This is a genomic window from Actinorectispora metalli (genome assembly GCF_056323685.1).
This window is the reverse complement of sequence record NZ_JBREYE010000002.1, coordinates 724196-835788: the sequence shown is the minus strand read 5'-3', so window position 1 is coordinate 835788 and position 111593 is coordinate 724196. Positions and strand designations below refer to the sequence as shown.

At 68.3% G+C, this 111593-nt stretch carries 116 protein-coding genes, 1 pseudogene and 2 riboswitches (3 of these 119 only partly in view); of the genes and pseudogenes, 55 read left to right on the top strand and 62 right to left on the bottom strand.

All coding sequences use genetic code 11. The features are described 5' to 3' along the window. Nucleotides 1-417: the 3' portion of a peroxiredoxin gene (locus ACU6XJ_RS24080; RefSeq protein ID WP_476316012.1), read on the top strand. Its footprint begins 48 nt before the window's first position; the window shows 417 of its 465 coding nt (coding positions 49-465); the start codon falls outside the window, past its left edge; the stop codon is at nt 415-417. Nucleotides 418-513: 96 nt separating this feature from the next. Here the strand turns inward: ACU6XJ_RS24080 and ACU6XJ_RS24075 are convergent, their stop codons facing one another. Next, a complete protein-coding gene (locus tag ACU6XJ_RS24075; RefSeq protein ID WP_476316009.1) occupies nt 514-1395 on the bottom strand; it encodes a S1 family peptidase in 882 nt (293 codons plus the stop codon). Between the two features lie 453 nt (nt 1396-1848). On the opposite strand from ACU6XJ_RS24075, the gene ACU6XJ_RS24070 reads away from it, so the two are divergent. From ACU6XJ_RS24070 to ACU6XJ_RS24060, 3 genes are read left to right on the top strand one after another with little or no spacing between them, the layout of a single operon-like run. Further along, nucleotides 1849-2310 carry a VOC family protein gene (locus tag ACU6XJ_RS24070; protein WP_476316006.1) on the top strand — a complete coding sequence of 154 codons (462 nt, stop codon included), beginning with the start codon at nt 1849-1851 and terminating at the stop codon, nt 2308-2310. A 53-nt stretch (nt 2311-2363) separates the two neighbouring features. After that, on the top strand, nt 2364-3131 hold the full coding sequence (locus tag ACU6XJ_RS24065; RefSeq protein WP_476316003.1) for an alpha/beta fold hydrolase: 768 nt from the start codon (nt 2364-2366) through the stop codon (nt 3129-3131). Beyond that, nucleotides 3128-3880: a 4'-phosphopantetheinyl transferase family protein gene (locus tag ACU6XJ_RS24060; RefSeq protein ID WP_476316000.1), complete on the top strand. Its 753-nt coding sequence runs from the start codon at nt 3128-3130 to the stop codon at nt 3878-3880. The genes ACU6XJ_RS24065 and ACU6XJ_RS24060 overlap by 4 nt, the downstream gene beginning before the upstream one ends. Here the strand turns inward: ACU6XJ_RS24060 and ACU6XJ_RS24055 are convergent. After that, a complete protein-coding gene (locus tag ACU6XJ_RS24055) occupies nt 3870-4520 on the bottom strand; it encodes a TetR/AcrR family transcriptional regulator (protein WP_476315997.1) in 651 nt (216 codons plus the stop codon). The genes ACU6XJ_RS24060 and ACU6XJ_RS24055 overlap by 11 nt on opposite strands. Nucleotides 4521-4612: 92 nt before the next feature. Between ACU6XJ_RS24055 and ACU6XJ_RS24050 the strand changes: the two genes are divergently transcribed. The 3 genes from ACU6XJ_RS24050 (at nt 4613) to ACU6XJ_RS24040 (ending at nt 8595) form a co-directional block, all read left to right on the top strand. Continuing rightward, a complete protein-coding gene (locus ACU6XJ_RS24050; RefSeq protein ID WP_476315993.1) occupies nt 4613-6100 on the top strand; it encodes a flavin-containing monooxygenase in 1488 nt (495 codons plus the stop codon). 808 nt (nt 6101-6908) lie between these two features. Further along, entirely contained in the window at nt 6909-7460 is a 552-nt protein-coding gene (locus tag ACU6XJ_RS24045; protein ID WP_476315990.1) for an RNA polymerase sigma factor, read from the top strand. Nucleotides 7461-7527: 67 nt separating this feature from the next. Then, nucleotides 7528-8595 carry a WD40/YVTN/BNR-like repeat-containing protein gene (locus ACU6XJ_RS24040; RefSeq protein ID WP_476315987.1) on the top strand — a complete coding sequence of 356 codons (1068 nt, stop codon included), beginning with the start codon at nt 7528-7530 and terminating at the stop codon, nt 8593-8595. 54 nt (nt 8596-8649) lie between these two features. Here ACU6XJ_RS24040 and ACU6XJ_RS24035 read toward each other — a convergent pair whose 3' ends face one another. Together ACU6XJ_RS24035 and ACU6XJ_RS24030 are read right to left on the bottom strand one after the other, a co-directional pair. Continuing rightward, nucleotides 8650-9405: an enoyl-CoA hydratase/isomerase family protein gene (locus ACU6XJ_RS24035; protein ID WP_476315984.1), complete on the bottom strand. Its 756-nt coding sequence runs from the start codon at nt 9403-9405 to the stop codon at nt 8650-8652. Between the two features lie 281 nt (nt 9406-9686). Continuing rightward, nucleotides 9687-10961: a tetratricopeptide repeat protein gene (locus tag ACU6XJ_RS24030; RefSeq protein WP_476315981.1), complete on the bottom strand. Its 1275-nt coding sequence runs from the start codon at nt 10959-10961 to the stop codon at nt 9687-9689. Nucleotides 10962-11369: 408 nt separating this feature from the next. Here ACU6XJ_RS24030 and ACU6XJ_RS24025 point away from each other — a divergent pair, with 408 nt between their 5' ends. Genes ACU6XJ_RS24025 through ACU6XJ_RS24010 form a run of 4 tightly spaced genes read left to right on the top strand, consistent with a single transcriptional unit; the run spans nt 11370 to nt 13898 of the window. Then, the gene (locus ACU6XJ_RS24025; RefSeq protein WP_476315978.1) at nt 11370-12068 is read left to right on the top strand and encodes an energy-coupling factor ABC transporter permease; all 699 of its coding nucleotides are present in this window, start codon (nt 11370-11372) and stop codon (nt 12066-12068) included. Further along, complete coding sequence (locus tag ACU6XJ_RS24020) at nt 12068-12412, top strand: PDGLE domain-containing protein (RefSeq protein WP_476315975.1); 345 nt, start codon at nt 12068-12070, stop codon at nt 12410-12412. Before ACU6XJ_RS24025 ends, ACU6XJ_RS24020 begins: the two co-directional genes overlap by 1 nt. Next, nucleotides 12409-13173 carry a cobalt ECF transporter T component CbiQ gene (gene cbiQ, locus ACU6XJ_RS24015; RefSeq protein WP_476315972.1) on the top strand — a complete coding sequence of 255 codons (765 nt, stop codon included), beginning with the start codon at nt 12409-12411 and terminating at the stop codon, nt 13171-13173. Before ACU6XJ_RS24020 ends, cbiQ begins: the two co-directional genes overlap by 4 nt. Then, nucleotides 13161-13898 carry an energy-coupling factor ABC transporter ATP-binding protein gene (locus tag ACU6XJ_RS24010; RefSeq protein WP_476315969.1) on the top strand — a complete coding sequence of 246 codons (738 nt, stop codon included), beginning with the start codon at nt 13161-13163 and terminating at the stop codon, nt 13896-13898. The genes cbiQ and ACU6XJ_RS24010 overlap by 13 nt, the downstream gene beginning before the upstream one ends. Nucleotides 13899-13909: 11 nt before the next feature. Here ACU6XJ_RS24010 and ACU6XJ_RS24005 read toward each other — a convergent pair whose 3' ends face one another. From ACU6XJ_RS24005 to ACU6XJ_RS23995, 3 genes are all read right to left on the bottom strand, one after another. Beyond that, nucleotides 13910-14965 carry a lytic polysaccharide monooxygenase auxiliary activity family 9 protein gene (locus ACU6XJ_RS24005; protein WP_476315966.1) on the bottom strand — a complete coding sequence of 352 codons (1056 nt, stop codon included), beginning with the start codon at nt 14963-14965 and terminating at the stop codon, nt 13910-13912. Nucleotides 14966-15160: 195 nt separating this feature from the next. After that, nucleotides 15161-15901 carry a lytic polysaccharide monooxygenase auxiliary activity family 9 protein gene (locus ACU6XJ_RS24000; RefSeq protein ID WP_476315963.1) on the bottom strand — a complete coding sequence of 247 codons (741 nt, stop codon included), beginning with the start codon at nt 15899-15901 and terminating at the stop codon, nt 15161-15163. Nucleotides 15902-15924: 23 nt separating this feature from the next. Then, nucleotides 15925-16665 (bottom strand): lytic polysaccharide monooxygenase auxiliary activity family 9 protein, encoded by a 741-nt coding sequence (locus ACU6XJ_RS23995; RefSeq protein WP_476315960.1) that lies wholly within the window; start codon nt 16663-16665, stop codon nt 15925-15927. Nucleotides 16666-16804: 139 nt separating this feature from the next. Between ACU6XJ_RS23995 and ACU6XJ_RS23990 the strand changes: the two genes are divergently transcribed. Further along, nucleotides 16805-17230 carry a hypothetical protein gene (locus ACU6XJ_RS23990; protein WP_476315957.1) on the top strand — a complete coding sequence of 142 codons (426 nt, stop codon included), beginning with the start codon at nt 16805-16807 and terminating at the stop codon, nt 17228-17230. A gap of 40 nt (nt 17231-17270) precedes the next feature. On the opposite strand, the gene ACU6XJ_RS23985 is transcribed toward ACU6XJ_RS23990, so the two are convergent. The 4 genes from ACU6XJ_RS23985 to ACU6XJ_RS23970 all read right to left on the bottom strand — a co-directional run bounded on the left by ACU6XJ_RS23985 (nt 17271) and on the right by ACU6XJ_RS23970 (nt 20631). Continuing rightward, nucleotides 17271-18536 (bottom strand): SPFH domain-containing protein, encoded by a 1266-nt coding sequence (locus ACU6XJ_RS23985; protein WP_476315954.1) that lies wholly within the window; start codon nt 18534-18536, stop codon nt 17271-17273. A gap of 4 nt (nt 18537-18540) precedes the next feature. Then, entirely contained in the window at nt 18541-18969 is a 429-nt protein-coding gene (locus tag ACU6XJ_RS23980) for an NfeD family protein (protein WP_476315952.1), read from the bottom strand. A gap of 139 nt (nt 18970-19108) precedes the next feature. Continuing rightward, nucleotides 19109-19660 (bottom strand): HAD family acid phosphatase, encoded by a 552-nt coding sequence (locus tag ACU6XJ_RS23975; protein ID WP_476315949.1) that lies wholly within the window; start codon nt 19658-19660, stop codon nt 19109-19111. Between the two features lie 143 nt (nt 19661-19803). Further along, a complete protein-coding gene (locus tag ACU6XJ_RS23970) occupies nt 19804-20631 on the bottom strand; it encodes an RDD family protein (protein ID WP_476315946.1) in 828 nt (275 codons plus the stop codon). A gap of 52 nt (nt 20632-20683) precedes the next feature. On the opposite strand from ACU6XJ_RS23970, the gene ACU6XJ_RS23965 reads away from it, so the two are divergent. Next, a complete protein-coding gene (locus ACU6XJ_RS23965) occupies nt 20684-21691 on the top strand; it encodes a stage II sporulation protein M (protein WP_476315943.1) in 1008 nt (335 codons plus the stop codon). Nucleotides 21692-21704: 13 nt separating this feature from the next. On the opposite strand, the gene ACU6XJ_RS23960 is transcribed toward ACU6XJ_RS23965, so the two are convergent. The 6 genes from ACU6XJ_RS23960 to ACU6XJ_RS23935 all read right to left on the bottom strand — a co-directional run bounded on the left by ACU6XJ_RS23960 (nt 21705) and on the right by ACU6XJ_RS23935 (nt 28019). Next, a complete protein-coding gene (locus ACU6XJ_RS23960; protein ID WP_476315940.1) occupies nt 21705-23000 on the bottom strand; it encodes a DUF58 domain-containing protein in 1296 nt (431 codons plus the stop codon). Then, entirely contained in the window at nt 23000-23983 is a 984-nt protein-coding gene (locus tag ACU6XJ_RS23955; RefSeq protein WP_476315937.1) for an AAA family ATPase, read from the bottom strand. Before ACU6XJ_RS23955 ends, ACU6XJ_RS23960 begins: the two co-directional genes overlap by 1 nt. Beyond that, nucleotides 23980-25107 (bottom strand): DUF4350 domain-containing protein, encoded by a 1128-nt coding sequence (locus tag ACU6XJ_RS23950; protein WP_476315934.1) that lies wholly within the window; start codon nt 25105-25107, stop codon nt 23980-23982. The genes ACU6XJ_RS23955 and ACU6XJ_RS23950 overlap by 4 nt, the downstream gene beginning before the upstream one ends. After that, a complete protein-coding gene (locus tag ACU6XJ_RS23945) occupies nt 25104-25739 on the bottom strand; it encodes a DUF4129 domain-containing protein (RefSeq protein ID WP_476315931.1) in 636 nt (211 codons plus the stop codon). The genes ACU6XJ_RS23950 and ACU6XJ_RS23945 overlap by 4 nt, the downstream gene beginning before the upstream one ends. A gap of 7 nt (nt 25740-25746) precedes the next feature. Further along, the gene (locus ACU6XJ_RS23940; RefSeq protein WP_476315928.1) at nt 25747-26907 is read right to left on the bottom strand and encodes a DUF7847 domain-containing protein; all 1161 of its coding nucleotides are present in this window, start codon (nt 26905-26907) and stop codon (nt 25747-25749) included. A 314-nt stretch (nt 26908-27221) separates the two neighbouring features. Next, complete coding sequence (locus ACU6XJ_RS23935; RefSeq protein WP_476315925.1) at nt 27222-28019, bottom strand: DUF3097 domain-containing protein; 798 nt, start codon at nt 28017-28019, stop codon at nt 27222-27224. A 124-nt stretch (nt 28020-28143) separates the two neighbouring features. Between ACU6XJ_RS23935 and ACU6XJ_RS23930 the strand changes: the two genes are divergently transcribed. After that, entirely contained in the window at nt 28144-28917 is a 774-nt protein-coding gene (locus tag ACU6XJ_RS23930; protein ID WP_476318609.1) for a hypothetical protein, read from the top strand. Between the two features lie 817 nt (nt 28918-29734). On the opposite strand, the gene ACU6XJ_RS23925 is transcribed toward ACU6XJ_RS23930, so the two are convergent. Genes ACU6XJ_RS23925 through fabG form a run of 3 tightly spaced genes read right to left on the bottom strand, consistent with a single transcriptional unit; the run spans nt 29735 to nt 32330 of the window. After that, nucleotides 29735-30784, bottom strand: a complete 1050-nt coding sequence (locus tag ACU6XJ_RS23925; RefSeq protein WP_476315922.1) for a ferrochelatase — start codon at nt 30782-30784, stop codon at nt 29735-29737. Between the two features lie 19 nt (nt 30785-30803). Continuing rightward, nucleotides 30804-31583 (bottom strand): enoyl-ACP reductase FabI, encoded by a 780-nt coding sequence (fabI, locus tag ACU6XJ_RS23920; protein ID WP_476315919.1) that lies wholly within the window; start codon nt 31581-31583, stop codon nt 30804-30806. Nucleotides 31584-31625: 42 nt separating this feature from the next. Then, nucleotides 31626-32330 (bottom strand): 3-oxoacyl-ACP reductase FabG, encoded by a 705-nt coding sequence (fabG, locus tag ACU6XJ_RS23915; protein ID WP_476315916.1) that lies wholly within the window; start codon nt 32328-32330, stop codon nt 31626-31628. A gap of 216 nt (nt 32331-32546) precedes the next feature. On the opposite strand from fabG, the gene ACU6XJ_RS23910 reads away from it, so the two are divergent. The 3 genes from ACU6XJ_RS23910 to ACU6XJ_RS23900 all read left to right on the top strand — a co-directional run bounded on the left by ACU6XJ_RS23910 (nt 32547) and on the right by ACU6XJ_RS23900 (nt 35308). Next, nucleotides 32547-33086, top strand: a complete 540-nt coding sequence (locus tag ACU6XJ_RS23910) for a trypsin-like serine protease (protein WP_476315913.1) — start codon at nt 32547-32549, stop codon at nt 33084-33086. Continuing rightward, nucleotides 33019-33294, top strand: coding sequence for a trypsin-like serine protease (locus tag ACU6XJ_RS23905; protein ID WP_476318607.1), 276 nt, complete (start codon nt 33019-33021; stop codon nt 33292-33294). The genes ACU6XJ_RS23910 and ACU6XJ_RS23905 overlap by 68 nt, the downstream gene beginning before the upstream one ends. Nucleotides 33295-33547: 253 nt before the next feature. Further along, a complete protein-coding gene (locus tag ACU6XJ_RS23900; RefSeq protein WP_476315910.1) occupies nt 33548-35308 on the top strand; it encodes an ABC transporter ATP-binding protein in 1761 nt (586 codons plus the stop codon). A gap of 4 nt (nt 35309-35312) precedes the next feature. On the opposite strand, the gene ACU6XJ_RS23895 is transcribed toward ACU6XJ_RS23900, so the two are convergent. From ACU6XJ_RS23895 to ACU6XJ_RS23880, 4 genes are all read right to left on the bottom strand, one after another. Then, nucleotides 35313-36278 carry a VWA domain-containing protein gene (locus tag ACU6XJ_RS23895; protein WP_476318605.1) on the bottom strand — a complete coding sequence of 322 codons (966 nt, stop codon included), beginning with the start codon at nt 36276-36278 and terminating at the stop codon, nt 35313-35315. Nucleotides 36279-36286: 8 nt separating this feature from the next. After that, nucleotides 36287-37168 (bottom strand): DUF58 domain-containing protein, encoded by an 882-nt coding sequence (locus ACU6XJ_RS23890; RefSeq protein WP_476318603.1) that lies wholly within the window; start codon nt 37166-37168, stop codon nt 36287-36289. A 62-nt stretch (nt 37169-37230) separates the two neighbouring features. Continuing rightward, on the bottom strand, nt 37231-38295 hold the full coding sequence (locus ACU6XJ_RS23885; protein ID WP_476315907.1) for an AAA family ATPase: 1065 nt from the start codon (nt 38293-38295) through the stop codon (nt 37231-37233). A gap of 136 nt (nt 38296-38431) precedes the next feature. Further along, nucleotides 38432-38776: a tyrosinase family oxidase copper chaperone gene (locus ACU6XJ_RS23880; RefSeq protein ID WP_476315905.1), complete on the bottom strand. Its 345-nt coding sequence runs from the start codon at nt 38774-38776 to the stop codon at nt 38432-38434. Between the two features lie 292 nt (nt 38777-39068). Between ACU6XJ_RS23880 and ACU6XJ_RS23875 the strand changes: the two genes are divergently transcribed. From ACU6XJ_RS23875 to ACU6XJ_RS23865, 3 genes are all read left to right on the top strand, one after another. Next, nucleotides 39069-39494: a tyrosinase family oxidase copper chaperone gene (locus ACU6XJ_RS23875; RefSeq protein WP_476315902.1), complete on the top strand. Its 426-nt coding sequence runs from the start codon at nt 39069-39071 to the stop codon at nt 39492-39494. A 21-nt stretch (nt 39495-39515) separates the two neighbouring features. Beyond that, nucleotides 39516-40337, top strand: a complete 822-nt coding sequence (locus ACU6XJ_RS23870; RefSeq protein ID WP_476315899.1) for a tyrosinase family protein — start codon at nt 39516-39518, stop codon at nt 40335-40337. 96 nt (nt 40338-40433) lie between these two features. Continuing rightward, entirely contained in the window at nt 40434-41375 is a 942-nt protein-coding gene (locus ACU6XJ_RS23865) for an XRE family transcriptional regulator (RefSeq protein ID WP_476315896.1), read from the top strand. Nucleotides 41376-41382: 7 nt separating this feature from the next. On the opposite strand, the gene ACU6XJ_RS23860 is transcribed toward ACU6XJ_RS23865, so the two are convergent. Continuing rightward, nucleotides 41383-41589 carry a hypothetical protein gene (locus ACU6XJ_RS23860; RefSeq protein WP_476315893.1) on the bottom strand — a complete coding sequence of 69 codons (207 nt, stop codon included), beginning with the start codon at nt 41587-41589 and terminating at the stop codon, nt 41383-41385. Continuing rightward, complete coding sequence (locus tag ACU6XJ_RS23855; protein ID WP_476315891.1) at nt 41579-41800, bottom strand: hypothetical protein; 222 nt, start codon at nt 41798-41800, stop codon at nt 41579-41581. The genes ACU6XJ_RS23860 and ACU6XJ_RS23855 overlap by 11 nt, the downstream gene beginning before the upstream one ends. A 205-nt stretch (nt 41801-42005) precedes the next feature. Between ACU6XJ_RS23855 and ACU6XJ_RS23850 the strand changes: the two genes are divergently transcribed. Continuing rightward, nucleotides 42006-43430, top strand: coding sequence for a hypothetical protein (locus tag ACU6XJ_RS23850; RefSeq protein WP_476315888.1), 1425 nt, complete (start codon nt 42006-42008; stop codon nt 43428-43430). On the opposite strand, the gene mobA is transcribed toward ACU6XJ_RS23850, so the two are convergent. Both mobA and ACU6XJ_RS23840 read right to left on the bottom strand, forming a co-directional pair. Continuing rightward, nucleotides 43420-44049: a molybdenum cofactor guanylyltransferase gene (mobA, locus tag ACU6XJ_RS23845; RefSeq protein ID WP_476315886.1), complete on the bottom strand. Its 630-nt coding sequence runs from the start codon at nt 44047-44049 to the stop codon at nt 43420-43422. The genes ACU6XJ_RS23850 and mobA overlap by 11 nt on opposite strands. Next, the gene (locus ACU6XJ_RS23840; protein WP_476315882.1) at nt 44046-44777 is read right to left on the bottom strand and encodes a MerR family transcriptional regulator; all 732 of its coding nucleotides are present in this window, start codon (nt 44775-44777) and stop codon (nt 44046-44048) included. Before ACU6XJ_RS23840 ends, mobA begins: the two co-directional genes overlap by 4 nt. Before the next feature lie 77 nt (nt 44778-44854). Between ACU6XJ_RS23840 and ACU6XJ_RS23835 the strand changes: the two genes are divergently transcribed. After that, complete coding sequence (locus tag ACU6XJ_RS23835; RefSeq protein ID WP_476315879.1) at nt 44855-45733, top strand: SDR family NAD(P)-dependent oxidoreductase; 879 nt, start codon at nt 44855-44857, stop codon at nt 45731-45733. 176 nt (nt 45734-45909) lie between these two features. Here ACU6XJ_RS23835 and ACU6XJ_RS23830 read toward each other — a convergent pair whose 3' ends face one another. Next, on the bottom strand, nt 45910-46911 hold the full coding sequence (locus ACU6XJ_RS23830) for an aldo/keto reductase (protein ID WP_476315876.1): 1002 nt from the start codon (nt 46909-46911) through the stop codon (nt 45910-45912). Nucleotides 46912-47140: 229 nt separating this feature from the next. Then, nucleotides 47141-48454 carry an NUDIX domain-containing protein gene (locus tag ACU6XJ_RS23825; RefSeq protein WP_476315873.1) on the bottom strand — a complete coding sequence of 438 codons (1314 nt, stop codon included), beginning with the start codon at nt 48452-48454 and terminating at the stop codon, nt 47141-47143. 20 nt (nt 48455-48474) lie between these two features. Between ACU6XJ_RS23825 and ACU6XJ_RS23820 the strand changes: the two genes are divergently transcribed. Further along, nucleotides 48475-49377, top strand: a complete 903-nt coding sequence (locus tag ACU6XJ_RS23820; protein WP_476315871.1) for a GNAT family N-acetyltransferase — start codon at nt 48475-48477, stop codon at nt 49375-49377. Here the strand turns inward: ACU6XJ_RS23820 and ACU6XJ_RS23815 are convergent. Both ACU6XJ_RS23815 and ACU6XJ_RS23810 read right to left on the bottom strand, forming a co-directional pair. Beyond that, the gene (locus ACU6XJ_RS23815) at nt 49355-49762 is read right to left on the bottom strand and encodes a VOC family protein (RefSeq protein WP_476315868.1); all 408 of its coding nucleotides are present in this window, start codon (nt 49760-49762) and stop codon (nt 49355-49357) included. The two genes, ACU6XJ_RS23820 and ACU6XJ_RS23815, sit on opposite strands and share 23 nt — an antisense overlap. Before the next feature lie 75 nt (nt 49763-49837). After that, on the bottom strand, nt 49838-50470 hold the full coding sequence (locus tag ACU6XJ_RS23810; RefSeq protein WP_476315866.1) for a TetR/AcrR family transcriptional regulator: 633 nt from the start codon (nt 50468-50470) through the stop codon (nt 49838-49840). Nucleotides 50471-50546: 76 nt separating this feature from the next. On the opposite strand from ACU6XJ_RS23810, the gene ACU6XJ_RS23805 reads away from it, so the two are divergent. The 7 genes from ACU6XJ_RS23805 to ACU6XJ_RS23775 all read left to right on the top strand — a co-directional run bounded on the left by ACU6XJ_RS23805 (nt 50547) and on the right by ACU6XJ_RS23775 (nt 55579). After that, nucleotides 50547-51767 carry an acyl-CoA dehydrogenase family protein gene (locus ACU6XJ_RS23805; protein WP_476315863.1) on the top strand — a complete coding sequence of 407 codons (1221 nt, stop codon included), beginning with the start codon at nt 50547-50549 and terminating at the stop codon, nt 51765-51767. After that, nucleotides 51764-52576 carry an SDR family oxidoreductase gene (locus tag ACU6XJ_RS23800; RefSeq protein ID WP_476315861.1) on the top strand — a complete coding sequence of 271 codons (813 nt, stop codon included), beginning with the start codon at nt 51764-51766 and terminating at the stop codon, nt 52574-52576. Before ACU6XJ_RS23805 ends, ACU6XJ_RS23800 begins: the two co-directional genes overlap by 4 nt. Further along, on the top strand, nt 52573-53640 hold the full coding sequence (locus tag ACU6XJ_RS23795) for a phosphotransferase family protein (RefSeq protein ID WP_476315859.1): 1068 nt from the start codon (nt 52573-52575) through the stop codon (nt 53638-53640). The genes ACU6XJ_RS23800 and ACU6XJ_RS23795 overlap by 4 nt, the downstream gene beginning before the upstream one ends. Beyond that, on the top strand, nt 53640-54326 hold the full coding sequence (locus ACU6XJ_RS23790) for a histidine phosphatase family protein (protein ID WP_476315856.1): 687 nt from the start codon (nt 53640-53642) through the stop codon (nt 54324-54326). The genes ACU6XJ_RS23795 and ACU6XJ_RS23790 overlap by 1 nt, the downstream gene beginning before the upstream one ends. Nucleotides 54327-54424: 98 nt before the next feature. Further along, nucleotides 54425-54799 (top strand): acyl-CoA thioesterase, encoded by a 375-nt coding sequence (locus tag ACU6XJ_RS23785; protein WP_476315853.1) that lies wholly within the window; start codon nt 54425-54427, stop codon nt 54797-54799. Next, on the top strand, nt 54796-55161 hold the full coding sequence (locus ACU6XJ_RS23780) for an acyl-CoA thioesterase (RefSeq protein WP_476315850.1): 366 nt from the start codon (nt 54796-54798) through the stop codon (nt 55159-55161). Before ACU6XJ_RS23785 ends, ACU6XJ_RS23780 begins: the two co-directional genes overlap by 4 nt. A gap of 10 nt (nt 55162-55171) precedes the next feature. Further along, complete coding sequence (locus tag ACU6XJ_RS23775; RefSeq protein WP_476315847.1) at nt 55172-55579, top strand: VOC family protein; 408 nt, start codon at nt 55172-55174, stop codon at nt 55577-55579. Nucleotides 55580-55599: 20 nt separating this feature from the next. On the opposite strand, the gene ACU6XJ_RS23770 is transcribed toward ACU6XJ_RS23775, so the two are convergent. Further along, nucleotides 55600-55833 carry a hypothetical protein gene (locus tag ACU6XJ_RS23770; protein ID WP_476315844.1) on the bottom strand — a complete coding sequence of 78 codons (234 nt, stop codon included), beginning with the start codon at nt 55831-55833 and terminating at the stop codon, nt 55600-55602. A 236-nt stretch (nt 55834-56069) separates the two neighbouring features. Between ACU6XJ_RS23770 and ACU6XJ_RS23765 the strand changes: the two genes are divergently transcribed. Both ACU6XJ_RS23765 and ACU6XJ_RS23760 read left to right on the top strand, forming a co-directional pair. Then, a complete protein-coding gene (locus tag ACU6XJ_RS23765) occupies nt 56070-56441 on the top strand; it encodes an RGCVC family protein (protein ID WP_476315841.1) in 372 nt (123 codons plus the stop codon). Nucleotides 56442-56763: 322 nt separating this feature from the next. Continuing rightward, the gene (locus tag ACU6XJ_RS23760) at nt 56764-57297 is read left to right on the top strand and encodes a DUF5994 family protein (protein WP_476315838.1); all 534 of its coding nucleotides are present in this window, start codon (nt 56764-56766) and stop codon (nt 57295-57297) included. 77 nt (nt 57298-57374) lie between these two features. On the opposite strand, the gene ACU6XJ_RS23755 is transcribed toward ACU6XJ_RS23760, so the two are convergent. Next, nucleotides 57375-57830, bottom strand: a complete 456-nt coding sequence (locus ACU6XJ_RS23755; RefSeq protein ID WP_476315835.1) for a hypothetical protein — start codon at nt 57828-57830, stop codon at nt 57375-57377. A gap of 447 nt (nt 57831-58277) precedes the next feature. On the opposite strand from ACU6XJ_RS23755, the gene ACU6XJ_RS23750 reads away from it, so the two are divergent. Both ACU6XJ_RS23750 and ACU6XJ_RS23745 read left to right on the top strand, forming a co-directional pair. Then, the gene (locus ACU6XJ_RS23750) at nt 58278-58994 is read left to right on the top strand and encodes a GAF and ANTAR domain-containing protein (protein ID WP_476315832.1); all 717 of its coding nucleotides are present in this window, start codon (nt 58278-58280) and stop codon (nt 58992-58994) included. Nucleotides 58995-59017: 23 nt separating this feature from the next. Continuing rightward, nucleotides 59018-59740, top strand: coding sequence for a GAF and ANTAR domain-containing protein (locus ACU6XJ_RS23745; RefSeq protein ID WP_476315829.1), 723 nt, complete (start codon nt 59018-59020; stop codon nt 59738-59740). 138 nt (nt 59741-59878) lie between these two features. Here the strand turns inward: ACU6XJ_RS23745 and ACU6XJ_RS23740 are convergent, their stop codons facing one another. Both ACU6XJ_RS23740 and ACU6XJ_RS23735 read right to left on the bottom strand, forming a co-directional pair. Further along, on the bottom strand, nt 59879-60382 hold the full coding sequence (locus ACU6XJ_RS23740) for an STAS domain-containing protein (protein WP_476315827.1): 504 nt from the start codon (nt 60380-60382) through the stop codon (nt 59879-59881). Nucleotides 60383-60556: 174 nt separating this feature from the next. Beyond that, complete coding sequence (locus ACU6XJ_RS23735; protein ID WP_476318705.1) at nt 60557-61306, bottom strand: ANTAR domain-containing protein; 750 nt, start codon at nt 61304-61306, stop codon at nt 60557-60559. A gap of 465 nt (nt 61307-61771) precedes the next feature. On the opposite strand from ACU6XJ_RS23735, the gene ACU6XJ_RS23730 reads away from it, so the two are divergent. From ACU6XJ_RS23730 to ACU6XJ_RS23720, 3 genes are all read left to right on the top strand, one after another. After that, on the top strand, nt 61772-62752 hold the full coding sequence (locus ACU6XJ_RS23730; protein WP_476315824.1) for an acyl-CoA desaturase: 981 nt from the start codon (nt 61772-61774) through the stop codon (nt 62750-62752). 13 nt (nt 62753-62765) lie between these two features. Next, nucleotides 62766-63218 carry an STAS domain-containing protein gene (locus ACU6XJ_RS23725; RefSeq protein ID WP_476315822.1) on the top strand — a complete coding sequence of 151 codons (453 nt, stop codon included), beginning with the start codon at nt 62766-62768 and terminating at the stop codon, nt 63216-63218. Between the two features lie 122 nt (nt 63219-63340). Then, entirely contained in the window at nt 63341-64456 is a 1116-nt protein-coding gene (locus tag ACU6XJ_RS23720) for an AI-2E family transporter (protein ID WP_476315819.1), read from the top strand. Here the strand turns inward: ACU6XJ_RS23720 and ACU6XJ_RS23715 are convergent. Continuing rightward, complete coding sequence (locus tag ACU6XJ_RS23715) at nt 64453-65751, bottom strand: NlpC/P60 family protein (RefSeq protein WP_476315817.1); 1299 nt, start codon at nt 65749-65751, stop codon at nt 64453-64455. The genes ACU6XJ_RS23720 and ACU6XJ_RS23715 overlap by 4 nt on opposite strands. Nucleotides 65752-66410: 659 nt before the next feature. Here ACU6XJ_RS23715 and ACU6XJ_RS23710 point away from each other — a divergent pair. After that, nucleotides 66411-67160, top strand: coding sequence for a class I SAM-dependent methyltransferase (locus tag ACU6XJ_RS23710; RefSeq protein WP_476315814.1), 750 nt, complete (start codon nt 66411-66413; stop codon nt 67158-67160). A 229-nt stretch (nt 67161-67389) separates the two neighbouring features. Next, nucleotides 67390-70203: an aconitate hydratase AcnA gene (gene acnA / locus ACU6XJ_RS23705; protein ID WP_476315811.1), complete on the top strand. Its 2814-nt coding sequence runs from the start codon at nt 67390-67392 to the stop codon at nt 70201-70203. Between the two features lie 67 nt (nt 70204-70270). On the opposite strand, the gene ACU6XJ_RS23700 is transcribed toward acnA, so the two are convergent. Beyond that, the gene (locus ACU6XJ_RS23700) at nt 70271-71104 is read right to left on the bottom strand and encodes an alpha/beta fold hydrolase (protein ID WP_476315808.1); all 834 of its coding nucleotides are present in this window, start codon (nt 71102-71104) and stop codon (nt 70271-70273) included. A gap of 143 nt (nt 71105-71247) precedes the next feature. Between ACU6XJ_RS23700 and ACU6XJ_RS23695 the strand changes: the two genes are divergently transcribed. Then, nucleotides 71248-71961 (top strand): sulfite exporter TauE/SafE family protein, encoded by a 714-nt coding sequence (locus ACU6XJ_RS23695; RefSeq protein WP_476315805.1) that lies wholly within the window; start codon nt 71248-71250, stop codon nt 71959-71961. Between the two features lie 8 nt (nt 71962-71969). Here the strand turns inward: ACU6XJ_RS23695 and lpdA are convergent, their stop codons facing one another. Then, on the bottom strand, nt 71970-73355 hold the full coding sequence (gene lpdA, locus ACU6XJ_RS23690; protein WP_476315802.1) for a dihydrolipoyl dehydrogenase: 1386 nt from the start codon (nt 73353-73355) through the stop codon (nt 71970-71972). A gap of 438 nt (nt 73356-73793) precedes the next feature. Between lpdA and ACU6XJ_RS23685 the strand changes: the two are divergent. The 3 genes and pseudogenes from ACU6XJ_RS23685 to ACU6XJ_RS23675 form a co-directional block, all read left to right on the top strand. Next, a pseudogene (locus ACU6XJ_RS23685) lies at nt 73794-74223 on the top strand (GMC oxidoreductase); the annotation flags it as partial. Then, a complete protein-coding gene (locus ACU6XJ_RS23680; RefSeq protein WP_476315799.1) occupies nt 74220-74792 on the top strand; it encodes a hypothetical protein in 573 nt (190 codons plus the stop codon). The pseudogene ACU6XJ_RS23685 and the gene ACU6XJ_RS23680, both read left to right, overlap by 4 nt. Further along, nucleotides 74767-76365 carry a DUF6239 family natural product biosynthesis protein gene (locus ACU6XJ_RS23675; protein ID WP_476315796.1) on the top strand — a complete coding sequence of 533 codons (1599 nt, stop codon included), beginning with the start codon at nt 74767-74769 and terminating at the stop codon, nt 76363-76365. Before ACU6XJ_RS23680 ends, ACU6XJ_RS23675 begins: the two co-directional genes overlap by 26 nt. Before the next feature lie 74 nt (nt 76366-76439). Here ACU6XJ_RS23675 and ACU6XJ_RS23670 read toward each other — a convergent pair whose 3' ends face one another. Further along, the gene (locus ACU6XJ_RS23670; protein WP_476315793.1) at nt 76440-77111 is read right to left on the bottom strand and encodes a DUF4386 family protein; all 672 of its coding nucleotides are present in this window, start codon (nt 77109-77111) and stop codon (nt 76440-76442) included. Nucleotides 77112-77186: 75 nt separating this feature from the next. Between ACU6XJ_RS23670 and ACU6XJ_RS23665 the strand changes: the two genes are divergently transcribed. From ACU6XJ_RS23665 to ACU6XJ_RS23655, 3 genes are all read left to right on the top strand, one after another. Then, on the top strand, nt 77187-77828 hold the full coding sequence (locus ACU6XJ_RS23665) for a PadR family transcriptional regulator (RefSeq protein WP_476315790.1): 642 nt from the start codon (nt 77187-77189) through the stop codon (nt 77826-77828). Nucleotides 77829-77964: 136 nt separating this feature from the next. Beyond that, entirely contained in the window at nt 77965-78357 is a 393-nt protein-coding gene (locus tag ACU6XJ_RS23660; RefSeq protein ID WP_476315788.1) for a hypothetical protein, read from the top strand. 331 nt (nt 78358-78688) lie between these two features. Then, complete coding sequence (locus ACU6XJ_RS23655) at nt 78689-79183, top strand: EF-hand domain-containing protein (protein ID WP_476315785.1); 495 nt, start codon at nt 78689-78691, stop codon at nt 79181-79183. A 15-nt stretch (nt 79184-79198) separates the two neighbouring features. Here the strand turns inward: ACU6XJ_RS23655 and ACU6XJ_RS23650 are convergent, their stop codons facing one another. From ACU6XJ_RS23650 to egtA, 5 genes are all read right to left on the bottom strand, one after another. After that, nucleotides 79199-79675: a nitroreductase family deazaflavin-dependent oxidoreductase gene (locus ACU6XJ_RS23650; RefSeq protein ID WP_476315783.1), complete on the bottom strand. Its 477-nt coding sequence runs from the start codon at nt 79673-79675 to the stop codon at nt 79199-79201. A gap of 169 nt (nt 79676-79844) precedes the next feature. Beyond that, nucleotides 79845-80813 carry an L-histidine N(alpha)-methyltransferase gene (gene egtD / locus ACU6XJ_RS23645; protein WP_476315780.1) on the bottom strand — a complete coding sequence of 323 codons (969 nt, stop codon included), beginning with the start codon at nt 80811-80813 and terminating at the stop codon, nt 79845-79847. 11 nt (nt 80814-80824) lie between these two features. After that, on the bottom strand, nt 80825-81622 hold the full coding sequence (egtC, locus tag ACU6XJ_RS23640; RefSeq protein ID WP_476315777.1) for an ergothioneine biosynthesis protein EgtC: 798 nt from the start codon (nt 81620-81622) through the stop codon (nt 80825-80827). A gap of 1 nt (nt 81623) precedes the next feature. Further along, complete coding sequence (gene egtB, locus ACU6XJ_RS23635) at nt 81624-82952, bottom strand: ergothioneine biosynthesis protein EgtB (protein ID WP_476315775.1); 1329 nt, start codon at nt 82950-82952, stop codon at nt 81624-81626. After that, nucleotides 82949-84211, bottom strand: coding sequence for an ergothioneine biosynthesis glutamate--cysteine ligase EgtA (egtA, locus tag ACU6XJ_RS23630; protein ID WP_476315773.1), 1263 nt, complete (start codon nt 84209-84211; stop codon nt 82949-82951). Before egtA ends, egtB begins: the two co-directional genes overlap by 4 nt. 145 nt (nt 84212-84356) lie before the next feature. Between egtA and ACU6XJ_RS23625 the strand changes: the two genes are divergently transcribed. Then, on the top strand, nt 84357-84950 hold the full coding sequence (locus ACU6XJ_RS23625; RefSeq protein WP_476315771.1) for a TetR/AcrR family transcriptional regulator: 594 nt from the start codon (nt 84357-84359) through the stop codon (nt 84948-84950). A gap of 28 nt (nt 84951-84978) precedes the next feature. Then, the gene (locus ACU6XJ_RS23620; protein ID WP_476315769.1) at nt 84979-85335 is read left to right on the top strand and encodes a hypothetical protein; all 357 of its coding nucleotides are present in this window, start codon (nt 84979-84981) and stop codon (nt 85333-85335) included. 49 nt (nt 85336-85384) lie between these two features. Here the strand turns inward: ACU6XJ_RS23620 and ACU6XJ_RS23615 are convergent, their stop codons facing one another. After that, nucleotides 85385-86884 (bottom strand): peptide MFS transporter, encoded by a 1500-nt coding sequence (locus tag ACU6XJ_RS23615; RefSeq protein WP_476315767.1) that lies wholly within the window; start codon nt 86882-86884, stop codon nt 85385-85387. A 362-nt stretch (nt 86885-87246) separates the two neighbouring features. Between ACU6XJ_RS23615 and ACU6XJ_RS23610 the strand changes: the two genes are divergently transcribed. The 4 genes from ACU6XJ_RS23610 to ACU6XJ_RS23595 all read left to right on the top strand — a co-directional run bounded on the left by ACU6XJ_RS23610 (nt 87247) and on the right by ACU6XJ_RS23595 (nt 92855). After that, complete coding sequence (locus tag ACU6XJ_RS23610) at nt 87247-88275, top strand: LacI family DNA-binding transcriptional regulator (protein ID WP_476315765.1); 1029 nt, start codon at nt 87247-87249, stop codon at nt 88273-88275. A 219-nt stretch (nt 88276-88494) separates the two neighbouring features. Then, entirely contained in the window at nt 88495-89862 is a 1368-nt protein-coding gene (locus tag ACU6XJ_RS23605; protein WP_476315763.1) for a hemolysin family protein, read from the top strand. Next, entirely contained in the window at nt 89859-90899 is a 1041-nt protein-coding gene (locus ACU6XJ_RS23600; RefSeq protein ID WP_476315761.1) for a hemolysin family protein, read from the top strand. The genes ACU6XJ_RS23605 and ACU6XJ_RS23600 overlap by 4 nt, the downstream gene beginning before the upstream one ends. Nucleotides 90900-91076: 177 nt before the next feature. Next, the gene (locus tag ACU6XJ_RS23595; protein WP_476315758.1) at nt 91077-92855 is read left to right on the top strand and encodes a VWA domain-containing protein; all 1779 of its coding nucleotides are present in this window, start codon (nt 91077-91079) and stop codon (nt 92853-92855) included. On the opposite strand, the gene ACU6XJ_RS23590 is transcribed toward ACU6XJ_RS23595, so the two are convergent. After that, the gene (locus ACU6XJ_RS23590) at nt 92845-93135 is read right to left on the bottom strand and encodes a MerR family transcriptional regulator (protein WP_476315755.1); all 291 of its coding nucleotides are present in this window, start codon (nt 93133-93135) and stop codon (nt 92845-92847) included. The two genes, ACU6XJ_RS23595 and ACU6XJ_RS23590, sit on opposite strands and share 11 nt — an antisense overlap. Before the next feature lie 115 nt (nt 93136-93250). Here ACU6XJ_RS23590 and ACU6XJ_RS23585 point away from each other — a divergent pair, with 115 nt between their 5' ends. After that, nucleotides 93251-93682 (top strand): SgcJ/EcaC family oxidoreductase, encoded by a 432-nt coding sequence (locus ACU6XJ_RS23585; RefSeq protein WP_476315753.1) that lies wholly within the window; start codon nt 93251-93253, stop codon nt 93680-93682. Between the two features lie 57 nt (nt 93683-93739). On the opposite strand, the gene gcvP is transcribed toward ACU6XJ_RS23585, so the two are convergent. The 13 genes from gcvP to ACU6XJ_RS23520 form a co-directional block, all read right to left on the bottom strand. Next, a complete protein-coding gene (gene gcvP / locus ACU6XJ_RS23580; protein WP_476315750.1) occupies nt 93740-96622 on the bottom strand; it encodes an aminomethyl-transferring glycine dehydrogenase in 2883 nt (960 codons plus the stop codon). Nucleotides 96623-96700: 78 nt separating this feature from the next. Further along, nucleotides 96701-96815: riboswitch (glycine riboswitch) on the bottom strand. Further along, nucleotides 96816-96913, bottom strand: a riboswitch (glycine riboswitch). A gap of 71 nt (nt 96914-96984) precedes the next feature. Continuing rightward, nucleotides 96985-97548: a MerR family transcriptional regulator gene (locus tag ACU6XJ_RS23575; protein ID WP_476315747.1), complete on the bottom strand. Its 564-nt coding sequence runs from the start codon at nt 97546-97548 to the stop codon at nt 96985-96987. A gap of 1269 nt (nt 97549-98817) precedes the next feature. After that, on the bottom strand, nt 98818-99291 hold the full coding sequence (locus ACU6XJ_RS23570; protein WP_476315744.1) for a bifunctional nuclease family protein: 474 nt from the start codon (nt 99289-99291) through the stop codon (nt 98818-98820). Between the two features lie 186 nt (nt 99292-99477). Then, nucleotides 99478-100173 carry a transcriptional regulator FtsR gene (gene ftsR, locus ACU6XJ_RS23565; protein ID WP_476318601.1) on the bottom strand — a complete coding sequence of 232 codons (696 nt, stop codon included), beginning with the start codon at nt 100171-100173 and terminating at the stop codon, nt 99478-99480. Between the two features lie 41 nt (nt 100174-100214). Continuing rightward, a complete protein-coding gene (garA, locus tag ACU6XJ_RS23560) occupies nt 100215-100661 on the bottom strand; it encodes a glycogen accumulation regulator GarA (protein WP_476315741.1) in 447 nt (148 codons plus the stop codon). Between the two features lie 167 nt (nt 100662-100828). Then, nucleotides 100829-101206 carry a glycine cleavage system protein GcvH gene (gene gcvH, locus ACU6XJ_RS23555; RefSeq protein WP_476315739.1) on the bottom strand — a complete coding sequence of 126 codons (378 nt, stop codon included), beginning with the start codon at nt 101204-101206 and terminating at the stop codon, nt 100829-100831. Nucleotides 101207-101240: 34 nt separating this feature from the next. Then, complete coding sequence (locus ACU6XJ_RS23550) at nt 101241-101912, bottom strand: DUF881 domain-containing protein (RefSeq protein ID WP_476315736.1); 672 nt, start codon at nt 101910-101912, stop codon at nt 101241-101243. Between the two features lie 2 nt (nt 101913-101914). Next, on the bottom strand, nt 101915-102247 hold the full coding sequence (locus tag ACU6XJ_RS23545; protein ID WP_476315733.1) for a small basic family protein: 333 nt from the start codon (nt 102245-102247) through the stop codon (nt 101915-101917). Beyond that, nucleotides 102244-103050 carry a DUF881 domain-containing protein gene (locus tag ACU6XJ_RS23540; RefSeq protein WP_476315731.1) on the bottom strand — a complete coding sequence of 269 codons (807 nt, stop codon included), beginning with the start codon at nt 103048-103050 and terminating at the stop codon, nt 102244-102246. The genes ACU6XJ_RS23545 and ACU6XJ_RS23540 overlap by 4 nt, the downstream gene beginning before the upstream one ends. A 106-nt stretch (nt 103051-103156) precedes the next feature. Beyond that, the gene (locus ACU6XJ_RS23535; protein ID WP_476315728.1) at nt 103157-104833 is read right to left on the bottom strand and encodes a DUF8189 domain-containing protein; all 1677 of its coding nucleotides are present in this window, start codon (nt 104831-104833) and stop codon (nt 103157-103159) included. Nucleotides 104834-104995: 162 nt separating this feature from the next. Continuing rightward, nucleotides 104996-105613 (bottom strand): cardiolipin synthase ClsA, encoded by a 618-nt coding sequence (gene clsA, locus ACU6XJ_RS23530; RefSeq protein WP_476315725.1) that lies wholly within the window; start codon nt 105611-105613, stop codon nt 104996-104998. A 95-nt stretch (nt 105614-105708) separates the two neighbouring features. Then, nucleotides 105709-105933: a hypothetical protein gene (locus tag ACU6XJ_RS23525; protein WP_476315722.1), complete on the bottom strand. Its 225-nt coding sequence runs from the start codon at nt 105931-105933 to the stop codon at nt 105709-105711. 428 nt (nt 105934-106361) lie between these two features. Further along, the gene (locus tag ACU6XJ_RS23520) at nt 106362-107969 is read right to left on the bottom strand and encodes a peptide chain release factor 3 (RefSeq protein WP_476318599.1); all 1608 of its coding nucleotides are present in this window, start codon (nt 107967-107969) and stop codon (nt 106362-106364) included. A gap of 294 nt (nt 107970-108263) precedes the next feature. Here ACU6XJ_RS23520 and ACU6XJ_RS23515 point away from each other — a divergent pair, with 294 nt between their 5' ends. Then, on the top strand, nt 108264-108914 hold the full coding sequence (locus tag ACU6XJ_RS23515) for a hypothetical protein (protein ID WP_476315719.1): 651 nt from the start codon (nt 108264-108266) through the stop codon (nt 108912-108914). Here the strand turns inward: ACU6XJ_RS23515 and ACU6XJ_RS23510 are convergent. Further along, complete coding sequence (locus tag ACU6XJ_RS23510) at nt 108887-110419, bottom strand: NAD(P)-binding domain-containing protein (RefSeq protein WP_476315716.1); 1533 nt, start codon at nt 110417-110419, stop codon at nt 108887-108889. The two genes, ACU6XJ_RS23515 and ACU6XJ_RS23510, sit on opposite strands and share 28 nt — an antisense overlap. A 73-nt stretch (nt 110420-110492) precedes the next feature. On the opposite strand from ACU6XJ_RS23510, the gene ACU6XJ_RS23505 reads away from it, so the two are divergent. Continuing rightward, on the top strand, nt 110493-111593 hold the 5' portion of the coding sequence (locus ACU6XJ_RS23505; protein WP_476315714.1) for a carboxylate-amine ligase. It continues 12 nt past the right edge of the window; only the first 1101 of its 1113 coding nucleotides appear in the window; it begins with the start codon at nt 110493-110495; its stop codon lies off the right edge, out of view. Next, nucleotide 111593 carries a 1-nt sliver of a DUF2231 domain-containing protein gene (locus ACU6XJ_RS23500; RefSeq protein WP_476315711.1) on the bottom strand. Its footprint extends 482 nt past the window's final position, so a 1-nt sliver of its 483-nt coding sequence is all that appears in the window; its start codon lies beyond the right edge, outside the window — the gene reads right to left on this strand; its stop codon straddles the right edge of the window (only 1 of its three bases is visible, at nt 111593). The two genes, ACU6XJ_RS23505 and ACU6XJ_RS23500, sit on opposite strands and share 13 nt — an antisense overlap.

Sequence of the window (111593 nt, the reverse complement as noted above, 5' to 3'; positions counted from 1 at the left end):
GGCACCCCGCGCAGGCTTTCCGAACTGCTGGCCGACGGGCCGGTGGTGCTGTTCTTCTTCCCAGCCGCGATGACGCCGGGCTGCACCAAGGAAAGCTGTCACTTTCGCGATCTGGCGACCGAGTTCGGCGAGATCGGCGCCCGGCGGGTCGGTATCAGCGCCGACTCGGTGGAAATCCAGAAGCGCTTCGCCGACAAGCATGACTTCGACTACCCGCTTCTCTCCGACGCCGATGGCACTGTGGCCAGGATGTTCGGGGTCAAACGAAGGTTCGGCCTGATGCCGGTGAAACGGCATTCGTTCATCATCGACGCCGACCGCAAGGTGCTGGACGTGATCAAAAGCGAGTTCCGGTTCACCTCACATGCCGATAAGGCACTGGAAACCCTCCGCAAACGCAAGCATGCCGACAAATAGGGCATTATTTGTTTGAATGGAAATCACCGTCGTCGATTGTGGCTGACGAAAGCTGTGGGCGGGATACCCGGCCGAAGCCGGATACCCCGCGAGGAATCACCTTTGGGACTGAGCCGCCTCGGCGTTGTGCTTGGCAACCTGGCCCTTGACCCAGTCACCCAGCTCGCCGGTCAGCCTGCCCCAGGCTCCGTAGCTCGTACATCCGGTCTTCACCCAGGACGCCACACCGATGATCTTGCCGTCGACGACCAGCGGGCCGCCGGAGTCGCCCTGGCAGATGCCATCGTGACCATCGGCGTAGCCTGCGCAGACCATGTAGTTGTCCACGAAGTTGCCGAATGAGCTGCACGTGCCCTTTCCGTTGACCACGGGCAGGCTGGCCTTCTTGACCTGGCCGTACTCGTTCTCGCCCACGCGGACACGGCCGTAGCCGATGGCTGTGGCGGTCTTGCCGGGCTTGGACAACTCGGCGTCGGCTGAGGTGGCGAACTCGGCGTACTTTCCGTCCTTGACCGGGATGTCCTGCTTGGTCTTCACCACGGCCACATCCGGGCCCTTTCGCCAGCCGTTCGGCGGCACGTACTTCGGGTGCTGGGTGTAGGACTCGACCTCGATCTTGGTGCCGCTGGCGGGCTTGGTCAGGTCGTCTTGGCCGTAGTAGAACGACACCGCACCTTCGACATTCTTGCAGTGCGCGGCCATCAGGATCGTGCGCTTGCCGATTACGGAACCGGTGCACGATTGTCCCATCGGACGCGGACCACCTTCGCGGAGTTGCGCGATGATGAACGGGAATTCGGCGACCGAGGTGGGCTGGCCGCCAACGATCCTGCTGTGCGCGCCCTCGACGGGTGAGGTGCGGTCGGGTGTGATCGCTTGGCCGTCGTCGCCGGCGTAAGCCGCGCCCACCAATAACGGCGCGGCCGCGACAGCCGCCAGCGTAATGGCGGCGAGACGACCGAATTTAATCTTTCGCATGAATTGCCTCCGCAGGGATCAGGGGTGTCATCACGCTAAGGGGGACATCGAAACCGAACAATAAGGGTTTCCATCCGTAGCGCTACGGATTCCATAAAGATTTCTATAGAGATGAGCAGCAAAATTCCACGAACGCCAGGTCTGCAAAGGTCACACGATTGCAGTTTGATTGATATCGGAATGCGCAGCGCGGACGCGTTTGAATCCCTCCACGGTCCGGCGTCACACAATCAATTGGAGAGCCGTGATCGACATCCGCGGGCGGAACCGGTAGCCGACCCGCCCTCCAGGCTTTCGCGGTGCCGAAGGCGCCGCGTGTGAACCGAACGAGCGCCTCACTTCAGGCAATCGATTTCAGTTATCACTGAAGCCTTCGATGACACAAACCTCTGTAACCGTGGATTATTGCCGCGGCAAAAGGTGTTGCAGAGGGCAACCGGATAGAGGGAAGAGATGGCGACGATCAACGGCTTGAACCACGCCGTCCTGTGGGTGCGGGATGTGAACCGCTCATTGCGCTTCTACCAGGAGGTTCTCGGCTTCCAGGTGGTCGAGCGGCCCGCCGAGCAGGCGGTGTTCCTGCGGGCGGCGGGCTCCCCTGAGCACCACGATCTCGGGCTGTTCGGGGTCGGCGAGAACGCAACACTGCCCGGGCCGCGAGCGGTCGGGCTGTACCACCTAGCCTGGCAGGTGCCGACCATCCACGACCTGCGGGAGTTGCACGACCGACTGGCCGCCGAGGGCGCACTCGTCGGCGCCACCGACCACCGGGTATCGAAGTCGCTGTACGCCAAAGACCCGGATGGCATCGAGTTCGAGGTGATGTTTCTGCTGCCCAGAGACCGCTGGGCGGAGTGGGAAGGACAGCCCTCCGCGCCACTCGACCTGGCGCGCGAAGTCGCCACCTGGGGCTAGATCACGCCCACGGTGCTGGTGGTGACCACGCAGGCCGGGCACTATGGGCGACGATGTCTGATCATGCGCTGAGGGTGCGCACCGGGGGCTCAGGCGAACCGGTGCTGCTGCTCATTCACGGTCTCGGAGCCACCGCGGAGGTCTGGGACGGCCTCACCGACCTGCTGGCCGAGCACTGGCCCGGCCGCTGGATCGCGCCGGACCTGCCGGGACACGGCGGCTCTCCCCCGGCGGGCCGCTACACCTTCGGCCACCTCACCGCGGCCGTCGCCGACACGGTGCCCGCCGGGGCGCCGACGGCGGTCCTCGGCCACTCGCTCGGCGGCGTGCTCGCGCTGACGATGGCCAGCGGGTGGTTCGGCCCGACGCCTGCCGCGGTGTGCGGCCTGGGCATCAAGCTCCGATGGAGCGCGGACGACCTGGCCAGGGCGGCGGCGTTGGCGGCCAAACCGCAGCGGGTGTTCGCCACCCGAGCCGAGGCCGCCGACCGCCAGCTCAAGGTGTCGGGGCTGGTCGGCCTGCTCGAGCCGGACGATCCACGGCTGGAACCCGCGCTGGTCCGGCAAGACGACGGGTGGCGGGTCGCGCTCGACCCGGCAGCGCTCGGAGTGGGCGCGCCCGATATCCCGGGGCTGCTGCGGGCGGCGAAGTGCCCGGTGGCGCTGGCGGCGGGCGAGAACGACCCGATGTGCCCCGCCGAGCACCTGCACGCGGCGCAGGCATCGGGCAGGCTGCTGACCGGCGTCGGGCACAATGCGCACGTGGAGGATCCCGCCGCGCTGACGGAACTGATCGCCGGTCTCCGCGAGGCTGTCCGATGACCGCCGCGGACGCCCGCCGCGAACTGCGGCTGCCCGAACTGACCGCCACGCACTGCCATGCCTGGCATGCCGACCCCCGGCAGGTCGATCCGGCGCTGACGGACCTGCTATCGGCCAAGGAGCGCGAGAAGATGGCGCGCTTCCGGCAACCCGCCGACCAGGACCGCTACCTCGCCGGACACGCCCTCATCCGGCTGCTCGTCGGCGGCTACACAGGCGTAGACGCGGCCGCGCTGGAATTCGAGTCGTGGTGCCCCACCCACGGCATCGGCCACGGCAGGCCGCGGTTGGTCGGCGAGAACCGCCCGTTGGAGTTCTCGCTGTCGCACTCCGGCGACCGCATCGTGGTCGGCGTCGCACGCCAGGACATCGGAGTGGACGTCGAGGCCGAGCAGCGCAAGGTCGAGCCGTCGCTGATCGACTACGTGCTCTCACCCGAGGAACGCGCCGCCTTCACACCCGTGCCGGAGGAGCGGCGCATCCATGCGTTCCTCACCTACTGGACACGCAAGGAGGCCGTGCTGAAGGCTACCGGCCATGGGCTGGCGATCGGTCCGTCCAGCCTCACGCTGTCCGCCTACGACACCGAACCGCGGCTGCTCGGGTGGACCGCGAAGGCACCCCACCCCGGGTCCATCCGGCTGTTCGACCTCAACGTCGGGGCGGGCCACCTCGCCTGCGTCGCGGTGCTGGCGGACGGCGAGTTGACCATGACCGGCCACGACGCGAGCGCACTGCTCAGTCCATAAGGTCCTGGACCGTCGAGGCCAAGCCGTTCCAGCCCAGCTCCACGATGTACTGGGCGGCGTCCTCGGCGGTGATCTCCGGCCGCTGCATCCGCAGCATCGCCAGCTTGTCGCAGCAAGCGATGATCATCTGCGAATACGCCGCCACCCGGTTCTCGTCCAGCTTCGGCAGGAAGCCGCGGACCAGGGCCGCCACGAAGTCGGTCTGCTGCTGGTAGGTGGCCTCGACCGCCTCCCCCGCCTCGCCGGTGGCCACCACGCCCTCATTGCGCAGCACGCTCCAGGCCTGGGTGTGGGACTCCATGAACTCGAAGTAGCCACGCAGACCCAGCCGAAGGACCTCCTCCGGGGAGGTCGCGCCTGCTACCGCCTCCTGCGTCGCCTTGAGAAGCTCGCAGCGGATCCGGGCGATCACGCCAAGCAGCAGTCCGTCCTTGGAGCCGAAGTACTCGTAGAGCATCGGCTTGGACACGCCGACCCGCTCCGCGATCTCGTCCATGGACGCGGCCTGGTAGCCGCGTTCGGCGAACACCGCCTCCGCGACCACCAACATCTGCTGCTCGCGGTCGGCACGGGACATCCGCTTCCGGGTGGGCTTCTGGCCGTTCCGGGCGGGGTTGAGGGGTTCGGCTTTGCTGGTCACAAGGCGATTCTACCCGCAGACCTACCGCCAGTAACCTACTTCGGGTAACCTACTCACCAGTACAAAGGTTACAGCCAGGAGGTTGGCCCGAAATGACTACCGCGCAGCGCTCGCCGCAGACCACCACCAGGACGGGTGTGGTCATCGTCGGCACCGGATTCGCCGGGCTCGGCATGGCTGCCACGTTGAAGAGGGCGGGCAGGCACGATTTCGTGATCCTGGAGAAGGCCTCCGACGTCGGCGGCACCTGGCGGGAGAACCAGTACCCCGGCTGTGCCTGCGACATCCAGTCGCACCTCTACTCCTTCTCCTTCGAACCGAACCCCAACTGGTCGCGGATGTTCGCGCCGCAACAGGAGATCTGGGACTACCTGCGCAAGGTGACCGACAAGTACGGTCTGCGCCGCCACATCCGGTTCAACTCGGAGGCCGTGGCCTCCGACTTCGACGACGCCAGCAAGACCTGGACCGTCACGATGGCCGACGGCGCCACCATCACCGCCGACGCGGTGGTGCTCGGCCTCGGCCCGCTGCACAAGCCGAACTACCCGGACGTGCCCGGCCTGGCGAAGTTCAAGGGCAAGACCTTCCACTCCTCCACCTGGGACCACGACTACGACCTGACGGGCAAGCGGGTCGCGGTGATCGGCACCGGGGCCAGCGCGATCCAGTTCATCCCGGAAATCGCGGACAAGGTCGCGCAGTTGCACGTCATCCAGCGCACCCCGCCGTGGATCATGCCCAAGCCGGACCGTCCGGTGCCCCAGTGGGAGCAGCGCCTGTTCAAGCTCTTCCCGCCCGCCCAGCGGCTGTGGCGCAACGCCATCTACTGGCTGCTGGAGACCCGCGCGGTGGGCTTCTCGGTCAACCCTCGGATCATGAAGGTCGCACAGAAGCTGGCCGAGGCACACATCGCCAAGCAGGTCCGCGACCCGAAGCTGCGCCGGGCGGTGACGCCGAACTACACCATCGGCTGCAAGCGGGTGCTGATCTCCAACGACTACTACCCGGCACTGCAGAAGCCGAATGTCAACGTGGAGTCCGATGGGCTGCGCGAGGTCAAGGCCAACAGCATCGTCACCGGTGACGGCACCGAGCACGAGGTCGACGCGATCATCTACGGCACCGGGTTCCACGTCACCGACGCCTACGACGACGCGCACATCGTCGGCCGCAACGGGCTGAAGATCCAGGAGGCCTGGAAGGACGGCTACGAGGCCTTCTACGGCATGACCGTGGCGGGCTTCCCGAACATGTTCATCCTGGTCGGCCCGAACACCGGACTCGGCCACAACTCGATTGTGTTCATGATCGAGGCGCAGGTGAAGTACGTGCTCCAGGCGATTGAGCAGATCGAACGCAACCGGGCCAAGACCATCGAGGTGCGGCCTGGCGTGCAGCGCAGCTTCAACAAGCGCATTCAGCGCCAGCTGCACAAAGGCATCTGGGAAGAGGGCGGCTGCAAGAGCTGGTACCTCGACGCCAATGGCGTGAACCGGACGCTGTGGCCGGGGTTCACCTGGCGCTACTGGCAGCAGACCCGTCGCCTCAACCCGGCTGACTTCCAGTTCGAGGCCTGAGTACTTCCACCACAGGTGTGGTGACCACCTCCCGCGGTCACCACACCTGTGGTGGCGGCTATTTTCAGGGCGCATTGGTCGATCACTGTTGGCACTCCTGAGACAAAAGAAGGGTGCCATTCTCGCACTCAGGTCAGACTCATGACCCGAATGGCCGCAGCTTGCGGTTACTCACTGGTAATTCGCGCTGCGGACATTTCCGAGTCGTTTCCGCCGCGCACAATCGGGTAGTCGTCGAAAGGGAACCTCCGCCACCCACCACGTGATCACCGGGAGGGGACCGACCGGTGATCCGACAGTGGGTGGCGGAGGTGTAACCGCAGCGATCGCCTGGCAGATCACAGGGGTCGGACCTGCCGAAACGATTACAGCGGTAGAACAACGTTCAACCGACTACGCGAATAATCCCGCGTAGGGCAACCGGCAGGATCGCCTGTCGCCCCACTCGAATCGCACAGCTGCCGAGGTTGTCCTGAGCCGCTTGCCACAGTTCTTGATTGACTTACGAACTTCCCCGCGGGAGCTCACTGTGATACGGAACACATCGTGCTCCGCCATAGCAATCGCGGGCTTCACGCTGTGGGCGCCATCATAGGACATAGGGGTAGTTTTGACTACGTGACGTGATTAACTCGCCACATTATGCGATGCTTCAGATGTTCGCCCGTAGAAGTAAAGGATAGAGATGTGCACGCGCGATTGATCCTCGTCGGCACCGCTCGTCCAACAGGGGTAATTAACCGCTAAGCAAATCTCTGGGTTGTTTGGCGGTCAGGGTTAAGACATTTGAGTGAGGGGCCACGTCATAATGCGGGCACAACCAGGGAATGTGAACACCTTAGTTCCAAATATATTTTGGGAGGAGTGCATCCGAGTCAGGCCGTATCTCGTCCGTGTCGCCACCCGATACTGCGCGGCTCCCGCCCAGGCGGAAGACATCGTGCATGACGCGCTCATTCGGGCGGCCGAGTTCGCCAACCTCGACATGACCAGGCTCAGGCCGTTTCTCGTGTCGGTGGTCAAACGGCTCTGCGCGGACGACGCACGTCGCCGAATGGTGGCGACCCGACTCGGCACCCACCCTCGCCTCCAGCCAGGAATCGTCGAAGACCCGGCGGACACCGCCTGTGATCGGGCAGAGGCCCGATGGCTCGCGGCCCGGCTGAAACTACTGTCACAGCGTGATCGCCAAATGGTCCTCATGGTCGCGAACGGACTGGGACACGGCGAAATCGCCAAGAAGCTGAACACCACTCCACGCGCGGCGCAATCGGCGCTGTGCCGCATCCGCCGCCGGATCCGCATCAATTGGCTGGGGCAGCAGCAGTATTCCCCCAACCTGGTCGGCGCTGCCGGGTAGCTCGAATTCCGTTGCGGCCAAATGGCTGATGGGCGCGAACCGCCTGTCTCGGCTAACTTGCGCCGCTATGAGGTGGATTTCCCGCATCGCCACGACCGCGATGCTCTGCACCACGGCGTTCGTACCGACCGTCGGCACTGTTGCCCACGGCGGTACGACCGCCCACCCCACGCCCGCGTGGGAACTGCTCGACTCCGGCTCGGATGCCCAACTCCGCGGCTTCTCCCCCGTCAGCCGCCGCGTCGCCTGGGCGAGCGGCAGCAAGGGCACGGTTCTTCGCACCGTCGACGGCGGGGCTTCCTGGCAGTCGGTGGGCCCCCCGGACACGGCGGCGCTGGAGTTCCGCGATATCGAGGCCTTCGACGCCCGCCGGGCCGTCATCCTGTCCATCGGACCCGGTGACTCCTCGCGGATCTACCGGACCGAGGACGGCGGCTCGTCGTGGCGACTCGCCTTCAGCAACCCCGACCCCGCCGCCTTCTACGACTGCTTCTCCTTCTCCGACCGCCGTCACGGTCTGGCCATGAGCGACCCGGTGGACGGTAGGTTCCGCGTGTTGTCGACCTCCGACGGCGGCCGAAGCTGGGAGGTCCTGCCAGCCACCGGCATGCCCGAGGCCCTGCCGGGCGAGGCGGGGTTCGCCGCCAGCGGCCAGTGCCTGGTGACGCTCGGACGGCACGCGTGGATCGCCTCCGGCGGCGGCGCGAAGGCCAGGGTCTTCCACTCCGAGGACCGCGGCCGCACCTGGTCGGTGGCCAACACTCCCCTGGCCAGTTCTCCCAGTAGCGGCGTCTTCGGGCTCGCCTTCCGCACCCCGCGGCAAGGGGTCGCCGTCGGCGGCGACTACGCCAAGCCCGAGACGGCGGTGGACAACCTCGCGCTGACCTCCGACGGCGGTCGGGCCTGGCACGCCTCCGGTGTACTGCCCGGCTACCGCTCCGGCGTCACGTTCCTGCCTTGGCACCGAGACCGGGTGATCGCCGTCGGCCCCACCGGCAGCGACCTGAGCCTCGACGGTGGTCGGCGGTGGACCTCGTTCGACACCGGCAGCTTCGACACTGTCTCCTGCTCTCTCGACGGAGCGTGCTGGGCATCCGGCGCCAAGGGCCGCATCGCGCGCCTGGCGTGGCGCTGACCAACCTTCGGATGGAGTGAGCCGTGCTGCGCGCTCACTCCGTTCGTCGGCCGCTCAGGATTCGAGGAAGCGCCTGATGCCGTCGCGAAACTCGGCGTAGGCCACCGCGTCATCGGTGGATGCGCCTTGGGCAGCTGAGCGAGCGGGCTGCACGACGGCGAGGATGGCCCGCTTGGCGGCCACCAGTGCCGCCCGCGGCTGGGCGGCGATCTGCTCGACCACCTGCCGCACCGCGGAGTCCAACCGGTCGTCGGCGGCGACCGCGGTGGCGAGCCCGAGCGCCACGGCCTCGGCGGCGGTCACCAGCTTGCCGGTGTAGAGGAGTTCGGCAGCGACCCCGGCACCCGCGGCCGAGACGAGGCGTTCCGCGAAGGCCGGGCTGGGGAGGATGCCAAGGCGGGCGATGGGCATCCCCATCCGCGCGGATTCCGCGAGCACCTGAAGATCGGCGGTGAGCGCGAGTTGACAGCCCGCGCCCGCGGCGGCGCCCCGGACGGCGGCGACCACCGGTACGGGAATCCGCTCGACGGCCTGGAACGCGGCCTCCATGGCGGCGAAGCTCGCGTTGACGCCGGCGAGGTCCGCAGAGATCCACTCCGTCATGTCCGAGCCCGCGCAGAAGGTGTCGCCCCGGCCATGGATGAGGACGGCGCGCACGTCCTCGCCCGTACGGAGCTTGTCCGCGATGAGTTCGAGAGACTGCCAGTCAGTGCTGGTCAGGGCGTTACGGCGAGAGCCGGTGCCCACGGTGATGGTGGCGAGCGGCCCGTCGAGGGACAGCTCGACGCCGGCCTCGATGTCCGCGCCCACGCGATCAGAGTAAGGCGGATGTACCGGAGGCGAACCCGGACTGAGCGCAGTCCCACACCAAATTTCAGGGTGCGGACAGCGCGTCGAAAGTCTCGTTCAGTGCCGCCGCGCGCGTCGAAGTTCTTCATTCAACGCGGGGGAAGTGCCTGTCAGGCCGTTCCGCACAGTGGAGTCGGGATCAGGATGGGAGTCGGATCAACGCCTCAAGGGCCGGGCAGTGCTGTGGAGTGGAGCCGGACAAATGCCATCAGGATGGGCGGTGCTGTAGGCGGTTTACTCCGTCACAAGCCGTGGCGGGCAAGCTCGGCGAGCAAGTCCCGGTCTGCGGCGTGCCGCTGTTTGATGCTCTCCAGGTACTTCGTGAACGCGTCAGGGCTTCCGCTGCGCACGGTGAGATCCCGCAGCTGCTCCAGCAGCACCGCGACCTGGTGGTCGGCACCGGAGTCGGGTGAGGTCAGGCGCCGTTCCACCAGCCTGCGGAACACGCCGATGGCCTCCGCCGGCTCGGTCTCCGCGCGGCGTTCGGCCAGCGCCAGCCACACCTCGTCGGAACAGCCGCGCTGCTGGGCAGCCGCCCACGCCGCGGCGATCTCGTTCTCCCACAGCAGGATGCGCACCAGCAGCGTGTTTCCCTGGCGGCTGCTGCCTTCCTCTCGCAGCCGTTGTAGTGCCCATTCCCGCACCTCCGGCCACCGCCCGGAGGGTTCGGATAGGGCCCGCAGCCGCATATAGGTGTCCAGCCCTGGGCTCTGGGTGAACGCCGCGCGGCGCAGTTGCTGTGCTCGGTCGACCCAGCCAAGGCGCAGGCATTCGTCCACCGCGAGATCTATCAGCCGCGCGGCGGCGCCGCGGCCGCGGGTGGCGGTGAGGCCGCGCTCCACCCAGTCCAGCGCCTCCTGCGAGCGGCCCGCCTCCTGCAGGGTGGTGGCGATGCGGAGGTACTGCCAGCCGCTGGACAGGTCGGTCTCCAACACCTGGATGGCCAGGTCGATATCGCCGGTGTAGTCGGCCAGTTCCTGCATGATCTGCAACACCGCCATGCGGTGCCGCTCGAAGGGCACCTGCTGGCCGAACTCCACGACGGGCAGCGCGGTGCAGAGGCGTTCGGCTGCCTGCCGATAGGCGACCATGCCTTCGCGGCCCAGCAGTTCCGCGTAGCTGCCGACGGTGGCTCGGGGCCCCTCCGGGTGCTCAAGGCGCAGGCGCAGCAGCCAGGCCGCCAGCCGGTGCGGGTCGCCGCCCGCGACCCGGACGGCCTTGCGGTGCTCGGTGAGTTGCCGTTCGCCGAGGCTGCGGAGTTCACGGGCCAGCCTGCGGTGGCGGTCGGCGGTCTCCCCCAGCAGGAAGATCGCGTTCTCCAGCAGGTCGACGGCGGTCCCGGCCCGACCGCCGGACACCATGAAGGGCAACGGGCGCAACAGGTCTTCCAGCCTGGCACGCAGGGCCGCGGGTTCCTGATCCCCAGGGATGGAGCTCAACTCTCGGGCTAAGGCCGCCTTGATGTCGTCGGGGTCCGGGACATCCGGCGCGCCGGAGCTGTCCGATCTGTCGTTCACCAAGGCATCAAACCGCAACGGGGTGGGCACTGCGGCAGGTAATGACCATTTGGAGCATCGGTTGCACCCGGGCGTAGGCCGAAACGGGGCCGGTCCGGGTGAGCGACTCGGACCGGCCCCGTCTCAGCTGGCCCGGCAGGGCCGATGCGGAAGCGGTCACGCCTGGCGCGGCGGCGCGACCGTTCCGACTCGGCATACCGCCAGCGAGGGCAGCGGCGGGTACCGAGTCTTGAGGGCGACTATCACTCTATCGAGTGACCGTCGATTTCCATATTAAATATCTTAGGCCTAAATTTCGAGACTTCTTCGTGGCGCTTTCGTGCCATCTGCTCTCTTCGGCCGGCGCTCTTGGGTCTTGGCCGTTACTGCACCGTGCTGGCGGTTGCAACTTCCTGGCAATTACTGTTCTTGACCATGACGGTGGCCATGCACCTCAGCGACGGAATCCTCAACGGCACGACCTCCCTGCTCTTCGGCCTGATCGCCGTCGTCGCCCTTGCGGTGGCGCTGGTGAAGGCCAGAACGGAGTTGGACGACCGCACCGCACCGATGGCGGGCCTGGTCGCCGCGTTCATCTTCGCCGTGCAGATGATCAACTTCCCGGTGCTGCCCGGTGTCAGCGGCCACCTGCTCGGCGGTGCGCTGGCCGCAATCCTGGTCGGCCCGTGGACCGGCGCGCTGTGCGTTTCGATCGTGCTGGTCATGCAATCGCTGCTGTTCGCCGACGGCGGCATGACCGCGCTCGGCATCAACATCACCAACATGGCTCTGGTCGGCACCGCGGTCGGCTACGCCGCCGCCGTCGCCCTGCGGCCGCTGGCCGCAAAGGGCGGCGCCCGGCTCGCCGGGGTCGTCTTCTTCGCCGCGCTGCTCAACACGGTGGCCGCGGCGTCGGCGTTCGTGCTGGAGTACGGCATGGGCGGCGACGTCGGGTTCGCACTGCCGAAGGTGGCCGCCGCCATGATCGGCGTGCACCTGCTGATCGGTGTCGGCGAAGGCGTCATCACCGCGCTCACCGTCAACGCGATCGCCAAGGTGCGGCCCGATCTCATTTACCTGCTGCGCCGCTCCCCCGCCGCCGCGCCCGCCCAGGAAGGTGCCTTCTGATGCCCCGCCGTTCGATGCGCTTCCTGGTGTCCTTCGGCATCGTCACGGTGCTCATCGCCGGGATCTTGAGCTACTTCGCCGACAGCGACCCGGACGGCTTGGATTCGGTGATGCAGCAGGGCTGCACGGTCTCGGAGACCGAGCAACTGGACGGTGAGTGCATCGCACAGCGCGCCGCCGAGCACCCGCTCGCGGAGAGCCCGCTGGCGGACTACACCGTCGGCGGCGACGACAGCCTGACCGGCATCGCCGGTGTGCTCGGGGTGCTGGCCACCGTGGCGGTGGCGGGCAGTCTGTTCTGGCTGCTGCGCAGGCGTTCTCCCGACACCCGCACCGACGCGTGAGCGCTGGTCACACCGCCGTCCTGTACCTACCCGGCCGCAGCGTCGTGCACCGGCTGCGACCGGAGATCAAGGTGGTCGCCGCCCTGCTGTTCATGGCGGCGGTCGTCGCGACGCCCCGGCACGTGTTCACGGCCTTCGGCGCCTACCTGTGCACGCTGGTCGCGGTGCAGGCCATCGCAGGCATCCCGCCTCGCTGGCTGGCGGTGCGCGCCACGATCGAGGTGCCCTTCGTCGTGCTGGCATTCGCCCTGCCGTTCACCGCGGGCCCGCCCACCGTCTCCGTTGGGGGCGCCGAACTGTCCGTGGAGGGGCTGCTGGCGGGGTGGAACATCCTCGCCAAGGGCACCCTCGGCGTGCTGACCTCGCTCACGTTGGCGGCCACCACCACACCCCGCGACCTGTTGCTGGGCTTGCAGCGCATCCGGGTGCCCGCGGTGATCATCACGATCGCGATGCTGATGCTGCGGTACCTGGAGGTGATCCTCGCCGAGGCCCGTCGCATGCGCTTGGCCCGCATCTCCCGCGGCCACAACCCGCGCTTCCTCTGGCAGGCGGGTGCGACCGCACGCGGCGTCGGAGCGTTGTTCATCCGTAGCTACGAACGCGGTGAGCGCGTCCACGTGGCCATGCTCGCCCGCGGCTGGCGCGGCGCGATGCCCAATCCGATCCAGACAGAGAAGACGGTGTCCTCGTGGCCGCTGGGCCTGCTCCCCGCCGCGACGGGGCTGATCATCTGCGGAGTGTCGCTGTGGGCGGGCTGAGCCTCGCGCTCACGGTGCGCGGGCTGCGGTTCTCCTACCCCGACGGTCGGGAGGCGTTGCGGGGCATCGACCTCGCCGTCGAAGCGGGCGAGCAGGTGGCGGTGCTCGGCCCCAACGGCGCGGGTAAGACGACGTTCGCGCTGCACCTCAACGGTGTCCTCACCGCTTCGGCGGGCGGCGTGGAGATCGCGGGCCTGCCCGTCACCACCGCCAACCTGACCGAGGTGCGCCGCCGGGTGGGCGTGGTGTTCCAGGACCCCGACGACCAACTGTTCATGCCCACGGTCGCCGACGATGTGGCGTTCGGGCCTGCCAACTTCGGCGTGCGGGGCGAGGACCTGCGGCGCCGAGTGCATGGTGCGCTGGAGTCTGTGGGGATGGCCGAGCACGGCGACCGCTCTCCCCTGCACCTCTCCGGCGGGCAGCGCCGCCGGGTGGCGCTGGCGGGGGTGCTCGCCTGCGAACCGGAGATCCTGGTGCTGGACGAGCCGTCCGCCAACCTGGAACCGGTGGCCCGCAGGGAACTTGCGGAGCTGCTGCTGGGCCTGAACCGGACCATGCTGATGGTCACGCACGACCTGCCGTACGCGTTGCAGCTGTGTCCGCGCAGCGTGATCCTCGACGACGGGCGCATCGTGGCCGACGGACCGACCGGGGAGCTCCTCGCCGACGCGGGCCTGCTGGCCAAGCACCGGCTGGAGCTCCCCTACGGCTTCCGCCTCTGAAGGCCTTCGGCTCAGAACGGCCAGAACCAGCTGTACCAGCGGGTTTCCTTGTTCGCCGCAGCGGTCTTGAGCTGCTGCTCGTGCTGGTGGATCTGCGCGTCGGACACGCCGAACCGCTGGAGCGGGCCTGAGCAGCTGCCGGTCTCCTGCCAGCTCGACCAGGACTGTGCGGCGGAGGGCTCACTGCCGGTGGACCACCACTTGGAGTCGTAGCTCTTGCCCTGGTGGACGACCTGCTCACCGGGCTCGTAGTTCTTCGACGACAGCCACTCGGACGCCGCGCAGGCCTCCGCGCCGGGCGCGGGTTTGGGCTGCGACGTCGGGCCAGGCGCGGCGCTCGTGGTGGGCGCGGGCGTCGGGCTCGCGGTCGGCTTCGGCGGGGCCGGTGACTGGGACGGCTGCGGCTGAGTGGGGGTGCCCGCACCGCCGAAGACCACATCGGAGCAGGAGTAGAACGCCTCGCCGCTGTCGGGCTTCTGCCGCTGCCAGATCACGTAGATCAGGTGGCGGCCGCTCTTGTTCGCGGGCAGCGTCATGGGAATCCGGTACATGCCGTTGGTGGCCACCGGGTCCTTCACGGAGGCGAACGGCTTGGCGTCCAGGTCCGACCACTTCAGGGGCGAGGTCGGGTTGTAGCCGTCGCGGGTTACGTAGAAGTCCCACACGCCCGCGTGCGGGGCGCTCGCTGCGTAGTTGAAGGTGAACCTGCTGCCCGCGTTCAACGGCGTGGCGGGCCAGTCGGCGCGGGCCAGGTCGAGGCCCTTGTACTTGTCGCGGCCCGCGCTGCACAGCTTTCCGTCGGGGATGCGTTCCTTGTGGCGGCCCGCGACATCGCCGATGTTGACTTCGTTCCAGTCGTAGAAGGCCTGAGCGCCGCCCGCGGCGAGCGCTGCCTTGCAGGCGGCCGACTTGGGATTCTCCGGCCCTTCCTTCTTACAGGTCAGCACGCGGCTGGCGGGGTTGTCCGCCGAACCGTGAGCGCTCGCGGTGCCGGTGGTGACCAGGCCGGAAAGCGCTAAAGAACCGATGACGGCGGCAACGGTCGCCACCGCACGTGCTGTTCTCAAGACGTCTCCTTCATCGCAGGGGACAAAACGGCGCGCTTCGAGCAAGCGCTACCAAAGTTTCACCGGTTTGGACCTTGTGGAACCACCACCAAGAAGCCCCAGTGCGGAGACGCCTTTTCACCCACAAGCAGCAACGGGTGCGATGAACGAATGGCTCGTCATCGCACCCGTGTGCTTGCTCGACTCATGCTCGACTCAGAACGGCCAGAACCAGCGGTACCAGTCCTTATCGGCCGCGGCACTGTGTGCCGCGTGCCCGTGCCCGCCGCTGAACGCGGGCGCACCGCTGGATGCCTCGGTGTGCGCGCCGCCGCCGAACACCACATCGGAGCAGGAGTAGAAGGCCTCGGCGCTGTCGGGCTTCTGGCGCTGCCAGATCACGTAGATCAGGTGCCTGCCCTGCTTGGCGGGCAACTGCACGTTGAACGTGTAGCTGCCGCCGGAGACCCGCGGGTTGGTGACCGAGTGGAACGGCGCGGACTCCAGGTCCGACCACTTCAAGGGTGAGGTCGGGTTGTAGCCGTCGCGGGTGATGTAGAAGTCCCACACGCCGGGGTGCGGAACGGGCGCCGCGTACTTGAACGAGAACCCGCCGGCAGACAGGCTGGTCGCGGGCCAGTCGGCACGCGGCAGGTCCAGCCCCTTGTACTTGTCCCGGCCCGCGCTGCACAGCTTGCCGTCCGGGATCAGCTGCTTGTGCTGACCGTTGGCATTGGGCTGGTTGACCTCGTTCCAGTCGTAGAACACCCAGGAACCGCTCGAGGCGACGGCCGCCTTGCACGCCGCCGACTTCGGGGTTTCGGGCCCTTCGTTCGCACACTGCAACACTCGGCTGACCGGGTTGGACGCCGAACCGTGCGCGCTCGCGGTGCCTGGGGTGATCGCGGTGGCGACCACCATCGAGCCGAGCAGTGCCAACGCACTCAACGCTTTCACAGCTCTCCTCCAATCACAGGGAATCAGAACGGCCAGAACCAGCGGTACCAATTGGTCTGCTCCGCCGATGCCGGCTGGGCGCCGTGGTGGTGCGGATCGGCGACGGAGGCCATCTGGGGGGTGGGGTTCGGGTTGGCCGCTGCTCCGAACACGACGTCGGAGCAGGAGTAGAAGGCCTCGGCGCTGTCGGGTAGCTGCCGCTGCCAGATCACGTAGATCAGGTGCCTGCCGGTCTTGGCGGGCAGCTTCAGATCGATCTGGTAGCTGCCGCCGGCCAGCGGCGGGTTGGTGGTCTTGTGGAACTGCTCCAGGTCCGCCCACTTCAGGGGTGCGGTCGGGCTGAAACCGTCACGGGTCACGTAGAACTCCCAGACGCCGCGGTGCGGCGCGCTGGCCTTGTAGTTGAAGCGGAACTGCGTGCCTGCGTTCAGCGACGTCGCGGGCCAGTCCGCCCTGGCCAGGTCGAGACCGCGGTACTTGGCGCGGCCGGCGCTGCACAGCTTGCCGTCCGGGATGCGCTCCCGGTGCTTGCCGCCGACGTCGGGCAGGTTGACCTCGTTCCAGTCGTAGAAGGCCTGCGCCCCACCTGCCGCGGCAGCTGCCTTGCAGGCCGCGGACTTCGGGTTCTCCGGTCCTTCATTGGCACAGGTCAGCACCCGGCTCATCGGGTTCTGCGCACTGCCGTGGGCGCCCGCCGTCCCGGGCATGATCACTGCGGTCAGAGCAAGGCCTCCGACCAGAACGGCGACACGTGAAAACCTCACAGCGCCTCCTTCACTTGCAGGGGTTATGAACATGGCGCTGTGCCGAGTGTCACTGGTCTAGACCTTTAGGGGCTAGACCCATTCGGTGTAGTGCCCTTCAGCGGCCTGGTCCGTAATGGGCAAGTGGGACGATGGGAACGTGGCGAACGAATGGGATTTGACGCTGCGCGTGTTGGCGGTCGTGGCGGCGCCGTTGGCCGCGATCCTGGTCCCGGTGATCGACCGGGGGCGGCGTCGAGCCCGCCTGGATCGAGAGATGACGAGAGCGGCGACGATCCTCGCCGCCGCGCCCGTGACAAGCAAGGTGCACGCGCGGCTGCTGGCCCATTTCGAGCAGGTCGGCGAACGCTATCTCGCGGCGCGGCTGCCTCGGCGGTGGGATTGGTCAGAACTGATCGCGGCGGGCATCTTCGTACCGCTTACCGTGGTAGCCGGTGTCATTGCCTGGTCATATCGGGACCCGGCGGGCCTGTTGGACACCATCTGGTTGACCGGGTCCCTGGTGGCAGCAGGCTGGTACGCGTACATCGCGTTGTCCAGCCTGTACGTCTTCTTGCGCAGATAGCGCCCACCCGGCAGTGCCAGGTGGGCGCATCAGCCTGCGGTCAGGACAGTTCCGTCGGCGACGGGTGCGTTCCCGGGGCCGTGGGGTCGGGCTTGGCCGTGGAGGCGGGTGTGATCGGCGGCGCCGAGGGCAGACCGGCCGGCGGCTCGTCCAGCACCGGCGGGGCGACCAGCGGCTTCACCGCGGGAGTGGCCACGCCTGGCGGCGGGACCTCCTTGCGGGCCACCGCCTCCGCCTCCTGCACCGCGCGGGCGACGTTGGGATCGCTGGAGACGTCGAACCAGTCCGCGATGGACTCGTCGTCGACCTCCGGGCGGGATTCCACGGGCTCGTCCTTGGGCGGTTCGTAGCGGAACACGCCGTCGTCGCCCTTGGCGCCGAGCATGCGGGCGAAGCCCTCCAAGGACTTGTTGAAGTCGCTGGGGATCACCCACACCTTGTTGGCATCGCCCTGCGCCATCTGCGGCAGCGTCTGAAGGTACTGGTAGGCCAGCAGTTCCGGGGTGGGCTTGGACGCCTTGATGGCGGCGAAGACCTTCTCGATGGCCTTGGCCTGGCCCTGCGCCTGGAGGTACCGGGCGGCGCGCTCACCCTGGGCACGGAGGATGCGGGACTGCCGCTCGGCCTCGGCGGCGAGGATGGCGGCCTGCTTGGCGCCTTCGGCGGCGAGGATCTGGCCCTGCTTCTGGCCTTCGGCGCTCTTGATCGCCGACTCGCGCTGGCCCTCGGCGGTGAGGATCATGGCGCGCTTCTCCCGGTCGGCGCGCATCTGCTTCTCCATCGAGTCCTGGATGGACGGCGGCGGGTCGATGGCCTTGAGCTCGACGCGGGCCACCCGGATGCCCCAGCGGCCGGTGGCCTCGTCCAGCACCCCGCGAAGCTGTCCGTTGATCTGGTCGCGGGAGGTCAGGGTCTCCTCCAGGCTCATGCCGCCGACCAGGTTCCGCAGCGTGGTGGTGGCCAACTGCTCGACACCGACGATGTAGTTGGAGATCTCGTACACCGCGGCGCGCGGGTCGGTGACCTGGAAGTAGACCACGGTGTCGATGGAGACCGTGAGGTTGTCCTGGGTGATCACCGGCTGCGGCGGGAAGGACACCACCTGCTCGCGCAGGTCGATGCGGGCCCGGATGCGGTCGAAGAAGGGCACCAGGAAGTTCAGGCCGGGCGCGGCGACGGTACGGAACTTGCCGAGCCGTTCGACCACGGAAGCCTGCGCCTGCGGCACGACCAGCACCGACTTCGCCACCGTCACGATGACCAGCAGAATCAGGACCAAAAAGACGATGAGCGTGATGACGTCCACTTGCCTAGTCTCCCCACACAACAGCGGTTGCCCCGGAGATCTCCACGACCGTGACCGACCTTCCGGGCTCCAGCACCTGCGTCGCGTCCAGCGCACGTGCCGACCAGATCTCGCCGCCGATCTTCACCTGACCGGCGCTCGCATCCACAGCAGACACCACGGTCGCCTTGCTGCCGATCAGCGCCTCGACGTTGGTCTTGGTGGCCTCGACCGCGGTGAGCCTGCGCTTGAGCATCGGCCGGGCGAAGGCGATCAGCCCGAACGCGGTGACCGCGAACACGATGAGGTCCAGCCACCATTGCCCGAAGAGCCCTTCGGCGCCGGCCGCCGCGAGGGCGGCGGCACCGATCATGAGCAGCATGAACTCCCCGGAGATGATCTCCGCGGCGATGAGCAGTACGCCCGCGATCAGCAATATCAGTGCTAGCGACACCCCTCCATCGTCGCAGATCCGCGGTGTCGATGTTGGCGCTTGAAGCAAAGATCAGGCGAAGAAGGTCCGATCACCCTCCAGCCGCAGGCTCAGGGCCCGCGTTCCGATGCGGAACGCGGGCCGCAGCCGCTGGGATCGGTCAGCTCAACTGGCCGTCGTAGTCCGGGAGCTTGAACTTCCGGTCGTAGTAGCCGCCCGCGAAGTCGGTGGCCAGGTTGCCGATGTTGGCGGTGATCCGGTAGCCCTGCTCGGTGAAGGACTTGCGGCAGCGCAGCTTGCCCGCGCCCTTCTCCTCGCCGCTGCGCCGAAGGCAAATCTTGTCCGGCGCGTATCCCGCGTCGCGGAGTTGCCGCAGCGACGACTCCTCGCCACCGGTCTTGCGCGCGGACACGATGAGCACACTCATGCCGAGCCGCTGGGCTCGCTTGGCGGCGTCAAGGACGGGCCGGTTCGCGTGCCCGGGGTTGTACTCGGTTTCCAGCGCCGTGTTGTCGATGTCCAGCACGATCGCGGCGTCGGTGCCCTGGGCGCCGTCGAGATAGCCGTTGACGCCGGTCAGAGCCTGGCGGACGTCGCTCTGCCACTGGTCGTAGTCGGGCAGGCTCGGCGCGACCGCATGCGCCGGTGCCAACGACTGCGTCATCACGGCGGCGAGCACGCCTGCCAGCGTCAGGGATTTCAGCAGGGGCATAGTCGATATTCCACTTCCACGAGAAAACCTGCACGGATTTCCGCGCAGACGCGAATATCCTGCACGATCTTGCTGCCTAATCCGCAGCATTGACGGCAGTCCGCAGTGGAATGTTCATTGCACGTTCACGGCTCGATCGACGACTACCGCGGGGGCGCGAACGGATTGTCGTTCTGCGCCGTGGGAGCAGGCTGCGGTGCCTGCGCCGGCTGTGGCGTGGCCGGGAAGTAGCCCGCTTGGGCGCGGTTGCGGCGCTCAGCGAGCACCGCTGCCAGGTACAGCTCGGGGGTGAGGCCGGGCGGCGGCGGGACGGCGATCTGGCCGCTTACCTCGTTCGCCAGCCGCTGCCCCAGTTCGAGGCGGGCGGTGGGGCTGAGTTCGTGCCAGCGGCCGAGGTACTGGCGTACGGCCAAGGCGAGGTCGTCCCGCAGCCGGGACAGGTCGAGGCCCGCCGCCCAGCCCGCCAGGTGCGGCGGCATCTCGAAGGTGAACCCGGCTTGGGCGGGCATCCGCTCACGGATCACCACGGTGCCCGCGAGGTAGTCCCCCACCCGCTTGCCCTGCGGAGACAGCAGGGAGACCACCATCGCCACCGCGCCGAACAGGCCCAAGCCCCAGAAGTCGACGAACACGCCGCTCAGGCCGCGCACCAGTGCGTGCCGGAAGCGGATCGGGCCGCCGTCGTCACGCACCACCCGGAGGCCGAAGGCCAGCTTCCCCAGCGTGCGGCCGCGGGTCAGCGTCTCCATCAGGACCGGATAACCGGCCAGTACCGCGATGCCGATCACCAGCGCGACGGTGGCGCTGAGCGCGCTGTCGATGTCGGCATCGGCCGTCGCCGCGATCACGGCCAACCCGACCAGCACCACGAGTTGCAGCGCGAGATCGAGCAGGAACGCCAGGCTGCGGCTCGCCAGCCGGGCCACCTGAAGCTCGACGACCACGGCATCGCCGGTAACAAGGTTGGTCACGGCGACTAGTCTCCCTCGTGCGCACAGCGCGCCGACAGCCTGGGGAGGTTTCGTGGACGTCGATGTCTTCGTGGCGGCCCACCGTGCCGAATGGGACCGGCTGGACGCGTTGCTGCGCCGCGCGAACTCGCTGCGCGGTGCGGAGGCCGATGAGCTGGTCACGCTGTACCAGCGGGCAGCGACACACCTGTCGATCGTCCGCTCCTCGGCGCCCGACCCGACGCTGATCGGCACGCTGTCCTCACTGGTCGCACGGGCGCGTTCGGCGGTAACCGGCACGCACAACCCGGCGTGGCGGGAGGTCGGGCTGTTCTTCGCCCGCCGCTTCCCGGCCGCCCTCTACCGTTCCTGGCGCTGGTGGGTGCCGACCAGTGCGGTGTTCCTGCTGGTCTCGGGCCTGCTCGCGGCGTGGGTGGCGGGTAGCCCCGAGGTGCAGGCGACGATCGCCTCCCCGGAGGAGGTCCGCGAGCTGACCAAGCCGGGCGGGGAGTTCGAGACCTACTACTCCAGCGACCCCGCGGCGTCCTTCGCCGCCAAGGTGTGGACGAACAACGCCTGGGTGGCTGCGGGCTGTCTGATCCTGGGCGTCCTGCTCGGCATCCCGGTGATCTACATCCTGTGGCAGAACGCTCTGAACGTGGGCGTCAGCGCGGGCCTGATGGCCGCCGTCGGCAGGCTGGACGTGTTCTTCGGCCTGATCACCCCGCACGGCCTGCTGGAGCTCACCGCGGTGTTCGTCGCCGCGGGGACCGGCTTGCGGCTGGGCTGGGCCGTGATCGACCCCGGCCCCCGAACTCGGGCCGCGGCGCTGGCCGAGGAGGGCCGCTCGGCGGTCGCGATGGCAATGGGCCTGACCTGTGTGCTGCTGGTCTCGGGCGTGATCGAGGCGTTCGTGACGCCCTCCGGCCTGCCCACCTGGGCCCGCATCGCCATCGGCGCGCTCGCCGAGGTGCTGTTCCTGGCGTACGTGTTCATCCTCGGGCGGCGGGCCGCCCGCGCGGGTGAAACCGGAGATGTGGACGCCCGCTTCGCCGGGGACGCCGCTCCCGTGTCCGCGTGACAACAGCGGCGCGTCAGAGCAGGCCCGCGGCCTTGAGCTCCAGGTAACGATCCGCCAAGGCGGGCGGCAGTTCGTCTGGCGTCGCGTCGACGACGGTCACGCCGCGACGGGCGAGAAGCGCCTTGAGGTGACGACGTTCGCCCAGTGTGCGCTCGGCGGCTGCCGCGTCGTAGACCGCTTCGGCGTCGCCGCGGCCCCTGGCGAGTGCGCCGAGGGCGGGGTCGGACACCGCGGCGAGCAGCACGCGGTGGCGGGCGGTGAGCATGGGCAGCACCGGGATCAGACCGTGTTCCAGCGGGGCGGTGTCCAGGCCGGTGAGCAGCACGACGAGCGAGCGCCTTCGGGTGCGGCGCAGTACCTCGGCCACCATGCCGCGGGCGTCGGACTCCACCAGTTCCGCCTCCAGCGGGGCCATGGCGTTGACCAGCGAGGGCAGCAGTTCGCGGGCGGAGGAGCCCTGCACGCCCGCGCGGACCTGGCGGTCGTAGGCGATGAGGTCGACGCGGTCGCCTGCGTGCGAGGCCAGCGCGGCGAGCAGCAGCGCCGCGTCCATCGCGGCGTCCAGCCGGGGCGCGTCGCCGACGCGGCCCGCGGAGACTCGGCCGGTGTCCAGCACCAGCACGATGTGCTGGTTCTGCTCGGGACGCCAGGTGCGGACCATGACATCGGCGGCGCGGGCCGAGGCGCGCCAGTCGATGGAGCGGATGTCGTCGCCGATCACGTACTCGCGCAGCGAGTCGAACTCGGTGCCCTGGCCTCGGGTCAGCGCGGCGCTGCGCCCGTCAAGTTGGCGGAGTCTGTCCAAACGGGACGGCAGGTGACGGCGGCTGTGGAACGGCGGCAACGCTCGCACCCGCCACGGCACCTCATGTGAACCCTGCCGGGCGGCCAGACCCAGCGGCCCGACGGAGCGGACGGTGACCCGCGAGGCGTGGCGGTCGCCGCGGCGGGTGGGCGTGAGCCGCAACGTGATGCCGCGCCGCTCCCCCGCGGGCACGTCGATCGGGTACCGGTCGGACTCGACCCCCGAGCTTGGCGGCCAGGCGTCGCGGAGCAGTCCGCGGACCCGGCGGCGGCCTGGGTTGGTCACCGACAGCACGACCTCGGCGGTTTCGCCGAGCCGGACGGCGTCGGCGCCGGAGCGGGCGAACACCAGTCCGCGCACGGCGCCCGCCAGCAGCAGGTCGACGGCGATGCCCGCCGCGATCACCGCGCACACTAGCCAGATGCCGTCGGCCGATGGCATGAGCAGGCCGACCGCGAGCGCGCCGACCAGCGCGAGTAGCCCGGCGCGGCCGGTGAGTGCCATCAGCGGGGCACCGGGACGGCGGCGAGCACACCGTCCAGCACACCGTCGGTGGTCACGCCCTCCAACTCGGCCTCCGGGCGGAGTTCGAGGCGGTGCCGCAGCGTGGGGCGCGCGAGCGCCTTCACGTCGTCGGGGGTGACATAACCGCGGCCGGACAGCCACGCCCACGCGCGGGAGGCGGCCAGCAGCGCCGTAGCGCCACGCGGGGACACGCCGAGCCGCACCGAGGGCGAGACGCGGGTGGCGCGGCAGACGTCCACCACGTAGCCGATCACCTCGGGTGCCACGGTCACCGTGCGCACCGCGGCGCGGCCCGCCTCCAGGTGGGTGCGGCCCGCGACGGGGCGCAGCCCGGCGGCGACCAGGTCGCGCGGGTCGAAGCCCTCGGCGTGGCGGCGCAGGATGTCGATCTCGTGGTCGCGGGACGGCGCGGGCATGGTGAGCTTGAGCAGGAACCGGTCAAGCTGCGCCTCGGGCAGCGGGTAGGTGCCCTCGTACTCCACCGGGTTCTGGGTGGCGATCACGGTGAACGGGTCGGGCAGCGGGCGGGGCTGCCCGTCGATGGACACCTGCCGCTCCTCCATCGCCTCCAGCAGCGCCGACTGCGTCTTGGGCGGCGTGCGGTTGATCTCGTCGGCCAGCAGCAGGTTGGTGAACACCGGGCCCTGCCGGAAGGAGAACTCCGCGGAGTGCGCGTCGTAGACGATGGAGCCGGTCACATCGCCGGGCATCAGGTCCGGGGTGAACTGGATGCGGGTGGTCTGCAGGTCCAGCGCGGTGGCCAGCGCGCGGACCAGCAGCGTCTTGGCAACGCCCGGCACGCCTTCCAGCAGCACGTGTCCTCGGCAGAGCAAGGCCAGGATCAGTCCGGTGACCGCGGCGTCGTGGCCGACGACGGCCTTGCCGACCTCGGTGCGCAACGCGATCAACGCCTCCCGCGCGCTCTCGGCGTCGACGGTCAGGGCTTCGGTGCTCGTGGTCATCCTCGGCGTACCTCGTTCTCCAGTTGGTCCAACTCGTCGGCGAGCCGGACCAGCCCGGCGTCGTCGGCGGGTGCCGGACCGTACAGCAGGTTGTCCACTCCGGCCGCCGGGCGGCCGGAGCGGCGGGCGATCTCGGCGATGACGGCCTGCGGCTGCGCCTCGCCCGGCAGCGCCAGCAACGGGACCAGCCGGTCCCTGGCGGCCTGCCGCAACGCGGCCGCGGCATGGTCGACGGCCTTGGCGCGGCGGTAGAGCCGGGCCCTGCCCTCCACGGTCTCGGCGGCGCGGACCACCACCGGCAGGCGTTCGGCGACGACGGGTCCGAGGCGGCGGGCCCGCCACAGCGCTAGCAGCGCCACCGCGATCACCAGCATGAGCAGCCCGTACACCCAGCCGCGGGGCAGCAGTTCGAACGGCGAGCGCTGTTCGGGGTTGAAGGCGGGGTCGGACAGCGACGGCGAGTACCAGACCAGGTCGCGGTTGCCGCCCAGCAGGCGCATCGCGAGCGCGGCGTTGCCGTCCTCGTCCAGCGCCTCGTTGGTGAAGGCCTCGGCCGAGCCGAGCAGCGTCGTGTTGCCCAGCCGGACCAGGGTGGCGCCCTCGCCCTTGCGGTAGCACTGCTGGGCGTCCCGCTCGTCCGTCCGGTACAAGGTGCCGCCGGTGGTGGCGGAGCCCGCCGTCTTGGCGGCGTCGAGGTCACAGCCCGGTTCGCGGACCTCGGACACGGCGTCGCCGACGACCCGCACGGACTCGGGTTTCCCGTCGGAGGTGGGGCTGACCAGCACGACCGTGCGGGCGCTCGCGGTGAGCGAGGCCAATGTCTCCCCCGTGAGCCAGTCCGGCTTGGTGATGAACAGGGTGGCACCGTCCGAATCGGACAGTGCGACGGAGGTGTCGTCGGCCGTGGTCACCGGGTGCACCGTGACGCCCTCGCGCTGGAGAAGCTGGGCCAGCGCTCGGCTGCCGTCGGGGCTGACCGAATCGGGGTCGAGGCTGCCGACCTTGACGGTTTCCCTGCTCAGCACCGCCACGATGCTGACCGCGACGATGATGAACGCGATGACGATGGGTGCGCGGGCGGCACGCCAGACGCCGCGGGCGCCGAGGTCGGTGGAGGTGCTCATGGGACCAGCACCGGCCGTTCGGTGCGGAGCCTGGTGTCGAGTTCGGCCAGCCGGTGGTAGCCGTCCACTGTGGCCGGTCGCCCGCCGTACCAGACGTCGTCGAACATGCCTGCCGCCCAGCGGAGTTCCTCGGCGCTGGCGGGCAGCACGCGGCCTGCCTCAGTGGCGACCTCGTCCACGGTGCGCCCGGACCGTTCGTCGAGGATGCCGCGCTGGATGAGTTCCCGCACGACCGCCCGGAACCGTTCGCGGACGGCCTCGGCGACCTCGCCGCGGTGCAGGGCGTCCTCGGCCGCGACGCGGTGTTCGGCCGCGGTCTTCGGCCCGCCGGTGAACACCGGTGCCTGCCGTCGTCCGCTGTGCGCGACCTTGCCGACCCGCAGCCGCACGACGATGCCGACCACGACGGCGAGCAGCAGCAGGACGAGCAGCCCGAGCACGCCGGTGCCCGCCCCGCCCGCGGCGTCGAACAGCCGGTCAAGCTGCTCCACGATCCACCTCAGGGCGCGGTCCAGCAGCGAGGGTTCCGCCGCCCGGTAGATCGGGTCGGTCAGTTCCCGGCGGGCCTCCTCGCGCGCCTCGTCCCGTCCGATGTCGACGGGAACCTCCGACAGCCACCCAGCGATGCGCACCGGCTGATCACCCCGCGGGCGGTACCGGACCGCCTTGCGGCCCAGGCTGATCCGGTCGCTGTTGGTGTTCGGGCTGCTGGGCGGGATAACCGGGTGCGGCGCCGTAACCTAACTGCGCACCGTAACCAGGCTGCGCGGGATAGCCTGCCGGAGCCGAGTAGTAGGGCTGGGCGGCATAGGGCTGCTGCGGCGGGAGGGTGACCCCTGCGGCGCGGGCAAGCTCGATGTCCATGCCCTCCGAGCGGATGCGGCGGTCGACGTAGAGCAGCGCGGTGACGGCGGCGACGAACGGGTAGTACAGCGTGTTGCCGATGGTGCCGCCGATGGCCGAGAGCACCAGCCCGCTGGTGGGCAGCGCCGTCGCGTCGCCGGACAGCGCGCCGAACACACCGCCCGCGACGCTGAACGGCATGCTCACCACGCTGGAGACCAGGAAGCCGATGATGGTGGCCAGCAGCAGGATGCCGAAGGTGCGCCACCACGCACCGCGCAGCAGGTCCTTGGAGCGGCTCAGCGCCTGGCCGACCCCGGTGCGCTCCAGCACCAGCGCGGGTGCGGCGAGGCTGAGCAGCACGTACACCCACACTCCGGGGATGATGCAGAGCACGAGACCCACCAGCACCAGCAGCGAGTACACCACCGTCACGCCGAGCAGCGGCAGCAGCCGGGGCCGCATCTCCGCCCAGGCCTCGGCGAACGTGACCTCCGTGCCGAGCACGGCGCGACCCACCACGACGGTGACCAGGCCGCTGAGGAAGACGTAGCCGACCATCGCGGCGATGGCGGCGACCACACTGGTGGCGATGGTGGCGCCGAGCACCGGCAGCACCTCGTTGAGCGCTTCGTCCGGGCTGCGCGGTGTGGTCGGGTCCATCGCCATCACGCGGTTGAGCTCGTCGACGAACAGCAGCATCCCGGCGAGGTTGAGCAGCTGGACGACTGCGGCGACGATCGCGGACACGCCGAGCATGATCTTGGGGTATTTGCGCATCGTGGAGATCGCGCCGTCGAGGATCTCGCCGAGCCCCAACGGCCGAAGCGGGATGATGCCGGGCTTGACCATCGGTGGTTGCGGCGGACCCCAGCCAGGGCCTGGCTGCGCCACCGGCTGCTGCGGACCGGGTTGCCCACCCGGATCCGGCGCCGACCATCCAGGCGTCTCGGTCATCCAACCCCCCAGGTCACAAGGCCCCTGCCCACCGGTCGGCCTCAGCATACGGACCACGGCGGACACCGTCTCATTCGGTCGCGCGTCGAATCGATCATGCGGCGAGCGGCCCCCTCGGCGGTCCACCACTCGGGTCAAGGCGGGCTCGGCCGGTCGCTCGCAGCGGCAGCCGTTCTCGCATCGAGGCGTCCTGACGGCCCGTGCGGTCCTGATCGCCTGCGGCTCAGGCGCCACCCAGCAGACGCGGCAGGCCATCGTTCGGCCATCACGCAGACCGTCCGCAGCTGACGCGATCGCAGCCGGTCGAGACGCCCTTATTCGGTCACGAAGTCGATCAGCCGCTCGACCGCCCCGACGAGCGGAGTCTCCAGGTCGCGGAAGCTCGACACGCCCGCGATGACGCGGCGCCAGCCCTCTGCGGGCTCACCCCAGCCCAAGGCCGTGCAGATGCCTTCCTTCCAGTCGGTGCCGCGCGGGATGTTCGGCCAGGCCCGGATGCCGACGGCGGCGGGCTTGACCGCCTGCCAGACGTCCACATAGGGGTGGCCGGTGACCAGCACGTCGGGTTCTTCCAGTCGCTCGACGATGCGGGCTTCCTTGCTGCCCGCGATCAGGTGGTCGACCAGCACGCCGAGCCGGGCGCCGCGGTGCGGACCGAACTCCGCGATCCGGCCGGGCAGGTCGTCGATGCCGTGCAACGGTTCCACCACGATTCCCTCGACCCGCAGGTCGTGACCCCAGACCCGTTCGACCAGTTCGGCGTCGTGGATGCCTTCCACCCAGATCCGCCCGGCCCGCGCCGTGCGGGCCCGGTGGCCCTCGACCCGGACCGACCCGGACGCGCTCGTGCCCGCGGGCTTGGCCGCGGCGGCGGGTCGGACCAGGGTGACGGGCTTGCCGTCAACCAGGAACGCCGCCGGACGCAGCGGAAACAGGCGCTTGTTGCCGTGCCGGTCCTCCAGCACGACCGAGCCGGACTCCAGCCGCAGCACCGCGCCGCAGAACCCGGACGCCGGGTCCTCCACCACCAGCCCTGGCTCGGCGGGCACCTCCGGGATCTCCCGCCGGTTCCGCTTGCCGGACAGCACATCGCCGTAGTTCACCGATTTCACGGCCAAGACGCTAGCCCGCGAGACCCGTCCGTGGCCGCTGCCACGCGGGCGGGCGACATCCGGTTTGCGGACAAGCCGCCATTTGCCACGTAACCTTTCCCCTGTGCCATGTCCTAGCGCGACGATGGGCGTGTGGGTGTCGGCCTGGCTGCACGGAGCGGCAGCCGCGGACGACGTGCTGGACGCCCTCCAGACCTGGGCCGAGGTGCACGAGGTAGTGGCGGCCGACGACGGCACCGCCACGGAACTTGAGCTCCCCGGTGCCACCGAGCCGCCTGCCGGCCTTGCGATGCTGCTTGCCGGTCTGCGGCGCTGCGGCGCTGGCACATCGCGGCTCGCCCTGCCCGCCCCCGGCGACGTCCGGGGCTTGGGCGGCCCCAGCCCGTTCTCCCGCGCGGCCTTCCGCGTCGGCGAGGCCACCGTGCTGCCCGAGGTCGCGCTGGGCCTGGTGCCGGAGCAGATCGCCGAGGGCATCCTGCGCTGGACGGTCTACGCCACCCCGCCCGCCCCGCCTCGCGAGCACCTGCCGCTGGGTGAGGCCGAGCACATGCTGGCCACCGCCATGCGTCAGGCCACCCGCACATTGTCCGCTTTGGACGTCGCCAAGTACCGCCCCGGCGTGCGCGCCGAGATCGAGGCGGCACTGGGCGAGCGCACCAAACCCCCGTGGCCCAACGGAACGCCGGCCCGCGCCGTGCGGGTATTCCAGCGCGCGGCCGAGGTGGAGGCGATCCTCGAAGTGGCCGCGGGCGACTCCCTCGGCGGTGCGCTGTCGGCTTCGGTGGCCCGCGCCCGCAGCGAGGCCCTGCGCCCTCTCACCGACGCCATCCGAGCCGCCCGCTGCGCCGCCGTGGACGAAGCGGTCCGCGTCCTGGCCGACCGCGCGGGCCAACACTGACCAACGCACCACCCCGCACGCTGGGCCCGGAACTTTGGCGGCGATGCACCGGCGTGGTCGGTCATCGCGGTAGCAAGCTTCACCACACACCGAGGCGCTGTGACGTATTCGCCCCGCTACGGCTCGCGGGCTGGCGCGGTGCGGCCAAGGCTGGTCACCAACACGAACTCTCAGGCGCCCAATTCGTCGGCACCGGCCGGAACACCTGATTTGTCGGTGGCCGGTCGTAGCGTGATCAACGGGGGCGCCTCAGCACGGTTCAGCTTTCGCTGAAGCCGCCGAATTCGAGGAACCACCCATTCGAGATCACCGCTGATGGGCGCCGTATCCCTGGGAGGTCGTGATGTCGCCCTAGGGGAACATCATGACGACCTGCGGCGACATCATGACGGCTTGGGGGGCGATCGGAAAATGCGTCCCCCTGATCAAGGGTAGTCGGGGTGTCGAGTGGGTTTAGGGCTTGCGGGTGCGTTGAGGGCTTGTGGGGCCGGGGCGGTATCGGTGATAGCGAGCTGCGAGTTCCGGGCCGTATGAGGCTGATGGTCCATCTCGAAAGCGACGGCCAAACGCAACCGGCACGCGGAGGCCGTCCGCCGTGCGGGCCTGGGCGACTCGGCGGGGTGAGGAGACGACGGGCTCGGTGCCCGCTGGTACGGCGCAGCGCCAGCGCTGGGGGTCACGTGTGCGCCCGGTGGTCGCGGGCGTGATCCCAGTGCCGCGGTCGGGGAACGCGTGCACGGTGTCGGGTCGGAGGCGCGGCGTCGGTGCACAACGCCGTGTTCGAGGTGGCGTTCGTCGGGGTGGTGCGGGGTTGGGTTCAGGGGTTGCGGGTGGCGGAGACCGTGGGGCGGCGGGCGGGTTCGCAGCAGCCGGGAGCGCAGGGGGCGCCGTTGAGGGTGCAGCCTGCGGCCGGGAAGGTCTCCGACAATTTGCGGACGGGCGCGTTGGCGGTGTGCTCGGCGATCAGTTCGAGGACCATGCCGGGGAAGCGGACGTTGGTGCCGGGGGTGGCGGCTCGGGCGAAGGAGATGCCCAGTTCAGCCGCTTTGTCCTTGGCCTCGGTGTCGAGATCCCAGATCACCTCGAGGTGGTCGGAGACGAAACCGATGGGGCACACTACGACCGAGGTGACGCCTTGGTCGGCGAGGGCTTCGAGGTGGTCGCAGATGTCGGGCTCCAGCCACGGGATGTGCGGGGGGCCGGAGCGGGATTGCCAGACCACGTCGTACTCGGCGTCGACGTGCTGCGCCACCAGGCGGGCTGCCTCGTGGACCTGGCGGGAGTAGCGGTGGCCGTCGCCAGGGGGGCCTGCCGCCTCGTCGGCGCTGACGGGGATGGAGTGGGCGGTGAAGACCAGGCGGTAGCCGGCGGGTACTTCGCGGGCGGCGCGCTCCACGGCGTCGGTGAAGGCGGCGATGAAGGACGGGTGGTCGTAGTACTGGCGGAGTTTCACCAGGTCGGGAGCGTTCGGGACGGCGGAGCGGGCGCGGAGGATGTCCTCGTCGTATTGGCGGCAGGCTGAATAGCCGCCGAAGGCGCTGGTCGGGAAGACCAGCGCCTTTCGTACGCCGTCGGTGGCCATGCGGGCCACCGTGTCCTCGACCATCGGGTGCCAGTTGCGGTTGCCGAAGTAGACCGGGAGGTCGATCTCGGCGTCGCGCAGTTCCTCCTCGATGGCCGCGATCAGGTCGCGGTTGAGCTGGTTGATCGGCGACACACCGCCGAAGTGGTGGTAGTGCTGCGCGACCTCGGTGAGCCGTTCCGGCGGCACTCCCCTGCCCCTGGTCACGTTCTCCAGGAACGGAAGCACGTCATCGGGGCCTTCCGGCCCGCCGAACGACAACACGAGCAGCGCATCGAACTCCACCGCTCCATTCAACCAGCAGCTAAGCGCCGGGGGCCGTTCCCACCGCGTGGAACCCGCCATCGACGTGAACGATCTCACCGGTGGTGGCGGGGAACCAGTCGGACAGCAGCGCGGCGCAGGCCTGCGCGGTGGGGGTGGGGTCGGTGATCTTCCAGCCGAGCGGGGCGCGCTCCTCCCAGGCCTGCTCGAACTGCTCGAAGCCGGGGATGCTCTTGGCCGCCATGGTGCGGATCGGACCGGCGGCGACCAGGTTCACCCGGATGCCCTTGGGGCCGAGGTCGCGGGCCAGGTAACGGTTGCAGGACTCCAGGCCGGCCTTGGCAACGCCCATCCAGTCGTAGACCGGCCAGGCCTGGGTGGCGTCGAAGGTGAGGCCCACGATGGAGCCGCCTGCGGGCATCAGCGGCAGCGCTGCCATCGCCAGCGACTTGTAGGAGAAGGTGGAGATCTGCATGGCGGTCGCCACGTCCTCCCACGGCGCGGTGAGGAAGCCGCCACCCAGGGTGCTCTGCGGGGCGAAGCCGATGGAGTGCAGGACCCCGTCGAGCCCGTCGACGTGCTCGCGGACGCGGTCGGCGAGGCTGTCCAACTGCTCCTGGTTGGTGACGTCCAACTCCACCACGGGGGCGGGCTGGGGCAGGCGGCCCGCGATGCGCTGGACCAGGCTGAGCCTGCCGTAGCCGGTCAGGATGACCTGGGCGCCCTGCTCCTGGGCCACCTTGGCCACGTGGAAGCCGATCGAGGCGTCGGTGATGACACCGGTGATCAACAGGCGCTTACCGGCTAGCAGTCCGGTCACTGTTCCTCCGTCGTTTCAGGTGATGTCGGGTGTGCCGAGTGATCAGTGGCCCATGCCGAGGCCGCCGTCGACCGGGATGATCGCCCCGGTGACGTAGGCGGCGGCGTCGGAGGCGAGCCAGGTCGCCGCGCCCGCGATCTCCGCGGCGGCGCCGTAGCGGGCCAGCGGGATCTGCCCGAGCACCTCGTTGCGACGTTCCTCGGGCAGGGCGGCGGTCATGTCGGTCTCGATGAAACCGGGCGTGATGACGTTGGCGGTGATGCTGCGGGAGCCGAGTTCGCGGGCGATGGACCGGGCGAAGCCGACCAGCCCGGCCTTGCTGGCGGCGTAGTTGGCCTGGCCCGCCGAGCCCAGCAGTCCCACCACCGAGGAGATGTAGATCAGGCGGCCGCGCCGCGCCTTGAGCATGCCCCGGGTGGCGCGCTTGGTGACGCGGAACGCGCCGGTCAGGTTGGCGTCCAGCACGCGGGTGAACTGTTCCTCGCTCATCCGCAGCAGCAGCGTGTCATCGGTGATCCCGGCGTTGGCGACCAGCACCTCCACCGGCCCGTGCGCGGCCTCGACCTCGGCGAACGCGGTGTCGATCTGCGCGGCATCGGTGACATCGCACTTGACGCCGAGCAGGCCCTCCGGGGCACCCGATCCGCGATGCGTGACCGCGACCTTGTCGCCCTGCGCGGCGAACGCCTGCGCGATGGCGAGCCCGATGCCGCGGTTGCCGCCGGTCACCAATACCGACCGTGCCACAGGTTGCCTCCTCGAATGCCTGCCCAGCTTCCCGGCCCCACGCTATCGCCCGCGCCCGAATCCGAACCTGTCGGTCACGGCCAACGTTGCGAAGCCAACACTGTCCGGATCATGCAATCCCCTTAACTGAAGAGGAGCCTGACCACCGCCGTAGTGGCCCACGCGTGACCGAGCTATCACAGACACACCTTGCTGTTATGTGTGGAAGGGAAGCTCTTGCTTCGCAATCTGGGAATCGCGCTGGCTCTGTTGGCGGGTGCGCTGACCGCGCCCGCGGCGAGTGCGGCCGACGTCGAGCCCTACATCGTCGGTGGCCGTCCCGCCTCGGAGAACTACCCGGCGTTCGCCATGCTGTTCGTACCGGAGGGCTTCGTGTGCGTTGGCACGCTGATCGCCCCCACCTGGGTGGCTACCGCCAAGCACTGTCTGGAGCCCTACGGCCCGGTGACGTTCGTGCGGATCGGCGGCAACTCGTTCGGTGATGGTGAGCAGGTCGAGGTGACCCAGCGAATCGGCGCCCCTGGCGATTCCGATTTCGGGCTGCTCAAGCTCGCCAAGGCCGCCACCGCCACGCCGATGAAGGTCACGCGGACGCCGCTGGAGGCCGGGCTGCCGGTGCGGATCATCGGCCACGGCCAGACCTGCCCCGGAGCCGACCTGTGGCGGTGCGTCCAGGACGCTCAACGAACTGGACACCAAGCTGCACCCGACCCGCGACTGCTACGGCATCCACGCCGCCGAGATCTGCGTCGGTGACGCGGGCGGTGTCGGCAACACGAGCAAGGGTGCCTGCTACGGCGATTCCGGCGGCCCGGCCATGACCAAGGTCAACGGCGGGTGGGAACTCGCGGGCACCACCAGCCGCTCGGGCGGCGGCTCCGCGTGCACCTGGTACCCGTCGATCTACACCAGCGTGCCCGGCCACCGCTCGTTCATTGAGCAGCTCACCGGCCCGCTGCTCTGATACCGGCCGGCGTTTTCGCTGGCCGTACCTCGTGAGTGGTACAGCCAGCGAAAACGTGCAATCTGTTTCACTTTGGTCGCCGTGTGAACGGACCTGGGCAGCTGTAATTCGCTCGCGATCTCCTTGGCGCTTCGGCAGGATGGACGGGTTGTCCTGGTGATCACCACGGAGGAAACCAAATATGCCTGCGCCAGAATCCGGTGATGATTCAACACGTCTTGCTCCGGGAACCCGAATACGTGCTGTTCGGTTGGTGTTGCGGTACTACTGGGCCGAGCTGGCGCGGCGGCCGCGGCAGGCGGTGCCCGGCATGCTGTTGCCCGCGTTGGGGAACATCTGCGTTTTCTACCTGACGCCGCTGCTGGTCGGGACCCTGGTCGGGCGGTTGAGCAGTGGGCAGGCCGGGGACGTCGGTTCGGTACTGCCCTATGTGCTCGGGGTGGCCGGGGCGCTGCTGGCCGGGGAGGCGTTGTGGCGGATCGGTATCCATTTTCTGAACCGTGTGGAATCCTCGGGAATGGCCCGATTGAACCGGATTGCGATGCGGGAACTGCTGGCGAAGGACGCGGCGTTTTTCCACGATAATTTCGCCGGTTCGCTCACCAAGCGGGCGTTGAGTTTCGCCTCTCGGTTCGAGCTGTTCGTGGACACGCTGGTCTTCAATGTGCTCGGCCAGATCCTGCCGTTGGGTTTCGCGTGTGTGGTGCTGTGGAGCTACCATCCCGCGCTGGTGGCGGTGCTGCTCGGGCTTATCGCGGTGACCGGTTTGCTCGTCGCTCCGCTGATCCGGCGCAGGCAGGGGCTGGTCGACGAACGGGAGGTCGCCAGTGCGCGCGTGGCGGGCCATGTCGCGGACTGCCTGAGCAACATGGACACGGTGCGGGCGTTCGCGGCGGAGGAACTGGAGGCTGCCGAGCACCGAGCGCGAGTCGACGACCATCGCCGCCGCGGGCTGCGGGCCTGGGACTACAGCAACCTGCGCATCGACACCCTGATCTCCCCGTTCTCGGTGCTCACCACCGTCACCGGGTTGCTGCTGGCGGTCTGGCTGGCCAACGGTGGGCTTGGCGTGGCCGCGATCGTGGTGGCGTTCAGCTACTACAGCGGCGCCACCCGCATCATGTTCGAGTTCAACCCGACTTATCGGCGGCTGGAGAGCGCGATGACCGAGGCCGCGCAGTTCAGTGAGCTGCTGTTGGAGCCGCCGACGGTGCTGGACCCGCCGAAGCCCGAACCGTTGCGCTCCGGACCGGCCGACATCCGCTTCGACCAGGTTCGGTTCGGCTACGGCGATGGCCGACCGCTGTTCGATGGCTTGGACCTGACCGTCCCGGCAGGCACGAAGGTCGGCTTGGTGGGCCGCTCAGGAGGTGGCAAGAGCACGATCACCAAGCTGCTGCTGCGGCTGATGGACGTGAACGGGGGCCGGATTCTGATCGGCGGCCAGGACATCACCAGCCTGCGGCAGGCGGACCTGCGCAGTCTGATCGCCTACGTTCCGCAGGATCCGGCGATGTTCCACCGCACCCTGCGGGAGAACATCGCCTTCGGCAGGCCTACGGCCACCGAAGCGGAGATCCGCCAAGCCGCCGACGCCGCCCACGTCACCAGCTTCGCCCAAGAGCTGTCCCAGGGTTTCGACACCCTGGTCGGCGAGCGCGGGGTGAAGCTGTCCGGCGGCCAGCGGCAGCGGGTGGCGATCGCTCGTGCCATCCTCCGCGACGCACCGGTCCTGCTGCTGGATGAGGCGACCAGCGCACTGGACTCCGAAAGCGAGCTTCTCATTCAAGAGGCGCTCTGGGAGCTGATGCGCAACCGCACCACCGTGGCGATCGCGCACCGGCTGAGCACCGTCGCCCGGATGGATCAGCTGATCGTTCTGGACCGCGGCGAGATCCTCGAACAAGGCACCCACCACGCCCTGATCGAGTCCGGCGGCACCTACGCGGGCCTCTGGCAACACCAGTCCGGTGGCTTCCTCTCCGAACCCGAACCCCAGCCCGCAGGCCGGTGAGAGGTCAAGGCAGGCGCTGTCCCACCAGGAGACCGCACAGCACGGCGAGGACGGCGGCGATGGTGCCCAGCATGAGCCACGGTTTGCTGGCGTCGGTCTGCTTGATCTCGTAGCCGAACTGCTCTCCGAGCTTGGCGTAGATCTGCTTGAGTTCCTCTTCGGTGGCGGCTTGGAAGAAGTCGCCACCGGAGCGCTTGGCGATCTCCTCCATCGCGACGTCGTCCACCGGAACCGGCACCACCTCGTCGCCGATCTGGACCCGGCCGTGTTTGGTGCCGAAGGAGATCGTCGAGATGGGCAGGTGCTGCTCCCCCGCCATGTCGGCGGCTTCGTAGGCGCGGCCTGCCAGCACGGTTTCCTTGCCGTCGGTCATCAGCACGATGCTGGCGGGCGGCGGGCCGGTGGGGCCGCTCACCATCTTCCCGAAGGCCTCGATCGTGCGCATGGACGCCAGCAGGCCCTCACCGGTCGCGGTGCCCTCGCCCAGTTGGAGGTTGTCGATCGCCTGCTTCACCGCGACGCGGTCGGTGGTCGGGCTGACCAGCACGGTCGCGGCGCCCGCGAAGGTCACCAGGCCCAGGTTCACCCCGGGCGTGAGGGCGTCGGCGAACGTCTTCGCCGCGGCCTGCGCGGCCTCCAGCCGGGTGGGCTCGACGTCGGTGGCCTTCATGGACATGGACACGTCGATGGTGAGCATCACCGTGGCGCGGTTGCGGGGCACCTTCTGTTCGGCGGTCGGCCCGGTCAGCGCCACCGTCAGCAGGATCAGCGACACCAGCATCAACGCGATGGGCACATGCCGCACCCAGCCCTGGCGACGCGGGGCGACGCGGTCGAGCAGATCGAGGTTGGTGAAGCGCATGATCCGCACCCGGCGGCGGCGCTGGGCCAGCAGGTAGCCGACGGACAGCAGGATCACGGCGGTCAGCAGCACGAACCACCACGGCGCGGAGAAACCGCCAAGGTGCAGACCGAACATCAGGCCGCACCTCCCGACCAGCGCCGTTTGCGGGCCACGACGAAACGCACGGTATCGGCCACCCAGTCGGAATCGGTGCGCAGGACGAGGTGTCCGCAACCCGCGCCGCGCAGCACGGCGGCGACCCGGTCGCGGTGTTCGGCTGCCGCCGCGGCGAACTCCTTGCGCAGCAGCGGGGTGGTGCGGACCTCGCGCTGGCGCCCGCTTTCAGGGTCGGCCAGCACGACGGTGCCCACGTCGGGAAGTTCGATGTCGCGCGGGTCGAGCACCTCGACGGCCAGCAACTCGTGCCGCGCCGACAACGCGCGCAGCGGCTGCTCCCAGGTCAGCGGCCCGAGGAAGTCCGAGACGACCACGCACAGGCCCCGCCTCCGCGGCGGGCGCCGCAGCTGCTCCAGCACGGCGGACAGGTCGCCTCGGGTGCCTTCGGGCGCCCGAGGAGTCTGCGCCACGGTGCGGACCAGGGCGCGGGCGTTGGCCAGACCGCCGCGGGCGGGCAGGCGCTGCACGGTCTCGCCGTTGGCGATGATCGCCCCGATGCGGTTGCCGCCGCCGCTGGTCAGGTGCGTGATGGCCGCGACAGCGGCGGTGGCGAGCTCGCGCTTCTCGCAGGCGGCGGTGCCGAAGTCCAGGCTGGGCGAGAGGTCCACCGCCAGCCACGTCTCCAGCTCGCGGTCGGCGACGGTCTCGCGGATGTGCGGGACCGTGGTGCGCGCGGTGACCGCCCAGTCCATGCGGCGCACGTCGTCACCGGGCTGATAGGGCCGGGCCTCACCGGGCTCGGTGCCGGGACCGGGCACCAGACCGAGGTGGTTGCCTTGGAGCAGGCCGTCCAGCCGCAGCCGCACCTGGATCTCCAGGGTGCGCAGCGCGGCCTCCATCTTGTCGCCGCGCAGCACCGGCGGCGCCCAGGACGGCCGTGGGTCGACTGGCCGGTCGGGTTTCACGGGTGTCCGGCCATCCCGTGGGGTGCGAACTGGCCGGGTGCGCCCTGAGGCCTGGCGGAGACCTGCGGCAGCGGCACGGTCTGCAGCACGCGGGTGACGATGTGGTCGACGGGCACGCCCTCGGCGAGCGCGTCGTAGGAGAGCACGAGGCGGTGCCGGAACACGTCGGGCACCACGTCGACCACGTCCTGCGGCAGGACGTAGTCGCGGCCGCGAACGAGGGCCAGCGCCCTGGCGGCGGCGATGATGCCAAGCGAGGCACGCGGCGAGGCACCGTAGGCGACCCAGCTCGCGACGTCTGTCAGGCCGTGCTCGGCCGGGGTGCGGGTGGCGACGACGAGGCGGACCACGTAGTCCACCAGCGCGTGGTGCACGAAGACGTTGGCGGCGACCCGCTGTAGGCGGGTCAGCTCCTCGGGGGTGAGCACCTGGTGTGGCTCGGGCGGGTTCACACCCATCCGGTAGATGATCTCCCGCTCCTCCTCCACCGTCGGGTACTCGACGATGATCTTGAACAGGAAGCGGTCGCGCTGAGCCTCGGGCAGCGGGTAGACGCCCTCGTTCTCGATGGGGTTCTGGGTGGCCAGCACCAGGAACGGGTCGGGCATCGGGAAGGTCTTGCCGCCGATGGACACGTGCCGCTCGGCCATGACCTCCAGCAGCGCCGACTGCACCTTGGCGGGCGCGCGGTTGATCTCGTCGGCGAGCACGAAGTTGGCCACCACCGGGCCGAGTTCGACGTCGAATGCCTCCTTGCCCTGCCGGTAGATGCGGGTGCCGAGCAGGTCGGCGGGCACCAGGTCGGGGGTGAACTGGAGGCGGTTGAAGCTGCCGCCGACCACATGCGCGAAGGTCTCCACGGCCAGTGTCTTGGCCACACCCGGCACGCCCTCCAGCAGCAGGTGGCCCTTGGCCAGCAGGCCGACGAGCATCCGCTCCACGAGACGGTCCTGCCCGACGATGACCCGCTTGACCTCGAACACGGTGCGTTCAAGCAGCTGGGCGTCGTGAGCCGGTGTGGTGGGGGCCGAGGCGCCCTCCGCATGCCCAGCTTCGGTCACAGTGCTTCCTCCAACAGGTCGGCGCCGACGAGGTTATGCCGCGTCCCCCACAGCCAATCCTCCGGGCGGTATGACCACTGTGAAAACGTGTGCGGGCGCCCCCGATCAGGGGCGCCCGCACTCGCGTCAGCGGAGGTCAGCTGGGGTTGACGTCAGGGCCCAGCACCTCCACGGCCGCCCGGCCCGCCTCGACCAGCGAGGGCTTGGGGTCGTAGAGGACCACCTTGCTGACATAGTTGCGGTCATCGAGGCGGTAAACCACCAATTCATATCCGTCGATGAAGACCGTGTAGCGCAATTCCTCCGCTGTGCTGCACCGGTCGAAGACGGTGATGTTGCGATCCTGGTAGGTCTCGCTATGCATGCCCGGTCGACAGGTGGCACTGCCGACGGTTTCCTGAGCGCCCGCGGCGACCGGTGCGGCGACCGTGAAGCCGATGGCGAAGACCACCGCAGCAAGGCGTGCGATTGTCCTTCCCATTGCTAGTCCTTTCGGTCTAGTGCAAATAGGTTGTGCGTCCTCACTGTGACCCTTGTCGCAGCAAAGGTCAACCATTTCGAGACATTTTCGCCACCAGGTCTCAACCTTCGAGGGCATAACTGCAGGTCGCCGACGAACTGTTAATTGTTTCCGGACCGCGGTCCGCCCATAAGACGTATTCACGCCTAAACTGGCGTTCGGTGTCGCCGCTTCCGCTCACTTGAAAAGCGGCCGGCGTTACCTGCGGCGACTGGGGAGTAATCCGAGCCATAGTAGGGGATAAGGATTAACAATGGCTGAGGAAAACGCATCGAAAATGAATCGAAGAAGGTTGTTGAGCATCGCCGGGACGGTGACGGCAGCAACCGGACTCGCCGCCTTCGGCGTCTCGACGACGCTGGCGAGCGAGGGCAAGAGCCCTGTTCACGCAGGTCACGCGCTTGCCAGTGACAAGCCTGCGTACAAGGAGAAGTACAAGGGCCGCGAGATCACCATCGTGGACGGCGCCGAGCAGGCACCCGACCAGCACGGCAACAACGGACACGCGAACCAGCATGTCCTCATCGATGGTGAAGCGCTGCACGTCATGAAGTACGACGAGAACACGTGGACGACCTCGGTCAACCACTACGAAACTTTCAGTGACCTGAAATCTGCGGCACGCCGCGCCATCGACACCCTCGGCGACCTGAAGCCCGTGCCTTTGGGCCACCACTGAAAATGGCATAACCCCCTAGACTTGAAAGGAATCACCGTGGGTGTCAGAAAGAGCGTCAGCGCGCTCACCTCAACGGAGAGGGGCAATCTTGTCGAAGCGTTTCTGAGAATGAAGCGCGACGGCACGTACGACCCCTACGTCCAGCAGCACATCACCCGATTCAACGGCGACAACCCCAACGGCACGCGCATCGGGCACGTATGCCCGTCGTTCCTTCCGTGGCATCGGGAATACCTGCGTCGTTTCGAGACGCAGCTCGGTGTCGACCTGCCGTATTGGAACTGGGCGACCGATGGCGCGTCCTCTTCCATGTGGTCGGCCGATTTCCTCGGCGGCAACGGCTCGTCGGCGCAGAACTGGCGGGTCACCAACGGCCCGTTCGCGTTCTCCACCGGGAACTGGACCCTCAACGTGCGCAGCGACAGCGCCAACTACCTGCGGCGCAACATCGCCAACGGGGTCTCGCTGCCCACCGCGACGCAGATCAACACGGTGGGGAACATCAGCACCTACGACACCTCGCCGTGGAATCACGGGTCGTCGAACAGCTTCCGCAACCAGTTGGAGGGCTTCCAGGGCCCGAACCTGCACAACCGCGTGCACAACTGGGTCGGCGGCACGATGGCGGGCGCGGGTTCGCCAAACGACCCGGTGTTCTGGATGCACCACTGCTATGTGGACAAACTGTGGTCCGATTGGCAGCGCAGATTCCCGAATGCGACCTATGTGCCCACAAGTAACACAACGTTCGTGGTAGACCTGAATGAGGCGATGGCTCCCTGGGGGACGGGAAACACACCGGCCAGCGTTCTCAACCACAGCCAGTGGTACACCTACCAGTAGTTCCACCTGGGGAAATGGCTTCGCCGGACAGCCCGTTCTGTCCGGCGGAGCGCTTTCGTCGCACTAGCCCGTGTGGACAGACAGGTGAGATCAGTGATGACCGCTGGCGAAGCGCCACAACAGGACGCCGCGCACCCACCGATCGGCCGCACCTTCGACGAGGCGTTCCGAGCGGCGGTGGCAGACAGCGGCCTGAGCCTGGACCGTATCCAGGAGCGACTCAAGCAGCGCGGGATTTCCATCAGCACGGCGGCGCTGAGCTATTGGCAGACCGGTCGCAGCAGGCCCGGCCGCAGGCAGTCGGTGACGACCGTGGCGCATCTGGAGGATGTGCTCGGCCTGGCTGCGGGAACGCTGGTGTCGTTGATCGAACCGCAGCGGCGCAGGCCCGCCCAGCAGCAGCCGCCTGGCTTGGACCACCGGGCGCTGTGGCAGGACGGCGAGCGCGGCCAGGTGCTGGCGCTGTGGCGGCAGCTGGACGATCAGTGGGATCAGCACCTGGTCAGGATCAGCCAGCACGACCGGCTCACGGTGAACGAGAACCGGCGGGAGACCTCGCTGTGGTCCCGGCACGTCCTGCGGGCGGTGGTCGACGGCCCCGACCGCTGGGTGGTGGTGTTCCAGAGCGGCGGCGGCCGCGGCAGGCCTGAGTCGGAGGTGCGGGCGCTGCGGCACTGCGTGCGCGGCCGGACCGTGACCGACTCGGGGAACGGGCTGTTCGCCTGCGAGTTGGTCTTCGACCGCCCACTCATCGCGGGCGAGACGACGATCATCGAGTACGAGCTGGTCAACGTAGCGAACGCGCCGCTGGCGGTGTGCTACGAGCGGAAGGTACGGCACCGGGTTCGGGAGTACGTTCAGGAGATCGCCTTCTGCCCCACCGTCCTGCCCAACCGCATGGAGAGCTACTACGCCCCGGACGTGGATTCGCCGCAGACGGTCAGCAGGCTCGAGCCGTCGCGGTTCGGCGCTGTGCACCGGGTGACGCTGGACGCGTTGCCTGGCATCCACGGGATCAGGTGGACCTGGCCGCGGTAGCCACCGTTCAGGCGTTCAGGCGGTGCCTTCCGGAGCGGAGCCGCTCCGACTCGGCGAGCATGTCGACCAGATCCTCCCGCTCGTAGCGAAGTTGTGCGAGCAGTTGTTCGCAGCGCCGCACATAGCCACGACCGATGATGATCACGTAGGCGGGCGGCATCGAAAGCCACAGCAGGAACACCAGTAGTTCGAAGCTGATCTCGTCAATCCACATCGAGCACCTCCCCGTCGATCACCGAATCGATGGTGCGTCCTCGGTCCATGGCCCGCTGCCGCATCACTTCGCCAATGCTGGAGAGCCGGTTACCCAGCTCCAGTTGCTGATGTGGAGATGAGGTGTCGTCCAGCACCCCACACGCGTACATCACGATTTGCTTGTTGAGACTGGCCAGTTCGGCCAACAGAACACGTTCTTCCGGCAACACGCTGCCGCTCCTAGCTGAGCTGTGAACCATCGCTGCGCAAACAGCAGACCGGAGGTTGAGTACCCAAGGAAGTGGAGTTCCAAGATCGATAACGCAGCAATTCGCCCAAGGGTGCAAAAAGAGTCAGACTTGGCGGCACTGTCTTCCAAATGTCCGGTTTAGGCTGCGCTCTTGGCTACGGCTGGCTACACATCATCAACAGGATGTGAGCACCCAAATGGCCGAACGCCTACCCAACGCAGCGCTCGATGCGCTGCTAGCCGATGCTCGTGTCAGCCGCTCAGCACTTGCCCGCGCGATCGTCGCGGCAGGTGAGAAGGAGGGAGTCCATCTCTCACCGAACGCGTCCTCCGTCAAGCGGATGCTGGAGGGCGCGCAGCCTCGCTGGCCGACTCCGCGCCTGGTCGCCGAGATTCTGTCCGGACGGCTCGGATACACCCTCTCCCTAGAGGACTGCGGGTTCATCGATTCTGCGCTGGAGGCGGAAACGTTCGATCCTATGGCCTGTTCTGCGTCGATCAGTGGCACCATGGGCATCGTGGTGGAGTTGTCGCGGAGAGACCTGAAACGCCGGAACTTCCTCATGGGCGCCGCGTATACGGCGTCCGCATTCGCGCAACCCGCCCTATTGGCCATGACCGCCCTTCCCGCGCAGTCGCTGGCCCGGCGGGCAGGAAACCGGATCGGCGAATCCGATGTTCAGGCCATTGCCGAGACAGTGCACCACTTCGAGGTGCAGTTGCGGCGACACGGCGGCGGAAAGATCAGAGACCAGGTCATCCGCTTCCTCAATTCGGAGGCGGATTCGGCGCTGCGGAGCAGTTTCGGCGAAGCCGTGGGCAAGAAGCTTTTCTCCACCGTCGCGCAGGCAACGGCCCTTGCCGGCAGGACATCGGTGGATGTCGGCAGGCATGCGCTGGCCCAGCAGTACTACACACAGGCGCTGAATCTCGCGATGCACGTGGAGGACCGTCTCTACGCGGCCCATGTGCTCGCGGAGATGAGCACTCTCGCCATGGATGTCGGCAACAACGCGCCGACCTCCGCCGAGGCGGCACAACGCTTCCGCGAAGCGACCGCCTTCCACCGCGTCGCACTCAATCTCGCGGGCGACGCGGCTACGCCCGCCGTGTCCTCGTGGCTGCACGGTCATCGTGCGCGTGCGCTGGCGCTTCTCGGTGATGGCGATGCCGCACGGGCCGCCATCGATGATGCGAAGCGCGCCTTCGACCGCAAACCGGGGGGCGAGGAGCCCGCGTGGTTCGCCTACTTCAGCGAAGCGGACCTCACCTCGGATGTCGGTCAGGTGCTTCGCGATGCGGGTAGGCCGCGTGATGCGAGCGAGCTTCTGGAGCGGTCGCTTCTCACCCTTCCCCAGCAGCGGTCGACGGCGAGGGCGAAGATCCAGGTTCATCTCGCGCTGAGCTACCTGCGGCAGAACGAGTTGGAGCAGGCAGCGGTGACCACTCGGCAGGCCATGGCGTCAGCACAGAAGGTCTCCTCCGCCCGGGTCAACGGAAGGCTGATGCTTCTGGAGCGTCGGCTGCGGCCCGCTGCCAAGCATCGATCGGTTGCCGGTACCTGCGAGCAGTTGCGCGCCCATCTCAAGCCGACGAGGGTCAGGGCTTAGCGCGGCCGCCACGGGACCAGTTGTCGAAGTTGGCTTCCCAGGCGGCAAGGTCCTCCGCCGTGTCCACATCGCGGGTCTCGTTGGCGGCGGCGGGGACCTTCACGATGGGCTGCTCCCCCAGCAGGTCGCGCACCGACACGCCCTCGGTGTGCTCGCGGCGCCGCACCGCGTCGCGCAGCAACGGCGTACGCCAGATCCCGCTGAGCCACTGGGTTTTACCTGCTTGATCCAGCAATACCGCGCCCGCTGCCTGCGGGTGCGCTTCCAACGCCCTGCGCAAGCCGTTCAAGGTGCCTGCCGTCAGGCCGGGCTGGTCGCCCGCGAGCACCGCGATCAGGTCCACGTCCGGGTCGTGGAGATCCAGTTCGGCCAGCCCGGCCGCGATGGCGGCGGCGGGGCCACCGCCGGGCTGCTTCTCCCACGTCCAGATCACCTGGTACTCCAGCCTGCGGCGTGGGCCGACCGCGATCACCGGGTCGGCGCCCGCGCGGGCCACCGCGCCCAGCACATGGTCCAGCAGCGTGCGGCTGCGCAGCCGGAACGCCAGTTTGTCGGCGCCGCCGAAGCGGCGGGCCTTGCCGCCCGCCAACACGATCGCACCCAGACGCAAGATGGTCATGCCTGATTGTGCTCTTTGATCACACGCACCAGATGCTCGCCCAGCACCATCTCGATGTTGCGTTCCATGGCATGCGCGAGCATGCCCTGCACCAAGGTCATCGCCAGCTGCCGCAGACGTTGCAGCAAGGCCGTGGCCTGGGCGACCTCGCCGCCTTCGGGCAGCCAGGATTCGCCGTGCTCGCTGATCAGGTGATCCGCGCCGAGTTGCACCAGGCGCCGTGCCACGTCCTCGATGGTGGGGGCGATCGACTCGTACAGCGCCAGCAGCTCGGGCAGGCTGAAGCCGTAACCGATCAGCTCCAGCGACCCGTTCAGCAGCTGCGGGCTGGTGACCAGGCACTGGTCGCCCTCGGGTACCAGCACACCAAGCTTCACCACGCGGTCGAACACCTCGCCAGGCAGCATCTCGCGGGCGTCGCGGGTGGCCACATAGGTCGGGATCTCGTCCGTCCACGGACTGCTGATCGCCTGCTCCAAGCCCAGCAGATCACCGAGGTTGCGGCCCTGCTCCCAGCTGGTGAGCAGCTCCGAGATCTGCGCGGTGGCGTAGCCGCGGGTGAGCAGCGAGCCAATCAGCCGCAGCCGGGCGAGATGGGCCTCCGTGTAGATGCCGACGCGGCCCTCGCGGCGCGGCGGCGGGAGCAGGCCGCGGTCCTGGTAGGCCCGCACATTGCGCGTCGTGGTGCCCGCGGCCCGCGCCAACTCGTCGATCCGGTACTCGCCCATCGCGGCGCACTCTACCTCTTCACACTGTGCCATTGGTCGATGTAACGTTCGCGCTGTCACACACGTGGGAGGGCAGCATGGAACCTCGGCTGGTGCTGGTGACCGGCGCGGGCTCGGGCATCGGGAAGGCGACCGCGGAAGCGTTCGGGGCGCTGGACGCGATCGTGATCTGCACGGACATCGACCTGCGCAGCGCGGAACTGACCGCGCGGCAGGTCGGCGAGAAGGGCGGCGTCGGCATCCCGCACAGCCTGGACGTGACCGACGAGCACGAGTGGGAGCGGCTCGCCGACTGGGTGCGCACCGAGCACGGCGTGCCCGACGTCATCGTCAACAACGCCGGGATCGGGATGGGCGGGCCGTTCCTGGCGCACAGCGCGGAGGACTGGCGGCGCATCATCGACGTGAACCTGATGGGCGTGGTACACGGCTGCCGCGTCTTCGGGCGCCTACTCGCGCAACGCCACCTGGAGCAGCCGGGCGCGGGCGGGCACATCGTGAACGTGGCCTCGGCCGCGGCGTTCACCCCCAGCCGCGCGCTACCCGCCTACACCACCACCAAGGCCGCGGTGCTGATGCTGTCGGAGTCGCTGCGCGCGGAGATGTCGGCGTACAAGGTGGGTGTGAGCGCGATCTGCCCCGGGTTCATCGCCACCAACATCTACTCCGCCAGCACGTTCGTCGGGCTGCCCGCGGACCAGCAGCAACGGCGGGGCCAGCTCACGAACCGGTTCTTCGAGCGCTGGGCGCCCGGTCCGGAGCTGGTCGCCCGCCGCATCCTCTCCGCAGTCCGGCACAACAAGCCGGTCGTGCCGATCACTGTGGGCGCGCGGATCTCCTACGCAATCCGCCACCTCGCACCGCCGCTGATGCGGGTGGCGGCCAAGGTCGGCGACGAATCGGCGATCGTGCGGCTGGAGGGCTTTGCGCAGAAGGCGCTGCGCCGCCGGTCCTGACTCCCGCCGGTCGGGACTGTTTCCGCCAACACCCCGACCGACGCGCTGTGGACCTGCTTCGACCAATCCCACCGCGACCGCGCCACCGAACTCGCTCGCCGGATCCGCGCCGAGGACGGTGCCGCTGCAGTGCTCGCCCTCGTCACGCGGTTCGAAGGCAAGCACGGGTAGCGGTTCTAGGCGGCGGCGTCCAGCTTCGCGCGCTGTTCGAGCGTGAGTTCCAGGTCGACCGCGGCCAGGCTCTCCTCCAACTGCGCGACAGAGGAAGCGCCGACCAGCGGGATCATCGGGATCTCACCGCCGATCAGCCAGGACAGCACCACCTGGTTGACCGTGGCGCCGGTCTCCTTGGCCACCTCTCGCAACGCGGCCAACCGTGCCTGCGTCCCGGGGTGGTCGAAGATGGGCGCCAGCGGCTTGTCCTCGCGGACGTAGGCGCCCCCGAGCAGCGGCGAGTACGCGACCAGCGCCAGATCGGGCTCTTCCCGGAGGTAGCTGAGCAGTTCGCCGCCGACCACACCAAGTTCGCCGTCCTGCGAGCGCCTGCTCGGCAGGTCCGTGCGGGGACGCAGGTAGCTGTGGTGGTACTGGATCACCTCGTACCCGGCCACGCCCTGCTGCCGGGCCATCGCACGGGACCGCTCCAGCCGCCACGACCAGTGATTGCTGGCACCGAGCATGCCCACTGCACCCTCGGCGACCAGTTCGCCGAAAGCCCCGACGGTCTCCTCCAGATCGGTCCGCGGGTCCTCGATGTGCGCGTAGAGCAGATCCAGGCGCTCCATGCCGAGTGCTTCCCGGCTGCGGTCCGCGGACTCGCGGATCACCTTGGCGGACAGTCCTTCGATGGACTCGGGCCTGCCGAAAGTCTCCATGTCCATATCGGCGGTGCGGGGGCGGCCACCCAGCTTGGTGGCGATGAGCACCTCGTCACCGATGCCGCGGCTGCGGCGCCACTGGCCGATCAGCGCCTCGCTCTGGCCGCCGAAACCGCCGCCGAGCCAGAACGCGTAGTTGTTCGCGGTGTCGATGAACGTGCCGCCCGCCTCGACGTAGCGGTCCAGGATCGCGAACGAGGTCTGCTCGTCCACGGCGGTGCCGAAGATCATCGCGCCGAGGCTGAGCACGCTGACCTCGCGGCGGGTGTTCGGGGTGGTGCCGATGTCGCGGTACTTCACGCTATTCCCCCAAGGTTGAGCGGTATGGGTGCGATCAGCCTGCACGCTGGAGCGCGCTCCAGGTCAAGACTTGAACCTCACGCAGCGGGAGGTTCTAGCGTGGGATGCGATCGGGGACGCTTCCTACGCCGATGCGGACACCAAGGCCGCGTCGCATGTGGACGGAGAACGCATCCGCGCTCGCCGCGAACCTGCCCTGGCCCGCGGACGACGTAGTGAAGCTCGTCGCCTACGTGGACCGCGTGCGCTCAGCCACCCGCCTGGCGATCTCGGCGTCCAGCGGGCTCAGGTCCGGGATCAGCGCCTCCCCCGGACACCACCAGCGGAAATCGGTCGCCTCGTGGTTGACCGTCAAAGCGGGGCGGGTCGCCACTTGCGTGTGGTAGATCGCGAGGAACTCGCGGTGCGGCAGCGCGAACTCGCTGATCGCCGCGAAGTGCAGGTCGGTGGTGTGGATGCCGGTCTCCTCGGCTAGCTCCCGCACCGCCGCCTGCCTGGGCGATTCGCCGGGGTCGCGCATCCCGCCCGGTAGTTCCCACTGTTTGCGGTGGGGGTTGAACAACATCAGCACCGCGTCCTCGTGCAATACGACGACCAGCGAGGCGGGCAGCGGGTCCACCGTCGTGACGTCGGATTCGGGGCCGAATCGGAAGTCGGTCAGGGCCAAGCCCTGGTCGTCCAGGACCGGCAACGAGTCCAGTGCCTGCCGGGCCAGGCCGGTGGGTGAGAGCACGCCTCGGACGATCTCCATCGCGGCGGGGTCCGCGGCGGCTTGGCGGGCCGGGACGATGAGGTCTTCGAGCGCACGCGTACAGCGGTAGTAGGCCACGTGCATGGGGTCGATCTCGACGTGCCCGTAGCCGTCGAAGAACCACTCCTGCTGCTGCGGCGTGACCAGGTTGGAGTAGAGCACCCCGCCGAGTACGAACATCAGGTCCCGTTCGCGGGGTGCGAGCACCGCGTTGTCCCAGTCGATCAGCCACACCTGCTCGTGGGCGTCGACCAGCAGGTTGCCCAGGTGCGGATCGGCGTGGCACACCACGTTTTGATGTTCTCGGGTGCGCAGTGCCGCACCCAGCAGGTGGGCCCGGTCCAACAGCGTCGGCACGACACCGCCCCCGAGGTCCGGAACACGCGTCCAGCGGGCGTGTGAGGTGTAGTCCTCGCGCGGCAGGGTCACGGTGGTCGGCGTGTCGTGCACGCGCCTCAACAACTCGCCGTAGGCCTTCCACTGGCGGGCTGTCATCGCGCCGCTTCCGGACACCCAGGACGTCAGCGACAGCCTGCGGCCTTCGCGTTCGCTCCACCAGCCTCCACTGCTTGTTCGCACGGGTGCGGCGATGCCCGGCACACCGCGCCGGACGAGGTCGGCGGGCAGGAGGAGGCCCGCCTCGGTGCCTCCCGAGGTCCACTTGACGGCGTACTGCCTCCCGTCCGCGGCGACGGCATGCCAGACCTCGGCCTTCTCATCGGCACCGAGGTGGACGCGGTCGAGAGTGGCGAGTTCGATGCCGAAGTCCGCACGAACCCAGGAGCGCAGCATTCTCTGACTATAGTCAGGTAATGGACGCGAGCATGATCGATGGCCTGCGGCGGTTCAACCGGACCGTGACGCAGCGAGTCGGGGCGCTCAACGACGCGTTTCTCTCCCGCGACCGGCCGCTGGGGCAGGCGCGGTTGCTGTGGGAGATCGGCCGGGATGGCTGCGACGTGCGACTGCTGCGTTCCCGCTTGGACCTGGACTCGGGCTACCTGAGCAGGCTGCTGCGGTCGCTCGAAGACGCCGGACTGGTCGTGGTCGACCCGAGCGACACCGACGGCCGGGTTCGCACCGCCCGTCTCACCGAACTCGGATTGGCCGAGCGCGCCACGCTGGACCAGCGCTCCGACGAGTTGGCGGTCTCGATCCTGGAACCGCTCAGCCCGCGGCAACGCGACCGGCTGATCACGGCGATGGCGGAGGTGGAGCGGCTGCTGCTCGCCTCGACCGTGCGGGTCTACGTCACCGACCCTCGGCATCCCGACGCGAGGTCGTGCCTCCGCGCGTACTTCAGCGAACTGGCGCAGCGCTTCGAGGCCGGGTTCGACCCCGGCCGGAGCCTGCCCGCCGAGGACGAAGAACTGATCCTGCCCTCGGGTCTGCTGCTGGTCGCGACCCTGCACGCCGAGCCGGTCGGCTGCGCCGCGTTGAAGCTGCACGACACCCAGCCCGCGGAGATCAAACGCATGTGGGTCTCCCCCACGGTCCGCGGGCTCGGCCTGGGCAGGCGGCTGCTGGCGCAACTCGAATCCCAGGCCGCGGCGCGGGGCGTGGCAGTCGTGCGGCTGGAGACCAACCGCTCGCTGACCGAGGCGATTGGGCTGTACCGGGCGGCGGGGTACCGCGAGGTGGCGGCCTTCAACGACGAGGCCTACGCCCACCACTGGTTCGAGAAGGACCTCACTACTGAGGCTGACCGATGTTGACCATCCAGCCGATGCCGAACTTGTCGGTCAGGAAGCCGAATTCGTCGCCCCAAGCCTGCTTCTCCAGCGGGACCTGGACGGTGCCGCCTTCGGACAGCTTCTCCCAGAAGTCGCGCAACTCGTTGTCGTCGCCGCTGAGGCTGATGGCGATGTTGTCGCCGGGGTTGTGCTCCTGGCCGGGCGGGGTGTCGGCACCCATCAGCGTGAAGCCCTGATCGGTTTCCAGCATGGCGTGCATGATCTTGTTCGAGTCGGGGCTTTCCGGCATGCCGAACTCCGCGAAGGTGTTCAACGCCAGGCTGCCGCCGAAAACGCTCTTGTAGAACTCCATCGCATCGCGCGCCGTGCCCGCGAAGCTGATGTAGGGATTGAGTCGAGAGGCCACCAGACCCTCCTTCGTCGTGCGAGGGCGCCATCGTCGCAGGGGTCGCCCGACCCGGCAGCGCGGTTCACCAACTTGTTAGGGGGCGAACGGCACCAGTTCACGGACCGTGGGAGCCAGCGCGGGGCGGGCGGCGATGATCAACGCGGGCAGCGTCCTGGCCAATAGCGCGAGCAGCTCGTCACGCGGGATGGTCTGCTCCCTGGTCCAGGTCAGGACGGTGTCCTCGACGAAGCTGAACCAGCCGCGGATCACCAGGTGTAGGTCCGGCGTCACCTCGATGCCCTCCAGCGCGGCGGCCGTCCGGCTGGCGAAGACGTCGCGGGTGTCCTCGTAGATCTCGATCAGGTAGTCCGCGCCGCCGGCGGCGCCGCGGAACAACGCCACATACAGATCGCGGCGGCGCTCCAGGAACGCCACGAAGGTGTCCAGCGTCTGGAGCAACTGGTCACCGGGCGCCGCCTCCGGGTCCGGGGCGGTGGCCCTGACCAGCCTGCGGGCCGCGGCCCGCACCACGGCGCGGTAGAAGTCGGTCTTGGTCGGGAAGTAGTGGAACAGCAGACCCCGCGAAATGCCGGCCTCGGCCGCGACCTCGTCCAGCGGAAGCTCGTGAATAGGCCGCTTGACCAGCATCTGGAGGCCGATGCCGATGAGCTGTCGGCGCCGGTCATCGGCACTGAGCCTGGCGCGCGGAGCGCTGTCGGAGGTCACGCCCCCATCTTATTGAGCAACACTCAACTCTGCGCTACCGTTCCAGTTAAGCATTGCTCAACAGCGAGGAGTGGCCGTGGATTTCGCCCCCTCCGCCAAGGCGCGGGAGTACGTGGATCGGGTCGGCGAGTTCATCTCTCAGGAGATCGCGCCGGTCGAAGAGAGCTACCTGCGCGAACTGCACGCGCTCGCTCCGGAGGACCGCTGGCAGGTGCTGCCGGTCATCGACGAGCTCAAGGCCAAGGCTCGGGACGCCGGGCTGTGGAACCTCTTCCTGCCCGACCCCGACCACGGCGCCGGGCTGTCCAACGTGGACTACGCCCCGCTCGCGGAGCTGATGGGCCGCTCCTTCATCGCCGCCGAGGTGTTCAACTGCAACGCCCCCGACACCGGCAACATGGAGGTGCTGCATTACTTCGGCTCCGAGGAGCAGAAGCAGCGCTGGCTGCGTCCCCTGCTGGACGGCGAGATCCGCTCCGCGTTCTGCATGACCGAGCCCGAGGTGGCCTCCTCCGACGCCACCACCATGGCGGCGACCGCCGTCATCGAGGGTGATGAGGTGGTCGTCAACGGCCGCAAGTGGTTCAGCACGGGCATCGGACACCCGCGCTGCGAGCTCATCCTGTTCATGGGTCTCACCGACCCCGAGGCCGACCGCTACCAACAGCACTCCATCGTGGCCGTGCCCCGCAACGCGCCGGGGGTGACCGTGGAGCGCATGCTGCCGGTGATGGGGCGGCTGGATGAGCCGTCCGGCCACGGCGAGGTCGCCTTCGACAACGTGCGGCTGCCGCTTGACGCGATCGTCGCCGGACCGGGCAAGGGCTTCGAGATCGGCCAGAACCGGCTCGGCCCCGGCCGCGTCCACCACTGCATGCGTCTGATCGGCCTCGCCGAACTCGCGCTGGAGTACGCCTGCCGCCGCGGTGTGGAGCGCACCGCGTTCCGCAAGCCGCTGGTCAACCTGGGCGGCAACCGCGAGCGCATCGCCGAGGCCCGGATCGCCATCGACCAGGCGCGGCTGCTCGTGCTCTACACCGCGTGGCTGCTGGACACCCAGGGCGTTTTCGGCGCGCTGTCGCAGGTCTCGCAGATCAAGGCGCTGGTGCCGAGGATGACGCAGGATGTCGTGGACATGGCCATGCAGTTGCACGGCGGCGCCGGGCTGTCGGACGACTTCCCGCTGGCCGGGGCGTGGACCATCGCCAGGGCGCTGCGGCTGGCCGACGGCCCCGACGAGGTGCACCGCGGGGTCGTCGCGCGGTTGGAACTGGCCAAGTACGGGATGCTGCGATGAGGGTGCTGATCACGGGCGGGGCCTCGGGCCTCGGCAAAGCGATGGCGGCCCGGTTCGCGGCGGCGGGCGCGCGGGTCGTGGTCGCCGACATCAACATCACCGCGGGCGCGGGCACCGTCGGCGAGCTGTCCGGCAACGGCGGCAAGGCGGTCTTCCTCCCGCTGGACGTCCGCGACGAGGCCGCCTGGCAGCGTGCTCGCGAGTGGGTGGAACGCGAATGGGGCGGGCTGGACGTCCTGATCAACAACGCAGGCGTGGCCGCGGCGGGTCGGGTGGAGGCGGTGACCGCGCAGGACTGGGAGTGGATCACCGAGATCAACCTGCTGTCCGTGGTCCGCGGCTGCCGCACGTTCGTCCCGCTGCTCAAAACGCAGGGCAGCGGCCACATCGTCAACGTCGCCTCGATGGCGGGCCTGATCAACCCCCCGTTCATGAGCTCCTACAACGTCACCAAGGCAGGCGTGGTCGCCCTGTCGGAGACGCTGCGCTTCGAGCTTGAGCCCTGGGGCATCGGCACCACGGTGGTGTGCCCGGCGTTTGTGAACACCAACCTGGTCGCGAGCTTCCGCAGCCCCGACCCGGCACTGGCCGAGGTCAGCACGAAGCTGATTCGCAACGGCAAGGTCACCGCCGAGGACCTGGCCGATCAGGTGTACGACGCTGTCCGCGGCGGGAAGTTCCTGCTGCTCACCCATCGCGAGGGCAGGCTCGCCTGGTGGGCCAAGCGCTACGCGGGACCGCTGTTCCGCCGTGAGCTGTCCAAGGCGGCCCGCAGACTGCGCGCCCGCATCGAGAGAGAGACCAGGTGAGCTTGGACCAGCCGAAGACCGTCCGCCAGGAGGACGCCTTCGACGTGGACGGGATGCACCACTGGCTGTCCACGCAGGTGGACGGCCTCACCGGGCCGCCGGAGGTGCGCCAGTTTTCCGGCGGCGCGTCCAACCTGACCTACCTGCTGCGCTACCCCGACCGCGACCTCATCCTGCGCCGCCCTCCCGCGGGCACCAAGGCCAAGTCCGCGCACGACATGCGCCGCGAGCACCTGATCCAGTCCCGCCTCAAGCCGGTGTTCCCCTACGTGCCGGACATGCTGGCGCTGTGCACCGACGAGTCGGTGATCGGCTCCGAGTTCTACGTGATGGAGCGCCTGCCCGGCATGATCCTGCGCCGCGATCTGCCGCGGGGCGTCGAGTTGAGCCCGCCGCAGGCAGGTGCGTTGTGCCGCAACGTGTTGGACCGCCTGGTCGATCTGCACTCGGTGGACCCCGTCGCCGCGGGCCTGTCCGAGATCGGCAAGGGCGAGGGTTACGTCGGCAGGCAGGTCGCGGGCTGGTCGGACCGCTACCGCCGGGCCCGCACCTGGAACGTGCCCAGCCACCGCCGCACCATGGACTGGCTGGCCGCCAACCAGCCCGCCGACGTGCGGTCCTGCGTGATCCACAACGACTACCGCTTCGACAACGTCGTGCTGCGCCCCGACCGCACCTGGGACTCCCCCGACGCCATCCTCGGCATCCTGGACTGGGAGATGGCCACCATCGGCGACCCGCTGATGGACCTCGGCGGAGCCATGGCGTACTGGATTCAGGCAGGTGAGGGTCCACTCGCGAACGCACTGCGCATGCAGCCCACCCAGCTGCCCGGCATGCTCACCCGCCGCGAGGTGGTCGAGTACTACTGCGACCGCATGGGCCTGTCGACCGAGAACTGGCGCTTCTACGAGGCCTTCGGCCTGTTCCGGCTGGCGGTGATCGTGCAGCAGATCTACTACCGCTACCACCACAAGCAGACCCGCAACCCCCGGTTCCGCTTCTACTGGGTGGCCTGCCACTGGCTGCACCACCGCGCCCGCAAGGTGATCGGGGCGGGCTGATGGCCGTCGTCTACCTGATCCGCCACGGCCAGGCCTCCTGGGGCGCCCGCGACTACGACACCCTGTCCGATCTTGGCCGCCGCCAGTCCGAGGTGCTCGGCGCCGCGCTGCGTGACCGCGTCGACTCGGTGGACACCGTGATCACCGGCGCCATGACCCGCCACCGCCAGACCGCCACGCACTGCCTCGAAGCCCTGGGCCGCCCGGTCCCGGAGACCGTGGTCGAGGGCTGGAACGAATACGACCACAACGGCGTGATCGTCGGCTACCGCCCCGTCTACCGCAGCCGCACGGTGCTCATGGCCGACATGGCCCGCACCCTCCAGCCCGCCCGCGCGTTCCAAGCCATGTTCGACAAGGCCCTGCGCCGCTGGGTCGACGCCGAGACCGGCTATGCCGAAACCTGGCAGGCCTTCTGTACCCGCGCCCGCACCGCCTTGGACACCCTGCTCGACACCCTCGGCCCATCCGAGACGGCGCTGGTATTCACCTCCAGCGGCCCGATCAGTGCCGTTTGCGCAGGTCTGCTCGGTCTCCCACCCGAAGGCTGGCTCAACCTCAACCGCGTCACCGTGAACACCGGCCTCACCAAAATCGTCCACGGCCGCTCGGGAACCTCGCTGGTCACCTTCAACGACCACACCCACCTAGAAGGCTCCAATCGGGAAATGCTCACCTACCGCTGAAGCCCCGTGGGATTACTCACGTGCGCCCAAGTCAGTTTGTTTGGGAAACTATGTGGGTGTCTGCGCATGTGTTCAGTTGCCCGCTCCGGTGGGTCGATATGGAGCCCGACGGCCACGTCCGGAACACCGCGGTGCTGCGGTATCTGGAGGAGTCGCGGATCGATCTGATCATCGGATTGGCCGCTGAGGTGCCGACGCTGATGGGCGGAAGCGTGATCGCGCAGGTCGACGTCGACTACCTGGCGCCGCTGCCCTACCGGCGATCCCCCATCGACGTCCACACGCAGCTGACGCGGATCGGCAACTCCTCCATCGCGTTCGAGCAGGAGATCCGCGACGAGCAGGGCTGTTACGCCCGCGCCACGTCGACCATCGTGTTCGTCGACCCCGCTGCCGGACGGTCCAGGGCCTTGAACGAGCAGGAGCGGTCCGCGCTGTCGAGGCTGCTGCCCGCAGAGTTGGTGACCACGTGACACACACCTACGCAGTGCAGGTCCGGCGAGCCGACCTGGACGCCAACCGGCACGTCAACAACATCGTTTACGTCGACTACGCCAACGAGGCGCTCGCCGAGATCACCGACGGAATCGGCCCGATCACGGTGGCCAGGCACGGAATCCGATTCCTGCGGCCGCTGATGGTGCCCGCCGAGAACGTCCGCGTCGACACCGCGGTGACCGGCCTGGAGGCAGATTCCGTCACGGTGACACAGGCGGTCAGGGACGACGCGTCGGTCTACTGCGAGGTGACCTCGCTGCTGGTCGCCGTCCGCGACGGTGCCCGCCGGCCCTTCGAACCGGCCGAGCGGGACCTGCTGGCAAGACTTCAGGGGTAGCGGTATTTCAGTGGCGGTGCGCGCCGGGTCCGGCGAAGCTCGCGTACATGCCACTTCAGCTTCACCACATCGTCTCGACGCCCACGACCTCCCCGGCCTGGCCCGTTTCTGGGCCGACGTGCTGCGATGGCGCGTGTTGTCCGAGCGGGAGCGCGAGGTCGTGATCGGCCCCGACGAGGCGGCGCCAGTCGGCATCTGCTTCATGCCGTCACCCGATGAGAAGCGGGTCAAGAACCGCCTGCACCTCGATCTGACCTCCGGGGCGGAAGACCGTGCGGACGAGATCGAGCGGATTCTGGCGCTGGGTGCCCGCCGGGTCGACATCGGCCAGACGGGCGAGGAGTCCTGGGTGGTGCTCGCCGATCCCGAGGGCAACGAATTCTGTGTGGTTCGACCGAAGGAGACACTGATCGGTTAGCGCACGGCCTGATATGGGGCTCACCGGTCGTGCGGTGGTCGCGGCGACCCAATTTCCCTTGATGAGCAATTCCCGGAGTCCGACGCGTAGGCATAGGCGAGCTTGCCCTGCCAGAGAGCTGGCGCGGCGGCGACCGCGATTCCCGCGATCGCCAGCGCGAGACCCGTCGGTACGCGGATGGCCAGGGACCAGTCCGTGTGGGTCCACATGCGGATCATGCCGAGAATCGAGCCCGGCACGACGAGGTACCGCACGAGGCGGATGACGAGGAGTCAGTACCCACACCCGACAGGTCTCCCCTGACCGACACTCGGGCGGAGCAGGGCGGGCTGCGGTCGCCTTGCCCCTGGTCTTCCATCGAGACCTGTTGTTCCGGTGGTTTTCATGGTCTTGTGCTCGATTCTTCTCATCGTTTCTTGCGCTTTCTCGGAATTTCGTGGGTGTGAGTTTCGTGCGGGGCCGCTCGCGTTCTTTGACCTTGAGTTCGTAAATGGCCCTGTCCCCGCAAACGCACTACCTCCGCGCCGAACGCCAGGCCTCGTGGGCCTGTAGTGTTGGAGATGCGGGAGCCTTTCGAGCGTGGGTAGTCACATCGGCACCGTTCCCGCCGGACACACCGGTACCGGCCGGATCGGCCGGGGAGGGGAGCTCCGACATGATGTCGGGCTCATGCTTTGGACCACCAGTACTTCTGTCCGCGGAGTCGGACCTCGCTGTTGACGATCAGAGTGGTGCGGCTTGTGCGGCTTGTCCACATCCGTGGGCCGACCACGATCAGATCGGGGTCCGCTTCTGCACGGCGACCGCGTCGGGCGGCTACAGCCGGGGTTGTGTCTGTACGGGCACGCAGGCAAAGAAGTGAGGAGTCCGTCAAAGATGTGGTGAAAGAGCACTCGAAAGCGAGCGACAAGATCTCTTCGGAAATCGCGTTCGCGTGCTCGTTGCCCTGGACCACATCCCTGAGCGGATTCGCTGAACCGTCGCGATCATGGCAAATCGACTCAAAACGAGGCTGATCTTCACACCGGGGCAGCTGCGCGGACCACTTCGATACTAAAAACCCTACGGGCATCCAAGTGGCGTAAGCTGGTGTCACCGAGAGCATTTCGCGCGTTGGCGGTCAAGCCGGCGCCGTCCTCGGTGTGTCTCACGGTCGCCAGGCGACCGAGGACGGGAGTACCGACATGATGTCGGACCCGCACGTCTCCGTGACTCTCGAACCATCGTCGCGGCCAAGGTTGCGGCTCAAGCCCAAGGCCCCCGCCACCGGTTACGTCGACGGTGGCTGGTGGCCGCGGTCCCGTGATCTGACCGCGGAACTGCCCGCGCTGGCCGCGGTGCTGGCCGTCCGACTCGGCCCGGTACGCCGGGTGACCTTCGCCCTGACCGCCTGGGACGACGTTCCCCGACGCATCGACGTCGACGGTTCCCCTGTCCGGCTGGAGGGATTCCGATCCCAGGACGCGCACGTCGTCCACGTCATCGCGGGGGGACGGCAGCGCATCAGCCTGCTCGTGGTCCCCACGCAGGCAACCGAGGGCGCCGGACACGACGCGATGATGATGGCCGCCGACCGGGACAACACGGACAGCCCGACCACGATCCTCACCGCCTGCGGCGTCCTGCCGGACACACCGGTGCCCGCCCCCCGGATGGCCGCCAACGACTCAGCCAACCGCTGGGAAGCCGATGGCGGTCATGTTCGGGAGCGCGGCTAGCGCTGAAACCGGCGCCGCGACAACCGGCGTGACCACCATTCGACGAAATCGGTCGTCCTCATCGTGCAGCCGACGGGTCAGTGTTTGGCGGGCCACTCGTCGACTGCCTGCCGCAAGGCGAGTGCCACCGGCTGGAAGGCACTGCCGCTGTCGTACTGCGCGACGAGCGCTTCGGTCAGGCCGCTGATGGCCATGGTTCCTCGTTCAGCGGCCCCGACCAGCGCGACCGCGATATTGGCAGGCAACTGGGAGTTTGCCTGTGTGCCCGGTCCAGCCGGCTGGGTGTTCTGCCAGGCGGCGTCGAGCCGATCGAGGGCGTCGATCAGGTCCCTCCACACCACCAGTTGGCCGGTGGTCTTCTCCGGTGTCGTTTCGTGCATGAGATGTTCTCCTTCAGCCGGGCCCGCAACCTGCCGTCGACGGTGGTGACCGGCAAGCCCTCGATGTGGCGCCGCGCGGTTGTTGCGTGGTTTCCGTGCGGGTTTGGCGTCGTTGATCTGGCAGATCAGGTCATCGCGCACTTCGTTGAGCACGATCGGCAGTGCCCGGACCAATGATGTGGACACCCTGGGTGCAAAGGAGGCCTACGACTGATCCAGCACTCCTCAGTGGCCGCAGGCCGACACCATGCGGTCCTTGAAACTGACGTCCAAGTCGACCTGCGCGTTGGAAATGAAACGCGTCGAATTGCGCTGGTTGGGACTATCCAACCATAACATTCTTTAAGCATACTCGATTTTCAATGCTAGGAGCGTGATCCTGTTTCCGACCCCTTAGCGCCAGAGTGCAGTAGCTGCTTTCGAAGCACGGCGCCTGCGTATGACAGAACGTGAACCCCGGAATGGGCACGCCGATGTGCGGTTCGTTGAGAACCGCCGGTCCTTGGTCGATGAGGGTCTAGGGTTGGCTGGACAGGAACACGCCTGTCTGTGTTCTGAGGCGAGTACTTCCCCGTGAGCCGGCTGACAAGGATCTTTTCGGTGATCAATCAGGTCGCCGAGGCCGAAGGTGGGCCGGTGACCGCGCGGCACGTGTGCCAGGCGTGTCGGTCGATGGTGGGCGCCCACGGGGTGAACCTCTATGTGCCGGGTGATTCGGGCGTGTGCGAACCGCTGTGTGTGAGCGGGCCTTTCGGTGAGCAGGTCGCCGAGTTGCAGGTCACGGTCGGGGAAGGGCCGAGTATGGAGGCGTTTCGGTACGATCGGCCGGTCCTGGTGCCCGATCTCGCCGCCGAGGTCGGCCAGCGGCGTTGGCCGGAGTTCGCCCCGGCGGCGACCGCGTCCGGGCTGGCGGCGGTGTTCGCCTTTCCCCTGGTGATGGGGTCCATCTCGGTGGGAGTGATGGAAATCCACCATGACCGGCCTCGAAGGCTGGCACCTGATGAGGAGACCGACGCGCTGCTGTTCGCTCAGGCGGCGCTGGTGTTCCTGCTCGACCATCGCGCAGAAGCGGGCACCGGGGACGTGATGGCGTGGACCGACGGCGCACCGGGGCACCGCTGGGCCGAGGTCCACCAGGCCACTGGCATTGTCTCGGTACAGTTGGACAGCACGTTGACCGAGGCCTTCCTGCGGTTGCGTGCCCATGCCTACCTGACGGGGCGTCGTCTCACCGAGGTCTCGGGTGATGTTGTCGCACGCACGCTGCGCTTCACCCCGGATACCCGCGATGACGATGAATCCGAACCGGTCGGCTGATGGATCAAGAAAAGAGTTACGGGATGTTGGATCAGCGGATCACCGAGACGTTCGTCGAACTGGCCGACACACTCGTGCTGGGTTTCGACGCCATCGACTTCCTGCACACCCTCACCGAGCGCTGTGTGGAACTGTTCGACGTGGACGCGGCGGGAATTCTGCTGGTGGACCAGCAGAACACGCTCAGTCTGGTGGCGGCGTCCACCGAGCAGGTCCGGCTGCTGGAGCTGTTCCAGCTGCAGAACGAGGAGGGGCCCTGCCTGGACTGCTTCCACAGTGGGCAGCCGGTGTCCAGTCCTGATCTGGCCGTCGCTCCGCAGCGGTGGCCGCAGTTCACCGCAGTCGCTCGCGAACGCGGATTCACCGCGGTCCACGCCCTGCCGATGCGGCTGCGAGACACGATGGTGGGTGCGCTCAACCTGTTCCGCGCCGCCCCCGGCGGACTGTCCGAGGAGGTGAGCAGGGTCGCGCAGTCGCTTGCCGATGTGGCCACCATCAGCATCCTGCAGGTCCGTGCCCTTCAGCACAGCGAGATGGTCACCGAGCAGTTGCAGACCGCGCTCAACAGCCGGGTGTTGATTGAGCAGGCCAAGGGCGTCCTCGCCGAACGCCGCCAGATCGACATCGCCGAGGCGTTTTCCGCCATGCGTGCCTACGCCCGAGCCCACAACCGCCTGCTATCCCAGGTGGCGCGAGCCGTGATCGACCACGCCCCCGACGTCATCGACCTCACCTCCCGGCGATAGTGCCCAGCGGCTGCGGTCGATAGCCGAACGGAGTCGACTCCGCCGCCGAGGGAGTGGTGCCCCGGCAGGGCGCACCACCGATCCGGCCACGTGCCTCCCCGCAGGCGATGAGGCGGTCAGTCACGTGGGAACCCACCGTCACGGACGGGGTTCGGGCGGACTGCGCCCTGGAAACCTCGCGACGGGGATGGCGGAGTCTGGTGCGCCGACCTGGGGATGAGCCGAAGACTGGAGCAATGGCTCCGTAATGGTCAGGCACAACGCGACGGCGGGGTCGTCTTCGCCGCGGAGGGCCTCATCGACCTGCGTCGGACTCCGCACGATGCGGAAGCTCCCGCCTGCCCTGTCGATCTTGGCGGCGAGAAGGAGCAACAAGGTGCACCCGTTGCGGGCGAGGAAGGTGAGCGGATTCAGGTCCAGCACCAGCGGCCGCCGGTAGTCGACGCCCCACTGCCGGAGGAAGCTGCGCAACAGCGGTGCCGTGGAAAGGTCCAGCTCCCCTTCCGCTCTGATCACCACCGTTTGGCCGTGGCGCTCGGCGCTGAGCCGGAGCAGTGCGTCGTCCAACAACGCCAGGTCTCCCGAATCACCTGCCTGCTCGTCCAGATCCCACCAATCGCGTGTCGGGTCCCGAGGTATCACGGTGTGGACCTCCTCCCGGACCGCCGAACGGGCCGAAGCCGAGGCTACGAGACGGACCAGGAGGACGCAGAAGCGAGGACGAGTCGTACTCGATAGAACCAGGCGATGGAGCCATTCGGCAGTGCGCGTGCGTCAGCAACTATGCACCGGCAGGCGCACCACGCCGTTCGGTCATCACCAATCTGCGGAGCCGGGTCTGTCTTCGTCGAGCCCTGGGGTGAATCGCAGCCTGCGTTCGACCACATCCATGGCGATGTCGGAGAGGCGGCGGTCGGTGCTGAAGGCATGGGCCCGCAGCCGCAGGAACGCCTGACCGAGCGAGACGCCCATCTGCACCGAAACCATGCCGGTCGCGTGGTGAACCTCGGCCCAGCGGCGTCCGAACTCGCCGGAGAACACCATCGTCTCGGCGGGTGTTGGAATGTCCTGCACCTGATCGAGCAGAAGCTGCATGGCCGCATCGGCGAACAACAGGCCATCCGCAAGCTCTGTGGCCGACAGTCCGCCCGCCACGCGGCGGTAGATCTCCAGAGCGCCCACCGACACCGCACCCATGCCCACCGGGAACGCGAACACCGCCGACGCACCGACGGCCTGCGCCGCGGGCGCGAACACCGGCCACCTGCGCATCGAGGCCACACTGCCCAGATCAGGCTCCAGGACGGGCCGCATCTCCCGCAACGCCAGGGTCGCGGGGCCTTCCCCCAGGGTGAGCTGCCACTCGGCGACCTGTTCGCTGAGCGCATCGGTGACACAGACCGGCTCACCCAACCCGAAATTGCCGATCAGATACAACGCGACGGCGTCGGCACCCGTGGCGGCGACGCAGGCATGACACACGTGGCGAACCGCAACCGGCGCACCTTCCCCGCGAGCCAACTCCTGGATCGCCGCGATCACCATGTCCCAACGGTCGCTGTCCACAGCACCACCGGTAACCCGTCGCCGATTCCTATGTCCGCCATGGACATCAGCAGCCCGAACCACCCTGTCACGACGGAGACGACAGCAGGCCGACGGGCGCTCCCATCATGACGGATCCGGCGGACGACCGCCGTCCGGGTTGTTCGCCACGCACCAACGGCGGAAGTTCACAGTATTCCTCCGCATGGCGGGGTAGTATTCGAGGCACGTGCCCTGGACCCCGGCGTGAAGACGTCCGACCGAGGGAATCTCCATGGCACATCTCGATTCAATTCTCATTGCCGCGCAGGTCGTGGAGCCTCACCGGAGCGCGGTCGCGACCATCCTGCGCGCAGCCCGACAGGGCCTGTTCACCGCAGCCGAAGCCGAGCTGTTGATCGATCGGATCCGCACACACGGGGCCTCCCCCGCGGAGCGCGGGCTCATCTCCGAACTCCTCCGCACCAGTCCCGACAGGCCGGTCTCATGACTTCGACCACGGCGGTTCGCCCGCCCCCATCACCAACTTCCGGCCCGAAACCGATGATCATTCCCGGTCGGTCGGTTGGCGAGCAGATTCTGGTCAAGATCTTCGTTCTGCTGCCGTTCGCCGCGCTGGTGGCGGCGGTTCCGATCGCCTGGGGCTGGGGGTTGGGCTGGACCGACCTCGCCCTGGCCGTCGGCTTCTACACGGTGGCCTGTCTCGGGGTGACGGTCGGCTATCACCGGTGTTTCACCCACCGCGCGTTCCGGGCCAAACGTGGCCTGCGGATCGCGTTGGCAGTGGCGGGCGGTCTGGCCGCGCAAGGTCCGGTGATCACGTGGGTCGCCGATCACCGGCGGCATCACGCGTTCTCCGATCGTGAGGGAGACCCGCACTCGCCCTGGCTGTTCGGCACCGGCCCGGTGGCACTGGCCAGGGGTTTCTGGCATGCCCACATGGGTTGGCTGTTCGAGCGCACCGGCACCAACGCCGAACGGTTCGCCCCGGACCTGCTGGCCGACCGGGACCTGCGGATCATCGACCGCCTGTTCCCGCTGTGGGTCGGGGTGAGCATCGGTCTGCCCACGCTGCTGGGCGGACTGATCACTTGGTCCTGGTGGGGCGCGCTGACCGCGTTCTTCTGGGCCGGGCTGGTGCGGGTGTCGTTCCTGCACCACGTGACCTGGTCGATCAACTCGATCTGCCACATGATCGGCGACAGGCCATTCGCCTCCCGGGACAAGGCGGCGAACTTCTGGCCGCTGGCGATCCTCTCCATGGGCGAGTCCTGGCACAACTCCCATCACGCCGACCCCACCTGCGCCAGGCATGGCGTGCTCCCTGGCCAGATCGACATCTCCGCCAGGGTGATCTGGATCTTCGAGAAACTCGGCTGGATCTCCGAGGTGCATTGGACCAACCCACTGCGACTGGCCCGCCTCACCGCCCGAAACACCGCGCAAGGCACATCGATGCCCCGATGAAGGAGAAGACGTCATGACCGTCGCCTTGCCCGCACTCCACCGAGATCTGCTGACCGTCATCGCCCATCCGGTCCCGCCCCGTACGGTCGTCGTCGCGGTATCCGGCGAAGTGGATATGTCCACCAGCCCGTTGCTGCGGGACGGTCTCCTCGCACACCTGCGACACAGCGGCCCACGACTGATCATCGATCTCACCGAGGTGAGTTTTTTCGGCGTGGCAGGTCTCACCGTTCTGATCAAGGTCAAGGAGACCGCGATCGCTGAGGAAGTCCGACTGTCCGTGGTCGCGCACACGCGCCCGGTCCTGCTGCCGTTGAGGATCACCGGGCTGGACGCCATGTTCGACATCCATCCCGACCTGACGCACGCCGTCCTCGACGTGGGCGACCCGGGCGGGGCAACACACCACGTAAAACCCCAGAACCGCCGAAATCTTGACCGCGATCAGCCACAACCAAGACGGTGAAGGTGGCGGTGCCGGGCTAGGGGCAGCCCGACTCGGCGCCCGAGAAGTGGTGCGCGGTAAAGCGTGTGCCCGCAGACTGATGGGATCGTCGGATCGAATGGTCGAGCCGGAAGGTCGATCCCATGGACAGCACTGAATTGCCGGGCAGCCGCGGTATACGGAGCACCGAGGAGGTTCGCTCGACGGTGCCCTATGGGCTGCGGGTGGCGGCCGCGGTGTTCGGGCGACTGCTCATCATTGCCGCAGGCCTGACGGTGATCGGGTTCGTCGCGGTCCAACTGGCGGCCGTGCTGGTGCCGGTAGCGGTGGCGTTGCTGCTGGCCGGGCTGCTGGCGCCGTCGGTGTCGTGGCTGGCAGGCAAGAAGGTGCCTCGCGGGGTGGCCACCGCGGTGGTGCTGGTGGGCGGACTGGCCGTGGTGGGCGGGGTGGTCACCTTCGTGGTACTCACGGTCACCGCGGGCATGCCGGAGCTGATCGAGCAGATTCTGCGCAGCATGGAGCAACTGCGCACGTGGTTGCGCACGGGGCCTGTCCAGCTGACCCAGGGCCAACTTGACCAGCTACTGGACCAACTGTCCGCGACGCTGAACAGAAATCGATCGGCGATCGCCTCGGGTGCGCTGGCCACCGCGGTCACCGTGGGCGAGTTGGCCACCGAATTCCTGCTGATGGTGTTCTGCCTGATCTTCTTCCTGGCCCAGGGCAACCAGATCTGGACATTCCTGCTGGGCGCCGCACCGCGCAGGGTGCGCCCTCGGGTGGACCTCGCAGGCCGCGCCGCGTTCATCACCTTGGCCCACTACATCCGGGGCACCGCCGCCGTCGCGGTCGTCGACGCAGCCGGAATCGGCATCGGCCTGCTCATCATCGGGATACCGCTGGCAGCCCCGCTGAGCGCACTGGTGTTCCTCGGCGCGTTCATCCCGGTCATCGGATCGGTGGTCGCAGGCACGGTCGCGGTGCTAGTGGCACTGGTGACCAGCGGCGTTCTGCCCGCAATCATCGTGCTCGCCATCGTGGTAGGCGTGATGCAACTGGAAAGCCACGTCCTGCAACCCTTCCTACTCGGCCGTGTCGTACGCCTACACCCACTCGCCGTCGTGCTCGCACTGGCCACCGGGCTCGTCGTCGCCGGAATCATCGGAGCCCTACTCGCGGTACCCCTGCTCGCCGTCGTGAACTCCGCACTGCGCAGCCTCGCCACACAACCACAGGCCGCCACCAGCCCAGGACCCTAGAGCAGACGGACCGCGTAAGGCTCGATTCCGCTGTAGCGAACCGTCGTCACGCGGACGCGGGAGCCCGAGTACGGGGCTTCGACCATGCGGCCGCCGCCCAGGTACATGGCCACGTGGTGGATGCGGCCGCGGGTGGACCAGAACAGCATGTCGCCGGGCTTCTTCGCCGACAGCGCGACGCGGCGGCCGTAGTTGGCCTGGTAGCCGCTGTAGTGGGGCAGGCGGATACCGACGCCTGCGAAGGCGTAGATCATCAGGCCTGAGCAGTCGAAGCCGATCTTGTTGTAGTCGCCGAAGGAGTCGGCGATGCCGCCGTCGCGGATGCCTCGGGTCGGACCCGATCCATTGCCGCCGCCCCAGGCGTAGGGCAGGCCAAGCTGGGCCATGGCCCTGGCGATCACAAGCGCGACGCGAGCCGAGCTTGGTGCGGCCACCGGTTCGGTGGGGCGGGGCCGATTCGCGGCGGCCTCGGCGGCGAGTTCTTCTTGGCGCTTGAGCTCGAGCCAGCGCTGGTAGTTCTCACGCTGGGCCTGGAGACCGGCGACGCCCGCCTGGGCGGCGGTAAGTTGTCGCTCCACATCGGACTTGGCCGATTCCAATTGGGCTGCCTGTTGGGCCTGGCCCGCGCGGGCCGCGACGGCGCTGTCGCGGGCCTGGTCGGCGGTCAGCCGCGCCTGGTCGGCCGCGGCACGTTTGCGTTCGGCCTCGGCCAGCGCGGCGCGGGCCATCGAGTCTTTGTTGGCCTTGTCGATGCGGGCGCGGTGCATCGCGTCCAGCGCGTTGAGCTGCGAACCGCTGATCGCGTCCAGCAGTTGCGCTCGGTCGAGGATGTCGCTGGGGCTGTCGGCGCCGAAGAACGCGGCGGCCGAACCCACCGTGCTGCCCTGCCGGTAGCTGCTGGCGGCGAACTCGTCCAACCGGGTGCGCAGGGCCTCGATCTGGCGGTCGGCGGCCTCGGACTCGGCGCGGGCGGCATCGGCGGCGGACTGGGCGGCGTCCGCCTCCTCCTGCGCGACCTCCAGGTCGACGCGGGCGCGGTTGGCGTCCTCCATCTTGAGCTCGACGTCGGCGATGAGCTGCGACAGGCGGGACTCGGCGTCGGCCAGTCGGTTGGTGAGCTCACCAACCTTGCCTGCCTTTGCCGCGGCTTCCTGCCTGCCCTGCTTGATCTCGGTGTCGCTGGGGTTGGGGGGCGGCGGGGGCACGGCGGAGGCTCCGCCGGGCACGCTCGCGATGGCGAGCAGCGCGAGCAACGGGGCGAGTACCGCTCTGATCACTACCTGCTGTCCGAACACCCAGCTCACCTCCCACCCGAGTCCCTTGTGGACAAGACTGTGCCACTTGCGCCACACCTTTACCACTTAGCTCACGAAGAACTTCTGCATCGTCAGCCACACGTGTAACAGATACCCCGCCAGAAAACACCCTAGGTAACCAAATTGGCACGGCGCGTGGGATTCGCAAGTCGACTCGCGCACATAAACTCGATAATCCCGAAGATCACCCGACAAGGTGCCGAGATCTGGTCGTTATTCACAGCTACGCATAGACCACTCACCGGACGCGTGCGTCCACACCCCGTCAGAGCTGCGAGAGCTGGGCAGCTCGAGCCGCACGGTGCCGCAACCACTCCACAGTGGATCGAGCTCAACGAATCCGGTCTTAACCGGAGCGAAACCCTCAATCGATTCGCCGACAGGCGTGGATTGCGGCGATTTCGAGCCTGCTCACTCAAACGAACCGCTCAAGCCGAGAGCCGCCGGGGGATTGCCGACAGAGTTTTCCGGAAATGTGCCGAAACATCATTAACCCGGGTGCGGCCCAACGCGATCACCCTTCGACGCCGCTCGCACAGCGATACGGATCGGACCTCCCGTCGGGGAAACGTCGGGGGCCGGAGGCATACTTGGCGTCACTATTGCCATAAACTTGCAACAAGCTTGGGGAGATCGCCATGAGCATCAGCCGCGAGAGCGCGCGGTACTGGCTGGACCGCTGGGACAGCCAGCAAGAGCACTACATCGCCGACCGCGAGGAACGGTTCACGGTGATCGGTGACGTTGTCGAGCAGGCCACCGCGGGTACCGAGCACCCGGTGATCCTGGACCTGGCCTGCGGCCCCGGATCGCTGGCCGCCCGCCTGCACGAGCGCATCCCGAACGCCGTGCTCACCGGCGTCGACATCGACCCGGTCCTGCTGGCGCTGGCCCGCGCCGGGCACCCGGAGGCCGCGCGGTTCGTCACGGCCGAACTCGGCACACCCGGCTGGACCCGGGAACTCGGCCTCGCCGAACCCGTGGGCGCAGCCGTGTCGACCACCGCACTGCACTGGCTGAACGGCGATCAGCTGTCCGCGTTGTACACCGACCTCGCGGGCCTGTTGCGACCCGGCGGGGTCTTCGTCAACGGAGACCACCTCTACGACGCGCAGCCCCGGATCAGGGAACTCACGGCGCTGCTGCGCACCAAGCGGGCGGACCGGGTCGGTGTCACCGCCAACGAGGACTGGACGTCCTGGTGGGACGCGGTCGCCAAGGACCCCGACCTCGCTCCCCTGGTGGCGCGGCGGCGACCGGCCGGTGACCACAACGAGAACACTTTCGGCGCCCACGATCACATCGAACTGCTCCGCAAGGCCGGTTTTTCGGAGGCGGCCACCGTGTGGCAGTTCGGCGATGACCACGTTCTGGTGGCAATCCGCTGATCAGCGGCCGCGAGTGGTACCCGGGCGTGAGCACCGGTTGCCACTCGCGCCTGGAGGTGGTGAGTCGTAACACGCCCGCGAAACGCGGGTAACGCTTGAAGCCCAATACAGGACAAGCGTACTGTTTGAGGGGAGCAGGCCCCCGCCGATCACGCGCACTCTGCGTGCGCGAGACTCGCGGAGGACACCCGAATGACTGCTTGACTACCACCGCCAGATGGAGTTGCACGTGACAGCACCAGCGAGCAAGGACAGCTTTGGCGCCCGCGGCACGCTGACCGTCGGCGACGCCTCATACGAGGTGTTCCGGCTGGCCGCGGTCGAGGGTGCGCATCGCCTCCCGTACAGCCTGAAGATCCTGCTGGAGAACCTGCTGCGCACCGAGGACGGCGCGAACATCACCGCCGACCACATCCGCGCGCTCGCAGGCTGGGATCCCAGCGCGGCGCCCGCCACCGAGATCCAGTTCACCCCCGCCCGGGTGATCATGCAGGACTTCACCGGCGTGCCCTGCGTCGTCGACCTCGCCACCATGCGCGAGGCCGTCACCGGACTGGGCGGCGACGCGGAGAAGGTGAACCCGCTGGCCCCCGCCGAACTGGTCATCGACCACTCGGTGATCGCCGACATCTTCGGCCGCCCGGACGCCTTCGAGCGCAACGTGGACCTGGAGTACGAGCGCAACCGCGAGCGCTACCAGTTCCTGCGCTGGGGCCAGAGCGCATTCGACGAGTTCAAGGTCGTCCCGCCCGGCACCGGCATCGTGCACCAGGTCAACATCGAGCACCTGGCCCGCGTGATCATGTCGCGCGGCGGCCAGGCCTACCCCGACACCGTGGTGGGCACCGACAGCCACACCACCATGGTCAACGGCATCGGCGTGCTGGGCTGGGGCGTCGGCGGCATCGAGGCCGAGGCCGCCATGCTGGGCCAGCCGGTGTCGATGCTCATCCCGCGTGTCGTCGGCTTCAAGCTGCACGGCGAGCTGCCCGCGGGCGCCACCGCCACCGACCTGGTGCTGACCATCACCGAGATCCTGCGCAAGCACGGTGTGGTCGGCAAGTTCGTGGAGTTCTACGGTTCCGGCGTCTCCGCCGTCCCGCTGGCCAACCGCGCCACCATCGGCAACATGAGCCCCGAGTTCGGCTCCACCTGCGCGATCTTCCCGATCGACGGCGAGACCACCGACTACCTGCGCCTGACCGGCCGTTCGGCCGAGCAGATCGCGCTGGTCGAGGCCTACGCCAAGGAGCAGGGCCTGTGGCACGACGCCGACGACGAGCCGGTCTACTCCGAGACGCTGGAGCTGGACCTGTCCACGGTGGTGCCGTCCATCGCGGGCCCGAAGCGGCCACAGGACCGGATCGCGCTGTCGGAGGCCAAGACCGCGTTCCGCGCCGCGCTGCGCGACTACGCCGGTGACAGCGTGGACTCCACGGTGGACGAATCGATCGCGGAGTCCTTCCCGGCCAGCGACTCCCCCGCCGTCGAGCACGGCAACGGCGACCGCGGCGCTCCGCGCGTGGCGGGCAACGCCAGCGGCCGCGCGAGCAATCGCGTCAAGGTCACCCTGGACGACGGTACCGAGACCGAGCTTGACCACGGGCACGTCGCGATCGCCGCGATCACCTCGTGCACCAACACCTCCAACCCGTCGGTGATGATCGGCGCAGCGCTGCTGGCCAAGAAGGCGGTGGAGCGTGGGCTGAACCGCAAGCCGTGGGTGAAGACCACGCTGGCGCCCGGGTCCAAGGTCGTCATGGACTACTACCACCGCGCCGGTCTGATGCCCTACTTGGAGAAGCTGGGCTTCCACCTGGTCGGCTACGGCTGCACCACCTGCATCGGCAACTCCGGCCCGCTGCCGGAAGAGATCTCCAAGATCGTCAACGAGCACGACCTGTCGGTGGTGTCGGTGCTGTCCGGCAACCGGAACTTCGAGGGCCGGATCAACCCGGACGTGAAGATGAACTACCTGGCCTCCCCGCCGCTGGTGGTCGCCTACGCGCTCGCCGGGACGATGGACATCGACCTGGACACCGAGCCGCTGGGGCACGACACCGACGGCAAGCCGGTGCTGCTGTCGGAGATCTGGCCGTCCCCGCAGGAAATCTCCGAGGTCATCGCCTCCTCGATCTCGGCGGAGGGCTTCTCCGCGGGCTACGCCGACGTCTTCGCGGGCGACGAGCGCTGGCAGTCGCTGCCGACGCCGACCGGCAACACCTTCGAGTGGGACGCCGAGAGCACCTACGTGCGCAAGCCCCCCTACTTCGATGGCATGGGCATGGACCCGGAGCCGGTCACCGACATCTCCGGCGCCCGGGTGCTGGCGTTGCTGGGCGACTCGGTCACCACCGACCACATCTCCCCCGCCGGTGCCATCAAGCCGGACTCCCCCGCGGGCCGTTACCTCACCGAGCACGGTGTGCAGCGCAAGGACTTCAACTCCTACGGTTCCCGGCGCGGCAACCACGAGGTGATGATCCGCGGCACCTTCGCCAACATCCGCCTGCGCAACCTGCTGCTGGCGGAGGAGAACGGCGGCCAGGGCGTGCAGGGTGGCTTCACCCGCAACTTCCTGGCGGGCGGCGAGCAGACCAGCATCTATGACGCCGCGCAGGCCTACGCCGAGGCGGGCATTCCGCTGGTGGTGCTGGGCGGCAAGGAGTACGGCTCCGGTTCCTCCCGTGACTGGGCGGCCAAGGGCACCAGCCTGCTGGGCGTCCGCGCGGTGATCACCGAGTCCTTCGAGCGCATCCACCGGTCAAACCTGATCGGCATGGGCGTGCTGCCGCTGCAGTTCCCCGAGGGCGAGCCCGCCTCCTCGCTGGGCCTCGACGGCAGGGAAACCTTCGCCATCTCCGGCATCACGGCCCTCAACGACGGCTCGGTGCCGCGCACCGTGAAGGTCGTGGCGTCGAAGGAAGACGGCTCCACCGTGGAGTTCGACGCGGTGGTCCGCATCGACACCCCCGGCGAAGCCGACTACTACCGCAACGGCGGCATCATGCAGTACGTGCTGCGCAAGATGGTCCGCGGCTAGCAAGTTCCAGGGTGAGTGCAGCACATGGTCACCAGGTCCGAACAAGTGCTGCACTCACCCGGCAAGTTCAGTTGGCGTTCAGGTGCTCCAGCAGGAGCCGGTTCATGGTCTCGGGGACTTCCTCGGGCACGAAGTGGCCGACGCCTTCCAGGTATTCCAGCCGGTAGGGGCCGGTGACCCAGTCCTTGGTGGCGTCCACGCCGGAGCGGGCCACGTAGGGGTCGTCGCTGGCCACGAACAGGGTGGGCACATCGACCTTGGGGGCCTCGGCGGCATCAAGCTTGTTCGCGCGGTACCAGTTCAGGCCGCCGGTGAGGGCGCCGGACTCGGAGAACCGCCGGAACAGTTCTTCGCACTTCTCCTCGGGCACACCCGCCAATTCCAGCTTGCCCGCCTCGAGGATCTTGTTCTCCGGAACGGGCGCGGGCAGCCGGAAGAAGTCCATGTACTCCGACCGCTTCTGCTGCTCCGGATCGTTGCGCAGGGCCTCGCCGAAGGCGCCGGGATGCGGGATGGAGACGATGGTCAGCGTCCGGATCCGCTCGGGGTGGATCGCGGCGGTGAGCCAAGCGGGCGGTGCGCCCCAGTCGTGGCCGACCAGGTCGAACCGCTCCCAGCGGAGTGCGTCGGCGATGGCGGTGACGTCGCCGACCAGGTGCTCGATTCGGTACTGCTCGATCTCCGGTGGCCGCGCGTCCGGCGAGTAGCCGCGCTGGTCCGGTGCGACAGCGCGGTATCCCTCGGCTGCCAGAGCCCGAAGCTGGTGCTCCCACTCGGTGCCGAACTCGGGGAAGCCATGCAGCAGCAGGACCGGGCGCCCGTCCTCGGGTCCGGCGGCGATCGCGTCGAAAGTCCCGGCCGCGGTGGTGATCCGCAGCGGGGTGATCCCCTCAGAAGTCATGATTCCAGACTGCCCGATGTCCCGTGGGTCACAACACCATTTGCCGGAAATGCACCGTATTTCACTGGTAACCAGAGTCACAGCTCTACCAGCGGTTTTGCGGCGTAGCGTCAGAGTTCGTCGCCAACACCGGGGTTGGAATCATGACGAGCACAATGTTACTGGCGGGCTTTATCGTTCTGCTCGGCGCAATTCTGCAGGGCGGTGTCGGATATGGCCTGAATGTGCTCGCGGGCCCGCTCTTCCTGCTCCTTGATCCCGAACTGGTGCCGGTTCCGGTGCTGCTCATGGCGCTTGTCCTGGCCGCATTCGGCCTGTTGCGGGAACACGGCCACACCGACTGGCGCGGGGTCGGCTGGGCCGCGGTCGGCCGGGTGCCCGGCAACGTGCTGGGCGCGCTGGCGTTGATCCTGCTGCCGCAGCGAGGTTTCTCCATCGTGGTGGCGCTGTCCGTACTCGCCTGCGTCGCCCTGTCGGTGTCGACCTGGCGGCCGGTGCTCAACCGCCGCACGCTGGTGCTCGCGGGCACGGCCAGCGGCGCCTTCGGCACCTCGGTCACCCTCGGCGGGCCGCCGATCGCGCTGGTCTACCAGCACGTGCAGGGCCCGGCGGTGCGCAGCACACTCGGGGCTTTCCTGCTGATCGGCAACGTCACCTCGCTGATCACCCTCGCGGTGGCGGGGCAGGTCAGGGTGGAGCACCTGTGGGCGGCGGCCGCCCTGGTGCCGTTCCTCATCACCGGCTTCGCCGTGTCCTACCCGCTGCGCCGATACCTCGACGGCGGCAAGCTGCGCATCGCGGTGCTGGCCATCGCCGCCGCCAGCGCCCTGGTCCTGCTGGGCAGGGCGCTGGTCTGAGGCCTCCGTCAGAAGTTGATCATGTGGCCTGCCAGGCCGTGGACGGCTTCCTTCACGGCTTCGCCCAGGGTCGGGTGGGCGTGCACGTTGCGGGCCACCTCGTGCACGGTCAGGTCCCACTGCTGAGCCAGCGTGAGCTCAGGCAACAACTCGGTGACGTCGGGGCCGATGAGGTGCGCGCCGAGCAGCTCGCCGTGGGTGGCGTCGCTGAGGATCTTCACAAAGCCGCCGGGGTCGCCGAGGCCGTGTGACTTCCCGTTGGCGGTGAAGGGGAACTTCGCGACGCGGACGTCGAAGCCCTTCTCCTTCGCCTGCGCCTCGGTGTAGCCGAAGCTGGCGATCTGCGGCTGGCAGTAGGTGGCACGCGGGATCATGATGAAGTCGAGTTCCATCGTCTCCGCGTCGGCGATCGTCTCCGCCGCCACGATGCCCATCGCCTCGGCGGCGTGCGCCAGCATGAGCTTGGCCGTGACATCGCCGATGGCGAAGATATGCGGCACGCTGGTGCGGCAGCGGGCGTCCACCTCGATCGCGCCGCGGTCGGTCGGCGCGACGCCGGTGTTCTCCAGGCCGTAGCCCTTGACGTTGGGCGCGAACCCGATGGCCTGAAGCACCTTGTCGGCCTCCAGCACCTCCTGCTGCCCGTCCTTGCTGACGGTGACCCGCACCTGCGAACCGGACTCGTCGATCGACTCGACCTTGGTGCCGGTTTTGACCGTAATGCCCAGCTTTCGGTACCGCTTGGCGAGCTCAGCGGAGACCTCGGCGTCCTCCAGCGGCACCATGCGGTCCAGGAACTCCACGATCGTGACGTCCACGCCGTAGTTGCGCAGCACGTAGGCGAACTCCACGCCGATCGCGCCCGCCCCGGCGATGATGATGCTCTGCGGCAACGTCTCGGTGAGGATCTGCTCCTCGTAGGTGACGACCCGCTCGGACAGCGAGGTGCCCGGCAGCAGTCGCGGCGTGGCGCCCGCGGCGATGACGCAGTGGTCGAAGGTGACGGTCTCGTCGCCCACCTGGATGGTGTTCGCGTCGGTGAACTGCCCGCGACCCTCGAACTGGGTGATCCCGTTTTTCTTCATCAAGAAGTGGACGCCCTTGACCCGGCCGTCGGCCACCTTGCGGCTGCGGCTGAACGCGGCGCCGTAGTCGAAGCTGACCTGGCCCTCGATCTGGATACCGAACGTCTTGGCCTCGTGGTTGACGATGTGGGCAAGTTCCGCGTTGCGCAGCAGCGCCTTGGACGGAATGCAGCCCACGTTCAGGCAGACGCCACCCCAGTAACGCTCCTCGATGATCGCGGTCTTCATCCCAAGCTGGGCGCACCGGATCGCGGCGACATACCCGCCTGGCCCCGCACCGAGAACGACGGCGTCGAAGTGATTGCTCATGGCCTCTACTGTGCGACAGATCTCCGTTCGGTGCCGCTTCACACGCCGACCTTTCCAGATGGCATGCGCCACTTGCCCGCCCCCGCACATCCAGCGGCGTGCGCGAGGCCCGATGTCATCGGGCACCAGTTCAGCAGCCAAGCGTTCAGGGGTCTTCGTCCCGGGGAGCACACCAGAAGAAGCGAACAAACTGGCGAGTTCGCCATACTGACTCGGTCAGAAATACCGAGACTTCGCGTTCGGACATCTCCGAACGCGCTATTTGGCGCGCAATTGCTGTCCGTCGCCTTGATGAAAAGTGCTGTACACGGCCGACTCGGCAGCCTTCGCCGGACAATACCCGACCATCGACCCAGGGAGGTGATGCGTGACCGAGCCCCGGGAGCCTGGCATGGCAGCGACGCTGGACGCCTCCCGCCCCGAGTACACGCGGTGCCGGGACGGGGCACACTCCGCTGCGATCCCACACCGAACCCATTGCGCGGCTGGGCAATGGTCCGATGCCGATGTCAAGAACATCCTCGAACGAGACGGCCTCGTAACCGTCCGACCGTGGACCAACGATCTCGTCGGTGCATACACTGGCCATCCACTGGCTTCATGTCGGATAGGTGATGACCCGGCAACGTCTGCTCTGGATGACCGGCACAAGCTTCGTGGTCATCCGGGCATTTTTGTCACCGATGATTCCGCGGTGCTCTGCGGACTGACTGTCGACCCGGCTCGCACCACCGCCGCGCAGGCAGTACGCGCGGTGCCGGGAATTGTCGCTGCCGCACGGACAAGGGGCGTTGACGTGCGGTATGGGGCGCCCTTGCCCTGGAACGGCACATCGAGTCCCCTGTATGCGAGTGGAGCAACCAGATGACCGCTTCTGTCAAGCACTCCCCGTCCCGTGGTCGGACCTTGTTGACAGCGCTCAACGAGAGGTGGCACCGGGCAGCCCTGATGTCCTTCCTGTTCATCGTGATCCTGCACTGGGGCGAGCACATCGCGCAGGCACTTCAAATCTGGGTGTTCGGATGGACGCGCCCGGAGGCAGGCGGGTTGCTGGGCCTTGCCTATCCCTGGCTGGTGCGGTCGGAGTGGCTGCACTACGGGTTCGCCATCGTGATGATGATCGGACTGATCATGCTGAGGCCCGGCTTCACCGGACGGGCCCGAACCTGGTGGAGCGTCGCCCTGTGGATCCAGGTGTGGCACCACTTCGAGCACCTGCTGCTCCTGCTCCAAGCCGCCACCGGGACGAACCTGCTCGGAGGGCCCGCGCCCACCAGCATCGTGCAGCTGATCGCGCCCAGGGTGGAACTGCACCTGTTCTACAACGCCATCGTGTTCATCCCCATGGTGATCGGCATGGTCCGGCACTCCCGCCCGAGTCCGGAGGAGCGGACGAGCCTCAGGTGTTCGTGTGACACGCGCGTATTCGCCACCTGAACGAGTCCGACCGATCCCGCTGCTCGCACTGACCACACTGCTGTCGCTTGCCCTGACGAGTTCGGCAACGGCCCAGTCGCACGACCACCGGCTCGACATCCCGGTGCTGTTCGGTCCGACGGCGGTGCGGCTGGCCGTGCTGCTCGGCACGGTGGTGCTGGCGGGCTTCGTGCTGCTGCGTGCCTTTCACCCGCCGTCAGGACGCACCTCACGCGGGCTGGTCATGGGAACGGCCGTGGTCACCGCGGGCCTGGACTTCCTGCTGGCGCCCGCGCTGGTGTTCCCGGCGCGGGTGGCCGCGCTGTTGCTCCTGCTGTCCGCTGTTCCGCTGGTGGTCACGGTCGTGGACCCGGACCGGATGCCCGCGCCCGCGCGGGTGGCGGGCAGGCTGGCGCCTGCGGTACTGGCCTGCGCGGTGGTCGCCGCCTCGGTGCTGCTGACGCGCGCCTGGGCGTGGACAGCCGATCCAACCGTTCGGGCGGCGCTCCTGCACAGCGCCATGGTGGTGGCGCTGCCCGGACTCGCTTGGTGTGCGCTGGAGCCCCCGCGCCGTCGTGCGGTGCGAGTCCCGGTCAAGGTCGCGGGTTCGGTGCTTGCCGTAGTGCTGGCCGCAGCGACACCGCAGGCCGTGCTGCTCCGTCCGCCCTATCCGCCTTCGCCTGGCATCCCGACGTTGTCGGTGATGGCCGCGGGCACCACGCAGTTCGGTGTGCTGATCGTGCCGAACCGCCCGGGTCGGAACCTGGTTCACGTGCAGGCCGACGGTGTCCGGGTGGGTACCAGCCCGAACACACTGGTGCCCGCCGACCGCATCGAGGGCACGACCGGAAGTTGGGCACTGGTCGACCTGCCTCCAGGGCCTGGGCGGGTTTGGATCGGGCACGGGGCGGCGCTCGTCGGAGCGGACACCGACACCGGTGCCGAAACCACCGCTCCTCCGCGCGTCCCGACCGGACCCGAGTGCCTGAGCGCCGCGCTGGGCGCCACGCTGGGCGGAGCGGACGCCCCACCGTGCCCGACAGAACGGCTGACCGCTTCCGACGCAGGAGTCCTGCGGGCCACGGTGCGGTTCCTGGCGGAGCGGCGCACCGCCCGAGTCAGTGTCGTCTCGGACACCTCAGCCAGATCCGCCGCCGCCGAGCGGGTCATCCGGGACACCGCGGCAGAAGCAGGCGTCGAAGTCGGCTCGGATGGTACCCGGCTGATCGTCGCGGGCTGGAGCTTCGCGGCCACGGTGTTGCTGGAGGATGCCGCGGCCGCGCGGGCAGGACCCGTCTACCTGGCGCCCTGGCTGTTCACGCCGCCGGTGCTGGCGATCTGGGCAGGAGCGCACGTGATGTCGCGGTCCGTCGATGAGGAGACCGGCACTCGATACGCGAACGCGCTGCGGGCGCGTTTCCCTGGCGAGTCGCCCTCCGAGGCCGGGCTGACCGCCTGGCTGGGCGGGGAGCAGACCGGGCCGGTGCGGGTGTACGCCGTATCCACGCCACAGCTCGCTCCGAACAACCCGTGGCTCGGCGGCACGATCAAGGATGTGTCCGGGGCGCTGCCGAAGAACCTGGAGGACCGGTGATTGAACCGACCCGGTCCGCGTGAGCCTGGCAGCCCGCACCACGACAGTCACACCATTTCCGCAGTGCAGAACCGTCAGCACTGACTCGGGCGATGCCGCAGCAGTGCGACGGCGAGCAGGATCGTCCAGATCCACGTCGTGATCGTGAACGGCACGATGATCGCGAAGTTCAGCAGCAGGGCGCCCGTCAGCCAGCCACTTCCGGCCACGAGGCCGAACCAGCCGAGCCATGACGGGAAACTGCTGCTGCGCACAAGCGTGGCGCCGTAGAGGAGGAAGGAGAGGCCGAGCATCGCCTGGGCGGTAAAGGCGGTGGCGCCGAGCACCAAGAGCAGCGCTTCGGTCTGTTCGAGCACGTTGGGGGGCGCCGGTTCGGCGGCGGGCAGCCGGGCCGCGGCGGTGGTCAGGCCGACGGCGTGCAGGCCGAAGTACACGGCGAAGACAGCGGCTGTCGCGGTGAAGACGCGGGTAGCGGCGCGGGCGGCGGGCTCCGCCTTGGCGCCGACCAGGTCGACGAGGCTGCCGAGGGCGGCGAGCCAGCAGAGCACGGCCGCGATGTTGAGGAAGTGCACCAGCCGCCAAGAGGGCCGGTCGGCGACGTAGCGCAGTGTCTGTTCCGCCGACTCGATCGGCGGATTGCCGTGCAACGCGGCGGGCACGGCGTACAGCACGGTGCCCAACACCAGCAGGAACACGGTGAGCTTGCCGGGTCTGATCGCCTGAGCGGGGATTACATAAGTAGCCATCGGGCCTCCCACCTAGATAGACATATTATATCTAGTTAGTCTATATCTAGTCGGTCTCGGCCCTATCGTAAGGGGGTGTCCCCGCGTCGACCGTCCACTCTCGGCCTCGTTGTGCTCGTGCTGCTGTTCGAGCAGCCTCTGCACGTGTACCGGCTGCACAAACTCGTGGTGGACCGGGGCAAAAGCAGGGTTGTGAACGTCGCCCAGCGCAACAGCGTGCAGCAGACCGTGTTTCGGCTTGAGCGCGACGGTTTGGTCGAGGTGTCCGACACCGAGCGGGTCAGCCGCTACCCCGCCCGCACGGTGTACCGGATCACCGAGGCAGGCACCCGGGCGATGTTCGAGTCGCTACACGAACTGCTGCGCACTCCCGCCGTGGAACATCCCGCGTTCCCGGCCGCGCTCGCCTCGATGGCAGTTGAAACCCCGGAGACGGTGGCTCGGCTGCTTGACGAACGCAGATCAACGCTCACCACAAACCTTGAGCAGCTTGCGACGCCGATGACGGGGCTGCCGCGGGTCCTCGCGATCGAGGACGAGTACACGGCCCACCTCATCCGCGCCGAAATCGGTTGGCTGGACGGGATTCTGGCCGACCTTCGCCACCAGCGGCTCACCTGGAACAGGGAAAGCCTCGTCGCATGGGGTCAGGCACAGGAGACCCAGGACGGCGCCCGGCCCGGCTCGGCCGAGCGGTTTGGTTCCATTCCGGACTGACTACGAACGCGAGAGCTGACCCGTCGCCCTGTTGGTGGACTCGGTCGAGTCCTGCCACGAAGCATCCAGGCGGCCATCGGGGAGTTGGGTAAGCGCGAGAGTGGCCGAGGGCGCGCACCGGCGGTGGGGGTCCGAGGTGACTTCGCCGCGAAGCTCCATGGTGGAGTCGTCCACCGACGTGACGGTCATCGTGCCCTTACAGCCCAGCGAAGGGGATGTGAACGGCGCGGGCGACTTCCCGGAGATCGTCAACGTGAACGTCCACTTGCCGACGATCGCGAGCGGCGAGTTCATCGTGCCGGTCCAGGTGCCGTCGAAGGTCGCCGCAACTGCCGCGGTGGAGGTCGCGGTGACGGGTCCCGACGTCGAAGTGCTCGGCTGCTCCCCCGCCCTGGGCCTGAAGTCGAACGCGACAAGCACCACCACCGCGGCGGCGGCGACAGCGGTGGCGACCCACGCGGCCGTCATCGCATGCCGTTTGGCGGGCGGGCTGTGGAAATGGACGCCACCGTGCACGTCGCGTGCCTGAAGAAGGTTGTCGGCGGTCGTGTCGGTCGCGGTGTTGGCATGCGATCGCGGACCGCGCTCGGTCGAATCACCCACCCGTGAATCCCCCCGGGAGTTCTGTGTCGCCACCATCAGACCGCTTCGGGCCGGGCGCGGGGAACGAACGGGACAGAACTGGTGCCGGAGAGTGACCTGAGGTTGCCGGTTCGCGAAAAGCATCCCCGTGCGAAAGCGATCACTGTGTGCGAGGAAGGTTCACCCCTGCTGTCCGCCGATCCGGGGCTGGGCGATCTCGATCAACCCGGACACGATGGACGCGCCCTATCCAGGCAGATCCACCAGGGAGCGCAACCATGCCGCAGGCGCTGGAAACACGACTGGACATCAAGTTCGAGAAGCTCGACTACGACGGGGACGGCCTCATCGAGGAGGAGGACTTCATCGCCCAGGCCGACGCCCTGATCGGCGCGTTCGATCTGCCCGAGAATTCGGACAAGGCGAACAACGCACTCGACGCGCACCTGCGCCTGTGGCGGAGCCTGGCCTTCATCGCCGATATCGACGGTGACGGCAAGGTCAGCCGCGAGGAGTTCGCCGAGGCACTGTACCGACCAGAGGAGTTGCTGCCGCACCTGCACGCCTACGCCCAGTCCATTGTGGAACTGGCCGACACCGACGGCGATGGCTGGATCCTGCGGGAGGATTACCTGAACTGCATGCAGGCCGCGCGCTTCAGCCGCGGTGCGTCCGATGAACGCTGGGGCGAACTCGATGAAGACGGCACCGGTCGCATCGCTGCAAGCACCCTTGCCCGCAACATCGTGAGCTACTACGAGCACACCTCGTAGCGCCGCCGCGGCGGGTCAGGGATTGCGGGGGCGGAGGAAGAAGACTCGGATTTCGCGTTCGCCGGACCGCTCGTCGTAGGTGTCGAAGGCGGGCCAGGTCCTGGTGACCACGGACCAGGTCTCAGCGCGGCGCTCACCGGTGAGGAGTTCGGCGCGGACCGGGACGGTGCGGCCGCGGTGCACCAGGGTGGCGTCGGGATTGGCCAGCAGGTTCGCCGACCAGGCCGGGTGGTGCTGCTGGCCCCAGTTGGACGCGACGACGAGGTAGCCGCCGTCGTGTTCGACGTAGAGCAGCGGCACCGAACGTGGCTGCCCGGTCTTGCGACCGGTGACGGTGAGCAGGCCGGTCGGCACGCCGCCAAGGCCTGCGACGGTGATCCGGCCCTTGGTGAGCCGCTGCAGCGCCGCGTCGAACGGGACGATGGCCCTGCCGACCTTGGCGAAGAGCTCCGATTTCCCCAGCTTGTTGACCGCGGAGGACAGTGGGTTCATGCGCCGTAGCTTACTCATGGGTAACCAATGAATCCGCCCCTCGACGGCGGTCAACCGGTGTAAAGGTTCCGGAATCCCCCGGTCGGAGGGACGTCGACACGATCGGCGATCGACTGCTGAGCGGCGGTGGGCGGCAACCGGCGACACGCACCGGTTGCCGCCAGGGTGATCAGCAGGCCGCGGCGAGGGTGACGGAGAACCGCTCCTCCGCGTCCAGCCAGCGGTCGCGGACCTCGAAACCGGCGGCCCCCAACTCGGCGGCGAGGCCCTCGGCGCGGAACTTCGCGGAGATCTCGGTGCGAAGCTCCTCCCCCGCCGCGAAGTGGACGTCGAGGTCGATCGCGGCCAGCCGGGCCCGCACCTCGCGGGTGGCGCGCAGGCGCATTTCGACCCACTCGTTCTCGGCGTCCCACCGCGCGACGTGCTCGAAGGCGTTCACGTCGAGGTCGCCGTCGAGTTCGCGGTTGAGGACGTGGAGCACGTTGCGATTGAATTCCGCGGTGACGCCCGCCGCGTCGTCGTAGGCGGGCACCAGCACCGCGGGGTCCTTCACCAGGTCGGCACCGATGAGCAGGTGCTCACCGGGGGTCAGCACATCGCGGATGGACTTGAAGAACATCGTCCGCTCGTCGGGCAGCAGGTTGCCGATGGTGCCACCGAGGAACGCCACCAGCCTGCCGCGGTCGGCGGGCAGTACGTCCAGGTGCTTGGTGAAGTCGGCGACGATGCCGTCGATGACCAGACCCGGGTAGTCCTCGGTGAGCGTGTCCACCGCGCCCTGCAGCGCCGAGATCGACACATCCAGCGGCACGAATCGGCGCAGCGTGCCCGCCGCACGCAGCGAGGACAGCAGCAGCCGGGTCTTCTCCGAGGAGCCGGAGCCCAGCTCGATCAGGCATTCGGCCTGTGAGGCGGTCGCGATCTCGGCCGCGCGGGTGGTCAGGATCTCCCGTTCCGCGCGGGTCGGGTAGTACTCGGGCAGCGCGGTGATCCGCTCGAACAGCTCACTGCCCCGCGCGTCGTAGAACCACTTGGGCGGCAGCCATTTCGGAGACGCGGTGAGACCGGTGGCGGCGTCGGTGCGCAGTGCGCGGACGGCGTCGTCAGGATCGAGTTGGACCTCGACGGTGCGAGTCATGATTCTCCTGGTCACATCGGGCGGCGCGGCTTGTCTGCTGCCGGGTTGGGCTCGGTCGCGATACGCGGAGCCGTCAGATCGTGAAGCTCCAGAGTGGCCGGTGAAGCGATCACCAGGTGTTGGTCGGGCACCTCCTGCCAGGCGGGGTCGTCGTCGAAGGGTTCGGAGCTGACGGTCACCGCGGCCATATCGCGGCGAATCCACAGCGAGTGCGTCCAGGTGGTGGCGGCGACCTGCTCGCCGTCGGTGAGCATCAGGTTCAACCGTGATCCCGGCGCGAGCGTGCTCACGTCGTAGACCACGCTGGCCAGCGCGTCCGCGGGGTCGACGCCGTCGGCGACCCTGGACTGCACGAGGGCGAACAGCAGCGCGGAATCGGTGATCACCGGCCAGGTCAACAGGTCCGGCGCGGACAGCTCACCGAGCAGGTCGAGTATCGACTCCGGCCAGCCCGCGATCCGGCCGTTGTGGCTGAACAGCAGGTTGCCCTCGCGAAACGGTGCGCAGGCGGGGTCGGTGATCGGCATGCCCACAGTCGCCGAGCGCACCGCGGCGAGCACCGCGCCCGCGGTGACCACGGTGGCCAGCTCGGCGAAGTTGCTGTCCGTCCACATGGGAACGGCGCGGCGGTAGAGCAGCGGTTCGGGGCGGCCCGCGTACCAGCCCACCCCGAAACCGTCCACGTTGATCGTGCCGCCCTCGCGCATGTCCCGGGGTGCGTAGGTCTGCCGCAGCAGCGAATGCGGCGGGTACAGCACCAGCTCCGCCAGGTTCACCGGCGGACCCAGGTAGCAGAGATGCCTGCACATGTCAGGTCAGCTCGCCGGGCCCGGCATCCCTGGCGCAGCGGAAGCCGCTGAAGATCTGCCGCCGGATCGGGTAGTCCCAGTTGCGGAACGTGCCCCGGCAGGCGGCGGAGTCGGTGCCGAAGGAACCACCCCGCAGCACCTTGTACTTCGGCCCGAAGAACACCTCCGAGTACTCCCGGTACGGGAAGGCCTTGAACCCCGGGTACGGCGCGAAGTCGCTGCTGGTCCACTCCCACACGTCGCCGATCAACTGGTGCACACCCGTCGGCGATGCACCCGCCGGATAGGCGCCCACCGAGGCGGGCCGCAGGTGCCGCTGGCCGAGGTTGGCGTGCTCCTCGGCCGGGTCCTCATCGCCCCACGGGTAGCGCAGTGAGCGGCCGGTGGCTGGGTCGAAGCGGGCCGCCTTCTCCCATTCGGCCTCGGTCGGCAGCCGCCTGCCTGCCCACGCGGCGTAGGCCTGCGCCTCGTGGAAGGACACGTGCACCACGGGCTCGTCGGCGGGCACCGGCTCGATGACGCCGAAGCGCCTGCGCAGCCAGCCGTCGCCGTCGCGGCGCCAGAACCGCGGCGCCCGCACGTTCTTCTCCCTGATGTGCGCCCAGCCCGCCTCGCTCCACCACCGCGGATCGTCATACCCGCCCGCGGCGATGAACTCGGCGTACCGGCCGTTGGTCACCGGCACGGTGTCGATGAAGAAGGCGTTCACCTGCACCTGGTGCGCGGGCCGCTCGTTGTCCAGCGCCCACGGCTCGGTGGTGGTGCCCATCGTGAACGGACCGGCCGGGATGCCCACCTCGGCGGGCAGCCGCCCGGCGCGGGCGGGCGGCGGGTCGGCGGCCTGGAGCAGCGGGCCGCCCTTGCGAAGCTGGTGGGTGGCCAGCATCGTCTCGTCGTGCTGCTGCTCGTGCTGCACGATCATCCCGAAGGCGAAGCCCTTGTCCAGCAGGGGCCTGCCCTCCAGCGGGACGTCGTCGAGGATGTCGAACACCTTGTCCCGCACCGACCGGACATAGTTCCTGGACTGGGCGGGGTCCAGCAACGGCAGCGCGGGTCGGTCCGCGCGGGCGTGCTTGAACGCGTCGTAAAGCTCATCGATATCGGAGCGCACGGCCTCCCGTCCGCCGACATCGCGGACCAGCCAGAGCTCCTCCTGGTTGCCGATATGCGCGAGGTCCCACACCAGCGGTGACATCAGCGGGGAATGCTGCGTCGCCAGGTCTTCGTCGTTCACATCGGTGAGTACCGCACTGCGGGCCCTGGAGCGGGTGAGGTCGGCGGCGAGCCGCTCCCGCAACCGCTCGGGGTCTTGGTCCAGATGCGCTGTCATGCTCTGCTGCCTCCCGTCGTTGCGGGCTGCAGGCCCGCGAGCCGTCGGTCGAGAACTTCAGCGATGAAGTCGAGTTCCTCGGTGGGCAGGCCGAAGCCCGCCAGCGCCGGTTCCGCCAGCCGCACCACGGCGTCCGCGGTGTCCGCCAGTACCGGATCGGCCAGTCCATCCCGGGCCGCGTGCACCCATCGGTGGGCAGACGGCCTCGTGACCTCTAGTACCGCCCGGACCATGTCGTGGTTCACGAACAGGGCCGAGATCAGCACCAGCGGCACGATCCATTCGTCCCCCCGCTGGGTGTCCACATAGCGGATTTCCAGGTAGCCGCGGGGGCGTACCGGGGGGAAGAACGTGGTCAGGTGATAGTCGAGGTCATCGGCGGTGGGCAAGGTGCTCATCGCGCCGCGGATCCAGTCGGCGAAGGTGACGCCGTGCGGTGCGTCCCAGTCGGCCCCGGGACGGCGTACGCACATGAGCGGGGTGTTTAGGACGCGCCGGGCCCAGCTTGTGCCCGGCTCACCGCCCACCGGGGCGGGTCTGGTGCGGGGCGGATCGGTGCCGAGCAGGGCACGCGTGCGGGCCGAGGCCCAGCCGCTGTCCTGCCCGCCGACCCGCGGCGAGTTGGCGAACAGGGCGATGAGCGCCGGGCCGAGTGCGTGGGCGGCGGCCCACCGGTCCCGGTACTCCCATTCCTCTCCGGAGTCCAGGCAGACCTGGAGTCCTGCGGTGTTGCACATCATCTGGCGACCATCCGGTCCGATGCGGTCGCAGCTGGATTCCATCGCGCGATAGCGCGGGACGGTGAGCAGCCGCCGTGGCCGCCGGAGCGGATCGATGCCGTGTTCGCCGAGGACCAGCCCGGAGCGGGCGAGAAGTTCGGTGAGAACCGCGATATCGGTCCTGGTGGAGGAGATGAGTTCTGCAAGGCCTCGCTGTGGCTGGGAGGAGATCTCTACCTGGCCACCGGGCTCAACGGTGATCAATGCCCCACTGGGGAGCGGCTGATGCGGTGAATCGGGTTGAAGGGTCTGTGGGCTGTAGTCGCCGAGCGCGTCGGATAACGTCGGAGCATCCAGCGGTCTGGCCAGGTCGTCGGCGTGGTGCACCGTCCACTCCAGCTCGACGCCGGTCATAGCCGGTGGGCCGTGCTTGAAGCAGACGGAGGCTACGTAGGCTTCCGCCTCCGCACAATCACGGAACGCAGCCAGGCCGGCGGCATGGTCGAGGTCGGTAGTTGAGATACATCGTTGGACTGCCATCTTTTGCCACCCCCTGTGATCGGAGATCGACGCTACACGGCAGCACTGACAATCGCACTCGATCCCGAGGCGGCGATAAGCATCACGGGTGCAATAAGTACGTACGGTTTGCAGGATCTCACCATCGGCTGACACCATCGGTGATATGCCCAGGGTCAGTCAGGACCACCTAGACGCACGTCGACGCCAGATCCTCGACGGTGCCCGGTCCTGTTTCGCCCGCCACGGATACGAAGGCGCAACGGTTCGACGGCTCGAAGAAGCCACCGGATTGTCCCGCGGTGCCATCTTCCACCATTTCCGTGACAAGGAGTCCCTTTTCCTCGCACTTGCCGAGGACGATGCCGCCCGAATGGCCGCGGTTGTCGCCGAACAGGGCTTGGTTCAGGTGATGCGCGACCTGCTGGACAGCAAGCCGGACGAGGTGGAGAACAGCCCGACGGCCTGGCTGGGGACCCGTCTGGAGGTGTCCCGCAGGCTGCGCACCGATCCCGACTTCCGCGCCCGCTGGGCCGAACGGTCCGAGCAGCTCACAGCCGCCACCCGGGCCCGTCTACAGCGCCAGCGCGACGCGGGCAAACTCCGCGACGATGTCGATGTGAACGTACTCACGGCGTATCTGGAGCTTGTGCTGGAGGGCCTGGTCTCCCACCTCGCGATGGGTCTGCCCGCGGATGATCTCGACCCGGTGCTGAACCTGGTCGAGGACTCGGTCCGCCGCCACCGCGGCGTGAAATGAACTTGCTCCTGTAGTCCAGGCTTGAATGGTGGACGTCAAGGATCTCGAGTACGGCTCGGTCGCCTGGATCTCGGACTCGCCGTCGTATCTGGTGCGCTTCTTCAATCGACCCGCTCTGCCATCGGGTATCCCGTTGGAGCAGATCGGATATGAGGTGTGGGAATTCGTCCTGTCCGACTGCGATGTGGACGGTGCCATCGCCTGGGCGCAAAGCAGGACCGAGGACTTCGAGACGTTCTCGCTCTACGTTCTGCATCGTGACCACCTCGGCGAACTGGGCGAAATCCGCATCGGCGGCTGGGACAGCACGGTCCCGTCTGGCCGCCCCGATCACACTCGCGACTACACCGCCGACGGCCCATTGACCGTCCTCGGACGGAAATGACGGTGGCGCCCAAGGCCATTGCCCTGGGCGCCACCGGAAATGCGAAATCTCAGTGCACGCCGCGCATGTACTTCGAGATGATGTTCCTGCTGAGGAAGAGCAGAACACCCAGCACGGTCGCGGCGATGAACAGGCCACCGAAGTAGGCCGCCTCGGTGGACTCGGTGTAGAAGTGCGTCACCTGCGCGCCGATGCCCTGGCCCGCGGCCGGGCCGAGGAAGAACAGACCCACGGTCTGGGACTTGAACGCCTCCGGCGCCAGCTTGGTCGTCACCGACAGGCCGATCGGGGAGATGAGCAGCTCGGCGGCGGTCATCACCACGAGCATGCTGACCAGCCACCACAGGCTCACCTTGGCGTCACCGGTCATCACGGCACCCACCATGATCAGGTACGCGAAGCCGATACCGACCATCGCCAGCGCGAACTTGACCGGGGTGGTCACCTGCCGGGTGCCCAAGCGGGTCCACATCCAGGCGAACAGCGGGGCCAACAGCATGATGGCGAACGGGTTGACCGATTGGAACCAGGCGGCGGGCACGTCGAAGCCCAGCACCATGCGGTCCATGCGGGTGTCGGCGAACAGGTTCAGCACATGCGGCTGCTGCTCGAACAGCAGGAAGAACAACGCGATCGCGATGAACAGCGGAATGTAGGCGATCATCCGGGACCGCTCTACCTCCGTGGTACGCGGGCTGCGGATCATCACCGTCAGGTACATGATCGGCAGCACCACCGACAGCGTGGTCACCAGCCAGCCGATGCCGGTCCGGTTGAACCAGCCCAGCAAGCCCATCCCCACCAGGATCGCCGCGAACGCGATACCGATGATCGTGATGCGGGTGATGGTGGCGCCGCGCTCCTCCGGCGTCAACGGGTTGGTCGCCACGTCGGTGCTACTGGGGATGCGCTTGCGTCCGAGCACGTACTGGGTCAGACCCAGCGCCATGCCGACCGCGGCGGCGCCGAAGGCCCAGTGGAAGCCGTAGGACGGGTCGGTGGACAGCCACCCGGTGATCAGCTGGCCCGCGAAAGCGCCGATGTTCACCGACAGGTAGAAGATCGTGAAGCCCGCGTCCCGGCGGGTGTCCTCCTTGCTGTACAGGCCGCCCACCACGCTGTTGATCGTGGGCTTGAGCAGACCGGTACCGATGACCAGGAAGAAGATACCCAGGTAGAGCGAACTCTCCGCGAAGGGCGTGGCCAGCGAGATGTGGCCCAGCATGATCAGAATGCCGCCCCAGAGGGTGCATTTCTGCGGACCCGTGAAGCGGTCGGAGATCCATCCGCCCAGAACGCCGGTCATGTAAATGGCGGAACCGTAGATGCCGACGAAGGTCAACGCATCGTTCTCATCCCAGCCGAGACCGCCCTTGGACGTCTCGTAATACAGATAGAAGGCGAGGATCGCCCTCATGCCGTAATAGGAGAAGCGTTCCCACATCTCGGTGAAGAACAGAGTGGACAGCGCACGCGGCTGTCCGAAGAAGCTGCGATCGTCCGAAGTTGTCGGTGGCGGCGTGCCGGAATCGCTTGCTACAACGCCCACTGTGGAGTCCCTCCCATGAAACCCGCCCCGCGGCGCTGCGGGGTGGACTCGCCGCATGAAAGCGGTTGCTGGCGACGAGTTGGCTACCGGTACCACACGGTCGGTAGCTGCCGCTACTAGCGCGGCTGCGATCGGCCCCGGTAGTTACGCCGAATGGCGCATCAAGGCGTGGCAGCTCGTAGCAGGGCTAAGGGAACTTATTCATACCTCTATCTCTCTGCCTCCGAATTGTGATCACTGCCACGGATGCTGAGTTGAACAGGTTAACGCTTTCCACAACGGAACGAGAACGGTCGGGCCAAACGAGCGCTTTTTGTGGCCTCTGTCCCATTACGCTCCGCAAGCACGCAGGGAGGTGAGAGGTGGGGCGCAGGCAAACAACGCTTGTGGAAGTCGCGAAACATGCGGGGGTATCCCTGGCTACCGCATCTCGGGTACTGAATGGCAGTACCCGGCAGGTCAGTGGGGCACTTCGTGATCGCGTCATGGCAAGCGCGGGCGAACTGGGTTATCTGCCCAACGCGTCGGCACAGGCGCTGGCACGCAACAGCAGCGCGCTGCTCGGGCTGCTGGTCAACGACATCACGGACCCCTACGCGGCAGGCGTGGCCGACGGTGTCACCCGCAAGGCGGAAGAGGCCGGACTGCTCGTTGTGCTGGGCACTACGCACCGCGACGCCGACCGCGAGTTGGCACTACTGGCAAACCTGCGGGCGCACCGAGCCCGCGCGGTCATCCTGGTCGGCAGCAGGCTTGCCGACAGCCAGGCGACGGAACGGTTGGCCACCCAGATCGAGGCGTATGCCGACCAGGGCGGAAGGGTCGCCTGCGTGTCGCAGGCCGCACTTCCCGCCGACTCGGTGGTGCCGGACAACCGCACGGGAGCGCGGGAGTTGGCCACCGAACTGGTCGCGCTCGGCCACCGCCGGTTCGGTGTGCTGGCCGGTCCGCCGGACCTGCTCACCGCGCGGGAGCGCCTGGAGGGCTTCCGCGCCGGACTGGCCGAGGCCGGGCTGGTGCTGCGAGCCGAGGACATCGTGCACAGCGACCTGTCCAGGGACGATGGCCATCGTGGGGCCACCGAACTGGGTGTCGCCGGTTCGGGCATCACCTGCCTGTTCGCGGTCAGCGACCTGATGGCGGCCGGTGCCATGGCGGCGCTGCGGGCCGACGGCATCCGAGTGCCCGAGGAGGTGTCGGTGGCCGGTTTCGACGACATCCCGGCCCTCCAGGACATCTGCCCCAGGCTGACGACCGTGCGGTTGCCGCTGATCGAGATGGGCGAAAGGGCCGCGCAACTGGTGCTGGAAGGCCAGGCCCCGGAGTCGCCGCGGATCGTGCCGATTTCGCCCGAGGTGGTGCTGCGGGATTCCACCGCGGCATTGAAGTAAACGTCATCATTTCCGCGACGCGTCGTGCTTCTGGGTACTCACCGCATGGGTGAGTGCTCAGGAGTACGTACACTGGTTCTACTCAGCACCGACAGAACTTTTCGCGAGGAGTGAGCTCCACGTGCGCGAGGCGCGCTCGCCTGGTTGCAGTAGCAAGCCGGGTGACAATCCCCCACCCGGCGACCCCCTTCATACGCGGGCACCAAGGCGGTGCTTGCGATGAGCGACCCCTGGCCAAGTCTCCTCGGACTGCTCGGCGTCGTCATCCTGACCCTCGGGACCGCGATCTTCGTGGCGGCCGAGTTCTCGTTGACCGCTCTGGAACGCAGCCAGGTCGACGCCCACGTCACCCAACGGGGTGATAAGCGGGCGAAGACCGTGCGGCGTGCGCATCGGACCCTGTCGTTCCAGCTCTCCGGTGCCCAGCTGGGCATCACGATCACCACGATCGTGACCGGGTACCTCGCCGAGCCGGTGATCGAGGGGCTGATCGGGCCGTCGCTGGCCGCCCTGGGCGTGCCGACGGCCGCGGTGCAGCCCATCACCTACACCCTGGCGATCACCTTCGCCACCGCCTTGTCGATGATCTTCGGCGAGCTGGTGCCGAAGAACCTCGCGATCGCCAAACCGCTGCCCACCGCCCGCGCGGTGGCTGGGTTTCAGGTCGGCTTCTCCGCCGCGTTCCGGTGGATGATCAACCTGCTCAACGGCTGGGCGAACATCATCGTGCGTGGGCTCGGGGTGGAGCCCGCCGAGGAACTGCGGTCGGCGCGGTCGCCCCAGGAGCTGGGCTCGCTGGTCCGCAGCAGCGCCGCCCAGGGCACGCTGGACCCCTCGACGGCCGCGCTGCTGGACCGCTCGCTGCGTTTCGGTGAACGCACCGCCGACGAGCTGATGACCGCCCGTCTCCAGGTCGAGGCGCTGCGTCACGACGCGTCGGTGCACGATCTGATCGAGTTGGCCCGGCGGACCGGCTTCTCCCGCTTCCCCGTCCACGGTACGGATCTGGACGACGTGCGCGGCATCGTGCACGTCAAACAGGCCTTCGGCGTGCCTGCCGCGGAGCGCGCGAACACCCCGGTGTCCGCGCTGGCCAGGCCCGCGCCGACGGTGCCGGAGTCGCTGGAGGGCGATGCCCTGCTCGACCGGCTGCGCGCCTCGGGTCTGCAAACCGCGATCGTGGTCGACGAGTACGGCGGCACCGCGGGCCTGGTCACACTGGAAGACCTGTTCGAGGAGATCATCGGCGACGTTCGGGACGAACACGACCGCTTCGAGGCGGCGCCGGTCCGACCGCTCGGCCGCGCCAGCTGGATGGTGTCCGGTCTGCTCCGCGAGGACGAGTTGTCCGAGGCCACCGGCTTCCGGATGCCCGACGGGGACTACGAAACGGTGGCCGGTTTCATGCTGACCAGGCTGGAACACATCCCTCAGGTCGGCGAGGAGATCAGGGTCGACGGGTGGCGGCTGACCGTGATGCGGATGGACCGCAACCGGATCGCCGAGTTGCGGGTGGCACGGGTGCCGGAGTTAGCCCTGCCCGTCGTGCGCCCAGCCTCCAACGGTGTTCGGGTTGATGTGTCATGACCGACATCCTGCTGTTGATCGTGACCGCTTTCCTGCTGCTGGCCAACGCGTTCTTCGTCGGCGCCGAGTTCGCGTTGATCTCCGCCCGGCGCGACCGGCTGGAGGCCCTGCTGCACGCGGGCGACGCACGGGCCGCGATCGTGATCAGAGCCGGTGAGCAGGTGTCGCTGATGTTGGCGGGCGCCCAACTGGGCATCACGCTGTGCGCCTTGGGTCTCGGTGCGCTGAGCGAGCCGGTGATCGCCCACCTGCTCGAGTCGGCGCTGGCTCCGCTGGGCATCCCCGCCGCGCTGCTGCACCCGATCGCGTTCACCATCGCGCTGCTTTTTGTGGTGGTGCTGCATATCGTGTTGGGCGAGATGGTGCCGAAGAACATCGCCATCGCCGGTCCCGAGCGGACCGCGCTGTGGCTGGTACCGCCGCACGTGGCGTTCGTGAAGCTGGTGCGGCCCTTCATCGGCTTCTTCAACGTCGTCGCCAACGGCACGCTGCGTCTGTTGCGCGTGGAGCCCAAGGACGAACTCGACACCGCCTACACGCCGTCCGAACTGGCGGAGATGATCAGCGAGTCCCGCCGGGAAGGTCTGCTGGACGACGCCGAGCACCGGAGGCTGACCAAGACGCTGTCCTCCACCGCTCGCACCGTGGCGGACGTGCTGGTTCCCCCGGAGCGGCTGACCACCGTCCCCGCGAGCCCCACGGTCGGCGATGTGGAGGCCGCGGTCTCCGCGACCGGCTTCTCCCGCTTCCCGCTGCGGGCAGAGGACGGCCGGATCACCGGATATCTCCACGTCAAGGACGTGTTGGACTTCGTCGACCACGAGCCGACCACCCTGGTGCCCAAGTCCAAGATCCGCGGCCTACCCGAACTTCCCGTGGACGCCCGCTTGGACGAGGCCGTCACCGCCCTTCGCCGAGCCCAGAGCCATCTGGCCAAGGCAGTGGGCCCCGACGGCTCCGTCCGCGGCGTGGTGGCCTTGGAGGACCTGGTGGAGGAGTACGTGGGCACGGTTCGCGACGCTACCCACGTCCGCTGATCCCACCCATCGGCGCGCTGGCACGCAGCAAGATCTTCAGCCCAACACCCAAGGTCGTCCCGCGCGGGCACAACGGCCTGATTACGACATCTGGCGCGTATTGACGAAGACACGAGCGCTGTTAGCGTTCTCTGGCATCTTGTGACAAATCGCCGGGGGGCGAGGGGACGGACGCCAATGGGGCTGGGCGCCTTCTTCGCCGCGTTCCGCAGGCGGATCGTCGGCTGGCCGCTGCTGGCCATCGCGCTGATCGTGCTGGTCGTCGGCGGTTTTCTCGGCTGGAACAGCTTGTCGGACTACGTGCAGCGGCAGGCGAACGCACAGGCGGAGGGCTGCGTCAAGGGGCGCGTCGCGATGCGGGTGGTCGCCGAACCGAGCATCGCCGACGCGATCCGCAGGGCGGCGGTCGCCTGGAACGGCACCAACCAGGTCGTCAAGGACTACTGCGTACGGGCCGAGGTGACCGCGCTGGACTCGGCGACGGTGCTGTCCGGGCTGACGAAGGGTTGGGAGACCAACATCCTGGGCCCGATCCCGTCGGCGTGGATCACCGAATCCTCGGTGTGGGCGCACCGGCTGTCGGCGGAGAACAACGCGATCATCGGCTCGCAGCCGGAGTCGGTGGCCTACAGCCCGGTGGTGTTGGCGCTTCCTGCCGATGGCGCGGCGGCGGTCACGGTCTCCAGCGGTTTCCGCTGGCCCGACCTTCCTGATCTGACCTCCTCCGCCAACGGCTGGGCCAAGTTCAACCAGCCGGGCTGGGGTGCGTTCAAGGTCGCCTACCCCGACCCGGCGGCCAACCCGGCCACCGCGGTGACCATCGAGTCGGTGCTGGCGGCCGCGGGCGCGCAGACCGCTCAACCGCTGTCCGCGGACATGCTCACGAGGGAGCCGGTCGCCGACTTGCTCACCAGACTGGCCGACAACGCGCCACGGGAAGTCCCCGGCACCACCCGTGCGGCACTGGAGCAGTTGTCCACGGTCACATCGATGGCCACCGCGGGGACCGACGCGGTGCCGGTGTTCGAGGTGGACCTCTACCGCCGCAACCTCGGTCGCGACGGAGTCGCTGCACCGCAGGTCCCGCTGGTCGGCATCCCCGCCCAGGGCACTCACCCCATCGCGGACTTCCCGTACCTCGCGCTGGCCACCGAGGCAGGCGAGGAACACAGCGAGGCACTGGTGGTCGCCGCCCAGGGCTTCCGCGACTTCCTCGAGGAACCCGAGCAGCAGGCCACCCTGTCCAAGGTCTCCGGGGTCAGGACGCGGACGGGCAAAGACCACCCCGACCCCTCCCCCGGCATCCGCTGGGCCGACATCCCCCAACGCCTGGCGCCCGGCGACGCCATGCTCACCGCGCAACTGGCCACGGCGTGGTCCAACGCCGCCGCGGGCGGTCAGGCCGTGACCCTGCTGGTGGAAAGCTCCCGCGCCATGGCGGCATCGAGCGGCAGCAGGTCCACAATGGACTGGGCAAGAGCCGCGCTGCGCGCCCAGCTCGACAGTCGCGGCGAGCTGCGACTGTGGTCGTTCGCGTCCCCGGAGAACGGCAAGCCCTACCGCACACTGTCCGAGCCGCTGGCGATTCAGCAGAACCGCGCCGCGCTGACCACCGCGATCAACCGACTACAGGCCGCAGGCGGGGCACATCTGTACAGCAGCGTGCTGGCCGCCTACACCGCGGCCGCGGAGAGCTACCAGCCCAACCGCCGCAACCGCGTGATCGTGCTGACCACCGGCCGCAACGAAGACGGCACCAGCTTCGAAGGCCTGATCAGCAAGCTCACCCAACTCCGCTCCGGCGAGAAGAAACTGCCGATCACCGTCATCGGCATCGGCGAGGTCGCCAACCAAGCCGACCTCGAACGCCTCGCCAGAACCACCGAGGGCGAGTTCATTCCCGCCCCCGACGGCCCAGCCATCAGCACAGCCCTGACCAAAGCCCTCACCGGCTGAGTTGCGGGTCATCCCCTATGCGTTCGACGCCGGAGGATGGCCAATGGTGGATCGCCGTTTCCCGCGCGTGGTGGACCCGGTGCGTCAAGCCTGCGACATGGTCGTCGACGATGTGAGCCGCACCGCGGCTGTCGGACTCGAGGACCTCGGCGATCCGGTCCAGCGGCATGACGCTCGCGGGCTGCAACAGGCCGGAGCCTGCGTAGAAACGCAGCGCACTGGCCGTCAGTCCGCTGGAGCGGGCGAAAACGCCGATCGTGAGCAGCTCAGACGTGGACACCCGCCCATCATCGGGCTTCAGGCAACTTGAAGGTCAACCCGCCGTTTAAGCTCCCCCGCAGACACCTGCTCGTCGGCGTTGACCTCAAGGGAGCTTGAGGTTGCAGGCTGGGCGTATGAGTTCAACACAACCACCCACCATCGGGGTGACCGCAGCAGCGGAGAACGTCGAAGCGATCCGGGGGATCGTCGCGGAGGCGCAGACGGCGTTCAACACCAACGACGCCGAACTGCTGGTGAAACGGTTTGCCGCCAACGGCTCGGCGGTCAACGCGATGGGCGTTCAGGTCGACGGTCGGGACGCCCTGCTCGCGGCCGCCCGCAAGGGTTTCGCCGGGTTTCTCCGTGATGAACACGCCCGTTATGACGTCACGGACATCGTCTTCCTGCGGTCCGACATCGCGCTGGCACGCAAGGCCGCCCGAGCCACCACACCGGACGGGGAGTTGATCGACGCGGACCCGGCGATGGTCGCCCTCTACGTACTGGTAAAAGAGGATGGCCAATGGTGGATCGCGACCCGACAGAACACCTTGGTGTCCTCCTGAGCGCCCGTTCGGCGACCTGAACCCGCCGGAGGGGTCCAGGTCGCCGAAACGTGTGCTTCAGGACCGGTAGGCGTCCAGGGGCGGGCAGGAGCAGACCAGGTTGCGGTCGCCTTTGGCGCCGTCGATGCGGCGGACGGCGGGCCAGGCCTTCTTCTCGGCGACGCCCGCGGGGAAGGCGGCCTGCTCCCGCGTGTAGGGGTGGTCCCATTCGCCCGCGAGGCTCGCGACGGTGTGCGGGGCGTTGCGCAGCGGGTTGTCGTCGGCGGGCCACTCCCCCGCGCCGACCTTGGCGATCTCGCCGCGGATGGCGATCATGGCGTCACAGAAGCGGTCCAGCTCGGCCAGGTCCTCGCTTTCGGTGGGCTCCACCATCAGGGTGCCCGCCACCGGGAACGACATCGTCGGGGCGTGCAGGCCGTAGTCGGCCAGCCGCTTGGCCACATCGTCGACGGTGACGCCGGTGTCCTTGGTGATGCCGCGCAGGTCGAGGATGCACTCGTGGGCGACGAAGCCGCCCTCTCCGGTGTAGAGCACCGGGTAGTGCTCATCCAGCCGCCGCGCCACGTAGTTGGCGGCGGCGACCGCGGTCAGCGTGGCGCGGCGCAGGCCGTCGCCACCCATCATGCGGACGTAGGCCCAGGAGATGGGCAGGATCGAGGCGCTGCCCCAGGGCGCGGCGGCGATCGGGCCGACACCGGTCTCCGGGCCTGCCAGCGGCTGCAACGGGTGGTTGGGCAGGAACGGCGCGAGGTGCTCGCGCACGCCGATCGGGCCGACGCCGGGTCCACCGCCACCGTGCGGGATGCAGAACGTCTTGTGCAGGTTCAGGTGCGAGACGTCCGAACCGAACTTGCCCATCCTGGCCAGGCCGATCAACGCGTTGAGGTTGGCGCCGTCCACGTAGACCTGCCCGCCCGCCTCGTGCACGAGTTCGCAGACCTCGCTGACGGTGTCCTCGTACACGCCGTGCGTGGACGGGTAGGTGATCATGATTGCGGCCAGGTCGTCGCGGTGTTCGTCCACGACGGTCCGCAGGTGCCCGAGGTCGATGTTGCCCTTGTCGTCGCAGCGGACCACCACGACGCGCATGCCCGCCATGACGGCGCTGGCCGCGTTGGTGCCGTGCGCGCTGGAGGGGATGAGGCAGATGTCGCGGGCTTCCTGACCGCGGCTGCGGTGGTAGGCGCGGATGGCCAGCAGGCCTGCGAACTCGCCCTGGCTGCCCGCGTTGGGCTGGATGCTCACCGCGTCGTAGCCGGTGATCTCGCCCAGCCAGTGCTCCAGGTCCTTGACCAGCTTCAGCAGGCCACCGGCCTGCTCCGCGGGCGCGAAGGGGTGCAGCTGGGAGAACGCGGGCCAGGTGATCGGCTCCATCTCGGCGGTGGCGTTGAGCTTCATCGTGCAGGAGCCCAACGGGATCATGCTGCGGTCCAGCGCGATGTCCTTGTCGGACAGGCCCCGCAGGTAACGCAGCAGCCCGGTCTCCGAGCGGTGGGTGTGGAACACCGGGTGCGTCAGGTACTCGCTGGTGCGGCGAAGCTGCTCGGGCAGCCGGTCGTCGGTGTCCTGGTCGAGAACGTCCACATCGGACACCTCGACGCCGAAGGCCTGCCACACCAGACCGAGGTGCGAGCGAGTGGTCGTCTCGTCACAGGCGACGCCGACGTGATCGGAGTCGACAAAGCGCAGGTTCACGCCGCGGTCGCGGGCTGCCCTGACGATGTCCGTCGCCCGACCCGGCACCCTGGCCAGCACCGTGTCGAAGAAGGTGTCGTGCACGACCTCGACACCACCGGAGCGAAGCCCGGCGGCGAGGACGGCGGCCATGCGGTGGGTGCGGACCGCGATGTTCCGCAGTCCGTCGGGGCCGTGGTAGACGGCGTACATGGAGGCGACGACGGCGAGCAGCACCTGCGCGGTGCAGATGTTGCTGGTCGCCTTCTCCCGGCGGATGTGCTGCTCGCGGGTCTGCAGCGCCAGCCGGTAGGCGAGGTTCCCGTCGGCGTCGGTGGACACACCGACCAGGCGACCAGGCAGCTGGCGCTCCAGGCCTTGGGCGACGGCCAGGTACCCGGCGTGCGGTCCGCCGAAGCCCATCGGTACGCCGAAGCGCTGGGTGGTGCCGACGGCGACATCGGCGCCGAATTCGCCGGGCGCGGTGAGCAGGGTGAGCGCCAGCAGGTCCGCGGCGACGACGGCCTTGGCGCCGCGCTCGTGGACCTGTTCGACGAGCGCGCGGAAGTCGCGGACGGTGCCGGAGTCGCCAGGGTAGGACAGCAGCACGCCGAAGAAGTCGCCATCGGGAAGGCCGTGCTCCAGGTCGGCGCGGACGACCTCGATGCCCAGCGGTTCGGCGCGGGTCTCGATCACGGCGAGGGTCTGCGGGAAGGTGTCGGCGTCGACCACGAACCGGGCGGACTTGGAGCGGCCTGCCCGGCGGATCAGCGTCATCGCCTCGGCGGCCGCGGTGCCCTCGTCCAGCATGGAGGCGTTGGCGGTGGGCAGGCCGGTCAGGTCGGCGACCATGGTCTGGAAGTTCAACAGGGCCTCGAGCCTGCCCTGCGAGATCTCCGGCTGGTACGGCGTGTAGGCCGTGTACCAGGCCGGGCTCTCCAGCACGTTGCGCAGGATCACCGGCGGGGTGTGGGTGCCGTAGTAGCCGAGGCCGATCATCTGGACCAGTACCTCGTTGCGGTCGGCCAACCACTTGAGCTCGGCCAGCGCCTCCGCCTCGGTGGCCGCGGTGGGCAGGCCCAGGCTCAGGTCACGCTCACGGATGCCCGCGGGCACGGTGCGCTCGGCGAGTTCCTCCAGCGAACCGACGCCGATGGTGTCCAGGATGCGGGCGACGTCCGCGGCGCGCGGGCCGACGTGCCGGTCGGCGAAGGGGGTGCCGTGCTCCAGTGCCGCCAGCGGGATGCGGTCATTGCTCGCTGCCATATCTACCCAATACCCATCATCCGGGTGCCTGCGGCACGTGTCGAGGCGGTCGGGCTCGCGAGGGTCCTACCTCGCTCGCCCTCCCCCTCTGTCCGTGCCCACGCTGGGTAGGCGCCTGAGAGCTTCACCGGACAAGCCGGCTTGCACCGTCGGCGGGATGGCCCGTGTCGGGCCCTCCGCTTTCCAGAGGTGTCTGTTCCGAGCGGTCCTTGCTGCCTGAGAGGTTCCGGGGAGGAGTTGCTCCTTCGGCGCCGACTCACCTGCCTAGTCGGGCTCTCCCGCTCGGAGTACGACTACAGCGCAACTGTACCTCTCATTGCGCCTTCAACCAGCACCGCCGTGCCCGAGTTAACGATGCTGTTTCAGCCGATCCGGCGGGCCTGACGGCGGCGGGACAGCTCGTCGTGAGTGTGCGCGACGATCTCGGCTCCGTCGGCGGGTTCGGACGGGAAGTCGTGAATGGTGCCGCTGATCTCCCGCATGGCGCCGCTGACGGCGATGCCGAACACGCCCTGACCGCCCTGGAGCAGATCCACGACCTCTTCCGGCGAGGTGCACTCGTAGACCGTGGTGCCGTCGCTGAACAACGTGATCTTGGCGAGGTCCTGCACCCCGCGGCGGCGGAGGTGGTCGACGGCTACCCGGATGTTCTGCAACGAGACGCCCGTGTCGAGCAGTCGCTTGACGACCTTGAGGACGAGCAGGTCCTTGAACGAGTACAGCCGCTGGCTGCCGGATCCCGACGCGCTGCGAATCGAGGGGACCACCAAGCCGGTCCGCGCCCAGTAGTCCAGTTGCCGGTAGGTGATACCGGAAATCTGGCAGGCCGCGGGGCCTCGGTAGCCAACGAGCTCGTTGGGCAGCGACTCGTCAGGAAACAGCTCGCCTTGCTCGCTGGTAGCCCGGCTCGGCGTTTCCTCGACCATACGTGCCTCCCCTCGACCGGCCAGGCGGCCGGCGACGCGTGATCCGCGTTCCGCCGGGAGTGACGAAACGTGGTCACGAGCAGGTGCCGATGTGAATGACATCGACGCGATTCACCCAGGAACGACGGTAAGACTGCCCGGCAGGCAGGTCAACGCGACGCGCGGAGAGTCGCCGGGTTGAAGCTCAACTTGATGTCGAGCAACGGGAAAGCGTTCCCCCGTTCGGACGCCACGAGGGGGTGAGACTCACCGTGAGCACCCGAATACAGCGGTAACCCTGCGCCACCGCCCCCACAAAACATGATCTTCTTTCGATACGTTCAAGATCGCCTTGGCGTGTTCGACGTCACCACTACCCAGCCCCTCGGCGCCTGCCCCGCCGCGCCTGTGCCTGCCACGCAGCCTTCATACCGGCCGAAGCGCAAGTGCTGACAGAAGCCGCGCATCACGGGCTCGACGTGCTCAGCAGTCCTGTCGCGTCCGCAGCCGCATCGACCACCCAGCGCGGCGCACCGGGAGCTATGCCATTTTGCCGACAAGTACTCCGCCAGAAGCAACACCCGACAGGCAAAACCCATGAGGTCGCCGCAGGACGACAACATGCGCCCCTGCTGGCGCATCATGACGACGTAGGACGACATCATGACGGCCTGGGAGAGCTTGGCCGGGCGCCCCCGAATCGACGGTACGCGCAGGTCGATGAGGAGACGTGGAACGACACGATCGCGGATCTCGTGCAGTCGGTCGTCGTCCGGCGTCAGCTCACAACCAGCCCCGCGCCGTCACTCCCGACCACACGGCGGTTGGGCTGCTGACCGCGAAACAGGGCTCAACGCGTTCGGCACAGCCCAGCAGCGATCGAGTTCCACGTCGCGCGGGCTGGAGGTGGGGCGGAGTTGGGTTGGACGCGATGGGTCCAGCGCGATGGGTCCAGCGCGATGGGTCCAGCGCGATGGATGAGCCAGCGCAATGCCGTGCAACGGGCTGAAGATCCAGGAGGTCTGGAGGGACGGCTACGAGACCTTCTACGGCATGACCGTGGCGGGCTTCCCGAACACGTTCATCCCGAATGCGGTGGTGTGGTCGGTGGCCAGGAACAACGGCGGTCGCTACCGAACAGCCAGGTCGAGGACCATCCCGTCCGCGAGAGCAGCCGCAGGTATTGGTGGCACTGAAGCGGGAGGGCGACCGCAGCTGCGTGGCGGGATGCGCTGCGCTGCCTTGGCAAGCTGCCATAGCGGTCCTGGTGACCGCGTGGCTGGGAGGCGGTCAGGTGTCGGCGCCGCGGAAGTCTTCTGGGGAGACCGAGTCGAGGAACTCGCGGAACTTCTCGACTTCGTCTTCCTGCTCGTCGGGGATGATCAGGCCCGCTTCGGCCAGGACCGACTCGTCGGCGTGGATGGGCACGCCCGCGCGAAGGGCCAAGGCGACGGAGTCGCTGGGGCGGGCGGAGACGCGGAGGTCGCCGTCGAAGATGAGCTCGGCGAAGAAGGTGCCTTCCTGGAGGTCGGTGATGCGGACCTGTTGGAGTTGGCGGCCGAGGGCCTCGATGACGTCCTTGAGGAGGTCGTGGGTCAGGGGGCGGGCGGGGCGGACACCCTGCTGCTCCAGGGCAATGGCGGTGGCCTCCACCGAACCAATCCAGATCGGGAGGTAGCGGTCGCCCTCCGTCTCACGGAGAAGCAGGATCGGCTGGTTGGCAGGCAGTTCGACCCGCACACCGACTACACGCATTTCGCTCATCGGGCCTCGCCTCCTCCAGCTTCTTCTCTCAACCACCGGGCGGGCCCCGGTGTTCCCACCTAATGAGGATCGCTCACCGACACCTCTGACGCTACCCGCCAGGCGTGGCGAACGCTTGCCATCGCCGCTATTCCTTAGCTGTGATCACACTCAGGCATCAAGCGTGACAACCCGGTGGCGAGATCGTCAACCGCCGGTGACACGTCGCAACCCGGACTTGACCAGGATGGTGTGCAGCGTTACGGACAACCGGGCCAATTCGCGCACGACTTCTTCGGCTCTGGCCCTGGCGTCCGGGTCGCGTTGTCGAGCCAGCGGCGTCACCAACTGCTCCAGCAGGCCGACCTCGCGATCCGCCGCGGCGCGGAACGCGCGGAGGTGACGCGGTTCGAGGCCGTAGTCGGTCAGTGCCCGCACGGTGGCCGCGATGCGCACGTCGTCGGGGCTGTAGAAACCGGCCGGTCCGGGTCGGATCAGGCCGTACTGCTCCAACTCGACCAGCACCGGAGGATCCAGTTCCGCTTCCGCCAGCAGTTCCTCGCGGGTGATGCGGATATCGCCGCTGGGCGCGAAGTCCTCCGTCGCGGGAAGTCCGTCCACCGCCACCAGCCGACGCGGCACCTTGGCCGTCGGGGTGGCGGGCTGTAAGCCCCGGTCGATGGCGTCCAGCTGCTCCTTGATGACCTTCAGCGGAAGGTAGTGGTCCCGCTGGGCGCCGAGCACGAACCGCAGTCGCTCCACATCGGCCGGGCTGAACTGCCGATAGCCGGATGTGGTGCGCGCGGGCCGAACCAGGCCCTCCGACTCGAGGAAACGGATCTTGGAAATCGTGACCTCGGGAAAATCGGGGCGAAGCTGAGCAAGGACGGTGCCGATGCTCAGCCCCCCACCTGCGTCCGGCAGTCCGGCCACTCCGCCCTGCCCTAGGCCCCGTTCGGACCGGTCAGAAAAACGAGGCGGAACTTGCCGATCTGCACCTCGTCGCCGTTGGCCAGCACCGCGGTGTCCACCGGCTCGCGGTTGACGTAGGTCCCGTTCAGGCTGCCCACGTCCACCACGACGAAGTCCGAGCCCTCGCGGCGGAACTCCGCGTGGCGACGGGAGACCGTCACGTCGTCGAGGAAGATGTCGCTATCGGGATGACGGCCCGCGCTCGTGGTGTCCCTGTCGAGCAGGAAGCGGGAACCCGCATTGGGTCCGCGCTTGACGACCAGCAGCGCCGCACCGGCGGGAAGCGACTCGACGCCGGAGACATTGGGCTCGGCGGGGGCGGCGGTTCCCTCGGCGTCGGCAAGGAAATCGGCCCGAAAGACCGACGTGGACTCCGTGGCGCGCTCCGGCGGAACGCCGGGCCCCTCGTTCGTGCTCACCTGAGCATCCCTCCTGCTGCGTCGTGCTCAGCCAGCCGTCACTGACCGTGCTCCCAAAGTACCCTGCGTGCCTTGACCACCGGCGGCCGGGCCAAGATCCGTTGAACCGCGGGTGTCCCGCCCGTCAAGATCGACGGGACACCCGGCTCAACGCCGCCCGGCCGGGTCTAGTTCCCGGTCAGCGTCTGGTAGGCCGCGTAGTCCAACAGGTTGCCCACCGCGTCCGGGTCGGACGGACGCAGCTCGAACAGCCAGCCGTCGGCGAGAGGCTGCTCGTTGATCGTCTCAGGCGCGGTCACGACCGCGTCGTTGATCGCGGTGATCTCACCCGAGACGGGCGCGTAAATCTCCGAGACGCTCTTGGTCGACTCGACCTCGCCAACGGACTCGCCTGCCTCGACGGTCGCGCCGACCTCGGGAAGCTGCACGAAGACGATGTCGCCAAGCTGCGCCTGCGCGTAGTCGGTGATCCCGATGCGCAGGGCGTCGGCGTCCACCGGCTTCACCCACTCGTGCTGGTCGGTGTACTTCAAGTCCTCAACCACTTGAGCGTTCTCCCTCTGTGCTTTCCACCGGGCCTCAACCGGAGGGGCGGGCGTATCTGTGCTCTCGCACCGGTCGCAGGGCGGTGATCACCACCCGGTCGGCCTGGTCGACGGCAACGCTGCCGCCGGATCGCTCAACAGTGTCCACTACGCCACCTGGGATGTTGAGCGCGGCTGCCAGTGTCGGCGGGTCGCCGATGGCAACCATCTCGTAGGGTGGGACGAGCCGCTGTCCGTCCAGTTCGACGGCGCCGGGCGAGCCGCTGAAAGCCGAATCCACCCCGACCCGGATGGCGCCGATCTGCACCGCCTCCGCGCCTGCCGCGCGCAACTCCTGGAGCGCGTCCAACAGCACCTCAGCAGTGATCTTGCGCTGCGGGTCCACCAGGCGGATGCGCAGGCCGGGCCCGGACGCGGGCAGGGTGCCCGCCAGTACGCCCAGCGTCTCGGCGCGGCGGCGGGCCTGCTCCAGCGCGGCGGCCGAGGAGTCGCCGCTGGCTTCCAGCCTGCGCAGCGCGGCCTCGGACTCGTCGATCTCCTTGCGCAGCGCGGCTTCCCGCTGCTGCAGGCCGTCCAACAACACCACCAGGTCCTGCGGTCGCGCCTCGGCCAGCGAGTCGCCGGTCTGGGTGCGCCGGACCTGAGTGGCGATGGCGATGCCGAGCAGCAGGCACAGCACCGCGATCAGGGCCGAGTTCCGGTTCATGATCAGGCCTTGAAGAGGTGGCGGCGGATGGCGGCGGCATTGCCGAAGATGCGGATGCCCAGCACGACGACCACGGCGGTGGACAGTTGCGCGCCGACGCCGAGTTGGTCACCCAACAACACGATCAGCGCCGCCACCAACACATTGGAGATGAAGGACACCACGAAGACCTTGGCGTCGAAGATCTTCTCCAGTTGCGCGCGCAGACCACCGAACACCGCGTCCAGCGCCGCGACCACCGCGATGGGCAGGTAGGGCTGGAGCCACGCGGGGACCGACGGGTCCAGCCACAGACCGAGGACGATGCCGATCGCGAGCGCGACGAGTCCGATCACCGGCCACCTCCGGGACTGGCGACGTGCAGTGGGGCGGGGGTGGCGGCGGGCAGCCGCAACTCCTCGGCCCGTTCGATGCGGAACACCGTGCCATAGACCTGGGTGAACGCGGAGAAGCGGCCGTAGCCGTCGGTGTTGACCAGCCGGGTGTGCAGGTCGTTGGGTGCACCGAGGACGTCGAACACGTACGGCTTGGGCACCGGCCGGTTGTCCACCAGCATCGCGCCGCCTGCCTGCCGCACCGTGGCGCGGGGTTGCAGCCGCACTCCCCCGATGGCGATCGCCTCGGCCCCCGCCGACCACAGCGAGTTCACCAGCAGCTGGAGGTCGCGGTCCAGGACGTTCTGCTTGTCCGGCTCGTCGACGGTGACGCGCAGCCCCGGACCATGCACCGGCACGGCCGCCACCGCGGCCTCAAGGCGCCGCAGTTCGGCCAGCGCCGCCGATCCCTGGGCGTCGCCGCTGAGCGCCTCGCGGCGCGCTTTGGTGACCTGGCCGTCGAGTTCGATCGCCCGAGCCGACAGGGCATCGGTGTCGGTGCGGGCGGTGCGCACGTCCTCGACAAGGCTGCGTCGAATCTCCTCGGCGCCGGGGGCGCGCTGCGCGGCGTCCTGCGCCGCGACGGCCAGCACCAGTCCCAGCACCAGGACACCGCCTGCCAGCCACGCCCGCTGACTGCGCGGCGCGGGCTTGCCGCCGCGGCGGCGCGCGGCTTCGGCGTATCCGGGGTCGAAGTGGTCACCGAGCAGCCCGCGCAGCAGCGAAATGCCTTCGCTGAACGGTTTGCGGTGTTCTGGCTGCACCCGTGCACTGTCTCCCGAGGTCAAACCCGTGAGTGGCAACCGAGGTCGAAGCCTTGATTGCCACTCACGGGTGTTTACCAGGGCGGACCCTACAACACCTGGTGTGTCAGGTGATCTGGTTGCCGTCCCAGCCGCCCTGTTCGACGGTGCGGCCCGGGGTGAACCACCAGTGCTGGATCTCGCCGTTCTCGCCGCGGGCGAACACGTGCTGCTGCGGGTCGTAGATGAACGACGTGAGCGGTCCGGTGATCTTCGGCCCAGTCCAGAACTCCTCGGTGAGCTGCCAGGTGTGCACATCCCAGGCCCAGTGCTTGAGGCTGCCGTCGGCGGTGCGGGCGAAGACGTGCTGCTGCTCGTCCTTGAAGTTGAAGCCGGTCGGGGTGCCTACGAAAGCGCCGCCCCAGTTGTCGGTCTTGGGCACCTGGCCGGGCTCCCAGTACCAGTGCACCAGCGTGCCGTCGAGGCCGCGGCCGAAGACGTGCTGCTGGTTGCGCCAGGAGTAGCCGAACGGGTCGGCGGTCAGCGCCGGGCCCTGCCAGCTGTCCTCCACCATGCCGCTCAGGGGCTGGTCGGAGTACCAGTGGCGCAGCGTGCCGTCCGCGGAGCGGGCGAAGACGTGAAGCTGCTGATCGCCGTAGTGGAACACGGTGGGGTTGCCGACGATGGGGTTGCCGCGGACGGCGCTGCGGACGTTCTGGCCGGGCTCCCAGGCCCAGTGCACCAGCTTGCCGTCGACGCCGCGGGCGAAGACATGTTGCTGGCCCTTCCAGGAGTAGGCGACCGGGTCGCCCGCGATCCCGGGGCCGTCCCAGACGTCGGTGTAGATCTTCCAGGTCGGCGCGTCGAAGAACCAGTGCGCGAGCCTGCCGTCGGCGGTGCGACCGAACACGTGTTGCTGCTCGTCGCGGTAGTTGAAGCCGGTCGGCGTGCCGACAAACGCACCGCCCCAGTTGTCGCTCTTGACGGGCAGCCCGGGCTCCCAGAAGCCGTGCACCAGGCTGCCGTCGGCAGCGCGGGCGAAGGTGTGCTGCTGGTTTCGCCAGGTGTAGGACAGCGGGCCCGCGAAGGTCTTCGTGGTCTGGGCGATCCAGGCGCCGAGGTCGTCGACGCGGCTCTGAGTCGCGGTGTTGCGGGTCTCGGTCTCGCCGAGACAGCCGCCCTGCCACGAGGTGTGATTGACACCCACCAGCGCGGTGCCCAGCAGACCGGGACCGCCCGCGTCACCCTTGCAGACGCCGCTTCGCTCGGTGCTGCCCTTGATCTCCAGCAGGTTGCCTGCGACGGCCTGCGTGGTGAACGTGGCGCTATGCGCCTTGTCCGGCACCCATTCCGTCGCGGTGCGGCCGTAGCCCACCACCCGCAGCACGTCACCCGCCTTGGCGGCGGTCGGTGAGATGGCGACCGGTGCGATGTCGGTGATCGGGTAGTCCAGCCTGGCGAGCACCACGTTGCGGTCCGCCCGCGGCTCCAGGTGCTGCACCCGCGCGACGTGGCCGGTGTTCGCCGACAGGGACGTTCGGCCCACGGTGACCGTGGTGGCCTGCGGCGGCGCTCCCGCGATGACGCCCGTGCCGAAGCAGGACGTCGCGGTGATCACCCACTCCGGCGCGACCAGGGCACCGGTGCAGGCCCGGACGCCGGGACCGACGTCGAGTTTGGCGACGAACCGCAGCGCGTCATCGGTGACCGGGCTGCCGCCGCTGATCGCCTGCGCCGAACCGCCCGCCACCAGGCTGAGCACGGTCGCCGCGGCGAGCACACCGGCGAGGTTTCTTCGTGACACATGACCCCCTTGTGGACATGAGGGGGTGCCGCACGCGACGGATTACCCGAGCAGACCACCCCAGACCGGACTTCGCACAGTTGTATTGCGACGACCGGGCAGGGATACGTTAAGCAGGCCTGACCAGGAAATCCAGCGCCGAACGGCGTTACTCGGTGTGGGTCAGGGCATATGCCGTTTGGCCGCGGATACCGCACCGCTGACCTGCACCACGTAGAGCACCCCGGACCACAGGTACAGCGCCGCTCCCCAGCCGGTGAAGGCGTAGCCGAAGGCCTGGGCGATATCGGAGAACGGGTAGTCGCCGTGGGCGAGCAGGAGCAGCGGGAAGGCGTAGAGCAGGTTGAACGTGGCGGCCTTGCCCAGGTAGTGCACCTCGGGTGGGGCGAACCGGTACCGGCGCAGCAGAAGCAGGCACAGGCCGAGGACGAGATCGCGGCCCAGCAGCACCAGCACCACCCACAACGGCACGATGTCGCGCACCACGAACGCGATCAGCGTGGAGGCGATGTAGAGCCGGTCGGCTGCGGGATCGAGCAGGGCGCCGAACCGGCTGGTCTGGTTCAGCCAGCGGGCCAGCTTGCCATCGAGCCAGTCGGTGATCGCGCTGACCACCAGCACGACCAGTGCGAGCAGGTCGGCCTTGGGCACCAGCAGCAGGTACAGGAACAGCGGCACCCCGGCCAGCCGAAGCAGGCTCAACACATTCGGCACGGTCCAGAAGCGATCGGACACCACAAGTCCCCCGGTGTCCGGACCGTCGTGTCTCACCGTGCTCATCTCGCCGCGCACCCCGTATCTTCCGCCGCTGTCACGCCTGGTCAGCGTGCCATACCCCCGGCGTGCTCAGTGGGTGCGCCGCGTGTGGCCGCCGATCAGCGGCGGGTCATGCTCCAACCCCTGCGCTGTAGCTCGTCGCTGGTCAGCAGCACGGGACGGCCCCTGTCGTCGACACCCGCCCAGCGGGCGCGGCCATAACCACTCTCCAGCACGTACGCATGGCCTCTGCTCCAGACCACGCTGCATGGCGCGGTCGGCAGGCTGCGCACCCCCTGCCGAGATGAGGTCTCTTCGTCGACTGCCTGTGTGTCCGTACTCATCGTTGAGTAGCACCTCCACCTATCCTGTCGGATGTGGGCTTCATCCCGTTAACCGTGACAGGCAAATTGTCCGGCGTGTAATGCCGATCCTTACGCGTCGCCACGCCAACCGGGTCAAATTCGTCGCCGAAAGGCACAAAGGTGACAGGTTCGACCGAACGCCTTGACCGATACTGACAACGCAGCTCAGCGGGGTCGTGACACGCCCGACCGCGTGATCAAGCGTGTAACGTGGAGATCAACTACGCATTGCGGCAATTGATCACCAATACGCTTATGCGCGTTTCTACACAGATTTGTACACAGATTTGGCACGCACTCTGTTGAAAAGCAGATCACGGTGATCTCAAGAACGGCTTGAGGCATGCTGAACTCTTCAAGCGGCGTGCGGCAAACGGTTGCTCATGAGCGGTAAACGGCATGAAGATTCAGTCGGTCCCCGCGACGAGCGGTTCCAGCCTCAACTGCTCGTGCAGGCGCTGCACCACACCCATCGCGACACGGTCGTTGAACAGGGCCAGCCAGGCGCCGTCGGAGTTGCGCTGCATGACCTCGCCGCGGCCGCTGCGGTCGACCAGCGGGGCCTGTTCGGTGTCGGGCAGCCTGCGGACGATCTGGTACGGCAGCCGGTCGAGTCGGACGGCGGTGCCGAACTCGGATTCCAGCCGGTGGGCGGCCACCTCGAACTGCATCGGGCCGACGGCGGCGAACACCGGCGCCCCGTCGCCGCGGCGGTCCGAGCGCAGCACCTGCACCACGCCCTCCTGTTCCATCTGCGTGATGCCCTTGCGGAACTGCTTGGCCCGACCGAGGTCGACCGGGCGCACCACCGCGAAATGCTCGGGCGCGAAGCTGGGCAGGCCGGGGTATTCCACCGCGGGTTTGCCGGTGTAGAGCGTGTCGCCCACGCCGAGCGCGGCGGCGTTGACCAGGCCCACCACATCTCCGGGGTAGGCGATGTCGAGAGTGGCGCGGTCGCGGCCGAACACCTGCTGGGCGTACTTGGTGGCGAAGGGTCGTCCGGTCTGGCCGTGGGTGACGACCATGCCGCGTTCGAACTTCCCCGAGCACACCCGGACGAAGGCCAGCCGGTCGCGGTGGGCCTTGTCCATGCCGGTCTGCACCTTGAACACGAACCCGGAGAACGGCGCCTCCAGGTCGCGTTCCGAGCCCGCCGCATCGGATCGCGGGGTCGGGCGTGGCGCAAGTGCGACAAGGGTGTCGAGCAATTGGCGGACCCCGAGGTTCAACACACCCGCGCCGAAGAGCACCGGGGTGGCCTTGGCGGCCAGGAACGCGCCGAGGTCGAAGTCGCCGCCCATCTCGCCGACGAGTTCGGCCTCCTCGCAGGCCCGCTGCCAATCGGCGGTGAGTTCGGCGGGGACCTGGTCGGCAGGGATGCGCTCCTCCTCGGCGACGGTGGCGCCGCCGGTGGTCCGGTGAAAGCGCAGGAAGTCGCCGCTGGCGCGCTCCAGCACGCCGTGGAACTCGCCTGCGACGCCGACCGGCCAGGTCAGCGGCATGGGCTGGAGGCCGATGCGCTCGGTGATCTCGTCACACAGCGCCAGCGGCTCCTGGCCGGGGCGGTCCCACTTGTTGATGAAGGTGATCACCGGGATGCCGCGGTGGCGGCAGACGTCGAACAGCTTCAGCGTCTGCGGCTCAAGACCCTTGGCGGCATCGAGCAGCATGACGGCCGAGTCGACCGCGGCGAGCACGCGATAGGTGTCCTCGGAGAAGTCGGCGTGGCCGGGCGTGTCCAGCAGGTTGATCACACTGTCCTGGTAGCCGAACTGTAGGGCCGCGGAGGTGATGGAGATGCCGCGGGCCTGCTCCATTTCCAGCCAGTCGGAGACCACGCCCTTGCGGCCCGCCTTGCCGTGCACCGCGCCCGCCTCGGCGATCACCCGTGCGTGCAGGGCCAGCGCCTCGGTGAGCGTCGACTTGCCCGCGTCAGGGTGGCTGATCACAGCGAAGGTCCGTCGCCGACCGGCCTCGGTGAGCACCTCTGCCGGATTTGCTTCCGCCGTTGTGATGGTCCGCTCCTGCCTCGATTGCCCGGCTCCGCCTCAAAGTCCAGTGTGGACGGCGGGTCGCGCGGTGAAGCGACGGCCGGTGACCGGCCAATCCTACCTCTTACCGTGCGGGTACTTCCCGGTGTACGGCACGTGAACAGACCCGCCGGTGTTTCGCAGATCACGTCCACTTTCCCGTGTGATCAGTCACAGGCCCAGGTCAGAGCGTTGCAACGTGATCACCCGCCTCGTTACGGAGGTTAGGTTGAGCGACACGATCCGATGAGCGCCTGCGAGTGAACCAGGGAGCGTTGAGTGACAATCGTCGTGAACCCCAGTCCCCCCGCCGAGCGTGGGGCCTCCCGGCTGAGCAGATTGGCGGCCGCGGCCTCCAGCGCAGCCGGTGGACGTGGTTCGGTGGCGGTGGTGCGTGGTTTCGGCCGCAACTGGCGCCAGCAGGCCAAGACATTGCGCAGCACCTTGCACGATCAGGGCGTCGGCGCGGTCGAGGTCACCCCGATGACCGCGGGCGGTCTCCCGGATGTCTCCGCCGTGGTGGACCTGGCGGGCTCGGGCTCCCCCGACGCGCACCGGCTCGCCGCGCGTCTAGGGGTGCCGATCATCGCGCTGGGCACGCAGACCACCGAGCAGCACCATGACGTGATCGGCCTGCGCATGGGTCGTGGCCAGGACATCGCCTTCGACCGGGTCACCCTGGTTCCGGACGGCCCCGGGGTGCTGCTGCTGTCCTGGGACGGCGGTCAGGCCGACGTCGGCGAGTTGTCGGTGACCCTGCACGAAGGTCGGCTGCAGGCCGGCTCGCTGATGTGCGACTACCTGCGGGTGGAGCGGGTCAGCGGCCAGTTCCGGGTTCTGCGTGACGGGATGCCGGTGTCGGAGTTGGACGGCGCTCTCGAACTCAGCGCCGAACCTCGGCACTACCCGGTGCTGCTGATCGGCGCCTGAGCTTCAAGGAACTCGCGCAGCGGCCCGATGTGCCGGTCCTGTCGGTCCCACCTGGCCAGCAGATCCTCCAGCAGGTGCCGTTCCGCGATCGGCTGTCCGCGCCGGTAGGCCCTGATCACGGGGTGAATGAACGCGCTCTCGGCGGCACGTCCCGGTTCGGGGTGCCGCCGGATGGCGAACACGTCCGGGTGCTCGGCTCTCCCCCACCGCAGCGCGACGGTCAGCAGCAGTTCGGCGTCGGCGAAGCGGGCGAGCGCGTAGTCCTCCGGCAGGTCCTCGTACCGCTCGGGGTGGCCCGCCTCCCAGCGGATGGCGTCGCAGAGGTATTCGAACTGGGTCCACAGCGCCGAACTGTGGTTGACGCGCTCGAGGATGGATTCGGCCAGGCCTTCAGGGTCGGCGGGTAGCGGTTCAGGGCGCAGCGGGGTGTTCTCATAGCGCTCGAGGAGCAGCCGGGACAGGGTGCGCAGGTTGTAGCGGAAGCCGTCGATGAACGCCGAGGACGCCCGCTTGTGGTCGCGCGACTGCGCCAGCGTGCCTGCGAAGTACATTCCGTCCACTGTGGACTGCCAGTCCGGGCCGAGCGCGGGAATGCGGCTGCACGGCAGCACCATCCCCGGTCGAATGTCCCGGTCGAAGATCGAGGTGTCCATGCGGAAGCCGGTGCAGCGCAGCACCGCGTCATAGTCGAGTTCCTCGCGTTCCCCGTCGGCGTGGGTGTAGGTGATCGACACCCGGTAGCCGTCGCCGTCAGGGCGGATCTCGTCGATCACGCAGTCCAGCACCGAGTGCAGCGTCTTGAACTGGTAGCTGTCCAGCAGGGCACCGTACATGCCGCGCACGTCGCCGGGATGTTTGGTGTTCCAAGCCAGGCGCAGCGGGCGCGGACTGGCGAGGTGGATCATCGCGGCGTGCCCGAGCATCGCGTGTGCCGTCTCGAACGCCGAGTTCCCCTTGCCGATGACCAGCACCTTCTTTCCGCGGTACCGCTCGGGATCGGTGTGGAGGTCCTCGTAGCCGACGGCATGTTCGATGCCCTTGATCGGCGGGACGTAGGGCTGCTGCCAGCCGGTCGCGATCACCACGCAGTCGGCCCGGTACCGATCACCGGTGGTCTCCACCTCGAAACCGCGCCGGATCGCGGTGACCCGTTGGCCGAACCGCACGGGCAGGTCATGTGCGCGGTGGAAGTCCTCGAGGTAGCGCAACAGATCGTCGACGTGCGGGAAGTACTCCCGGCTGTAGTGCGGGAAAAGCAGGTCCGCGCGGTGGTTGAGCAGCGAGTTCCAATCCCAGCGCAGGCGGATCTCCGGGTCGTCGCTGTCGACGTGCACTTTGTTCAGCGAGATCAGTCTGCGGTGGCGGGGGAAGTGTCGGAGGAACGCGCCGACCGCCGGTTCGCCTTCGAGCACAACGTGATCGGCGCCCGCCTGGGAGAGGAAGTAGGACAGCTGCAGACCCGCGGGCCCCGCCCCGACAATCACGATCTTGCGGCGCCTGTCCATAGTCACAGAATGTATTGCTACGCTCACCCTTCGACAAGCCACAATCCGGCAAACCGCCCAGGTGGGAGCAAAGGTGAACGAGTATCGCGGTGCGCCGCCAACGTTCGGGGTCGAGGAGGAGTACCTCCTGGTCGATCCGGACAGCCGAGCCGCAGCGCCGCGATCGGCTGCCGTGCTGCGGCGGGTGGCGCCCGTGCTTGGCGACCTGGCGACCATGGAGCTGACCCAGTACCAGGTGGAGGGCCGCACACCGGTCTGCACGAAGCTGCCCGAACTGGCCGCTGAACTCGACCGGCTGCGCTCGGCGTTCGCGGCCGCGGCCCAGGCGGAGGGCGTGGCGTTGATTGCCGCGGGCAGCCCGCCGCTCGGCGAGATGACGCCGACCCCGATCACCGACCACCCCCGCTACGAGCTGGGCAACGCCGCCTACCGGTCGCTGCACGACGAGCAGGCCGTCTGCGCCGTGCATGTCCATGTCGGCGTGCCTGATCGCGAGCTGGCCGTCGGCGTGTGCAACCACCTGCGGCTGTGGCTGGCGCCGTTGCTGTCGCTGACGGTGAACTCTCCGTTCTGGGCGGGTCGGGACACCGGATTCGCGAGTTGGCGGTCGCTGGTGTGGGGGCGCTGGCCGGTAGCGGACACCCCGCCGTACTTCGGCTCGGCCCGCGAGTACGACCGAGTGCTCGGCGAGCTGAAGCGCAGCGGCGCGATGGTGGACGTGGCGACCGCCTTCTGGAACCTGCGTCCCTCGCACCACCTGCCGACGGTGGAGCTGCGGGTGTGTGATCAGCCGACGAACGTGCTGGACAGCCAGCTGGTGGCGGTGCTGGCCAGGGCGGCGGTGATGACCGCGTTGGCCAGGTTGGACGCGGGTAGGGCGGCGCCGGAGTCTTCCGCCGCGCTGTTGCGCGCCGCCCGCTGGCTGGCGGCCAGGGACGGGCTGACAGGGCAGGGCTTCGACGTGCACACCCGTGAGCCCGTTTCGGCGCGGGTCTTGGTAGAGCGCCTGGTGGAGTGGGTGGAACCGGCGCTGCGGCATACCGGTGAGCTGGACTTCGTCACCGACCGACTGGACGTCCTGCTGTCGGCGGGCGACGGCGCGAGCAGGCAGCGGGCAGTGGCGTCAACCGACGGCGGCCTCTACGCCGCCGTCGACGACCTCATCGAGCGTACT

Bases quoted from the DNA above. Each gene is read 5' to 3' on its own strand.
- ACU6XJ_RS24075 (WP_476316009.1), bottom strand. From the start codon at position 1,395: ATGCGAAAGATTAAATTCGGTCGTCTCGCCGCCATTACGCTGGCGGCT.
- ACU6XJ_RS24070 (WP_476316006.1), top strand. From the start codon at position 1,849: ATGGCGACGATCAACGGCTTGAACCACGCCGTCCTGTGGGTGCGGGAT.
- ACU6XJ_RS24065 (WP_476316003.1), top strand. From the start codon at position 2,364: ATGTCTGATCATGCGCTGAGGGTGCGCACCGGGGGCTCAGGCGAACCG.
- ACU6XJ_RS24060 (WP_476316000.1), top strand. From the start codon at position 3,128: ATGACCGCCGCGGACGCCCGCCGCGAACTGCGGCTGCCCGAACTGACC.
- ACU6XJ_RS24050 (WP_476315993.1), top strand. From the start codon at position 4,613: ATGACTACCGCGCAGCGCTCGCCGCAGACCACCACCAGGACGGGTGTG.
- ACU6XJ_RS24045 (WP_476315990.1), top strand. From the start codon at position 6,909: ATGCGGGCACAACCAGGGAATGTGAACACCTTAGTTCCAAATATATTT.
- ACU6XJ_RS24040 (WP_476315987.1), top strand. From the start codon at position 7,528: ATGAGGTGGATTTCCCGCATCGCCACGACCGCGATGCTCTGCACCACG.
- ACU6XJ_RS24020 (WP_476315975.1), top strand. From the start codon at position 12,068: ATGCCCCGCCGTTCGATGCGCTTCCTGGTGTCCTTCGGCATCGTCACG.
- ACU6XJ_RS23975 (WP_476315949.1), bottom strand. From the start codon at position 19,660: ATGCCCCTGCTGAAATCCCTGACGCTGGCAGGCGTGCTCGCCGCCGTG.
- ACU6XJ_RS23960 (WP_476315940.1), bottom strand. From the start codon at position 23,000: ATGGCACTCACCGGCCGCGCCGGGCTACTCGCGCTGGTCGGCGCGCTC.
- ACU6XJ_RS23955 (WP_476315937.1), bottom strand. From the start codon at position 23,983: ATGACCACGAGCACCGAAGCCCTGACCGTCGACGCCGAGAGCGCGCGG.
- ACU6XJ_RS23950 (WP_476315934.1), bottom strand. From the start codon at position 25,107: ATGAGCACCTCCACCGACCTCGGCGCCCGCGGCGTCTGGCGTGCCGCC.
- ACU6XJ_RS23940 (WP_476315928.1), bottom strand. From the start codon at position 26,907: ATGACCGAGACGCCTGGATGGTCGGCGCCGGATCCGGGTGGGCAACCC.
- ACU6XJ_RS23930 (WP_476318609.1), top strand. From the start codon at position 28,144: ATGGGCGTGTGGGTGTCGGCCTGGCTGCACGGAGCGGCAGCCGCGGAC.
- ACU6XJ_RS23890 (WP_476318603.1), bottom strand. From the start codon at position 37,168: ATGGAGGCCGCGCTGCGCACCCTGGAGATCCAGGTGCGGCTGCGGCTG.
- ACU6XJ_RS23880 (WP_476315905.1), bottom strand. From the start codon at position 38,776: ATGGGAAGGACAATCGCACGCCTTGCTGCGGTGGTCTTCGCCATCGGC.
- ACU6XJ_RS23875 (WP_476315902.1), top strand. From the start codon at position 39,069: ATGGCTGAGGAAAACGCATCGAAAATGAATCGAAGAAGGTTGTTGAGC.
- ACU6XJ_RS23865 (WP_476315896.1), top strand. From the start codon at position 40,434: ATGACCGCTGGCGAAGCGCCACAACAGGACGCCGCGCACCCACCGATC.
- ACU6XJ_RS23860 (WP_476315893.1), bottom strand. From the start codon at position 41,589: ATGTGGATTGACGAGATCAGCTTCGAACTACTGGTGTTCCTGCTGTGG.
- mobA (WP_476315886.1), bottom strand. From the start codon at position 44,049: ATGACCATCTTGCGTCTGGGTGCGATCGTGTTGGCGGGCGGCAAGGCC.
- ACU6XJ_RS23840 (WP_476315882.1), bottom strand. From the start codon at position 44,777: ATGGGCGAGTACCGGATCGACGAGTTGGCGCGGGCCGCGGGCACCACG.
- ACU6XJ_RS23835 (WP_476315879.1), top strand. From the start codon at position 44,855: ATGGAACCTCGGCTGGTGCTGGTGACCGGCGCGGGCTCGGGCATCGGG.
- ACU6XJ_RS23825 (WP_476315873.1), bottom strand. From the start codon at position 48,454: ATGCTGCGCTCCTGGGTTCGTGCGGACTTCGGCATCGAACTCGCCACT.
- ACU6XJ_RS23820 (WP_476315871.1), top strand. From the start codon at position 48,475: ATGGACGCGAGCATGATCGATGGCCTGCGGCGGTTCAACCGGACCGTG.
- ACU6XJ_RS23800 (WP_476315861.1), top strand. From the start codon at position 51,764: ATGAGGGTGCTGATCACGGGCGGGGCCTCGGGCCTCGGCAAAGCGATG.
- ACU6XJ_RS23790 (WP_476315856.1), top strand. From the start codon at position 53,640: ATGGCCGTCGTCTACCTGATCCGCCACGGCCAGGCCTCCTGGGGCGCC.
- ACU6XJ_RS23785 (WP_476315853.1), top strand. From the start codon at position 54,425: ATGGAGCCCGACGGCCACGTCCGGAACACCGCGGTGCTGCGGTATCTG.
- ACU6XJ_RS23765 (WP_476315841.1), top strand. From the start codon at position 56,070: ATGGCCCTGTCCCCGCAAACGCACTACCTCCGCGCCGAACGCCAGGCC.
- ACU6XJ_RS23760 (WP_476315838.1), top strand. From the start codon at position 56,764: ATGATGTCGGACCCGCACGTCTCCGTGACTCTCGAACCATCGTCGCGG.
- ACU6XJ_RS23745 (WP_476315829.1), top strand. From the start codon at position 59,018: ATGTTGGATCAGCGGATCACCGAGACGTTCGTCGAACTGGCCGACACA.
- ACU6XJ_RS23730 (WP_476315824.1), top strand. From the start codon at position 61,772: ATGACTTCGACCACGGCGGTTCGCCCGCCCCCATCACCAACTTCCGGC.
- ACU6XJ_RS23725 (WP_476315822.1), top strand. From the start codon at position 62,766: ATGACCGTCGCCTTGCCCGCACTCCACCGAGATCTGCTGACCGTCATC.
- ACU6XJ_RS23720 (WP_476315819.1), top strand. From the start codon at position 63,341: ATGGACAGCACTGAATTGCCGGGCAGCCGCGGTATACGGAGCACCGAG.
- ACU6XJ_RS23710 (WP_476315814.1), top strand. From the start codon at position 66,411: ATGAGCATCAGCCGCGAGAGCGCGCGGTACTGGCTGGACCGCTGGGAC.
- ACU6XJ_RS23700 (WP_476315808.1), bottom strand. From the start codon at position 71,104: ATGACTTCTGAGGGGATCACCCCGCTGCGGATCACCACCGCGGCCGGG.
- ACU6XJ_RS23695 (WP_476315805.1), top strand. From the start codon at position 71,248: ATGACGAGCACAATGTTACTGGCGGGCTTTATCGTTCTGCTCGGCGCA.
- lpdA (WP_476315802.1), bottom strand. From the start codon at position 73,355: ATGAGCAATCACTTCGACGCCGTCGTTCTCGGTGCGGGGCCAGGCGGG.
- ACU6XJ_RS23680 (WP_476315799.1), top strand. From the start codon at position 74,220: ATGACCGCTTCTGTCAAGCACTCCCCGTCCCGTGGTCGGACCTTGTTG.
- ACU6XJ_RS23670 (WP_476315793.1), bottom strand. From the start codon at position 77,111: ATGGCTACTTATGTAATCCCCGCTCAGGCGATCAGACCCGGCAAGCTC.
- ACU6XJ_RS23655 (WP_476315785.1), top strand. From the start codon at position 78,689: ATGCCGCAGGCGCTGGAAACACGACTGGACATCAAGTTCGAGAAGCTC.
- ACU6XJ_RS23650 (WP_476315783.1), bottom strand. From the start codon at position 79,675: ATGAACCCACTGTCCTCCGCGGTCAACAAGCTGGGGAAATCGGAGCTC.
- egtD (WP_476315780.1), bottom strand. From the start codon at position 80,813: ATGACTCGCACCGTCGAGGTCCAACTCGATCCTGACGACGCCGTCCGC.
- egtC (WP_476315777.1), bottom strand. From the start codon at position 81,622: ATGTGCAGGCATCTCTGCTACCTGGGTCCGCCGGTGAACCTGGCGGAG.
- egtB (WP_476315775.1), bottom strand. From the start codon at position 82,952: ATGACAGCGCATCTGGACCAAGACCCCGAGCGGTTGCGGGAGCGGCTC.
- egtA (WP_476315773.1), bottom strand. From the start codon at position 84,211: ATGGCAGTCCAACGATGTATCTCAACTACCGACCTCGACCATGCCGCC.
- ACU6XJ_RS23625 (WP_476315771.1), top strand. From the start codon at position 84,357: ATGCCCAGGGTCAGTCAGGACCACCTAGACGCACGTCGACGCCAGATC.
- ACU6XJ_RS23605 (WP_476315763.1), top strand. From the start codon at position 88,495: ATGAGCGACCCCTGGCCAAGTCTCCTCGGACTGCTCGGCGTCGTCATC.
- ACU6XJ_RS23600 (WP_476315761.1), top strand. From the start codon at position 89,859: ATGACCGACATCCTGCTGTTGATCGTGACCGCTTTCCTGCTGCTGGCC.
- ACU6XJ_RS23595 (WP_476315758.1), top strand. From the start codon at position 91,077: ATGGGGCTGGGCGCCTTCTTCGCCGCGTTCCGCAGGCGGATCGTCGGC.
- ACU6XJ_RS23585 (WP_476315753.1), top strand. From the start codon at position 93,251: ATGAGTTCAACACAACCACCCACCATCGGGGTGACCGCAGCAGCGGAG.
- gcvP (WP_476315750.1), bottom strand. From the start codon at position 96,622: ATGGCAGCGAGCAATGACCGCATCCCGCTGGCGGCACTGGAGCACGGC.
- ACU6XJ_RS23575 (WP_476315747.1), bottom strand. From the start codon at position 97,548: ATGGTCGAGGAAACGCCGAGCCGGGCTACCAGCGAGCAAGGCGAGCTG.
- ACU6XJ_RS23570 (WP_476315744.1), bottom strand. From the start codon at position 99,291: ATGAGCGAAATGCGTGTAGTCGGTGTGCGGGTCGAACTGCCTGCCAAC.
- ACU6XJ_RS23550 (WP_476315736.1), bottom strand. From the start codon at position 101,912: ATGAACCGGAACTCGGCCCTGATCGCGGTGCTGTGCCTGCTGCTCGGC.
- clsA (WP_476315725.1), bottom strand. From the start codon at position 105,613: ATGAGCACGGTGAGACACGACGGTCCGGACACCGGGGGACTTGTGGTG.
- ACU6XJ_RS23525 (WP_476315722.1), bottom strand. From the start codon at position 105,933: ATGAGTACGGACACACAGGCAGTCGACGAAGAGACCTCATCTCGGCAG.
- ACU6XJ_RS23510 (WP_476315716.1), bottom strand. From the start codon at position 110,419: ATGGACAGGCGCCGCAAGATCGTGATTGTCGGGGCGGGGCCCGCGGGT.